The following is a 115,343-nucleotide window of genomic DNA, read 5'->3' as shown; positions in this document are numbered from 1 at the left end:
GCCACCTCCCGGGCCGCGTCGACGACCCGGGGGCCGACCCGCTCCGGGACCGCGTCGGCGAGCATCACCACGCCCACGCTCCCCTCTATCCCGGTCACCCCGACCAGCGGCGCGGCGGCACCGCTGGCACCGGCCTCCAGTTCGCCGTGGGTGAGGGTGAAGCCGGGGTCGACGAGCCCCCCGGCCTGGCGGGCCGAGAGGATGGCGCGGCCCGCCGCGCCCCGGTCGAGCGGGTGGCGGAACCCGGCCCGGTAGGCCACGTGGTAGTCGGTCCAGGTCGGTTCGACGACCGCGACGGCCAGCGCGTCGGAGCCGTCCACCAGCGTGAGGTGGGCGGTCGCCCCGATGTCCTCGGCGAGCGAGCGCAGCGCGGGCAGCGCGGCCTCCCGCACCAGCGGGTGCACCTGGCGGCCCAGCCGCAGCACCCCGAGCCCGACCCGGGCGCGGCCACCCAGATCACGGCGTACGAGGGCGTGCTGCTCCAGGGTGGCGAGCAGACGGTAGACCACCGTCCGGTTGACGCCGAGTTTGGTGGACAACTCGGTGACCGTCAGACCGTGATCGGTGTCGGCGAGCAGCTTGAGGACACGCAGTCCCCGGTCGAGCGTCTGGGAGGTCTCCGCGGTCACGACACCCACTCCTTATGGTGAGTCGCGGCGGTTCCCCGGGGCGGACGCGGCACCGGTCCCAACGGCGACGCGCACAGAGGCCGCCGGCTGGCCATGGCACCGGCTGCGCTCCGCGGCGGCGCTGCCACGGGGCGTTTGCATGGCGGGACAGTAGCGATCGGTCCCGCTCAGCGGAAGAGCTCGTCCAGAATCCGGGCGCGCAAGTGGGGAACCCGGGCGATTGATGCCGGTTCAGGACCTAAGTCCACGGGCCTCGGGACCTTGGTCACGGCGGCCGACTTTACTGTCCCATTACTGTTGCTGCGAGCGGGCGCCGTCCGTGGGGGCCGGCTCCCGCCCCCGTTCCGCACCCCGGGACGGAGCGGGGCCCGGCATCGCACCCGGGCCCCGCGCAAGGGGTGAACGGACCTACGGGGAGGGCGGGTTGCCCGCAGCGGGCACCGCCCCGCCACGGGCACCGGCCGCTCACGCGCCCCCGGACCGTCCCGGACGCGCGAACGCCCGCCGCGGCCCGCTCACTTCATCCGGGTCGCCCACTCCTGGACCTTCTTGATCCGTTCCCGGATCTGCCCGGCCGTCGCCTCGGCGCTCGGCGGGCCGCCGCACACCCGCCGCAGCTCGGTGTGGATCACGCCGTGCGGCTTGCCGCTCTGATGGACGTACGCGCCCACCATCGTGTTCAACTGCTTGCGCAGCTCCAGCAGTTCCTTGTGGGAGACGACCGGTCGCCGCTCGGCGGGCATCTCCAGCAGGTCGGCCTGCTCGGCCGGCTTCTGCCGGCTGTGCGCGATCTGCCGGGCCTGCCGCTTCTGGAGCAGCAGCTGCACCTGGTCGGGTTCGAGGAGCCCGGGAATCCCGAGGTAGTCCTGCTCCTCCTCGCTGCCCGGGTGCGCCTGCATGCCGAACTCGGCGCCGTCGTAGAGCACCCGGTCGAAGACGGCGTCCGACTCCAGGGCCTCGAAGGGCAGCATGTCCTGGTCGCCGGTGTCCTCGTCCTGCTGCTTCTCGGCCTCGGCGAGGAGCTTGTCCTCCTCGGCGTACGGGTCCTCCTCGCCCTCCTTCTTCGGCTTGTCGAGCACGTGGTCGCGCTCGACCTCCATCTCGGAGGCGAAGCCCAGCAGGGTCGGGATGGTCGGCACGAAGACGGAGGCGGTCTCGCCGCGCCGCCGCGACCGTACGAAACGGCCGACGGCCTGGGCGAAGAAGAGCGGCGTGGAGATGGTGGTGGCGTAGACGCCGACGGCGAGCCGGGGCACGTCGACGCCCTCGGACACCATCCGGACGGCGACCATCCACCGGTCGTCGCTCTCGCTGAACTCGTCGATCTTCTTCGAGGCGCCGTTGTCGTCGGAGAGGACGACGGTGGCCTTGCTGCCGGTGATCTCCCGGATCAGCTTGGCGTAGGCGCGGGCGGAGTCCTGGTCGGAGGCGATGACGAGGGCGCCGGCGTCCGGGATGCCCTTGCGGACCTCGGTCAGGCGCTGGTCGGCGGCGCGCAGCACGTTCGGCATCCAGTCGCCGCGCGGGTCGAGCGCGGTGCGCCACGCCTGCGAGACGGCGTCCTTGGTGAGCGGCTCGCCGAGCCGGGCCTCGATCTCGTCGCCCGCCTTGGTGCGCCAGCGCATGTTGCCGCTGTACGAGAGGAAGATGACGGGCCGGACGACGCCGTCGCCGAGGGCGTTGCCGTAGCCGTAGGTGTAGTCGGCGGAGGACCGCCGGATGCCGTCGTTCCCCTCCTCGTACGTGACGAAGGGGATCGGGTTGGTGTCGGACCGGAAGGGGGTGCCGGTGAGCGCGAGCCGACGGGTGGCCGGATCGAACGCCTCCAGACACGCCTCGCCCCAGGACTTCGAGTCACCGGCGTGGTGGATCTCGTCGAGGATGACGAGGGTCTTGCGCTGCTCGCACCGGTTGCGGTGGAGCATGGGGCGCACGCCGACACCGGCGTACGTCACGGCGACGCCGTGGTACTCCTTGCTCAGCGGCCCCGCGCTGTAGTCGGGGTCCAGCCGGATGCCTATCCGCGCCGCCGCCTCCGCCCACTGCTTCTTCAGGTGCTCGGTGGGCGCGACGACGGTGATCTGCTGCACGACGTGGTGGTGCAGCAGCCACGAGGCGAGCGTGAGCGCGAAGGTCGTCTTGCCGGCGCCGGGCGTGGCGACGGCGAGGAAGTCGCGCGGCTGTTCCTGGACGTACTTCTCCAGCGCCCCTTGCTGCCAGGCACGCAGCTTGTTGGCCGTACCCCAGGGGGCACGCCCGGGAAAGGCGGGTGAGAGGTGGTGGGAGGCGGTAGTAGTCACGGTCTCCGGTTCGTTGCGGTCGGCGGCATGAGGCACTGCACCGCCACGCCCGAGAGGACGCGACGACACCTGTCGCGGGTACGACAACCGGGCCACCTTACCGGTGGGGGGTGCGGGAAGAGGGGTGGACGGGGCGGGGGGTGAGTGGGTTCACAGGGGGCGGGGGGAGAGTTCGGGGCGGCGGCGCAGCCCCACCAAGGGGGCCGGGGGCACAGCCCCCGGGAGCCCCCTCCCCTCCCCCGCCGCCGGGGTGCAGGGAGAACCCACCTGGGGTGCAGGGGGGCGCAGCCACCCCCCGGGGTGCAGGGGGCGCAACCCCCGCCGGGGTGCAGGGGGCGCAGCCCCGCTCGGGGGGCGGCCGAGGGCGGAGCCCCGCTCGGGGGGCGGCCGAGGGCGGAGCCCCGCTCGGGGGGGCAGGGGGGCGCAACCCCCGCCGGGGTGCAGGGGCGCAGCCCCGCCCAGGGGACCGGGGGCACAGCCCCCGGGACCCCCCTCCCCTTCCCCCACCGGGGTGCAGGGAGAACCCACCCGGGGTGCAGGGGCGGAGCCCCCGCCGGGGTGCAGGGGCGGAGCCCCGCTCGGGGGGCCGGGGGCTTCGCCCCCGGGAAAAACCCTCCCCCTCCCCCCTTCCCCCCACCCGGCCGCCCGCCGAGGGCTTAAGGGAACGGGCGGGGTGGGGGCCCCTCACCGCTCCCGCAACCGCACCCCCACCCAAGCCCCCGCCAACGCCACCACAGCCATCGGCAGGAACACCGCGGCGAACGCCCCGGGGTGCCCCCCGGCCCCCGCCGACGCCGACGCCACCGCGTCATGCGCCTCCCCCACCGACCCCCCGCCCAGCGCGGCGAACGCCGCCCCGCCCGCCGCGAGCAGCAGCACGTTCGACAGCCCGTCCGAGATCTGGAGGGCGGCCGAGTTCGCCCCCGCCTCCTCCGGCGCCGACAGCTTCAGCAGCAGCACGCTCGTGGAGGCGATGACCATGCCCATCCCGAAGCACCCCACGCCCCAGGCGACCGCGACGATCCACACCGGCACGGAGTGGATCAGCACGCTGGGCGCCGCCGCGATGGCCGCGGCGACCATCACCATCCCGATCACCATCAGCCGCTCCCGGTACGGCTCCGCCCACGGCCGCGCCTGTACGTACGACCCGAGCGCCCACGTCGCCCCGCCCGCCGCAAGGGAGAATCCGGCCATGGTCGGCGACATCCCCCGCTCGGTCACCAGCATCAGCGGTACGAACGACTCCGCCGCGATGAAGGACCCCGCCGCCACGCCCCGGAGCAGCACCACGGACGGCAGCCCGCGCGCGGCCCGGTACGTACCGCGCGGCAGCAGCCCGTGCCGTCCCGCGACGGCGGGCACCAGCAGCGCGAACCCGGCGACCGCGGGCAGCAGGGACAGCCACCGCAGGTCCTGCCCGGCGTACTGGAGCAGCCCCGCCCCCGCCGAGATCATCAGCGCCAGCCGGATCCGCCGCCGGTCGAAGGGCTCGACGGGCGCCCCGGGGTCGGCGGGCCCGGCGGCCATCCGCCGTATCGCGGGCAGGGCGAGCGCCAGCGGGAGGACGACCAGGGCGGGGATCCCCACGAACACCCAGCGCCACCCGAGGTGCTCGGTGACGGTCCCGGCCGCCAGCGGCCCGACCACGGACGGCACGACCCAGCTCGCCGCGAACGCCGCCATGATCCCGGGCCGCAGCCGTTCGGGGTAGGCGCGCCCGACCACCACGTACAGCGCCACGATGACCAGCCCGCCCCCGAGCCCCTGCACGGCGCGCCCGGCGACGAACGTCCACATGTTCACCGCCGTGCCCGACAGCAGCAGCCCGGCCCCGAACGCGGACACCCCCACCGCGACCGCCCCCAGCGGCCCCTTCCGGTCCGCCCACTGCCCGGCGACGACCATCCCGAAGAGGCTGGTGGTGAAGTACGCGGAGAAGGCGAACGCGTACAGCGGCACCCCGTCCAGCTCCCGCGCCGCCACCGGCATCGCGGTCCCCACGGCGGTCGCCTCGAACGCGATCAGCAGCACGACCGTGATCGTCCCGATGCTGAGCGCCCGGTACGTACGCCCGAGCACCCCGCCGCGGTCCTCCCCGACGGGGTCGGCGGGCAGGGGCGGGGCTTCTCTATCAGTGGGTTCGAGGGCGCTCATGGGCCCAGGGTAAGGGGCTAGCTCATATATGACCCCTGTCAAAAGGCGGCCCATCACCTCAGCATTTGGTCGTACGCCCCCACGCCTCCCACGCCCCCCGAGCCCCTCCCGCCCCCGCACGTGAACGCCGCATGGCAGTCGTGTTGCACGCCCCGCGCCCCTCTTCCCCGCCCCGCGCGCACCCCCTAACGTCAAAGAGGTCAGCACACGGCCGTGTGCCCGAGTGGCTCAGGGACTCGCCTGCAAAGCGAGTTACGTCGGTTCGATTCCGATCACGGCCTCTGGATGGGGCCGCCCCCGGCGCACGGGGTCAGGCCCCATTCGCGCATTTCAGCTCGCGCTTCGCGAAGTCGGCGTACTGCTTGATCAGGGTGGTGAGGACCCGCCGGGACTCCTCGGTGGCCGGAGCCCTGTCCGCCGTGAGCGTCAGCTCGACGTACTTGGCCGTTTTCGGCAGAGCGTCGCCCCTGGGCAGGTCCGGGCGCTCGCAGAGAAACACGGAGCCTGCTCCGCCCTCCCAGACGAACGCCTCGTCGCCCGCGTCGACGCGTGTTCCGTGCGTCCGGGCCCAACCGTTCCAGTCCGTGCCCTTGCCGCTGCGCCGGCGTTCGGCGAACGCCACGAACCGGGCATCGCCATCGACACGGAGGGTGCAGTACGTGCTCGCGTGCGCGCCGAACACGTCGAAAGGCCGGTCGTTCGTCAGATCCGCCTTGCCGCCGTCGGGCAGCAACGGCGTGACCGAACTCCCGGCGAACGCTCCCCAGCACATGCTCTCCGGCACGCTCGGCGGCGAGTCCTCGTCGTCCGCACAGGCGCCGAGCAGCAGCATCCCGGCGAAGAGGGCCCCGAACGTGCGGGCCGCGCGGCGTATCACTCGCCACCGCCCCGGGGCGCGGTGCTGTCCACACCGTCGCGGCCCGCCGAGAAGGCGAGACCGGCCGACGAGGAAGCCGTTCCCTGGTACTCGCGGATGTCGCGTTCGGAAAGCCCGGCACTGCGGCCGGCGGCGCCCACCGCGTCCTTCGCCGACTCCTTGGCCCGGGACTCGGCCGTCGTATAGGCGTCCGCCGCCTCCTGGCTCGCCTCCGCCGAGGTGTCCTTCTGCGCCCCGTCCACGATGGACTTCGTGATGTCCTCCTGGAGCCACTCCACGGCGTCGCCACCGACCGGCAGCATCTCGATGTACTTCGCGCCGACCGCGCTGATGATCCGATTGGTCCAGTCGGCCTTGTCCTGAAGCGACTCGTTGAACTGCGCGTCATCCGCCGAGTGCTTCCCGTGGATCGCCTCCACCCGCGCTTCGGCCATCATCCCCGCGATCTGCCCACCGGGCCCCACGGCGTTGCGCACGGCCTCGCCGACGTCCGAACCGTGGTTCTCCGGGTGGGCGAAGACGTCGTGGACCAAGAGCGTGGTGTACGTCTGCTGGGCACTCGTGATCGTTCCGTACGCGTCGGGGTCCTGCGCCACCGCGGTCAGGAAGTGGGTCATCCGGCCCGGGTCGAAGGTCGCCAGCACCCCGAAGGGCTTCGCCTGCCCCGCCCCGTTCTCCGCCGCCGCCTGAAGATCCGGCATGTACTCGGCGGCCATGTTCCCGAAGTTCCCCGCCATGCCCTCCAGCGTCCCGGGGGCGTCGTCCTCGCCGAGGAGGAGGGACGGGTCGGCGCCCACCTTGGCCACCACCCGTTCCATCACCTTCGCCATCTGCTCCGTGTGCTCGACCGGCTTCGCGTTCTCCTCGCCCGGGACCCGGCCCGTCACCGCCGCCTCCAGGGCGTTGCCCGTGGCCTTCTGGAGCGGGGAGGCCGTGGGGTCGCCGCCCGGGGCCCCGTCGTACCAGTCGGCCTCCGGCTTGCGGTCGAGCGCGTAGTCGACCATGCCCCGGGCCTGGCCCTGAGCACCCTTCACCGGCCTGTCGTCGGCCGTGACGATGCCGTTCCCGTCGCTGTCCTCGCGTACGGGCTCGTTGAAGAACGCCGTCGCCGCCTCGGGGTTGTTGCTCATCGCCTGCATCAGGCCGGTCATCGGGTCGAAGCCGCGACCGCCGTCCTGATCCAGGTTGAAGGCCATCGGCTGGGTGAGCGGCATGTTCCGGTGCCAGACGTCGGGGTCCTTGTGGTCCATGCCGACCATGTCGAGGCCGACGGGCACGAGGAAGGACTTGTCGTACTCGCCGTGGCGCAGCAGCGCGCCCAGCGCCTGGTACCCGTACACCTTCGTGGTGACGCCCGCGAAGCCCGCGACGTCCACCGGCTTGTGGCCCGCGCGCATCAGGGCGGTGGTCCAGGCGCCGTCGAGGTGGCCCGGCGTCCTGGGGTCGGTCGCGATGCCGAGCATCGACCCCATGTCGCCCTGGATGTGCTGGACGAGGTCGGCCCGGTCCTTGCCCGCGGGGCCGAGTCCCGTCGTGGCGAGGAACAGCTTCGTGGAGAACTTCAGCGTCCCCTCGGCGCCCATCCGGCGGTAGAAGTCGGTGGCGAACTCCGGGTCCTTCGCGTTGGCCTTCATCAGCTCTTCGAGCTGCCGCAGGGCCTCGGGGTTGCGCGCGGTGCCGCCGTCGCCGGTGACCTGCGCGGCCAGTTGGAGGGCCCGGTCCACCTGCTCGGCGTCCAGGGTGGAGAACTTGGGCGCGGTGAAGTCGTTGCCGTCCGGCACGTTCGCGGCGAGGGCCAGGCGCAGGGACTCGTCCGCGTCGCCGCACTCGTCGACCAGCACCTTCACCTGGTTCTGCCACTCGGCGACGCTGTCGTTCTGCCGCTTGAGCGCGACCGAGAAATCGGGGTCGTGCCGGGCCGCGTAGTCGCCGGAGAGGGAGTAGCGGGCGGACACCTTGCCCTGCGGGTCGATGACGATCCCGGCCTGCTCCGACCCGTCGATGATCTTCTGCAGCCCGTCCTTGGCCCGCTTGAACGACGCGTACCCGTCCGCCAGGACCGCGTGGACGCCCTTGGCCTCGGCCGCCGCGTCCTCGAACTCCTTCGCCGTCCGGCCGATGAACCGCTGGGTGACCCCCGCGTTCACCCCGGCCCAGTCCGCCGCGTCCGCGTGCGCCTTCATCCCGTTGTGGGCCTCTTCGGCGAGGGTCTTCAGCTTGGCGGCCATGTCCGACCAGTCGTCGACGGCCGTCTTCAGCTTGTCCAGTGGCGCGTTCACCACGTCTTCGTACGTGAGCATGTCGTGATGCCTCGAAGTCCCGTTCACTGCGGCCCGGTCGGCCCGTTCCCTTACGCCCGCGCCCACTCACCGCGCGCGTTTCCCGCGCCCACTTCAGGTACGCCCCGATCGCCTACTTCAGGTACGCCTCGATGCGCGAGACCGCGAGCAGCTCGCCCCCGATGTGTTCGTCGTCCTTGGCGTGGGCGGCCATCGAGTAGTCGAGGTGGTTGGAGATCTGCGCGCAGGCGTCGCTGAGGGCGCGCAGCTGGGTGTCCCACTTGGCGCGGACCTTGGTGAGTTCGCCGCCGCTGGTGAAGTTGCGGGCGGCGAGGGCGGTGGCGGCGGCGCCGGTGGACTCGCGGGCGTGGTTGCCGTCGCGCTTGAGGCCGTCGTGGAGTTTGAAGGCGTCCCCGCCGACCACGCCGAGGTCGTCGCGCCGCACGCTCAGATCGGCCGGGCCGCCCCCGCTGCCGCCGCTCGGGCCGTCGTCGGCACGGTTCAGCCGCATGGTCACATTTGCTGCCGCATTGGCGTGCGCCTGACGCCACTCGTCCTCGAACGACATGCGGACCCCCGTCCCCTACCGCTTCCACTCCGCCGGTTTACCGTTTCCATACCGTACGGACGCACCGCACTTCACGCCAGCACAGCATCCGGCTATGGGGGCACGTGGCCGTTTCGTCCCCCCTGAATGGCTGAGATGGGAGGGATGGGTTGACCGGTGTGGACGCTGCCCTGGCGGGGCGGGGCGGGTCGGTTCGCGGAGCCGGTCCGGTCGGGGGACGGGCCAGTTCGGGTGGCGGGTCAGCCCGTGCGGCGGCGTGAACGTACGACGGCGAAGGCCGCCGCGCCGCCGACGGCCACGGCGGCACCGAGCCCGACCCAGAGACCGGTCTTGCCACCGCCGTCACCGTCGCTCTTGGCCGCCGCCGGCTGGGACGTCGGCCGAGTGGAGGGGGCCGGGGTGCCCGGCGCCGACGGCGAGGGCGAGCCGGTGGCGCCCGCGAGGTCCGGCAGGGGGTACTCGTTGGGAGGGCCGGGGTCGCCGGGGGTCTTCAGGGCGACACGGGGGCGGACGACCCCGTACCCGATGTAGTCACTGCGCCTGTCCCCGTTGCGCGGGCCGCCCGCGGTGTTGAGCAGGACGCGGAGGATCTGGTTGTTGGTCCACTGGGGGTGTTTGGACCAGAGGAGGGCGGCGGAGGCGGAGGCCAGGGCGGTGGCGTCGCTGGTGCCGTGGCTGGTGCAGATCTGGGTGCCGCCGCCGCACGCCTCGGTCATCTCGTCACCGGGGGCTGCGAGATCGACCTGCGGGCCGTGCTCGGACTCCTTGGTGGCTTCGATCTTCTTGTCCACCGCGGCCACGCCCACTACGCCAGGAGTGGCAGCGGGGTATTCGACCCGGTTGCCCTTGTCTCCGCTGTTGCCCGCGGCGGCGAAGACGAGGGACCCCTTTGCCAGGGCGTATTTCACCGAGTCGTCGAGTTCCTTCGACCCTTCCTCCACGCCCATCGAAACGTTGATCACCTTGGCGCCGTGATCGGCCGCGTACCGGATACCTTCGCTCAGCTTCTGGACGAACATGGGGACGTCGCGCAGCTTCGCCCCCTCGTTCGACTTCGGCACCCTGATCGGGAGGATCTTCACGCCGGGCGCCAGCCCGAAGGCCCCCTCCGCGGCGGACTTCTTGCCGGTACCGGCGATCAACGAGGCCATCGCTGTTCCATGGCCCTCGTAGTCGGTGTGTTCGTCGCCCCGCTGCTGCTTGGAGAGGTCCAGCCCGGGCAAAACCTGGCCCCGGAGGTCAGCGAGACTGTCGTCGACGCCCGTATCGACGACAGCGACGGTGACGCCCTCTCCGGTGCTCGTCTCCCACATCTCCTCGGCCTGCATGGCATCCAGATGCCATTGGCGCTGGCGCACCGTCTCCGCGTGCGCGGGCGTGGCGGCGACGCCCGCCAGCAGCACCCCCAGGGCGAGAGACACGGCTCGGCCGTGCCTCATGGCTCGACGGCTGCTGCTGGACATTGGCTTCCTCTCGCCGTGAGGGGGCTCAGTCGATTACGGGCGGAACAATACGGCGGTCGCTCCGCTGCCAGGTCTCCTCGTCCTCGACGAGGTAGTCAGGACGCTCGCCCTCGCGCTCGTCCCGCCGTCCGGCGGCTCCGCGCGGCGCGGGCGGAACCATGCCACCGCGCCCGGCCCGTGCGGCCTGAGTGCCGCCTTCCCCGTTCCGTACGAGGCCGGAGCCGCCCTCGGTGAACGGGCGCCCGCTGCGCGCGCCACCCGCCGTCGGACGACCACCGACGACACCACCGGGCTCCCCCGCGAGGCGCCGTCCGCCCACGACGGCGCCACGGCCCCCGACGCCGCCCATGCCTCCGGCCGGGCCGTGAGCCATCGGCGGACGTGCCTGGGGCCCCTCGTTGCCGACCACGGTCCCCCGAGGGATGCCACCGGCGGGACGCCCCGCGGTGGGCGGTACGGGGCGACCGCCGACAATGCCCTTCTCCTGCGGCGGCAGCTTGCTCGGGGGCAGACCGCCCACGGTGCTCGGGCCGGGCAGCGACGGGCCCCGAAGGCCGCCGTTTCCCGACGGCCGTCCGCCGATGACATCAGGGGACTGCAGACGGGGCTTGCCCGCACCGCCAAAGGCAGGCGGCACGACCACAATCGGCGGCGATCCGCCCTCCACCCTGCCAGTCGGCGGAGACGACGGAACGGCCGGGCCGGTCGGCGCCGTCTGAGCGGCCGGCGGCAGGGTGTGCACACCGTCGATCTCTGTCCCGACCGGCCGATCGGGCACGTGCGCCGGCGGCGCCCCAACGCTGGCCCCAGGGGTATGCGATGCCGTCACACTCCCCTCGGTGCCTTTCTCGACGACCGCGGATGTCAAGGCGTGTCCGCCCGTCGGCGCGGCAGACGTCCTGGTACGCCGACCCGACGAAGTCCGGCCGCCATCCACGTACACCGACCCGTGGCGGGAATCCTCCGGCGGCACGAACGCCCCCGGCGGCGGCGGGAACCGGGGTGGCTGGAGCAGGGCGATCTGTTCGCCCGACTGCACGTACGCGTCCCCCAGCTTCCGCAACTCCCTTACCGCCTCCTGCCGTTGCCCCTCCATCTTCTCGTTGAGGCCGGCCAGCTTGGCCGAGGCGTCACGGGCCTCCTGCTGGCCGTCGGGGTCGTGGTGGGCCGAGAGGTACAGCTTGTGGGTCTCGGCGGCCTGTTGCCCGAGGGACGGATCGTAGGCCGGGACCGTCGTCTTGACGTTGGCGATGGCCTGGGCGACCAGATCCAGCCAGGTCGACGCCCCGCGGCTGTACTGCCCGAGGCCGAGCGTCGCCATCGCCGCCCCGTGGCCCCAGTCCGTGAACGCCTTCGCGCCCTCGCCCTGCCAGACGACACGGCTCATATGGGTCTTGAGGTCGTCGCCGATCTCGGTGATCGCCTTGGCCGCGTCGGCCAGCTTGTCGGCGAGGGCCTTCGCGGAGGTGCCCTGCATGCCCTGGACCATGGCCCACAGTTCCTGGTGGGACTTGGTGTCGAAGTCCGTACGTTCCGCCACCGGCACCGGCCCTGGCGCCCCGGGCACTCCAGAACCGCCCCCGGCCTGCTCCTTCTTCTCAGCCATGCCGACGCACCACCCTTCCCCGACTCCCGTCGTCCCCCATCGGATCCGGCAAGGCCGGACATGGCACAACCGGATGCAGCGCAGCCGGATCCAGCGCAACCCGGTATGGCGCAGCCGGATGCGGCGCGCCCCGACACGGCACCACCGCACCCACCCCCGCACCACCCCGCCTCATACCGAACCGCCCGTCTCACCCGTGTCCGGCCGGGACGGGACCGGCGACGTCGCGCCGGGCGTGCCCGACCCGTCCGGCCCGTACGCGTCGTACTGCTTCTGGAGTTCCCCGCTGATCGCCCGCATCCGGTCGCGGACGTCCTCGTCCACCGCGTCATAGCCGTTCTCGGCGGCCAGGACCGCGATGCACAGGCCCTCGATCTGCATCCCCAGGGCCCTGGAGAGCTGGCCGATCCGGTCGTGGACCAACTCGTACACGCCGTAAAGGTAGGCGCCCTCCTTGAAGTCGGGCGGCCCCAGTTCGGACTTGGCCAGGCGGTCCGCGCCGATCTTCACCGGTGCCGCCTCGGAGCCGTTGAGCTTGGTGAGCAGACCGTCGACCCGCTTCTTGAACGTCAGCATCGATTCGGCCTCGCGCGCCAGGTCGGCCGCCGCGACCACACCGGCTCCCGCCGCCGCCCCGACCACCGGCATCAAGCCCAGCACCGGCACCAACGCGTCCGCCCCGGACCCCACGCCCCCGTTGTCCTGAGCCACAGCCGCCTCCCCGTCTCCCCGTGACGCTCCGAATACAACTGTAGTCAGCACCACTGACAGACTGAACTCCTCCAACTGCTTTCGGACTTCGGCCGGTCGGCGCCCGGCCAAGTCGTTGCCTTGGCCGGGGACACGCGGGCAATTGTTTGGCTTCCCCGTCGTCCGCTGGTAGCAAAAGCCTGGCTGCGGCGACGGCCCCGGATCATCGCCGTGACCTGTCAGTGGCCCGTCAGTGGCCGGCGCAGAGAGAGGAACCCATGGCCGACGACCTCAACATTCCCGCGAGTGAGCTCAGAGCCTCCGCCGGAGCCGCCGACACGCTGGTCACCGACCTGGGGCCGGTGTTGCAGAAGGCGATCGACGACACGGCCGCAGCCGCCGCCTCTCTCGGCGCCTGGCCGGTCCGGGCCCGGCTCGACGCCACCGGGACCGGCTGGGGCGACGCCCTCGGGACGCTGCGGGACAGACTCGGTCAGCACGCCGAGGGCCTGCGGCTGCTCGCCGACCGGCACAGCGTCAACGACTTACACGTCGGCGACTGCTTCAAGGGCTGGTGAGGACGGGATGCCGGAACTCTTCGCGCAGTTGCTCCGCCAGGACTTCGCCGAGTTGGAGGCCGCCGCCCGTTCCTGGCGGCTGCTGGCCGACAAGCTGGGCGACACACAGGCGGACAGCGGCAAGTACGTGTCGGGGCCGCTGCACCGGGACAGGTGGGCGGGCGTCGGGGCGGACTACGGGTTCGCCGCGCTGGAGGCCACCGAGAGCAAACTCGGTACGGGCCGGATCAACGCCCACCTCATCCACGCCGTGCTGGACGGGCTCAACACCCGTATGCAGGAGTCCCAGCGCAAGTTGCGCAACGCCGTGGCGGACGCCGAGAAGGCCGGGCACACCGTCCGGGCCGACGGATGGGTGGAGCCGGTCGAGGCCGTCGACCCGAAGTACCACAACGACCCGGACCACCAGGGCGTACAGCAGCGGGCCAACGTCGGTCTGGGTGGCTATCGGGCCCGTATCGAAGCGGCGGTGAAGGAGGCGTCGACCGTCTGCACCAACGCGGCCGAACTCCTCCATCAGATCGACCCGTTCGACCTGGACAAGCGGTACGGGGGCGACCACGCGCGCGAAGACGCCGTACGGGTCGGGGAGTTCCTGGGCGTCGACAGGAAGAACCTGCCCGACGGGAAGGACCCGAAGCGGACGGCTGCCTGGTGGGCCGGGCTCGACGACGGGAAGCGGGACATGTTCCTCGCGGCGTTTCCCGAGCGCCTCGGCACGCTGGACGGGCTTCCCACCACCGTCCGCGACTCCGCGAACCGCACGACACTGGACATCCAGCTGAACGACTACGCCTTGCGGGAGGGCAGTCTCGGCCACCACGACCGGTACCTGTATCAGTCGCTGAGTGCGCTCAAGGAGAAGCTGGACGCGGCGGATGTCGTACCTCCGCAGAAGCGGCTCTATCTGCTCAAGTACGGGCTCACCAAGGACGGCACGGCCGTCGTCTCCGTCGGCAACCCCGACACCGCGAAGGACACTGCGGTGTTCGTGCCCGGGACGAGTCACCAGCTCGACAGCATGGGCGGTGACATCGACCGGATGAACAAGTTGCAGAACGCCGCCGGGAAGCGGACCCCGAACGGCGCCTCGGACGTCGCCGCGGTGGTCTGGCTCGACTACGACGCACCGGAGCTGGACACCGACCCGGGCAGCGCCGACCTCAGCGTCCTGGGCATCTCCACCGACGAACGGGCCCAGTCGGGCGGCGCGAAGCTGCGGGACTTCACCCGTGGCCTGCGCGCCGCGCACCAGGGCGACCAGGCCACGCATCTCACCGTCCTCGGCCACAGTTACGGCTCCACCACCGTCGGCGCCGCCGACGCCGGGGGCAGCGGGCTCGGCGCGGACGACGTGGTGGTGATGGGCAGCCCGGGGCTCACCGTCAGCCGTGCGGACCAGTTGCACACGGATCCCGGCCACCTGTGGGTGGGCGCCGCGAAGGACGACAAGGTCTCCGAGTTCGCCTCGGGCCTCTCGCTCGGCGTCGACCCCAAGGTGGCGTGGTTCGGGGCGCGGCAGATGTACGTCGACACGCACGGACACAGCGGCTACTGGGACGACGGAAGCCAGAGCCTGGCGAACCAGGGTCGCGTCATCGCCGGCCTGAATCCAGAAACACGAGGTCCCGAACCGTGGCCCGATCAACCCTCGTACTCTCCTCCGGCGCCGCGGCGCTGGCTCTGACGCTCCTCCTGGGAGGCTGTGTGTCCGGCAAGAAGGAAGCCAACGCCCCGCTGCCGCGCATGAGCAGGGAGAAGGCCGAGGAGTGGGCCAGGCACTGGACCGACTCCATGACCCGTACGGCGAAGGCGACCGTGGATCCGAGGACGGCCCGCCGCCAGGCCGACTACACCAACTGCGTCGGCAGGAACGGGGAGTCCGCCGACGACGGCAGGTTCACCCTGAGCTACTCGGTCCGCGCCACCCTCCCCCGCCCCCAGCACGCCGACGCCGTCCGGGCCCTTCGGGACGCCCTCAAGAGCCAGGGGTTCGAGATCCAGGGATACCGCTCGGATCCGGGGAAGGATCCGGCCAATCTGCTGGACGCCCAGCACCCGCGGGACCGGCACTCCATCTCGGCGGAGGACCTCGACGGGGACCTGCTGCTCTTCGTCGTCAGCACCCCCTGTCTGCTGCCGCCCGGCGTCGAGCAGCAGCAGTTGTGACGGCAGGAGGGGCGGCCGGTGTGCCGTCGCCCCTCCAGCTGCCGGCTACGCGTTCACCACCGCCGCCTGCGGTCGGATCGGGAGGCGGTTGACCGGGCGGCCCGTCGCCGCGCGGACCGCGGAGGCGATGGCCGCCGGGCTCGTCACCACCGGTACCGCGCTCGCGGGCTTCGCGCCGAAGGGGGCCACCACGTCCCGTTCCTCGACGAGTTTGACGATGCGGATGTCGGGGGCGTCCAGGGCCGTCGGCAGGGAGTAGCCGGTGAGGTCGGGGTGGCGGACCAGGCCGCGGGCCGTGCGGAGGTTCTCCGTGAGGGCCGCGCCGACGCCCTGGGTCACGCCCGCCTCGATGCGGGCGGCCAGCTGCGCGGGGTTGAGGACGCGGCCGACGTCCTGGGCGACCGCGAGCTCCACCACCCGTACCGAGCCGAGCTCGATGTCGACGTCGACCACCGCGCGGATCGCGCAGAACGCCAGGCCGACGAAGGCGTCGCCCTGGCCGGTCTCGTCGAGGGGTTCGGTGGGGTGCGGGCGGCACTGGGCGGTGGCCCACAGCTCCTTGCCGTCCATCGCCTCGCTGACCGTCGTCGACAGCACCCCGTCGTACGAGGTGATCTTGCCGTCGGCGATCTGGAGCAGCTCGGTCGACATGCCGAACTTGTGCGCCAGCGGCTGGAGGAGCTGGGTGCGGACCATCTTGGCCGCGCGTTCCACCGCCCCGCCCGACACCCAGGTGTGGCGGCCGTGCGACGCGGGGCCCGCGGGGGGCTGGTCGGTGTCGACGGGGGCCACGTGGACCTCTTCGATGCCCAGCGTCTCCTGGACGATCTGGCGGGCCAGCGTGGTGAAGCCCTGGCCGGTGTCGACGGCCGCGCAGATGACCGTGGCGACGCCGTCGTGCACCTTGACCGTGGCCGTGGACACCTCGTCCGTGCCCTCGGCGCCCAGCATGTGCACCATGCCCAGCGCGTAGCCGACGCCCCGGCGGACCGCGCCCGGCTCGCCCGCGCCCTCGGGGCCGCCGGGCAGCAGCCAGTCGTCCTCGGGGTCGTCCTTGGGCAGGGTGGGCAGCGGGAAGTCCCGTACGGCGGTGAGGAGTTCGGCCACCGGGGCCGGGCAGGTCACCGTCTGGCCGGTGGGGAGCAGGTCGCCGGTGGCCAGGACGTTGCGCATGCGCAGTTCGGCCGGGTCCAGGCCCAGCTTGGCGGCGAGCTTGTCCATCTGGCCCTCGTACGCGGCGCACACCTGCATCGCGCCCTCGCCGCGGACGTGGCCGGAGGGCGGGTTGTTGGTGCGGACGGCCCAGCCCTCGACGAAGGCGTGCGGGACGACGTACGGGCCGCAGGCGAAGGCCACCGCCGCCGCCAGCGACTCGGACGAGGAGTCCGCGTACGCGCCCGCGTCCAGCAGGATCTGCGCCTCCACCTTCACCAGCCGGCCCTCCGCGTCCGCGTGGTGGCGGTAGCGCAGCAGGGTGGGGTGGCGGTGGGCGTGGCCGAGGAAGGACTCCTCGCGGGTCGCGGTCAGCTTCACCGGGCAGCCGGTGCGCAGCGCGAGCAGCCCCAGCGGCAGCTGGAAGCCCAGGTCGTCGCGGTCGCCGGTGGCGCCGGGGACGCCCGTGACCACGAACTTCACGCGCTCGGGGTCCAGTCCGAAGCAGGCCGCCGCGAGGTCGCGGTCGGTGTGCGGGTCGGTGGAGGCGGTGTAGATCTCGACGCCGCCGTCGGGGCGCGGCACCGCGAGGCCGGCCTCGGCGCCGATGGGCGCCGGGTCCTGGCGGCCGATCCGGTAGAGGCCCTCGACGACGACCTCGCCGGTCGCCTCCGGGTCTCCGTACTGGAGCGGGATGTGGCGGATCAGGTTGCCGTCGGGGTGCAGGGGTTCGGCCGCGAACGCCTTCTCCGGGTCGGTGACCGGCTCCAGGAGCTCGTACTCCACCGCGATCGCCGCCGCCGCCAGGCGGGCGGTGTCCGGGTGGTCGGCGGCCACCGCCGCGATCGGCTCGCCGTGGTGGCGGACCACGTCGGAGGCGAAGACCGGGCGGTCCGCGATCCGGCGGCCGTGGGAGGCGTCGCCGGGCACGTCGGCCTGGGTGACGACGGCCCGTACGCCCGGCATCGCCACCGCGGCGGAGGTGTCGATCGCGACGATCCGCGCCGAGGCGTGCGGGGAGCGCAGCACGGCCGCCCAGAGCAGGCCCTCGGCCCACAGGTCGGACGCGTACGGGAAGGTGCCCTCGGTCTTGGCGCGCGCGTCGGCGGGCCGCAGCGCGGCGCCCAGGCCGTGGGTCGGGGGCTGCTCCGGCCCGGCCGCGCCGTCGACCGCCGCGGTCGCGGTGGCTGCGTCGTTGCTCACGCCATGCCTCCGTCGTGCGTGTGCGGGGACTGGACGCCGCCGGCGCCGGGCCCCGCCTGATGCGGAATTCGGGCTTCCTCGCCGCCGGCGGCTCCGGCGGCCCCGGCCGTCTCGTTCGCGGCGGCGCTGTGGGCCTCGCGCCCGGCCACGACCTCGCGCACGGCGTCGAGCACGCCCCGGTAGCCGGAGCAGCGGCAGAGGTTGCCGCAGAGCGCCTGGCGGGTCTCCAGGTCGGAGGGCGCGTGGTTGCCTTCGAGCAGGTCGTGGACGGTCATGGCCATGCCGGGGATGCAGAAGCCGCACTGCACGGCCCCGCACTCGGCCAGCGCGCGCTGCACGTCGGAGGGTTCGCCGTTGACGGCGAGGCCCTCGACGGTACGCACCTCGGACCCGGCGGTGGTGGCCGCGGGCACCAGGCAGGAGGCCACCAGACGGCCGTCGACCTGCACGTTGCAGGCGCCGCACTCGCCCTGCGAGCAGCCGTCCTTGGCGCCGGCGAGACCGAGCCGCTCGCGCAGCACGTAGAGCAGCGACTCACCGACCCACGCTTCGGTGACGGGCCGGTCGGCGCCGTTCACCCGCAGGACGTAGGAGGCGCGGGGGTGCTCCAGCTCGGCGGCGAACGCCGGTTCGGCGGCAGCGGCGGGCAGCGGTTCGGGGGTGGCCCCGGCCGCCTCCGGCAGGGGCTCGCCGGACGGCTCGGACGCGTCCTCGCCCGACGGCTCCGAGAGCGCCTCCCCCACGGCCTCGTGCTCCGGCCGTACGGGCTCGTGCTCCGGTTCGGGGCGGGGCTCCGGGAGCGGCTCGGCGGACGGCCGTGCCGCGTGGGCCGACCCGGCCGGGCGGACCGGCTCCGCGTCGTGGCCGGGCCCGGTCCCGCGGACGGGCTCCGGCTCGGGCTCCCGCACCGGCTCGTGGGCGTGCACCGGCTCGTGGACCGGTTCGTGTACGTGGACGGGCTCGGGGACGGGCTCCGGCTCGGGCGCGGTGGGCTCCGGGGCCGGAGCCGCCTCGGCCCGCAGGTCCTCGCGCGCGGCGTCGGCCGCGCCCGCGTCGAGCACCCCGGCGCCGGGGGCGTGCGGCAGCGCGTCCACGGGGTGCGCGGCCTCCGGTGCGCCGTGCTCCGGCGGGGCGTCGGCGGCGTCCCGCTCATGGGCGTCCCCGGCCGGTGCCTCCGGCTCGCGGAGCTCCGTCGCCAGCGCCGCCGACCAGGGCGCGGGGGCGCCACCGGGCAGGGTCGCGCCGGGCGGGGGCGGGTTCCAGGACACGACCGGCTCTTCCCGCACCGGGGTGCGCGGCCCGGCCGCTGCCGGGAACTCGGCGGCGGGCGGCTCGGCCGCGACCGGCTCGGGCAGCGGCTGCGCCACGGGGTGCGGCTGCGGGGCGCGCTCCGGCCGGGACGCGTGCTCGGGCCCCGGGGCGTGGTCCGGGTGCGGCGTGCGCTCGGGAAGGTGTGCGTGCTCGGGAAGCTGTGCGTGCTCGGGAAGCTGTGCGTGCTCCGGGAGGGGCGTGTGCTCCGGCTCCGCCGTCTGCCGGCCCGTCGCCCACGGCTCGCTCGCCCAGGGCGCGGGCGCGCCGCCGGGCAGGGTCGCCGGAGGGGTGGTGCCCCACTGCTCGATCAGGGAAGAAGTACTGAATTCGCCCGATTCATCCGGAAGTTCACCGTCGGCGACCGGGATCGTCCACTGGCCGGTCAGCGAGGCGTCGTCGGAGAAGTTCCACTGTCCCGTCGCACCGCGGTCCGGCACGGGGCCGCCCAGCGGGTCGCCCTCGGGCACCGCGGGGGCCGCCGGGGCCTGGGCGGGCGCGGCGGAGGCGTCGGGCCACTGCACCGAGCGCACCTGTCCGTCGGCCGCCCCGTGCTCGGCCAGGGCCGCCGGGATCGCCCAGGTGCCGGTGGCGGCCGGGTCGGTGGTGGCGGCGGGCGTCAACGGCACGATCATCGGCGGCACGTACCCGTGGCCGGGCGCGGCCAGCGGGTCGCCGCCGAGCAGGGCGTCCAGGTCCGGGGGCAGCTGGACGAAGGCGGTCGCGCCGTCGTCGTACTCGCCGCCCTGCGGGACCGGCTGCCAGCCGCCCGTTCCGCGCTCGTGGTGTTCGTTCTCGCTCACGACAGCGCCCTCCCCAGTGCTCGTCGGGCCAGTGCGGCGACGGTGCGCCGCAGGTGCAGTACGGCGGGCGACAGCGGCTGGCCGGGCGTGCCGTCGGCCGCGGGCGCCGGGTCCGGGATGCAGGCGGCGGCCACGTACTCGCCGAAGGCGTTCAGCGCCTCCGGGGCCAGCGCCGCGCGCTCGCCGTCCCAGTCGATCAGCGAGGCGATCCAGCGCTCGGCCTCCAGCGGGCGCAGCGGCATCGGGGCGATCGCCCCGACCGCGCAGCGCACCCCGCGCCGGGCCGGGTCCAGGACGACCGCGACCGAGGCGGTGGCGCGGCCCGGGCCGGTGCGGCCGGTCGCCTTGAGGAACACCTGCGGGGCGTGCAGCAGCGGCACGCTGACGTAGCCGATGAGCTCGGCGGGGGCGAGCATCTCGCGCCCGGCCAGCAGGTGGGAGACGGGGATCTCGCGCCGGGCGCCCTCGGGGCCCGCGATGATCAGGGTGGCTTCCAGCGCGGCCAGCACGGGCAGCGCGTCGCCGGTGGGGGCGGCCGAGGCGATGTTGCCGCCCAGGGTGCCCGCGTTGCGGATCTGCGGGGGGCCGGCGGCGCGCGCGGCTGCCGCGAGCGCCGGGATGAGCGCCGCGAAGTCCGGCCGGCCCATCCGCGCGTGCGTCAGCCCGGCGCCGAGCAGGGCGTGCCCGTCCTGGTACTGCCAGCCGCGGATCTCGTTGATCCGGCCTAGCCCGACGAGGCCCGCGGGGCGCAGCAGGCCCCGGTTCACCGCCGCCATCAGATCGGTGCCGCCCGCGACGGGCACGGCGGCGGGCATGGCGGCGAGCGCCGCCACGGCCTCGTCGAGCGAGGCCGGCAGTGTCACCGACTGCGCCGCCTGCGGTGCGTGCGTGGTCAACCCAGCTGCCCCTTCCCGGTGTCCCGGCTGTCCCGGCCGTCTCCGGCTGTGCTGGCCGTACCGTACGTGCTCACAGCCCGGACGTGGCAACTCTGGCACATCTTCCGAGCCGCCCGACGCGAGGGTCCGCGAAGGGCAGTTCCGTCCCCGGCCAGGTGAATGGTCCGGATTCACGGTTGTTGTACGACTTATCCGTACGCCCTGCCAGGGGTTCACGGTTCCAGGCTCCCGGGCGGGCGGCCCCCCGGATCCGCCCCGGCTCACACGTTTGGGGGCGACCCGTCGATCGGGCGTCCGAGACCGCCCTTCATCTTTTCGGGGGCCGGGCGCTTCTGCCAGGGCAACGGGCCGCCGGGCGGCCGGTACCCGACGCCGAGGGCGTCAAGTCGGCGGTAGTGCGTCTCCATTCGCCCGGCGAAGGCGGTGAAGTCGCGTTCGGCGGGGGCGGGCAGCGCCGACCAGGCCACCTCGGCGAAGGCCGCGAGCCGGGGGAACACCTGGTAGTCGACGCGTCCCTGGCCCTGCATCACCTCGGTCCAGACGTTGGCCTGGGTGCCGAGCACGTGCGCGGCCTCCTCCGGCGTCAGCTGCGGCGGCACCGGCTCGAAGCGGTAGACGTCCTCCAGGGTGCGCACGTATCCGATGGGCATCGGCTCGTCCGGGCCGTCGGCCTGCCGGTGGTCCAAGTAGACCTGCTGCTCCGGGCACATGACGACGTCGTGGCCCGCCCGGGCGGCCTCGACGCCGCCCCGGTAGCCGCGCCAGGAGGAGACGGTCGCGCCGGGCGCCAGACCGCCCTCCAGGATCTCGTCCCAGCCGATGAGACGGCGGCCCCGGTCGGCGAGCCAGCGGTCGAAGTGCCGGATGAACCACGACTGCAGCTCGTCCTCGCCGGCCAGCCCGAGCTCCCGGATGCGGGCCTGGGCGGTCGGGGACTCCTTCCACTGGTCCTTGGGGCACTCGTCGCCGCCGATGTGGACGAAGCGGGAGGGGAAGAGGGCCAGGACCTCCTCCAGCACTCCCTCGTAGAAGCGGAGGACGTCCTCGGTCGGCGCGAGGATGTTCGGATTGACGCCCCAGGTGTCCCAGACGGAGAGGGCGGCGGTGTCGACGACGTCGGTGTTCCCGAGCTCCGGGTAGGCGGAGATGGCGGCCTGCGAGTGGCCCGGGAGGTCGATTTCCGGAACCACGGTGATGTGCCGCTCGGCGGCGTACGCGACGATCTCGCGGATGTCGTCCTGGGTGTAGAAACCGCCGTGCGGCTTCTCGTCCCACAACTCCGAGGCACGATGGCCGTATTTGGTGCGCGCCCGCCAGGAGCCCACCTCCGTGAGCCGGGGGTGGCGCAGGATCTCGATGCGCCAGCCCTGGTCGTCGGTGAGGTGGAAGTGGAAGACGTTGAGCTTGTGGGCGGCCAGCAGGTCGAGCTGGCGCAGCACCCCTTCCTTGGGCATGAAGTAGCGCGAGACGTCGAGCAGCATGCCGCGCCAGCCGAACCGGGGCGCGTCCTCGATCACGCGCCACCCGATGCCGCGCGCGGCGCCGGTGTCGGCGCACGCCCGGCGGAAGGCGTCGGGGCCGAGCAGCTGACGCAGCGTCTGCGCGCCCCAGAACACCCCGGCCGCGCTGCCGCCCGCGATCTCGACGGAGTCGGCGACGGTGAGGCGGTAGCCCTCGGGGGCCAGCGCGGGGTCGACGCGCAGCCGCACCGCCCGCTCGGCGCCGGGCTCCCCCGGCGGCAGCGGGCGCGCCAGCGCGGTGCCCACGGTGGAGCGCAGCCAGTGCGCCACGCCCTCGGTGCCGGGACCGGCCACCAGGGCCGTGTCGACGGCCAGGACGAACGTGCGGTCGCCGGTGTCCTCGACGGACAGCGGTGCCGGGATCAGATCCGCGGAAGTCTTCGCCATGGGCCACACGGTAGACGCCACGCGCACGGCCCCCGCGGGCGCACCGGGTAGTGCGCCCGCGGGGGCCGTCGCGTGCGGCGGGGCGGGACCCTACTTCTTGTCCTTGCCGCCCTTGTCCTTGTCGCCTCCGGCGCCCATGGACTCGTAGATCTCCTTGCACATGGGGCAGACCGGGTACTTCTTCGGGTCGCGGCCCGGCACCCAGACCTTGCCGCAGAGCGCGACGACGGGGGTGCCGTCGAGCGCGCTCGCCATGATCTTGTCCTTCTGGACGTAGTGGGCGAAGCGCTCGTGATCGCCGTCGCCGTTCGACACCTGCGGCGTCGGCTCTACGAGGGTCCCCGTACCTGCCCCGCGCTCGGGCTCAAGAGTGCTCATAAGTTCCTAGCGTACTGAAGCGCGGCGGCTTCAGTTCAGCGAAGGGTCGTCCGGGTACGTCGCCACCATCGCCAGTTCGCTGCGCTGGCGCCGCAGCACGGCCCGCCACAGGGACTCCGGCTCCGGCGAGGAGACGTCACCGGGCTCGGACTCCACCACGTACCAGGCGCCGTCGCTCAGCTCGTCCTCCAGCTGGCCCGGGCCCCAGCCCGAGTACCCGGCGAAGATCCGCAGCGAGCCCAGGGCCGCCGCCAGCAGCTCCGGCGGGGCCTCCAGGTCGACCAGGCCGATCGCCCCGTAGACCCGGCGCCAGCCGATGGGGTCCCCCCTGCTCGAACGGAGCTGAGAGCTTGGGGAAGGTCCTTCGAAGCCGGGGATGACGGCGACGCCGAGCGCGGAGTCCAGGGAGACCGGGCCGCCCTGGAAGACCACCCCGGGCTCGCCGGCCAGCGCGGCCCACGGCTCCAGGATGTCGCCGACGGTGACCGGGGTCGGGCGGTTCAGGACCACGCCGAGCGAGCCCTCCTCGTCGTGGTCGAGGAGCAGCACCACCGCGCGGTCGAAGTTCGGATCCGCGAGGGCGGGGGTGGCGACGAGCAGCCGCCCTGTGAGCGAGGACACCTCGGTCATGCGGACATGATCCCGCATCTTCGGCCCCGGCGGGGAGCGCACGGCGGCAATGGGACCCGCCCGGTTTCGGCCACAACCGGACGGTGACCCTCCGCGAACACCCCTCAGCGGAGCGTGTTGTGGCGAATTCATTACAGGTGCGAAGCCCCCTTGCCCTTACAGGACATGGGTAGAAGCCCCTTACCCTTTTCTCTGGCCCCCTGCCCGACGACTCCGGAACGCGAGATTCATGACCGGCACAGACGATGTACTGCTTGTCCACGGCGGAACCCCGCTGGAGGGCGAGATCCGCGTCCGCGGCGCGAAGAACCTCGTGCCGAAGGCGATGGTCGCCGCCCTGCTCGGCAGCGGTCCGAGCCGGCTGCGCAATGTGCCCGACATCCGCGACGTACGCGTCGTACGCGGGCTGCTGCAGCTGCACGGCGTGACGGTCCGCCCCGGCGAGGAGCCGGGCGAGCTGATCCTGGACCCGTCGCACGTCGAAAGCGCGAACGTCGCCGACATCGACGCGCACGCGGGCTCCTCGCGCATCCCGATCCTGCTCTGCGGCCCGCTGCTGCACCGCCTCGGCCACGCCTTCATCCCCGGCCTGGGCGGCTGCGACATCGGCGGCCGGCCGATCGACTTCCACTTCGAGGTGCTGCGGCAGTTCGGCGCGACCATCGAGAAGCGCGCGGACGGCCAGTACCTGGAGGCCCCGCAGCGGCTGCGCGGCACCAAGATCCGGCTGCCCTACCCGTCGGTGGGCGCCACCGAGCAGGTGCTGCTCACGGCCGTCCTGGCCGAGGGCGTGACCGAGCTCTCCAACGCGGCCGTGGAGCCCGAGATCGAGGACCTCATCTGCGTACTGCAGAAGATGGGCGCGATCATCGCCATGGACACCGACCGGACCATCCGGATCACCGGTGTCGACAAGCTCGGCGGCTACACCCACCGCGCCCTCTCCGACCGCCTGGAGGCCGCCTCCTGGGCGTCCGCGGCGCTCGCGACCGAGGGCAACATCTATGTGCGCGGCGCCCAGCAGCGCTCGATGATGACCTTCCTCAACACCTACCGGAAGGTCGGCGGCGCCTTCGAGATCGACGACGAGGGCATCCGGTTCTGGCACCCGGGCGGCTCGCTCAAGTCGATCGCGCTGGAGACGGACGTCCACCCCGGCTTCCAGACCGACTGGCAGCAGCCGCTGGTCGTGGCCCTGACGCAGGCCACCGGCCTGTCGATCGTGCACGAGACGGTGTACGAGTCGCGGCTCGGGTTCACGTCCGCGCTGAACCAGATGGGCGCGCACATCCAGCTGTACCGGGAGTGCCTGGGCGGCTCCGACTGCCGGTTCGGGCAGCGGAACTTCCTGCACTCGGCGGTCGTGAGCGGGCCCACCAAGCTCCAGGGCGCGGATCTGGTCATCCCCGACCTGCGGGGCGGGTTCTCGTACCTGATCGCCGCGCTGGCCGCGCAGGGGACGTCCCGGGTGCACGGGATCGATCTCATCAACCGGGGGTACGAGAACTTCATGGAGAAGCTGGTCGAGCTCGGGGCGAAGGTGGAACTCCCCAACGGCTCCCTGAGCTGACGCTCCCCCTCTCCCCCACTCCGCCCCTTCCCCCACCCCTCCCGGGGGTGGCGGGAAGGGGCGGAGCCGTCTGCCCCGCCCGGCCTCCACCTGCGACCCGGTGGGGGCCGCTCGCGTGCCCCTGTTGAAACCCGCCTTCACCTGCGTCCCGCGGCGAGCTGGTCGCGCAGTTCCCCGCGCCCCCAGGAGGGCCCTGCGGGCCCATCTTGAGGGGCGCGGGGAACTGCGCGAGCAACCCAGCACGGTCCGCAGGTGGAGGCGGGTTTTCAGGGGCGCGGGGAACTGCGCGGGCAGCCCACGTCGGCCCGCAGGTGGGGGCGGGTTTTCAGGGGCGCGGGGAACTGCGCGACAAGCCCCCACCGGTCCGCAGACAAAGAACCAGCCCCGGAAGGGGCACGGGGAACTGCGCGGGCAGCCCACGTCGGCCCGCAGGTGGAGGCGGGTTTTCAGGGGCGCGGGGAACTGCGCGACAAGCCCCCACCGGTCCGCAGACAAAGAACCAGCCCCGGAAGGGGCGCGGGGAACTGCGCGGGCAGCCCACGTCGGCCCGCGGGCGAAGGACCGGGCCCGGCGGGCGTACGGCGAAGGGCGGCCACCCCCCTCCACGGGGGTGGCCGCCCTCGTCGCGCGGCTAAGCGGCCTGCCTAGGGGCGCTTACTTGCCCTTCGCGGCTTCCTTGAGCTTCGAGCCCGCGGAGACCTTCACGCTGAAACCGGCCGGGATGTCGATCGGGTCACCGGTCTGCGGGTTGCGAGCGGTACGAGCGGCACGGTGGGTGCGCTCGAAGGTCAGGAAGCCGGGGATGGTGACCTTCTCGTCGCCCTTGGCGACGACCTCGCCGACCGTCTCGGCGAGAGCGGCCAGAACGGCGTCGGCGTCCTTGCGGGTCACCTCGGCGCGGTCGGCCAGCGCGGCCACCAGCTCACTGCGGTTCATGTTCTTACTCCCGTGTTCTTCTTGCCTGTGAGGCGTGCCACGCGGCGGAAAGCCGCATGTTGGGTACAGCGAAGCCGATGCTGCCAGGGCCCTCGGACAGTCCCCGGACCCGGGTCCGTGTCGGACCCTCGCGCCCGGTTACGCATCCTGCCCCCACCTGTGGCGGGAAAGCCAATCCGGCACCCTTCGGAGTCACACGAAAAGCGCCACAACCCCGTCATGGTGACGCTCCGTCGACTCCCTGGAGACTCGCTGGAACCGCCGGGGCGGATGCGGTTCATGGTCCGCCACCCTACGGGCGCCCCCAGGGCGCCGCATCCCGCGACGCGCCGGAGGCGGGGCGGACGTGGGGCCGGTCACAGCGCGTCCGCGCCGCGGCCCGGCCCCCCGGGGAGACCGTCCGGCCGCCGGTGGCGGCCGTCGCGGGGCCCGTCAGAGAGCGGCCTGGGCCGCCGTGCGCACCGCGCCCGCGACCGCGCCCGCGACCTTGTCGTTGAAGACGGACGGGATGATGTAGTTCGGGTTCAGCTCGCCCTCGGTCACCACGTCGGCGAGCGCGGTCGCGGCGGCCAGCATCATGTCGGTGTTCACCGTGCGCGACTGGGCGTCCAGGAGGCCGCGGAAGACGCCCGGGAAGACCAGCACGTTGTTGATCTGGTTGGGGAAGTCGGAGCGGCCGGTGGCCACCACGGCCGCCGTCTCGCGCGCGACGCCCGGGTCGACCTCGGGGTCGGGGTTCGCGAGCGCGAAGACGATGGCGCCCTCGGCCATCGCGGCCACGTCGTCGCCGTTCAGGACGTTGGGGGCGGAGACGCCGATGAAGACGTCGGCGCCGACCACGGCCTCCTTGAGGGTGCCGGTGAGGCCCTCGGGGTTGGTGTTGTCGGCGATCCAGCGCAGCGACGCCATGTCGGAGTCGCCGTCGGCGCCGGCCAGGTCGGCGCGGCCCGCGTGGACGACGCCCTGGATGTCGGCGACGACCGCGTTCTTCACCCCGGCCGCCAGCAGCAGCTTGAGGATGGCCGTACCGGCCGCGCCCGCGCCGGACATGACGACCCGTACGTCGCCGATGCCCTTGCCGACCACGCGCAGCGCGTTGGTGAGCGCGGCGAGCACCACGATGGCGGTGCCGTGCTGGTCGTCGTGGAAGACGGGGATGTCGAGGGCCTCGCGCAGCCGTGCCTCGATCTCGAAGCAGCGGGGGGCGGAGATGTCTTCGAGGTTGATGCCGGCGAAGCCGGGGGCGATCGCCTTGACGATCGCGACGATCTCGTCGGTGTCCTGGGTGTCCAGGCAGAGCGGCCAGGCGTCGATGCCCGCGAACCGCTTGAAGAGGGCCGCCTTGCCCTCCATGACCGGGAGCGCGGCCTTGGGGCCGATGTTGCCGAGGCCGAGGACGGCCGAGCCGTCGGTGACCACGGCGACGGAGTTGCGCTTGATGGTGAGGCGGCGGGCGTCCTCGGGGTTCTCGGCGATCGCCATGCAGACCCGGGCGACCCCCGGGGTGTAGATCATCGAGAGGTCGTCACGGTTGCGGATGGGGTGCTTGGACGCCATCTCGATCTTGCCGCCGAGGTGCATCAGGAACGTACGGTCGGAGACCTTGCCGAGGGTGACGCCCTCGATCCCGCGCAGCTTCCCGACGATCTCGTCGGCGTGCGCCGTGGAGGTGGCCGCGATGGTGACGTCGATCCGGAGCTTCTCGTGGCCGGAGGCGGTCACGTCGAGGCCGGTGACCGATCCGCCGGAGGACTCCACGGCCGTGGTGAGCTGGGAGACCGCCGTTCCGCTGGCGGGCACCTCCAGTCTGACCGTCATCGAGTACGAGACGCTGGGCGCCGTTGCCATGACCGGGTTCCTCTGCTTTCCCTAGCTTCGTTGCTAGCGCCGCCCCGCGCTGTTGCCGGGCCGGCGCCTTCCGATGTTCGCACCTACCGGCGGGTAGCCGGTAACGCGTCGTTCTTTTTGGAAAACAGTTTCCACCATACGAGAGAGACTGCTTCGGCGGAAGCCCCGAAAAGCAGAACAGGCCCACGCCATCGGAAGATGACGTGGGCCTGTCGCCACGTTGAAGACACCGACCCGCCATGCTCGCCTCGCGGCAAGTGGTCGCTCTAGGCGACTAAGGTTGGGCCCGGGGGCTTGGATCGAGCCGGTGCCACAACCAGGCTAACAAACCACCCCGGCAAGTGATTCGCACTTCGCGGGTTGACTGCGCCGTCCGGGCGCGCGGACCGCCCCCGGACGCCGCTCGTCCTCACTCCCGCAGCAGGTCGGGCACCCCGTCCGCGTCCGGCTCGTCGCGTTCGCAGGAGACCACGGTGAGCTGCTGGGTGGCCCGGGTCAGCGCCACGTACAGCACCCGCAGCCCGGCCGGCGACTCGTCGGCGATCTCCGCCGGGGAGACCACCACCGTCGCGTCGTACTCCAGGCCCTTGGCCTCCAGGCTGCCCAGCGCCACCACGCGCTCGCCCAGCTCCGCCAGCCAGCGCGCGGCCTGCTCGCGCCGCCGCATCGCGACGACCACGCCGACCGTGCCGTCCACCTGGCCGAGCAGCCGGGCCGCCTCCTCGCGCACCGAACGGGCCAGGTCGTCACCGGCCTCCACGAAGCGCGGCTCCACCCCGGTCGAGCGCACCGCCGCCGGGGACTTCATCCCCGGCATCGCCAACGCCAGCACCCGGGCGGCCAGTTCCGCGATCTCGGCCGGGTTGCGGTAGTTCACGGTCAGCTCGAAGCGGCGGCGCGGGCGCGAGCCCAGCGCCTCGTCGCGCGCGGCGCCCGCCTCGTCCGGGTCGGACCAGGACGACTGGGCCGGGTCCCCGACCACCGTCCAGGTCGCGGTGCGGCCCCGGCGGCCCACCATCCGCCACTGCATCGGCGTGAGGTCCTGCGCCTCGTCCACGATGACGTGCGCGTACTCGGTGCGCTCCTGGGCCAGCCGCTCGGCGCGCTCGCGCTGGGTCTCCTCGCGCTGCGGCATCAGCTCCTCCAGGCCGGTCAGCGCGTCCAGCGGGTCGTACTCGCGCTTCTTGCGCGGCCGGGCCGGGGTGCCGAGCAGCGTCTGGAGCTCGTCCAGGAGCGCCACGTCGTGCACCGACAGGGGGCCGTGGCCGTCCGCGTCCAGCCGGCCCAGCGAACGGGCCAGGCGCCGGGTCTCGCCGGGCGTCAGCACCCGGCGCGCCCAGCGCGAGAGCCGCCGCTCGTCGCCCATCGCGGCCAGCACCCCGCGCGGGGTCAGCTCGGGCCACCACGCGTCCAGGAACGCGAGGAAGGCGTCCTCGGAGGTGATGTCCTCGTCGAACGAGGAGCGCAGCTCGGCGGCGAGCTCCGGGTCGCTGTGCCGCCCGGCGGCGCCGGAGCGGTCCCACAGGGCGTCCAGGAGCAGCTTGCGGGCGCGCGGGCGCAGCAGGTTGACCGGGGCGGTCCCGCTGAGCACCGCGTGCCGGATCCGGCGCAGCTCCTCGGCCTCCAGCTCGATGCGCCGCCCGAAGGCGACGACCCGCAGCAGGGTCGGGGTGGACGCGTTCCGCTCCGGCGCGGCCCCTTCGGCCGGCTCCTCGCCGAACGCCAGCTGACCGGAGTCGGCGGGCGCGGCGCCCCGGCCGGCGGGGGCGCCGCGCCGGGTTCTGGAGCGGGCCGGCTCGCCCGTCTCCAGCGCGCCCCGGGCCGCCTTGCGCAGCACCTGGAGCATCCGGGAGGAGCCCTTGATCCGGGAGACCGCGGGATCGTCGTACGCGGTGGCCTCGGCGCCGTCGACGAGGTTGCCGACCGCGCGGATCGCGACCTGGCCCTCCTCGCCGAGGGAGGGCAGCACGCCCTCGGTGTACGCCACCAGCAGCGGGGTCGGGGAGACGATGAGGATGCCGCCCGCGTAGCGGCGGCGGTCCTGGTAGAGCAGATAGGCGGCGCGGTGCAGCGCGACGGCCGTCTTGCCGGTGCCGGGGCCGCCCTCGACGTAGGTGACGGAGGCGGCGGGCGCCCGGATCACCAGGTCCTGCTCGGCCTGGATGGACGCCACGATGTCGCGCATGGTGTGGCTGCGGGCCTGGCCGAGCGCCGCCATCAGGGCGCCGTCGCCGATCACCGGCAGGACGGCCCCGTCCAGGGTCGCGGTCAGCTCCGGGCGCATCAGGTCGTCCTCGACGCCGAGCACCCTGCGGCCCTTGGAGCGGATGACGCGGCGGCGCACCACCCGGCCGGGGTCGACCGGCGTGGAGCGGTAGAAGGGCGCGGCGGCGGGCGCCCGCCAGTCGATGACCAGCGGCGCGTAGTCGGAGTCCAGGACCCCGATGCGGCCGATGTGGAGCGTCTCGGCGATCTCGGCGTGCTTGCCGTCCCCGTCCTCGCGCACGACGCCCTCGGCGGGCTCCACGGCCGTGTAGGCGCCGTCCGGGCCCTTCTTGCCGTCCTTGCCGAGCAGCAGGTCGATCCGGCCGAAGAGGAAGTCCTCGAACTCGTTGTTGAGCCGGTTGAGATGGATCCCGGCCCGGAAGACCTGGGCGTCCCGCTCGGCCAGCGCGCCGGGCGTGCCGACCTGGCCGCGCTGGGCGGCGTCGTTCATCAGGAACTCCGCCTCGTGGATCTTCTCCTCCAGGCGGCGGTACACCTTGTCCAGGTGTTCCTGCTCGACTCCGATCTCGCGGTCTCTGACCGAGTCGACAGCGGCTTCCTGCGCGGCCACCGGGGCCCCCTTCTGACGTGCATTGGGCAGCCGTCAACCGTACGCGAAGGGGGCGGCTCTGTCAGGCGGTGACCAGCCGGTGATCAAGGAAAGACCACCTGCTGGTCAGGCGGGCACGTCCACCAGCGCCTTGCCGTCCAGGGTCCGGACCTCGAAATGGTCGATCTGGTCCCGGTTCAGGGCGGTACCGCCGTGCACGTACAGCGGGTACTCGGCCCCCTTGTGCGGGCTGTCCTTGATCCCGTAACCCCAGGTGGGAACCGCCCAGGTGGTCACCGTCTCCTGCTCGCCGTCCTTGCCGACCGCGATGAGGCTGCACTTGAGCGGCCCCTTCACGTTCTTCAGCTCCAGGACGGTGTGGGTGCCCCAGCCCTTCTTCTCGGTGCCGATGGTGGCGGTGACGCCGGTGGTCGCGTCGGTGGCCGCCACCTTCTGGGTCATGTGGTTGAAGAAGGCGTCCTCGGCCGGGCTGGTGGGGTGCGGCTCCGCCTCGGCGCTCTGGTGCGTACCCGAGTCGCCGGAGGTGGCCACCACGGCGATCGCGGGACCGCCCACGATCAGCGCGGCGGCGGCGGCCACCAGATAGGTGGTGCGGCGCCTGCGCTTGGCGCGCTGGACCGCGACCTCGCCGATCAGCCGTTCGCTCATGCTGGGCGGCGCCGGGCGCAGCGGCCGGTCGGCGGGGCCCGGGAACTCCTTCAGGGTCGCCAGCAGCGGTTCCATCCCGGCCAGCTGCTCCAGCTCGGCCGCGCACAGGTCGCAGCCCGCCAGATGGGCCTCGAAGGCGGTGGCCTCGGCGTCGTCGAGGACGCCGAGCGCGTACGCCGCGACCGCCTCGTGCTCGGACTGGTACTCCGGCGTGGTCATGCCGTCACCCCCCGTTCCTCCAACGCGAGTTTCATGGAGCGCAGGGCGTAGAAGACACGGGACCGCACGGTCCCGCTCGGTACGCCCAGCACCTGGGCCGCTTCATTGACCGTACGTCCTTTGAAGTACGTCTCGACGAGCGCCTCCCGGTGGGCGGGCGTCAGGTCGTCGAGCGCGTCCGAGAGCGTCATCAGCCACAGCGCCTTGTCGATCTCGTCCTCCGCGGGCATGACCTCCAGCGGCGACGGATCGACCTCCTGCGGCCGGGCCTGCCGGCTGCGGTGGCCGTCGATGACGATGCGCCGTGCGACCGTCACCAGCCAGGGGCGGACCGAACCGGTGGCCCGGTTGAGCTGACCGGCGTTCTTCCAGGCACGGATGAGCGTCTCCTGCACGACGTCCTCGGCCCGCTGGCGGTCACCGGCGACGAGGCGGAGCACATACGCGAGCAGCGGTCCCGCGTGTTCGCGGTAGAGCGCCCGCATCAGCTCCTCGTCGGGGACAGAGCGGTGCCGGGCGCCTTGCGGACGGTCATCGGCCACGGCGGCATCCTTGCGCACCAGAACCTCCCGGTCGAGACCCTGCCGGTGCGCGGGCGCGTACCGGCTCATCCCTCCATACGGGCGGTTGTCCTGGACCATTCAAAATCGAGCGGGGATTTTTGTTTGAGGAGTGGTCCCAGGGGTGCGCGGGGCGCGGCTACAGGGCCGCGGCTGCCGTCCGCCGGCGGTGGCGGGCCACCCGTTCCCGGTTGCCGCAGACCTCGCTGGAGCACCAGCGGCGGCGGCGCCCCCGGGAGGTGTCGAGGTAGAGCCGGAAGCAGTTGTCGCCCTCGCACTGGCGCAGCCGGGCCCGGTCGCGCGGGTCGGTGAGCAGCTCCACCGCGTCCCGGGCGACCACGGCGAGCAGCGCGGTGCAGTCGGGCGCGCCGCTGAGGGTGCGCTCCAGCCGTCCGTCGGCGCCCCGGATCGCACGTACGCCCGGGGGTGCGGCGGCGGCGAGGGCGTTGACCCGCTCCAGGGCCGCGGCGGCCGAGCCGCCCCGGCCGCCCAGCTCGGCGTGGACCAGCTGGCCGATCTGCTCGCGCAGTTCGGCGAACCGGGCCAGCCACTGGCCGTCGGCCCCCGTCAGCGGCGTCCCGGCCGGCACCAGTCCGGCGCCGACGAGCCACTGGCCGAGCCGTCCGGTGCTGTCGAGCTGATCGCTGTCGTACGCCCCGGTCGCCACCAGATCCAGACAGATCCGCCCGGAGTCGAACCGCAACATGCGTGCGTCACCGCCTTGGAAGGTCACACCGGTGAGTTCCGTACCGTGCCGTCCCTCCAGAGTGCCCGCCCGGGGGCGGCGCCGGAACCCCTCCCGCCGCACGCGGGGCGCGGCGGCGGGAGGGGACGGGCCGCGGACGACGGCTCAGTCCGCGTACTTGGCGTCCGAACCCGGGTCCAGGGCGAGCCGGTAGCCCCGTTTGACCACGGTCTGGATCAGCTTGGGGGCGCCCAGCGCGGTGCGCAGCCGGGTCATCGCGGTCTCCACCGCGTGCTCGTCGGTGCCCGAACCCGGCAGGGCCCGCAGCAGATCGGCGCGCGAGACCACCCAGCCGGGCTTGGCGGCGAGGGCGCGCAGCAGCGACATCCCGGCGGGCGGCACCGGCCGCAGCTCGCCGTCGATGAGCACCGCGTGGCCGCGGATCTCCATCCGGCGCCCGGCGATCGGCAGCGTCCGCGCGCGGGCGGGCAGTTCGCAGCAGAGCAGCTGGACCAGCGGGCCCAGCCGGAACCGTTCGGGCGCCACCGTCTTGATGCCGCGCGCCTGCAGCGGCAGCGCGGTCACCGGCCCCACGCAGGCGGCCAGGACGTCCCCGTTCAGCGCGGCGAGCAGGTCGGGGAGCAGCCCGCGCTCCTCGGCCCGGGAGAAGAGGGAGGCGGCGGCGGGGGCGCTGGTGAAGCTCACCGCGTCCAGGCCGCGCGCCACGGTGAGGTCGAGCAGCCGGTCGAGCGGGCCGATGTCCTCCGGCGGCAGCCAGCGGTAGACGGGGACGCCCACGACCTGGGCGCCGCCCGCCCGCAGCGCCTCCACGAAGCCGGGCAGCGGCTCGCCGTGCAGCTGGACCGCGATCCGGCGGCCCTCCACGCCGTGGCCGAGCAGCCGGTCCAGGACCTCGGCCATCGAGTCGGAGGAGGGCGACCACTCCTCGGTGAGCCCGGCCGCCCGTATCGCGCCCTTGGCCTTGGGGCCGCGCGCCAGCAGTTCGGTGGCGCGCAGCCGGGCCAGCAGTTCCTCGCCGAGCCCCCAGCCGTCGGCGGCCTCCACCCAGCCGCGGAATCCGATCGCGGTGGTGGCGACCACGATGTGCGGCGGCTCGTCGATCAGCTCCTTGGTGGCCGAGAGCAGCTCGCCGTCGTTGGCGAGCGGCACGATGCGCAGGGCGGGGCCGTGTACGACGGCGGCGCCGCGGCGCTGGAGGATCGCCGCGAGCTCGTCGGCGCGGCGGGCGGCGGTGACGCCGACCGTGAACCCCGCGAGGGGGCCGTGCTGTGTGTCGACCATGGCTCTCCAACTGGGGTGGTGCGGCGGGTCGCCCGAGCCTGTCAACCCCGCATGACAGGTCCGGTTCACGCGCATTTCCCTGGTGTTACGGCGTCACGGCCACCAGGGAGCGGTGCGGCGCGGTCCGATGGTCCCATTAGACATCGGCGTACACCGGCTCCGCCCGCCTCTCGGCCTCGGCCGGGCGCCGAAGGTATACGGCCCAAGTGGCGGTGAAGCAGGCCGCGTAGAAGCCCAGGAAGGCCACGAAGGCGGCGGTTCCGGTGCCGTTCGTCAGGAAGGACTGGCGGAAGGCCAGGTTGATGGCGAGCCCGCCGAGCGCGCCGACCGCCCCGATGAGCCCCATGGCGGCCCCGGAGAGCCGCCGCCCGTACGCCGCCGCGGCCTCCCCCTCCATGCCCTTGGCGAGCGCGGTGGCCTGGAAGATCGCCGGGATCATCTTGTACGTGGAGCCGTTGCCGAGCCCGCTGAGCACGAAGAGCGCGATGAAGCCGACGAGGAAGACGCCCAGCGACTTCTGCACGGAGGCGGCGATCACCACCCCGGTGGCCACCGACATCGCTGCGAACGTCCACAGCGTGATCCGCGCCCCGCCGAACCGGTCCGCGAACGCGCCGCCCACCGGCCGGATCAGCGAGCCGAGCAGCGGCCCGATGAAGGTGAGCGAGGCGGCCTGGAGCGGGGTGCGCCCGAACTGGGTCTGCAGGACCAGCCCGAAGGCGAAGCTGTACCCGATGAACGAGCCGAAGGTGCCGACGTAGAGGAACGCCATGATCCAGGTGTGCCGGTCCCGTACGGCCTCCCGGGCGGCCCCGGTGTCGTTCCTCACGGGCGCGAGGTTGTCCATCCTCAGCGCGGCCCCGAGGGCCGCGGCCACGATGAGCGGCACGTACACGGCGAGCACGATCCGGGGGTGGGTGGCCCCGGCGGTCCCGATCACCAGCAGCCCGACGAGCTGCACGACGGGCACCCCGATGTTGCCGCCCCCGGCGTTGAGCCCGAGCGCCCACCCCTTCTTGCGCAGCGGGAAGAAGGAGTTGATGTTGGTCATGGAGGAGGCGAAGTTGCCGCCGCCGATCCCGGCGAGCGCGGCGACCAGCATGAAGGTCGTGTACGAGGTGCCGGGCTCCATCACCGCGAACGCGGCGCCCGCGGGCACCAGCAGCGAAAGGGCGCTGAAGACCGTCCAGTTGCGCCCGCCGAACCGGGCGACGGCGAACGTGTAGGGAATCCGCACGACCGCGCCGACGGCGGTGGCGGTGGAGATGAGGAAGAACTTCCCCGCCGGGTCGACGTGGTAGGCGGGTCCCATGAAGAGGACCATCACCGACCACATCGTCCAGATCGAGAAGCCGATGTGCTCGGAGAAGACGGAGAACCAGAGGTTGCGCCGGGCGATCCGCTCACCGGTGCGCTCCCAGAAGCCCTCGTCCTCGGGATCCCACTCCTGGATCCAACGGCCAGCCATGACGCCTCCATGATCGATCGTGTCGCGGCGATGCGATGCGCGGGGTTCGTTTCGGGACAACCGACGGTAGGGACGCGGGATTTCACCCCCGTGCCGTCGCGTGACCGTCGGGCAACCTTGTGTTCACGCGGGGCCGGGGCGGGTGGTGAGGACCGCGCGCACCTCAGTAAACGGGCCGGGCGCCCGGTTCCGCAGCGGGCGGCGGGGTCCGCAGTCGCACAGGGCGCGGGCCCGGCGGCGGGTCCGGGGAAACGCGAGGAGGGCCCGGACGTCCCCGTCCGGGCCCTCCTCGGCGCACCGCGCGCTCAGTGCTTGCGCGCCCGCTGCCGGCCGTCCGGCCACAGGCGTGGGGAACGCTTGGCCGCGACGTCCTCGATCCAGCCCGTCGACAGGATCATCAGCCCGATCAGCGGCCAGACCAGGACGAACATCAACTCGTCGTACGTCGTGGTCAGGAAGCCGTCGAAGTGGGTCCCGACGTACGGGACGTTCCACAGCTGGTCCAGGATCGGGACCGCCGCCGCGATCAGGGCGTTGTGCCAGAGGTAGATGGTGACGGCACGGTTGTTGGAGAGGGTGACCAGGCGGTCGTAGCGGGCCAGCCGGCCGGGCAGCCGGGGCCAGGACGGGGAGTAGGCCAGCAGGATCGCGCAGAAGCCGAAGGACCAGGTGGCCTGGGCCAGCGGGATGTCGTTGAGGTCCCAGCCGTCCTGGGTCTGGTGGCCCGAGGCCCACCACAGGCCGAACGCCATCACCAGCGACGAGCAGGACACCAGCAGATAGCGCGGCAGCTTCTGGATCAGCCCGTCGTGGTGGGCGAAGCCCAGCACCCAGCAGGCCGCGTAGGTCACGAAGTCGGTGATCACCGAACCGGTGTCGCCGGGGATGGTGACCAGGCCCGTGCTGAAGACCGCCGTCAGGACCAGCGGGGTCAGCAGCACCGGCCACGGCAGCTTGCGGAACAGGCGCAGCAGCAGCGGGGAGGCGAGCACGAACCAGAGGTAGGCGCGCAGGTACCAGAGCGGCTCGGCGGCCTGGACCGCCCAGGTCTGCTCCAGCATGCCGTCCTTGTGGCCGATCGACCACGGGAAGGGCGGGGTGCCCACCGGCACCAGGTAGTTGAAGAGCTTGGCGAACCACCACAGGCCCTGCGCCTTGTCGGGCTTCCAGCCCGCGTAGAACATCAGGCTCAGCATGACCGCGCCGAACGCCCACATCGGCGGCAGCAGCCGGCGCAGCCGGCCCCGGATCACGCTCCAGGCCGGCCGGCTGAGCGAGCGCGCCATCAGCGAGCCGGCCAGCGCGAACATCACGCCCATGGACGGGAAGACGATGGAGAGCCAGGCGAAGCCGAAGAGGTGGTAGATCACCACGCGGACCAGCGCGAGCGAGCGCAGCAGGTCCAGATAGCGGTCGCGGCCGGACGCCTTGGGCTTCTGCTCGGCGTGCGCGGCGGCGACCGACTCGGGCACCTCGACGAACGGCTGGGACGGGGACGCGGTCATGCGACGGGCCTCCGGTCCTTGCTCTCGCCGGCGCGGCGCTGGCTGGGGATGGCGCCCGGCGCCTCCACCACGCCCGTCCGCCGCAGCTTCTGCCACCGCAGGCGGCCACCCGTGAGGGCGGTGATCCAGGACTGCAGGAGCACCACGTACATCAGCTGGCGGTAGAGGATCTGCTGGAGCGGGAGGGAGACGAGGTGGGTGAGGCGTTCGCGGTCCAGGCGGAACGCGTAGGCCGCGCACACCAGTTGGATCGCCAGTACGCCCAGCCACGCCAGCACGGTCTTCTGGGTCGGGCCGAAGACCAGGCCGTACAGCAGGAAGACGTCGATCAGCGGGGCGAGCAGCGGGGCCAGGACCATGAAGAGGGAGACCAGCGGCAGGCCGACGCGGCCGAAGCGGCCCGAGGGGCCGCGTTCGATCACCGCGCGGCGGTGCTTCCAGATCGCCTGCATGGTGCCGTACGACCAGCGGTAGCGCTGCGACCAGAGCTGCTGGACGGTCTCGGGCGCCTCGGTCCAGGCGCGCGCGTTCTCCGCGTACACCACGCGCCAGCCGTCGCGGTGCATCGCCATCGTGATGTCGGTGTCCTCGGCGAGGGTGTCCTCGCTCATGCCGCCGACCCGCTTGAGGGCGGTGCGGCGGAAGGCGCCGACCGCGCCGGGGATGGTCGGCATGCAGCCCAGCACGTCGTACATGCGGCGGTCCAGGTTGAAGCCCATCACGTACTCGATGTGCTGCCAGGCGCCGATCAGCGAGTCGCGGTTGCCGACCTTGGCGTTGCCCGCGACCGCGCCGACCTTCGGGTCGCCGAACGGCTGCACCAGCTCGCGCACGGTCGACGGCTCGAAGACCGTGTCGCCGTCCATCATCACGACCAGGTTGTAGCGGGCGTGCGCGATGCCGTTGTTGAGGGCGGCGGGCTTGCCCGCGTTGGTCTGGCGGATGACCCGGACGTTGGGCAGCCGCATCGCCTCGACGATGTCGGCGGTGCCGTCGGTGGAGCCGTCGTCGACGACCACCACCTCGATGGGGTGGTCGCTGGCCATCAGCGAGCGCACGGTGTTGGCGATGCACTCGCGCTCGTTGTACGCGGGGACGATCACCGAGACCGGCTCGGTGACCTCCGGCCCCCAGCGGAAGCCGGGCCCGCGCACCTTGCGCGCGTGCAGGAACGACAGGATCAGCATCAGCCCGAACCGGGCGAAGACCAGCACGCCGATCACGGCGAGGCCGCCCACCAGCACGTCGGTGGTGTGCTCGGAGACCTGGACGGCGAAGACGAACGCCTTGCCCTTCCACAGGTCGGTGCCGGTGACCTTGGTGTGGGCGCTGGGCGCGTTCAGGGCCTCGGTCAGGTTCACGAACGCATAGCCCTTGTCCTGCAGCTTGGGCAGGAAGGTGTCGAGCGCCGCCACGGTCTGCGAGCGGTCGCCGCCGGAGTCGTGCATCAGGACGATCGCGCCCCGGTTGTGCTTGGGCGTGGCGTTCTTGATGATCGTCTTGACGCCGGGCCGCTGCCAGTCCTCACTGTCCGTGGAGTCCAGCGCGGTGATGTAGCCCCGGCTGCCGACGTACTTGATCACCGGCCAGTTCTTGTCGTCGATCGCGTCCGCGAACGAGGAGTAGGGCGGCCGGAAGAGCGAGGTGCGGATCCCGGCGGCGCCTTCGAGGGCCAGCTGGTTCTGGGCGAGCTCCCAGTCGATGCGGGCGTGCGACTGGTAGGAGAGGTCGGGGTGGTTGAAGGTGTGCAGCCCCACCTCGTGGCCCTCGTCGACCATCCGCTTGATCAGGTCGGGGTAGCGGGCGGCGTTGGCGCCCGTCACGAAGAAGACGCCGTGCGCGTGGTACTTCTTCAGCTGGTCGAGGACCTTCGGGGTCCAGGTGGGGTCCGGGCCGTCGTCGAAGGTCAGGACGAGCTTGTGCTTGGGGATGTCGAGGCTGGTCGGCTTGCCGGGGCCCCGGGCGTCGATCACCGGTCCGCCGTCGAGGATGCGGTCGGGCACCTGGTCGGTGTCCGCCTCGGCCCGTATTCGGTGGTCGGCGAGTATCTCGTTGTGGACGTACCCGCGCAGCATCAGCATCGCGAAGAGCGCGACCAGGAAGAGCAGGGGCAGCAGATAGCGCATCGGCAGTCTGCGGCGTCTTTGCGTACGGGCACGCCTGGGTCTTGGCGAGCGGCGGGCGTTCACGTGCTGGCTCCAGATTGCGGAGTGGGCACCGACGAGAGGTTCGCCGGGGTGCCGGAGTTGCCGGTGGGGTCGCCGGGGCCCGCCGAGCGGCTGCCGGTCGGCTTCGCCGTCGGCGAGGTGCGGGGGCGGGGAGTCGTCTTGGCCGGACGGGTGGTCTTGCCCGGCTTCGGGGTGGTGCCGGCCTTCGTCCCGTGCGAGGCGGCGCCGCTCGGACGCGGCTTCGCCCTGGCGCCCGGCTTGGCGGCCGGCCGTGCACTCGCGGGGGGCCGGGCGGCGCGGCTGTCGCCGGGCGCGGGCGTGACCTTGACCGTCTCGGCCGTCTTCTCCTTGGCGGCCGGGCCGGGTATGCCGAGCCAGGGCGCGCGGGAGTTGCCGCCGAGCAGGCTGCCGACCAGCATCACCGCGTAGCAGGTGCAGGCCAGGCCGAAGAGCCAGCCCAGTCGGCGCAGGTTCTTGCCGCGACGGCCGCTCTCGTCGACGAAGACGGGGCCGTCGGGGTCACCGGCCGGGACCGGGACCGGCGCCTGGGCGTCCGGACTGCCCAACTGACGTCCGGCGATGTTCAGTTCGATCGTGAAGTCGTCGAGCGGGCCACGAGGCTTCTCGAACGGGTTCCGGGGCTGCCCCGGAGGGGCTTCTTTTCGCCAATTGTCCACTTTGCGTACGCACTTCCCCACTGGATGATTCGCGGGTTGCGCACACTCCTCAGCGGGGGGCGCTTTGCGAACGGGACCCCACCCGTTCCACGTACCCCCACTACCACACCGCACCCGGGGGATGAATGTAGCGCACGCCGCTGTGACAAGTGTTCGTGCGCCAAGTGTTGTTCACCCTATGGATCACGCCAGATACCTAATAGCTGGACATGAGGGACAGATCGGCGTCAGGAATCCAGCTTTCTACGGGGATTTCCAGCCAGTTCCCGGCCTCCCCCAACCCCCGCGCGGCCTCCTTCAGTGCTTCGAGGCCAGGGTGCCTGAGCCCCTTGCGCCACACCAGCGACACCGGTGACAGCGGTACGGGAGCGGTCAGCGGGCGCAGCACCATCCCCGGTATCGCCAGGAAGTCGGTGCTGGCCAGCACCGACCAGCCGCGCCCCCGCACCACCCGGGAGAACTCCTCCTTCCCGGAGATCTCCGGGAACGGCGCGGCCAGTTCCACCCCCCGCCCGGCGAAGAGCCGCACGGCCAGGTCCGTCCACTCGGCGGTGGCCGGATTGCCCGCCCCCGCGTACAGCGTCTCGCCCGCCAGCGCGGCCAGCGGGACCTCCTCCAGGCGGGCCAGCCGGTGGTCCTCCGGGAGCAGCACGGCCATCCGTTCGAAGCGGACGGGCTGCTGCGCGAGCCCCGCCAGCAGCGCCGGGTCCAGCCCGGCGACCCGGCCGAAGGAGACGTCGATCCGCCCGGCCAGGATCTCGGCCGCCGCGCCCGTCAGCCCGCTCAGATGGCGGGCGACGAACTCCTGGCCCACCGCCCGCGCCCGGGCCCGCTCCAGCACCCGGTGGCCGGTCCCGACGGGCGCGCCGATGTCGACGAGCAGCGGCCGGGCCTCGGCGGAGCAGGCCGCCCGCAGCTCGTCGTGGGCGGCCAGCACCCGGCGGGCGTACGGCAGCAGCCGCTCGGCCTCGGCGGTGGGCCGCACCGCGCGGGTGGTGCGCAGGAAGAGTTCGGCGCCCAGCTCCCGCTCCAGTCGGCGGATGTCCCGGCTGAGCGCCTGCTGGGCGACGAAGAGCCGGGCGGCGGCCCGGGTGAAGTGCAGCTCCTCGGCGACGGCGGTGAACGCCCGCAGCAGCCGGGGGTCGATGTCCTGGGTCACGGACGGCAGTCAACCGCACGGCCGCGCCCCGCGCACCCTTTGACAACAGGAGTGCGTGAACGGGCTCCCCGCAGGTGTTGGACGCCCGCCGCCACCGGCCGCGAGGCTTCGACGCATGCCGCACCTGATGACCGTCTCCGGCTCCACCCTGGTCCTGGCCGCCCCCGGACCGCGCACGTCCGCCCCCGCACCGCACCCGGCGACCGCCCGCCGCACGTCCGCCCCCGCACCGCCCGGACCGCGCGCCGCCACCCCCGCACCGCCTGCGGCACACCCGCCCACCGCCCGCTCCCGATCCGCCCGGCTCAGCCCGTACCGCCGGCTCTTCGCGGTCCCCGGCGCGCGTGCCTTCACCCTCGGGAACCTGGTCGCCCGGCTCCCCATGGGGATGTTCGGCGTCAGCGCCGTGATCATGATCGCCGGGCAGCGCGGCTCGTACGCGCTGGCGGGCGCGGTCACCGCGACCGGTCTCGTCGCCACCGCGCTGGTCGCGCCCTGGACGGCCCGTCTCGTCGACCGCCACGGCCAGGCCCGCGTCGGTGTGCCCGCCACCGCCCTGGCCGTCCTCGGCTCACTGGCGCTGGTGCTCTGCGTACGCCTGGAAGCACCCGCCTGGACGCTCTTCGCCTCGTACGCCCTGACCGCCACCACGCCCAACACCGGCGGGATGTCCCGGGCGCGCTGGGCGCACGTCCACCGGGGCGACCCGGCCGCCCTGCACACCGCCCACGCCTTCGAGCAGGCGGTGGACGAACTCTGCTTCCTGCTCGGCCCGGTGGCCGCCGCCTTCCTGTGCACGGCGCTGTTCCCGGAGGCGGGCACGCTGACCGGCGCGGTGCTCCTGATGACGGGCATGCTGGTCTTCGCCGCCCAGCGCGCCACGGAGCCGCCGGTCGCCGCGCCCACCGGCGCCCGCTCGGCGCTGCGCTCCCCGGGCCTGCTCCCGCTGCTCGCCGTCTTCCTCGCGACGGGCGCGGTGTTCGGCTCGATGGAGGTGGTGACGCTGGCGTACGCGTCCGGGCTCGGCCACGGTCCGGCGGGCGGCGCCGTCCTCGCCCTCCAGGCGGCGGGGTCGGGCGCCGCCGGGCTGCTCCACGGTGGGGCGCGGCCCGCGCGCTCCCTCCCCGGGCGGCTGCTGCTGTGCGTCGGCGCGATGGCGGCGCTGATGTGGCTGCCGCTGCTCGCGGCCGGAACGGGTTCGCTCGCGGTGCTGGCCGGGGCCCTGCTGCTCGCGGGCGCCGCGACCGCGCCGACCATGGCGACCGGGACGGCCCTGGTCCAGCGCCTCACCCCGGCGGACCGCCTCAACGAGGGGATGGCCCTCGCGGTCACCGCGATCCTGGCCGGCATCGCGGCGGGCTCGGCCGCGGGCGGCCGGCTCACCGACCACGCCCCGGCACCGCTGCCCTATCTCGCCCCGGCGGGGGCCGCGGCGCTGGCGCTGCTCGTGTGCGCGGCCGGACCGGCGCGGCGGCCGGGCGGCGGGGCCCGCGCGACGCGCGCCGGGGCCGCGCGGAAATGACGAAGGCCCGGCCGCTGTCGCGGCCGGGCCTTCGCCCACATGGGAATTGTGGAGATGGCGGGAATCGAACCCGCGTCCAACGGTGCGGAATCAGGGCTTCTCCGTGTGCAGTTCGCTGCGATTTTCTCGGCCCCGGAGATCACGCGAACAAGTCTCCGACGGGCTCAGCCACTGTTTGATTTCCTTCTGGGTCCCGTGGCCGGGCTCAGAAGTTTAGATCCCTTGATGATGCCAGGATCCGGGTCGGGATCACCCCCGGGCTGACACTTCGCAAGTCGCTACTTAGGCAGCGAGGGCGAAGGAATCGCGCTTGGTGTTGGCGATTATTGGTTGCGACATATGGTTTACGAGATCATTGCCGCTTCCTCGACACGCTTCACCTGCTTCGACATCCGCTGTCGAAACCGATCATCCCCATGTTTTTTTAACAAGGTGCTCCGCCCCGGGGGGCGGCGCTGAAGCCATGGTACGCGACGCGCGCCACCGCTCGCCAGGACATTTACGCCCGCTGACGGCGGCGGGCCGCCGCGACGGCGCGGTTGGTCTCGCGGGTGTCCTGCTTCTCCCGCAGCGTCTGGCGCTTGTCGTACTCCTTCTTGCCCTTCGCCAGCGCGATCTCGACCTTCGCCCGGCCGTCCTTGAAGTAGAGGACGAGGGGCACGATCGTGTGACCCGACTCCTGCGACTTCGACTCCAGCTTGTCGATCTCGGCGCGGTGCAGCAGCAGCTTGCGCTTGCGGCGGGCGCTGTGGTTGGTCCAGGTGCCCTGCGCGTACTCCGGCACGTGGACGTTGTGCAGCCACGCCTCGCCGCCGTCGATCTGCACGAAGCCGTCGACCAGCGACGCCCGCCCCTGCCGCAGCGACTTCACCTCCGTACCCGTGAGCACGAGACCGCACTCGTAGGTGGTGATGATCAGGTAGTCGTGCCGCGCCTTCTTGTTCTGCGCGACGATCTTGCGGCCGTCGCCCTTGTCCTTGTCTTTTGCCTTAGCCATAGTGCGGCCATTTTCGCACTACGACCGCCCCCCGAGGCCACCCAATACTGTCTCGGCCCGCGCCTGGGCGTGCTCGGTGACCGGTACGTCCGGGGTGATCCCCCGGCCGTCGACGCCATGGCCGGCCGGGGTGCGGTAGTGGCCGACGGTCAGCTCGGCGACCGAGCCGTCCGGCAGGTCGGTCGGCATCTGGACCGAGCCCTTGCCGAAGGTGCGCGAGCCCACGGTGACGGCCCGGCCCCGGTCCTGGAGCGCCCCGGTCAGCAGCTCGGCCGCGCTCATGGTGCCGCTGTCGACCACGACGACCAGGGGGCGCCCGGTGTCGCCGCCCCGGTCCGCGTAGAGCGCGCGCTGGCGGCCGTGCACGTCGTACGTGGCGACCAGCCCGCCGTCCAGGAAGGCGGAGGCGGCCGAGGCGGCCTCGGTGACCAGGCCGCCGGTGTTGCCCCGCAGGTCGAGGAGGACCCCGGCGCCGTCGGGCGCCCGGCGCACCGCCGTGCGCACCCGCTCGCCGGAGCCCTTGGTGAACGCCGCCACCTTGATCAGCACGTCGCCGCCGGGCAGCGTGCTGACGGTGACCGCCTCGGTGGTGAGCTCGGCCCGGTGCAGCGACTCGCTCCAGCTCCGCCCGGCCCGCTCCAGGCCCAGCACGACCCGGCTGCCCGCCGTGGCGCCCTCGCCTCGCAGCAGGGCGACGACCTCGGTGACCGGCAGTCCGTCGACCGCGCGGCCGTCGACCGTACGCAGCCGGTCCCCCGCCCGGATCCCGGCGCGGGCGGCCGGGCCGCCGCTCTGCAGCCGGGCGACCTCCACGCGCCCGTCGCCGGTGCGCCGGGCCCACAGGCCGACGCCGGTGTACCGGCCGTCCAGGGCGTCCTCGAACTGCTCGTACGCGCTCGGGTCGTACACCGCGCCCCAGCGGTCGCCGCTGCGGCTGACCGCCTCGGCGGCGGCGAGGGTGGCGGACTTGCCGTCGGCCAGCGCCTCGGCGGCGGCCCGGGCCACGTCGGCGCCCCGGTCGCGGGGCTCGGCGGCCGAGGCGGGCAGGGCGTGCAGCGGGGCCCGGCGCTCCTCGGCCCTGGGCAGCGCGTCGGTGATGGCGGCGGTCGTCAGGACCGCGACGAAGACCAATGTCAGAGTCGCCCCGCGGCGCACTCCGCGGGACCTGGGACGGCTGTCCGGACCTGACATGGCGTCGAGTCTAGGACAACGCGAGGGCGCCGCAGGGGCTGTTGCTCCCACGGCGCCCGGGGCGCATCTCACACCGTACGGACCGTGCGTCACACCTTCAGGTACTTGCGCAGCGCGAAGAACGCGGCGACGGCGGGCATCAGCACGCTGGCCGCCAGCACCAGCGGCACCTTGGCGAGGACCGCGTCCCAGCCGATGAAGTTGATGAGGTTGAGCTTGTGGGAGAGGTCCAGGCCGTGGTCGATCATGAAGTAGCGGCCGACCAGCAGCATGCCGGAGGCGGCGACGCCGCCGAGCACTCCGGCGAACGCGGCCTCCATGATGAACGGCGCCTGGATGTAGAAGCTCGACGCACCGACCAGGCGCATGATCCCGGTCTCGCGCCGCCTGCTGAACGCGGACACCCGGACGGTGTTGACGATCAGCATCAGCGCCACGACCAGCATCACCGACATGACCAGGAGCGCGGCCACCTTCATGCCGTTGAGCAGACCGAACAGGTTCTCCAGGATGCCCTTCTGGTCCTGCACGGACTGGACGCCGTCGCGCCCGGCGAAGGCGGTGGCGACCACCTTGAACTTCTCCGGGTCCTTGAGCTTGACCCGGAACGACTCCTGCATCTGGTCCGGCGTGATCGAACCCGCCATCGGCGAGTCGCCGAACTGCTCCTTGTAGTGCTTGAACGCCTCGTCGGCCGACTCGTACGTGACGGTCTGGACGATGTCCAGCTTCTTCAGGTCGCCCTCGATGTCCTTCTTCTGCTGGGCGGTGACGGCGCCCTTGGAGCACTTGGCGACGGACTCGGCGTCGGCCTTGTTGCAGAGGAAGATCGAGACGTTGACCTTGTCGTACCAGTAGCCCTTCATGTTGTTGACCTGGTCCCGCATCAGCAGCGAACCGCCGAACAGGGCCAGGGACAGGCCGACCGAGACGATGACGGCGAACGTCATGGTCAGATTGCGGCGGAGACCGACGCCGATCTCCGAGAGTACGAACTGCGCGCGCATGGCGTCTGGTTAAGCCTTTCCGTGCTTTCGGGCTCGATGCTCAGCGCATCAGTGCTGGTAGCCGTAGACGCCGCGCGCCTGGTCACGTACGAGACGGCCCTTTTCGAGCTCGATAACACGCTTGCGCATCTGGTCGACGATGTTCTGGTCGTGGGTCGCCATGATGACGGTCGTCCCGGTCCGGTTGATCCGGTCCAGGAGCTTCATGATGCCGACCGAGGTCTGCGGGTCCAGGTTGCCGGTCGGCTCGTCCGCGATCAGGAGCATCGGCCGGTTGACGAAGGCCCGCGCGATGGCCACGCGCTGCTGCTCACCGCCGGAGAGCTCACCGGGGCGGCGGTCCTCCTTGCCGCCGAGCCCGACGAGGTCGAGCACCTGCGGCACGGCCTTCCTGATCTCCCCGCGCGGCTTGCCGATGACCTCCTGGGCGAAGGCGACGTTCTCGGCGACGGTCTTGTTGGGGAGGAGGCGGAAGTCCTGGAAGACGGTCCCGAGCTGGCGCCGCATGTGCGGCACCTTCCAGTTGGAGAGCCGGGCCAGGTCCTTGCCGAGCACGTGCACCTGCCCATGGCTGGCGCGCTCCTCGCGGAGGATGAGTCGCAGGAAGGTCGACTTCCCGGAGCCGGACGAACCGACGAGGAAGACGAACTCACCCTTCTCGATGTCGAGGGAGACCTCCCGCAGCGCCGGATGGCTCTGCTTGGGATAGGTCTTGGAGACGTTGTCGAATCGGATCACGGTGCACCACGGTCGCCGGGAATAGGTGTGCGTGACACTACGCGAACCGGCCTGGGCCGTGCAGGCGCCGTCCGAGGATGTTCCGGGGATGCGCCTTATGTCCCTGTTGACGGGAGCCCCCGGCCCCCTGGAGGGGGCAGAATCCGGTGGGGCGCGCCGAAACGCGCGGGAGCTGGCACAGTGGTAGGGGGAACGGTTGCGTTTCCCTGAGCGTTGTGCGGAGCAGTACGTGCTTGCAGCGGCTCCGCCGCGCGGGAGGAGGAAAGCGCATGACCTATGACCGATTGGTGTGCGCGAACTGCGCGGCGCCGGTCAGCGAGGGCCGCTGCCCCGTGTGCCGGGCCAACCGTGAGCGGCTGCAGCAGGAGGGCCCCTGGGGCGGTCTGAGCCCGGCCGCGCTGGTGACCCTGCTCGTGGTGCTGGTGGCCGCGGTGGCGCTGCTGGCCCACCAGAGCGTCTGACGGGGCGGCACGGCCGCGGGTTCACGGACCACGGCTTCACGGATTACGGCTTTACGCAGGTGGGGCCCGGGATGCGCATGCACCCCGGGCCCCATTTGCGTACCGCGGACCGACTACCGTCCGTGCCGGTCAGGCGACGTTGCGGCCACCGACCAGCCGCGGCATGAACCGGAAGCCGACGCCACCGGCGATCATCGTCGCGGCGCCGAGCAGCAGGAACGTGGTCTCGCCCGCACCGGTCTCGGCGAGCTCGTCCTTGGCCTGGCCCTGCTCGACCGGCTTGGAGCCGCCGCCGTCCGGGGTGGTGTTGTCCGGGCAGCTGGCGCCGTCGAGGGAGACGGTGCAGGTGCCGGAGCCACCGGTGCTGCCACCGGTGCTGGAGGAGCCGCCGGTGGCCGAGGAGCCGCCGGTCGAGGAGGAGCCGCCCGAGGTGGAGGAACCGCCGGTCGCGGAGGAGCCACCGGTCGAAGAACCGCCCGTGGCGGACGAACCGCCGGTGGCCGAGGAGCCGCCGGTCGAGGACGAGCCGCCCGAGGACGACGAACCGCCGGTCGAGGACGAACCACCCGTGGAGGAGGAGCCGCCCGAGGTGGAGGAACCACCGGTCGCGGAGGAACCACCGGTCGAGGAGGAGCCGCCCGTGGCGGACGAACCGCCGGTCGAGGAGGAACCACCCGTCGAGGACGAGCCGCCCGAGGACGACGAACCGCCGGTCGAGGACGAACCACCCGTCGCCGAAGAACCGCCGGTCGAGGACGAGCCGCCCGTCGAACCGCCGGTGTCGGCGCCGCCGATGCCGCCCGTGGAGGACGAACCGCCGTCGGCGGAACCGCCCGAGGAGGAGGAGCCGCCGTCGGCGGAACCGCCCGAGGAGGAGGAGCCGCCGTCGGCCGAGCCGCCCGAGGACGACGAACCGCCGGTCGAGCCGCCGGTGTCGGCGCCGCCGATGCCACCGACCGTGCCGGTGCCGCCGTCGGTCTCACCCTGGACGCCCACGCCGATGCCGCTCTTGTTGGCCTCGGCCTTGGCGCCGATGCCACCGATGTTCACGTCGACGCCGACGGCCTGGGCCGCCCCCGCGGCGGTCAGGGACGCACCCGCCGCGATCACCGCGCCCGCGGCTATCCGTGCAACGCGGATCCGCGTCATTTTCGTCATCTGCCTGCTACCCCCAGTAGCTCAATCGTCATGGAGCAGCGCCCGGGTGCCGCGGGACTGGGGGATCCGTTTTCCGTCGCCCCGTCACACGCGCCCCGGAAATACGCATGCCGCGCGCCACCCTTCCGCACTCCCGAGAATGACGTCAAGGCCGTTGCGCACGAAATGCCGGTATTCAGCTCAATTGCCCGTCGTACGGGATTGCGACTGTGACGAAAAAAGGGAACTGCCGCTCAATGAACGGCAGTTCCCTTGTCGACAAAGCCCCGAAAGGGCCGCCGATTACTTCTCCTGCTGCTTGCGCCAGCGAATTCCCGCTTCGAGGAAGCCGTCGATCTCGCCGTCGAGCACCGACTGCGGGTTGCCGACCTCGAACTCGGTGCGCAGGTCCTTGACCATCTGGTACGGGTGCAGCACGTACGAACGCATCTGGTTGCCCCAGGAGCTGCCGCCGTCGCCCTTGAGCGCGTCCATCCTGGCGCGCTCCTCCTGGCGCTGGCGCTCCAAGAGCTTGGCCTGGAGGACGTTCATGGCGCTCGCCTTGTTCTGGATCTGGGAGCGCTCGTTCTGGCAGGAGACGACGATGCCGGTCGGGATGTGCGTGATCCGGACCGCGGAGTCGGTCGTGTTGACGCCCTGGCCGCCCGGGCCGGAGGCGCGGTACACGTCGACGCGCAGCTCGGACTCGTCGATCTCGACGTGGTCGGACTGCTCGACGACCGGGAGGATCTCCACGCCCGCGAACGACGTCTGGCGGCGGCCCTGGTTGTCGAACGGCGAGATGCGCACCAGCCGGTGCGTGCCCTGCTCGACGGAGAGCGTGCCGTAGGCGTACGGCGCCTTGACGACGAAGGTGGTCGACTTGATGCCGGCCTCTTCCGCGTACGACGTCTCGTAGACCTCGGTCGAGTAACCGTGGCGCTCGGCCCAGCGCAGGTACATGCGCTGGAGGCGCTCGGCGAAGTCCGAGGCGTCGACGCCGCCGGCCTCGGCGCGGATGTTGACCAGCGCCTCGCGCTCGTCGTACTCGCCGGACAGGAGCGTACGGACCTCCATCTCGTCCAGCGCCTTGCGCACGGAGACCAGCTCGGCCTCCGCCTCCGCGAGGGTGTCCGCGTCGTCCATCTCCTCGGCGAGCTCGAAGAGCACCCCGAGGTCGTTGATCCGGCCGCGCAGCGCCTCGGTCTTGCGGACCTCGGCCTGGAGGTGCGAAAGCTTGCTCGTGATCTTCTGGGCCGCCTCCGGGTCGTCCCACAGGGACGGGGCCGCGGCCTGCTCCTCGAGCACGGCAATGTCTGCCCTCAGCTTGTCGAGGTCCAGGACGGCCTCGATCGACCCCATGGTCGAGGAGAGGGACTTCAGCTCTTCGGATACATCGACGACTGCCACGGGTCCAGCGTAACGGCTGTGCGCAAGGACGTTTCCCCCGCGCCGCCCCCGGGCCGCGCGACCCGCCCGCTACGGGGGCCCCGGCGCCGAGTGCTTGGAGTCCTGCGGAGGCTTGTCGTCGCCGCCCGAGGTGGCCAGCCAGCCGCCGACGCCCACCGCCGCCGTGAGGACCACCGCCGAGGCCCCCAGGATCAGCCGCCGTCTGCGCAGCTGGTCCGCCTTGTGCCGGGCCGAGCCGGGCCGCGGGGTGCCGGTGGAGCGCGGGACGCGGGCCGTGCCCAGCGGGCCGCCCGCGAGCTCGTCGGGGCCGGGGACCCGCATGCTGGTGTGGGTGTCGCGGTTGGAGTCGAGCGGCGCGCCCGGCACCAGCGGCACCGCGCCCCGCCGGGGCCTGGTGGAGGGCGCGGCGGGCTCCTCGTACACCGGCTCCTCGTGCTCCTCGGAGCCCGGCTCGTCGACGTCCAGCGGGGGCATGCCCGCCACCAGCGGCAGCAGCTCGCGCAGCCGGGCGGAGAGCTCCGAGGCGCGCAGCCGGGAGGCCGGGGCCTTGGCGAGGCACTGCACGACCAGCTGCCACAGCTCGTCCGGGATGCCCGGCAGGGGCACCACGGTCTCGGTGACGTGGCGGCGCAGGACCGCGCCGGGGTGGCCGCCGCCGAACGGCGTGAAGCCCGCCAGCAGCTCGTAGAGGACGGTCGCCAGGGCGTAGATGTCGACGGCGGCGCGCGGCGGCAGGCCCTCGACGATCTCGGGGGCCAGGTAGTCGGGGGTGCCGATGATCCGGGTGGCCTTGGTGCGGCGCGGGGTGTCGATCAGCTTGGCGACGCCGAAGTCGGTCAGCAGGGCCGGGTGGGCGCCGCCGGGGCCGAGCGGGCCCTGCATGTCGAGCAGGATGTTCTCGGGCTTGACGTCCCGGTGCACGACCCCGGCCGCGTGGGCGGCGGCCAGGCCGTCGGCCACGTCGGCGACGATCGCCACCGCCGCCTCGGGGGCCAGCCGGCGCTCGCGGTCCAGCCGGGTGCGCACGTCCGTGCCCCGCACCAGGTCCATGACCAGGGCGAGGTCGTTGCCGTCGACGACCAGGTCGCGCACGCCCACGACGTTGGGGTGGTCGAGGCCGAGCAGGGCGGTGCGCTCCTGGACGAAGCGGCCCACGAGCTCCTGGTCGGCGGCGAGGTCCTCGCGCAGCAGCTTGATGGCGACGGGCCCGTCCGGGCCCTCGCCGAGCCACACCGTGCCGGCGCTGCCCCGCCCCAGGATCTGGTGGGCGGTGTACCGGCTGCCGATATTCCGTGCCAAGACTGCTCCCTCAGCGGCTGGCTGTGCACGCCGAGGCTACGCGGCCGGGACGCCAACCTTCACTTCCCAGCGCGAAATCACCCCTGGGAAGTCGACAAATCGATGAAGTCGGTGTTCCGGACGGCGTTCCGGGGGCCTCAGCCGCCCGACTTGCCGCCGAGGTCGCCGATCCAGCCGGAGACCTTGGAGACCGCGTCCCCGATCGCCTGCCAGTAGCTCTTGCCCTCGGCCACCCAGTCCTGGAGCGGGGTCAGCTCCCAGACCAGCCAGCCCGCCACGAACAGCAGGACGACGGTGAACAGACAGCCCTTGAGGCAGCCGAGGCCCGGGATCCGCATCGGGTTGGCGCCGCGCCGGCGCGGCTCGCGGGGCGCGGGGGCCTGCGGCTGCTGCGGCTGGGGCGCCTGCGGCGGGGCGTACTGCTGCTGGGGCGGCGGCGCGTACTGCTGGTGCTGCGGGGGCGCCGCGTACTGCTGGTGCTGGGGCTGCTGGCGGTACTGCGGGGGCTGCTGCTGGCCGTACTGCTGCGGCCTCTGCTGGTGCTGCTGCGGGGGCTGCTGCTGGTACTGCGGGGGCTGCTGGCGGTGCGGGCGGCGGCGCAGCGGGTCCTGCTCCGGGTCCAGGTACTGCACCTGCGTCTGCTCGTTGCGGTCGCGGGCCGCCTGGAGCTGGGACTGCCAGGGGTGCGGCTGCTCGGGCTGCTGCTGGTCGCCCGGCCCGTGCCCGAAGCCCGGCCGGCCGGGCGGCACCGGCGGCATGACCGCGGTCGGGTCGGCGGCGCCCGTGTTCGGCAGCAGCGAGGTCGCGGCGGCCGGGTCGTACGAGGGCCCGGTGTTCGGCAGCACCTGGGTGGGGTCGGCGGCGCCCGGGACCTCGGGGACCGGGGCGGGCGCCGGGTCGGGCACCAGCAGGGCGCCGACGCCGTCGGCCGCCTCGACCTGGGCCGGGGTCGAGTGCACCCCGATGCCCGCCGCGACGACGCGCAGGCCGCGGGCGAGGTTCACGGCGCTGGGCCGCTCGTCCGGGTTCTTGCGCAGACAGCGCTCGATGACCGTCCACAGCGGAGCGGGGACGGTGGTGGGGCGGCGCGGCTCCTCGCTCAGATGCCGGTGCAGCACTTCGAGCGCCGTCCCGCCGGCGAACGGCGGACGCCCGGTGACCAGCTCGTAGAGCAGGATCCCGGCGCCGTAGACGTCGACGGCGGAGGTCTGCGGGCGGCCCTCGGCGGACTCCGGCGCCACGTACGCGGGCGTGCCCACGAACTCGTGCGTACGGGTCAGGCCCGGGGAGTCGGCGAGGCGCGCGATGCCGAAGTCGGTGAGCATCGGGTGCATCGCGCCGTCGCGCTCGTCCAGCAGGACGTTGGCCGGCTTCAGGTCGCGGTGGACCACGCCGTCGGCGTGGCTGGCCGCCAGCGCGTCGGCGATCTGCGCGGTGAGCAGGGCCGCGGCGACCGGCGTGAACGGGCCGTTCTCGCGCAGGTAGCGGTGCAGGTCGGGGCCGTCGACCAGGTCCATGACCAGGGCGAGCAGATCGCCCTCGACGACCAGGTCGCGGGTGCGCACGATGTTGGGGTGGGTCAGCCGCAGCAGCACCGAGCGCTCGCGCAGGAACCGCATCACGATGTCGGCGTCGTTGGCGAGCTCCTCCTTGAGGACCTTGATCGCCACCGTCTCGCCCGGCCGGCCCGCCACGGCCGCCTCCGCGCCCGCCGCTTCCCGCTGGCTGGCGCGCCAGACAGTGCCCGTGGCGCCGCGTCCGAGCGGCTCCTCGAGCAAGTACTTGCTGCCTACCGGCCGCACGTCATGCGCTCCCTGCTGGTCCGACTGGTTCTCTCCGACTGGTTCGGGAGGTCCCGGCGGCCCACTGTAATGCCGCCGGCCGTGGCCGCGCGGGCTCACACGTTCCCGGTGTTCGAGGTAAAGACGTCACCGTCGTACGGAAGGTTGCCGAACGGTCGTACCGAACCGGGGTGATCGATTCCGACGGGGTGCGCAACCGGCCACTTTGCGGCCACATTTGCGTCGAGAGCCGACCATTCAAGATCACTTGCCGGTGGGTGGCGGGCGTGTTGTCAGTGGCAGGTGCGAGGATGCCCTCAGCACGACATGTGTGCCCGGTGGGGGGAATCACAAGGGTCCTTCCCTCCATGCCCGGCACCCCCGCGCAGAAGGGACCGCCGAGGCGATGCAGATCCGGCTGACCGTCCTCGCGCCGCGCAGCGCGCACGCTGCGGCGCGCGCCTGCGACGTGCTCGTGACCGCACCCTCGGGGACCGCGCTCGCCGCCGTCGCCTCCGGCCTGGCCACGGCCGTGTCCGGCTCCGAGATCTCCAGCACGGTGGTGCTCTACGCGGGCCGCGAGCGGCTGGATCCGCAGCGCCGCGTCCTCGGCGAGCCGCCGCTGGTGGACGGGGCGGTGCTGTCCCTGTCCGCCCCCAGCGACCCGGAGGCGTACGGAGGAGGGCACGAGGAGGCCGCCCAGGTCCGGCTCTGCGTGGTCGCCGGGCCCGACGCGGGCGGCGTCCATCTGCTGCACGGCGGCCAGATCCGCGTCGGCCGCTCGGCGGAGGCGGACGTTCCGCTGGACGATCCGGACGTGTCCCGGCTGCACTGCGCGGTGACCGTCGGCGAGGGCGGCCGGGTGTCGGTGGCCGACCTCGGCTCGACCAACGGCACCCGCGTGGACGGCGCGCCGGTCGGCCCCGAGCCGGTCCGCCTCGCCCCGGGCGCCCTGCTGCGGCTGGGCGAGTCGACGCTGCGGCTGGGCCCCGGCGCCCCGGCCGCCGGGACGCTGGCGGCGGTGGCGGACGGGGAGGGCCACATCCGGGTGAGCCCGGCGGACGCGCCCGCCCCGGCGTCCGGACCGGAGAGCGGCCGGGTGCCCGCCCCGCGCCCGGCGAGCGAGCCGGGAGCGGCGGGGGAGTACGGAAGGACGACGCACGGCACGGGCGGCGGCCCCTTCGCCGCGGAACACCGGGCGCAGACCGCGGCGGAGGGCGCCCGGCCGCACGGCCGCGACGACGGCGCGCGGGCGTACGGGGAGCGCCCCGCGCCGGGCCACCCGGACCGGGGGCATCCGCAGCGGGAGCGCCCGGAGCAGCGGCGCCAGGACCGGCCGGAGCCGGGGCGCACGGAACAGGGCTACGGAGAGTTCGGCGGCCTGTCCGGCGGGATCCCCGGCCAGCAGGGCGGGCCCCGGACGGATCCGGCGCCCGGCCCGCTCCCCCGCCAGGAGCCGGGAGCCGCCCGGCCCGGGGCGCGCCCGGCGGCCACCGGCGTGCCCCGGCAGTCCCCCGCCACCGGCGCCGGGCGCCGCACCGGCACGCCCGCGCGCGGCACCCGCGTGCCGGAAGAGGTCGAGCACGCACGCGTGGACGACGGTGACGGCGGCCGTCGGCGCGGCGGCATCGGCGCCTGGGCCCGGCGGCTCACCGGCGGCCGGGGCGAGCCGGTGTACGAGCCGGAGCCGGTGCGCACCGAGGCCGTCGCGCCGGGCGTCGCCCCCGCCCCCGAGCGCTGGCCGGACCCGGCGGCGCTGCTGCTCACCGCGCTCGGCCCCGGGCCGCGCCTGTGGGAGCGGCGGCCGGGCCACCCGGAGGCGCTGGCGGTCCGGGTCGGGACCGCGGACCGGGGCGACCTCGCGGCCGTGCCGGTCACCGCGGGGCTGCGCGAGGCGGGTTCGCTGGGCCTGGCCGGGCCGCGCGCCCGGCTGAACGGACTGGCGAGGGCGGTCGTGGCCCAGCTGGCCGCGCTGCACTCACCGGCCGACCTGGAGATCGTCCTCATCAGCACCGAGCGCGGTCGCAGCCTCCAGACCCGCACGGCGGAGTGGGGCTGGCTCGGCTGGCTCCCGCACGTGCGGCCGGGCCACGGCCAGGACTGCCGGCTGCTGCTCGCCTACGACCGGGACCAGGCCACCGCCCGGACGACGGAGCTGGTCCGGCGCCTCGACGACAGCCCGCTCGGGCCCGGCTGGGCCTCGGCCGAGCCGTCGGCGGTGGCGGAGGCCACGCGCGCGTACCGCGGCCCGTTCACGGTGGTCGTCGTCGACGGCGACCCCGGCTCGTCGGCGCTGCGCGAGACCACGGCCCGGCTGGCCAGTGCCGGGGGCGCGGCCGGGATCCATCTGCTGTGCCTGGCCGAGACCCCGCCCGCCTCCCCGCTCTCGCCGCTGGAGGCGACGTACGAGTCGGCGTGCGCGGTCTCGCTCCCGTTCCGCGAGTGCGGGGCGGCGGCGCTGCTCAGCGGTGACGTGGCCACCGCGCTGCGGCTGCTGCGCACCGCCGGCGGGCGCCCGGCGGGCCACGGCACGCTGGCGGTGGTGGACGCGGTGTCGGCGGCGTGGGCCGAGCGGTTCGCGCGGGCCCTGGCGCCGCTGCGCGCGGGCGACGCGGCGGCCGTCGCGGCGGGCCGCCCCGCCGCCGCCCTGCCGCCCTCCTCCCGGCTCCTGGACGAGCTGGGGCTGGCCCGGGCCACGCCCGCGTCCCTGATGGCGCGCTGGGAGTCGGCGCCGGACGGCGCGGTGGTGCTCGGCACCGGCCCGCGCGGCCCGGTCGGCGTCGCCCTCGCCACGGACGGGCCGCACCTGCTGGTCGAGGGCCCGGCGGGCAGCGGGCGCACCGAGCTGCTGCGGGCGGTCGCGGCCTCGCTCGCGGCCGGGGCGCGCCCGGACCGGCTGGGTCTGGTCTTGGTCGACGGGGCGGGCGGCGAGCGCGGCGAAGGGCTGCGCCCGTGCACCGAACTGCCGCACGTGACCACGCATCTGGTGGCCTCGGACCCGGTCCGGATGCGGGAGTTCGCCCAGGCCCTGGGGGCCGAACTGAAGCGGCGCGCCGAGCTGTTCGGCGAGGCGGGCTTCGCCGCGTGGGCGGAAGAGCACGGGGCCCAGGAGGTGGCCGGGCGGGCCGTGGGGCAGCGCCCGGCCCCGGCGGCCGAGCAGCGGGGCGACGTGGAGGCGTCGTCCACCAGCACGCTGCGGCTGCGCCCGATGGCCCGGCCGCGTACGGAGGGACCCCCGCCGCCCGCCCGGCTGGTGGTCCTGGTGGACGATCTGGACGCGCTGGTCGCCCCGGCGCTCGGCAGCCCCGGGCGGCCCGCCGCCGGGTCGGTGGTGCGGGCGCTGGAGGCGGTGGCCCGGGACGGCGAGCGGCTCGGGGTGCACCTGGTCGCGACCTCGGCCCGCCCGGAGCGCACGGCCGACACCGAACTGGCCCGTGGCGTACGGCAGGTGGTGCGGCTCGACGCGCCCCCGGCGGCGCCGTCGCCCGAGGAGCCCTCGCCGGGCCGGGGGCGGCTGTTCGGGGCGGACGGGACGGTGACCCCGTTCCAGGGCGGCCGGGTCACCGGGCGCATACCCCGGACGGCCACGCTGCGGCCGACCGTGGTCCCGCTGGAGTGGGAGCGGATGGGGGATCCGCCGGCCCGGCGGCCGGTGCGGGAGCTGGGCAACGGCCCGACCGATCTCGCGCTGCTGGCCAGCGCGTTGGACCGGGCGGCCCGGCTGGTCCACGCGGTCGCCCCGGAGGGCCTCTGACCGGCCGCCGGGCCGCCGCTCCGGCCCCGGGCCGACGGGGACCGGGCGCGCCGCCCCCCTCGCCCCTTCCGCCCCGCGCGTAACTGACGCCACGTCACGAGCCCATCACGATCGAACAGTTGACGGCGATCGTGGTATTGCGGGCCCCCCGCACCGGGCGTAGGACTGTCCGGACGGGACGACCTCGACGGCGGGAGGCGGCAGCTCATGCGTACAGGTCGGAAGTGGGTCGGAACGGCCATCATCGGAGTGCTCGCCCTCACCGCCGCCGCGTGCGGCAGCGACGACAAGAAGGACGAGGGGCCCGGGCCGACCAAGAGCGCGGGCGGCCCCGCCGGATCCTCCCTGACGCTGCCCCGGCTGGACGGGCAGAAGATCGAGGTCGCGGCCGTGTGGACCGGGCCCGAGCAGGCCAACTTCGTCAAGGTGCTCAAGGAGTTCGAGAAGCGGACCGGCGCCACCGTCACCTTCGTTCCCGCCCAGGACCCGATCGTCAACTTCCTCGGCACCAAGATCGCCGGTGGCAGTCCGCCCGACGTGGCCATGCTGCCGCAGGTCGGGGCGATCCAGCAGGCGGCCCGGAAGAAGTGGCTCAAGCCCGTCGGGGCACCGGCCAAGGAGCAGCTCGCCAAGAACTACGCCAAGGTGTGGCAGGACCTGGGCGCGGTGGACGGCACCCAGTACGCGGTGTACTTCAAGGCCGCCAACAAGTCGCTGGTCTGGTACAACACCAAGGTCTTCGACGCGGCCGGGGCCAAGGTCCCCACGACCTGGCCGGAGTTCCTCGCCACCGCCGACACCATCTCGGCCTCCGGCGTCACCCCCGTCTCGGTCGGCGCCGCCGACGGCTGGACGCTGACCGACTGGTTCGAGAACGTCTACCTCTCCCAGGCCGGGCCCGAGAAGTACGACCAGCTCGCCCAGCACCGCATCAAGTGGACCGATCCGTCGGTCAAGGCGGCCCTGACGACGCTGGGCGGGCTCTTCGGCAAGCCGGATCTGATCGCGGGCGGCGCGAGCGGCGCGCTGCAGACCGAGTTCCCGGCCTCGGTGACCCAGACGTTCACCGGTGGCGACCAGCCGAAGGCGGCCATGGTCTTCGAGGGCGACTTCGTCAGCATCAACATCGCCCAGACCTCGGCCAAGGTGGGTACGGACGCGAAGGTCTTCCCGTTCCCGGCGGTCGGCGCCAAGGCGCCGGTGGTGACCGGCGGCGACGCGGCCGTGGCGCTGAAGGACACGGCGGGCGCGCAGGCGCTGCTGACCTGGCTGGCCTCGCCGGACGCCGCCGGGATCTGGGCGGCGGCGGGCGGTTACATCTCGCCGAACAAGTCCACGGATCTGGCCGCCTACCCGAACGACGTGCAGCGCGGCATCGCCAAGGCGCTGGTGGCGGCCGGGGACGACGTCCGGTTCGACATGTCCGACCAGGCGCCGCAGTCGTTCGGCGGGACGCCGGGCAAGGGCGAGTGGAAGGACCTCCAGGACTTCCTGAAGAACCCCAAGGACGTCTCCGGCGCCCAGTCCCGGCTGGAGGCCGACGCGGCCGCCGCGTACCAGAGGTGACGCGGCCGTGACCACCGCACCGGTACCGGCACCGCCGTCCGCGCCCTCCCCCGCCCCCGGGCCGCGCCGCCGGGTGACCGGGACCCGCTCCTCGCTGGCCGCCGCGTTCCTGCTGCCCGCGCTGGTGCTGCTCGGCGCGCTGGTCGTCTATCCCATCGGCTACTCGCTCTACCGGTCCTTCTTCGACCAGTCCGGCGACGGCTTCGCCGGGTTCGACAACTACCGGACGCTCTTCACCGACCACAGCATCCGCACGGCCGTCAAGAACAACGCGATCTGGGTGGTGTGCGCGCCGACGGTCGCCACCGCGCTCGGGCTGATCTTCGCCGTACTGACCGAACGGGTGCGCTGGGGCACGGCGTTCAAGCTGGTCGTCTTCATGCCGATGGTGATCTCGATGCTGGCGGCCGGGATCATCTTCCGGCTGGTGTACGAGCAGGACCCGGGCCGGGGCGTGGCCAACGCCGTCTGGGTCGGGGTGCACGACACCTTCGCCGAGTCGGCCGGGTTCCCCCGGGCCCGTCCGCTGCCCTCGGCGCCGCTGGAGCCGGGCGGGGGCGGCACGTTCGTCACCAAGGAGGCGGTGCACACCGGGCAGCCGGTGCTGCTGCCGCTCGTCGGGGTGCCCGCCGACAAGGTGCCCTCGTCGGCCAAGGCCGCGAAGGCGTCCGTACCGGCCCCTGGGAAAGTGAGCGGAACCGCCTGGCTGGACTTCACCAAGGGAGGCGGCGGCACCCCCAACACCATTGACCCCAAGGAGACCGGCCTCAAGGGCCTGAAGATCGAAGCCGTGAAGAACGGCCAGGTGGTCGCCACGGCGACCGCGCACGCCGACGGCACGTTCACGCTGCCCGCCCGGGCCGACGGCGCCCGGCTGCGGCTGCCGCAGAGCAACTTCCGCGAGCCCTACAACGGCGTCCAGTGGCTCGGCCCGACGCTGGTGACCCCGGCCATCATCGGCTCCTACATCTGGATGTGGGCCGGGTTCGCGATGGTGCTGATCGCGGCCGGGCTCGCGGGGCTGCCGCGCGAGCTCCTGGAGGCGGCCCGGGTGGACGGCGCCAACGAGTGGCAGGTCTTCCGGCGGGTGACGGTTCCGCTGCTGGCGCCGGTCCTGGCGGTCGTCCTGGCGACGCTGATGATCAACGTACTGAAGATCTTCGACCTGATCTTCATCATCGCGCCCGGCTCCAGCCAGGCCGACGCCAACGTGCTGGCGCTCCAGCTCTACCGCTCCTCGTTCGGCACCGACGCCGACCTCGGGGTGGGCAGCGCGATCGCGGTGCTGCTGCTGGTCCTGGTGGTCCCGGTGATGGTCCTCAACATTCGCAGGATGCGGCGGGAGGCCCGGCGATGACGGTCGTGGGTGTCGTCAAGGCCCGGCGGTCGCTGCCCGCCCGGATCGCCGGGCGCGCGGGCGGCGGCGCGCTGCGCGTCTTCCTGGTCCTGGTCGGCCTGTTCTGGCTGCTGCCGACCGCCGGGCTGCTGCTCTCCTCGCTGCGCAGCCCCGCCGACATCGCCTCCAGCGGCTGGTGGAAGGCGTTCGGCGACCCGTCCCAGCTGACCTTCCACAACTACTCCGAGCTGCTCGACAACAGCACGGTCACCGACTCGCTGCTCTCCACCGTGCTGATCACCGTCCCCGCGACCGTGCTGGTCGTGGTGATCGGCTCGCTCGCCGGATACGCCTTCGCCTGGATGGAGTTCCCCGGCCGCGACTGGTGGTTCATGCTGGTGGTGAGCCTGCTGGTGGTGCCGGTCCAGGTCGCGCTGGTGCCGGTCGCCAAGCTCTTCGGCAAGATCGGGATCTTCGAGACGACGGTCGGCGTCATCACCTTCCACGTCGCCTTCGGACTGCCGTTCGCGATCTTCCTGCTGCGGAACTTCTTCGCGGAGATCCCGCGCGAGCTGCTGGAGGCCGCCCGGCTCGACGGGGCGGGCGAGCTGCGGCTGTTCACCCGGGTCGTGCTGCCGCTCGGCGGTCCGGCCATCGCCTCGCTGGGCATCTTCCAGTTCCTGTGGGTCTGGAACGACATGCTGGTGGCGCTGATCTTCGCGGACTCCAAGCACCCGCCGATCACGGTCGCCCTGCAGCAGCAGGTACGGCAGTTCGGCAACAACATCGACGTCCTGGCGCCCGGCGCGTTCGTCTCGATGGTCATCCCGCTGGCCGTGTTCTTCGCGTTCCAGCGCCAGTTCGTGTCGGGGGTGATGGCGGGCGCCGTCAAGTAGCCGCCGTGCGCTTACCCCCTCCGCCACCAGCCGCGTAACCCACGCGCGCCATTCGCCGTTCTAGGGGCCATGCCCCGGTTCAGCGTGATCGTTCCCGTGTTCAAGGTCCAGGCTTATCTGCACGACTGCCTGGGCTCCGTGCTCAGCCAGTCGTACGACGATCTGGAACTGATCGCGGTGGACGACAGCTCACCGGACGCGTGCGGCGCGATCATCGACGAACACGCCGCCCGCGACCGCCGGGTGACCGCCGTGCACCTGGAGTCCAACACCGGCATCGGCCCCGCCCGCAACGCGGGCCTGGCCCGTGCCACCGGCGACTACGTGGTCTTCCTGGACGGCGACGACACCCTCACCCCGGGCGCCCTCCAGGCCGTCGCGGACCGGCTGAAGGAGACCGGCGACCCGGACGTGCTGGTCTACGACTACGCCCGCGCCTTCTGGTCCGGCGAGCGCGTGCGCAACAAGGCGGCGGCGCAGCTCGCCGAGTCCGGTCCCGCCACCTTCCGCCTCGCCGACCGGCCGGGCCTGCTGAAGCTGCTGAGCGTGGTGTGGAACAAGGCGTACCGCCGCGAGTTCATCGAGGAGCAGGGCTTCACCTTCACGCCCGGCTACTACGAGGACGCGCCCTGGACGTACCCGGCGCTGATGTCGGCGGAGTCGATCTCCACCCTGGACCGGGTCTGCGTCCACTACCGCCAGCGCCGCCAGGGCAGCGTCCTGTCCACCACCAGCCCGCGCCACTTCGACCTCTTCGACCAGTACGACCGGGTCTTCGCGTTCATCGACGCGCGCCCCGAACTGGCCGTCTGGCGCCCGCCGGTCTTCCGGAAGATGGCCGACCACTTCCTGGCCGTCTTCACCGCCCGCATCCGGCTGCCGCACGGCAGCCGCGCCGAGTTCTTCCACCGCGCCCGCGCCCAGTACCGCCGCCACCGCTCCCCGGGCGCGGGCCCGCGCACCCTGCGCGTACGGGTGCGGCACGGTCTGGTGCGGCTCGGCGCGCACCGCACCTACACCGCGCTCGGGGCCCTGCGCGCGCTGCGCGGCGCCGCCGCCCGGCGCGCGGTCGCCCTGGGCCGCGCCCTGCGTTCGGGCGCGCTGCGGCTGCACTACCGCGTGCAGCGGCGGCTGCCGCTGCGCGACGAGGCGCTGTTCAGCGCGTACGGGGGCCGGGGGTACGCCTGCAACCCGGCCGCCGTCGAGGCGCAGGTGCGCGAGCTGGTGCCACGGGTGCGCACCGCGTGGGCCGCCGACGCCCGCCGGCTGCACACCGTGCCGCCCGCGACCCGCCGGGTGCGGACCGGCTCCATGGCGTACTGGACGACGCTGGCCCGGTCCAAGTACCTGGTCAGCAATGTCGAGTTCGACCGAGGGCTGGTCAAGCGGCCCGGCCAGGTGTTGCTGCAGACCCATCACGGCACCCCGCTCAAGGCCATGGGCCTGGATCTGATGGACCGTCCGGCCGCCGCCCGCGACACCGACTTCGGCGCGCTCGTCGCCGGCAGCGACCAGTGGGACTACAGCCTCTCCGCCAATCTGCACTCCTCGCTGACCTGGGAGCGCACCTATCCGTCCGGCTACACCACGCTCGAATACGGCTATCCGCGCAACGACGTCTTCCAGCACGCCACCGCCGCCGACGTGGCCCGGCTGCGCGACGGCCTCGGCATCCCGGCGGACGCCACCGCCGTCCTGTACGCGCCGACCCACCGCGACTACCTGCGCGGCCGGCACCTCCCGCTCGACCTGGAACGGGTGGCCCGCACGCTCGGCCCCGGCTTCGTGCTGCTCACCCGCGCCCACTTCGCCGACGGCGCCCCGCTGGCGGCGGCGGGCCTGCACCCCCGGGTCGTCGACGTCAGCGAGCACCCCTCGGTGGAGCAGCTGTGCCTGGCCGCCGACGCGCTGGTCACCGACTACTCGTCGCTGATGTTCGACTACGCCAACCTGGACCGCCCGATCGTGGTCCACACCGACGACTGGGAGGCGTACGAGGCGGCCCGGGGCACCTACTTCGACCTGCGGGCCTGCCCGCCGGGCGCGGTGGCGCGCACCGAGGACGAACTGATCGACATCTTCACCACCGGCCACTGGCGCGGCTCCCGCTCGGCCCAGCTGCGGGCCGCGTTCCGGGCCCGCTTCTGCCCGTACGACGACGGGCACGCGGCGGAGCGGGTGGTGCGCCGGGTGTTCCTGGGCCAGACCGGGGCGCTGCCGCCGGTGGTGCCCGTCGAGGACCGCCGCCCGGCGCCGTCGGCGACCCGGTCCGCCGACGCGGCGCAGCGGGAGCTCGCGGGGCTGGTCTAGGCGTTCGGGGCTGGTCCGGGGCCTTCGGGAGGGCAGCCGTGGGGTGCACGCCCGGCCGTGATCCTCTCGTCGGCCGTCCGCCCGCCCCCTCCCGGACCCCGGTGGTTCCCGTGAAAGCACCCGTCCCCCTCGGCCTCCGCCCGCGCCCGTACGCGGCCACCCGCATCCTCGTCACCGGCGGCGCCGGATTCATCGGCTCGCACTACGTCCGTACGCTGCTCGGCCCGGACGGGCCCGGCGGCGTCGAGCTGACCGTCCTCGACAAGCTCACCTACGCGGGCAGCGCCGCCAACCTCGACCCCGTGCGCGCCCACCCCGGCTTCGCCTTCGTGGCGGGCGACGTCTGCGACGCCGAGCTGGTCGACAAACTGGTCGGCGAGCACGACCAGGTGGTGCACTTCGCCGCCGAGTCGCACGTCGACCGCTCGATCACCGGCGCCGCCGAGTTCGTCCGCACCAATGTGCTGGGCACCCAGACCCTGCTGGACGCGGCCCTGCGCCACCGGACCGGCCCCTTCGTGCACATCTCCACGGACGAGGTGTACGGGTCGATCGAGCGGGGCTCCTGGCCGGAGGAGCACCCGCTGCGCCCCACCTCCCCGTACGCGGCCTCCAAGGCGTCCGCCGACCTGGTGGCGCTCTCCTACCACCGCACCCACGGCCTGGACGTGCGCGTGACGCGCTGCTCCAACAACTACGGCCCCCACCAGTTCCCCGAGAAGCTGATCCCGCTGTTCGTCACCCGGCTCCTGGACGGCCAGGACGTGCCGCTGTACGGGGACGGGCTCCAGGTGCGCGACTGGCTGCACGTCGACGACCACGTGCGGGCCGTCGAGCTGGTGCGCACCGGCGGGCGCGCGGGCGAGGTCTACAACGTCGGCGGCGGCACCGCGCTCACCAACCGGGAGCTGACCGGGCTGCTGCTCACGGCCTGCGGCGCGGGCCGGGACCGGGTCGTGCACGTCGAGGACCGCAAGGGCCACGACCGGCGCTACTGCGTCGACTGGACCAAGCTCCGCACCGAGCTCGGCTACGCGCCCCGCAAGGACTTCGCCCGGGGGCTGGCCGAGACCGTCGACTGGTACCGCGCCCACCGCTCCTGGTGGGAGCCGCTGCGGCGCGGGGCGGGCCGGTGAGCGGGCGCCGCGCTCAGCTGCCGCACCGCGCCGGGCCCACCACGAGCACCAGCCGGTCGTGGCCGTGGCGGCGGACCGCGAACTCCCGCCCGGCGAAGGCGCGGACGGCCGGGAGCAGCCCGGCGGCGGCCGGTGGCCGCACCGGTCCCTCGCCCACGAACAGCAGCCACTCCCCCTCCTCCAGCAGCGTCAGCGCCTCGCAGGCCGACTCGGCCCGGAAGCGGCCGTCCGCGTACCGCACCGGCAGCTCGACCTCCTCCTCCGCGCCCGCGCGGCGCAGCTGGAGCGGCCGGGCCGGGCCGCCGTAACAGCCCTCGGCGAACAGGGTGTCGCCGGTCCAGGCGATGTCCTCGGCGTACGCGTGGGGCAGCTCGTCGTGGAGCAGGGCGTTGCCCCGGGCGCTCACCGTGAGGGCCAGCTCGCGGCCCCCGGGCACGGCGTGGCGGCCCAGCGGCAGGGTGGCGGACGCGGCGACCGGGAGCCGCCTGCCGTCCGCCCCGACCAGCTGGACGGTGTACGTGTCGCGGGGGCGGTGCTCGCCGTGCGGCGCCCGCACCGGGCCACGGCCGCGCACCTGGGCCAGCTCCTCCAGCGGCACCTCGGCGGTGAACCGCGCGCCGTCCCGTTCGAGCGGCACCTGGACCGCCGCCCCCGAGTGCAGGTGGCCGAGCCGCAGCGCGCCCGCGCGGGTCCGGGTCTCCCCGGTGAGCCGCAGCACCCCGGCGCCGCACTCGTGGCCGGTCAGCCAGGTCTGGACGCGCTCGGCGTGCAGCTGGAGCCGCCCGTCGGCGAAGGCGGGGACGATCCGGGTGTGCTCGTCCAGGTGGTGCGGGCCCAGCTGGGCGCCCCCGTCCGCCACTCCGCCCCGGCGCGCCACACCGTGGCCGAGCACGCCGAGGACCAGCTTCCAGGTGGTGGTGGCGGACTCGGTGAGCAGCCGGGCCGGGTCGACGGTGATCTCGAAGCCCGCCCAGTCGTAGCCGTGCAGCCGCTGGCCCGAACGGGCGGTCACGGAAGGGTCGTTGACGCGGCGCAGCCGCAGCGGCAGGGTGCGCCGGTCGGCGCCGCGCAGCCAGGCCGCCTTCAGCGCGTGCCGCCGGGCGGTCGCGGGGAGGTTGCGGACATAGCCGTACCCGGTGAGCCTCAGCGTGCCGTCGCGCCACTCGGCGCCGGTCAGCCGCGCCTCCAGCGGCAGGTCGGCGGGGGCCAGGGCGACGGCCTCGCGCGGTACGGGCGCGGTCAGCGGCGGATACTCGGCGGTGCGGCGGCGCAGCCCGCGCACCAGGTGCGTACGGGGACTGGTCCGCTCGAACTCCAGCAGCGCCAGCAGCTCCGTCAGCCGCCGCTCGCGGACCAGCTGCCACACCACCCGCGACTGCGGCGGCAGCGCGGCGAACGCCTCCGGGGCCGCCCGCGCGACGAACTCCCCGGCGTGGCGCAGGAACGCCTCCCGGTAGGCGTCGTCGCCCTCGGGCAGCGCCCGCGCGAAGTGCCACAGGTCGTCGCGCAGCACCGACTCGTCGTAGTGCCGCTTGTGCTCGGGCACGGCCGCGAGCGAGGCGCTGACGCCGAGCACCGCCGCCGCGCGGGCGGCGGCCTCGCGCGCCTCGGCCCGCCGCCCGGCGAGCGCCCCGTCCCGGTTCCGCCAGTAGTAGACGGCGTCCTGGAGCACGTCGACCGAGCGGGCCGCGAAGTGCGCGGGCACGGCCACCGGCGCGTCCTGGTGCGGCACGGCCTCGGGGAAGGCGTAGGAGCGGGCGTCCCAGAACTCCCGGCGGAACACCTTGTTGCAGACGATCCGGTCCGCGAGCAGCGACCAGTCCTCGGTGACGTGGATGGCGGTCCGGGTCGCCCGCATCGGCCGGGCGAACAGCGGGTGCTGTGCCAGCCGTCCGTGCGCGCCGAGCCGCAGCACATTGCCCGAGGCGAAGTCCGAGCCGGTCTTGTCGAGCACGCCGACCAGCAACTCGAAGGCCCGGCCGGGCAGTACGCCGTCCCCGTCCACGAACGCCAGGTACGCCGAGCCGGGCGCGGTGTGCGCCACCCCGGTGTTGCGGGCCGCGCCGAGTCCGCCGCCCGCCCCGGCGACCACCGTGAACCGGTCGTCGCGCGCGGCGAGTTCGCGCGCCACCGCCGCGCCGGTGTCCGCGGACCCGTCGGCCACGACGACCACGGCGAGGTCCTCGAAGGTCTGCCGGGCCAGCGAGTCCAGACACTCGCCCAGCCGCTCCTCGACGTTGCGGGCGGGGACGACGACGCTGAGGCGGGGCGTCATACGGGGCACACCTTCCTGCCGGCGGGGCGGGGCGCGTCCCGCCCCGCGCTGATCAACCCCCGAACGCGGGCGCGGTCACCTCGGCCCGGCCATCCGGGTGACGAAGGCCCGCGGCTCACCGGCCGGGCGGGGCACGGCCGGGGCGGGAGGCTCCCCGGGCGGGGCCGGGCGCTCGCCGAGCAGCACCCGGCGCACCACCCGCTCCGCCGCCCGCCCGTCGTCGTACGGGCAGAACCGGGCCCGGAACGCCGCGCGCAGCTTGCCGGCCGCGTCCGTGTCCCAGCCGCCGTCGAGGAACAGCCCGGCCAGTTCGCCGCCGCTGGTCGCGACCGCTCCGGGCGTCTCGCCCGGCAGCCCCGACAGCAGGTCGAAGTAGGTGCCCCGGGTGGCGCGGTAGACGTCCCAGTCGGGGGCGAACACCACGATCGGCCGGTCCAGACAGGCGTAGTCGAAGAGCAGCGACGAATAGTCGCTGATCAGCGCGTCGGAGGCGAGGCACAGCTCCTCGACGCCCTGGTGGCCGGTGACGTCCACGATCCCGGGGTGCCGCGCGGCCGGGCCCGCCGAGGTGCCGTGGAAGTAGTGCGCCCGCACCAGCAGGACGTACTCCTCGCCGAGCGCGTCGGCGAACGCCTCCAGATCGAGCGGCGGCACGAAGCCGGCTTCCCCGCCCGGCCGGTGGCCCCGGTGCGTCGGCGCGTACAGCAGCGCCCGGCGCCCCGGCGCGATCCCCAGCGAGGCCCGGATGCCCTCGATCTCCTCGGAAGTGGCCGTGGCATAGCGGTCGTTGCGCGGCTGCCCGAGCTCCAGCGACTCGTACGCGGACGGGTAGGCCCGCGCCCAGACCTCGGCCGCGTGCGGGTTGGCGGCGAGGCTGTAGTCCCACTGGTCGGCGCGGGCCAGCAGCCCGGCGAAGTCGGTGCCGCCGCCCGCGCTCACGGCCCGGCCGCGCAGGTCGAGCCCCATGGACTTGAGCGGGGTGCCGTGGTGCGTCTGCAGATAGACCTGGCCCTCCCGCTTGGTGAACCCGCCGGGGAAGGCGGAGTTGTTGACGAGGTACTTCGCCGTGGCCATGGCCCGCCAGTACGCGCGCGTCCCGGCCACCACGTACGCGGTCCCGGCCGGAACCCGGTCGGCGCACCGGCCGTCGACCACCCACAGATGCCGCAGCTGCGGCGCGATCTCCAGCGCCTTGGCGTGGATGGCGGCCGGGTTGCAGGCGACGCCCCGGTTCCAGTACGCCCCGTGGACGACCAGCCCGTCGTCCAGGGCCCGGTACCGGTCCGCCCGCCGGACCCCCTTCAGCACCCGCGCCCGCACCCGGCCCTCGGCCCGCTCCTTCATCTCCCGCGCGGCACGCGCCTGTTGGTCGAGCAGGACCCGGGCGCGGTGTACGGGGTACGGGCCGAGGGCGCCGCCGAGGAGGCGGTCGGCGGCGCGGTGGAACTCCCGGCGGTCGGCGGGCCGGATGCGGCGCGGGTCGTCGCGCACGGCCCGCAGCTGCGCGGCGGCGACGGGCCGCAGGGCGGGATCGGCGGCGAGCAGGGGCGCGTAGGCGTCGAGGGCCTGGAAGTGCAGGCGCCCGGGCTCGGCGCCCGGCCGCCGCTCCCGCACCCGCACGCAGACCCGTTCGAGCTCACCCTCCCGGCCCGCTCCCACCGCCCGCCCGGCCATCAGGACGGGCCGCACGGCCCCGTACTCCCCCCACCCGAACGCCAGCCCCCGCCCCAGCCAGAACCCCCGCCGATAAACCCGATCCCACCCAACGGGAACCTCAACGGAGCCACCCCCTCCCCCGCAGCTGTGGGCAATCGTGCCGCCGCCGCGGGCGCTCGCGCTGCCACCCTCCCCACCGCCGCGGGCGCTCGCGCCGCCCTCTCCCCCGCAGCTGTGGGCAATCGTGCCGCCGGGGCGGCACGGGTGGGCACAGCGGCACCCCGTTCCCGGGCGCTCCCGCTCCCCGCCCGCACCAGGGCCCGCCCCGGGCCCGGCCCCCGCCCAGGCCCGCACACCCCCCACGACCCGCCCGAGCCGGTCCACCCGCTCGTACCCGAACCGCAGCACATCGACCCGCCGCGCCCCCCGCAGCCGCGAGGCCAGCGCCGCCAGCGCCCCGGGCAGCAACACCCCGTCCCCCTCCAGGAACAGCAGGTACTCACCCCCCGCCCGCACCGCCCCCACGTTCCGCGCGGCCGACACTCCCCGCCGCACCGGCAGCCGCACCGGCAGCACCCGCGCATCGGCTTCCGCGAACTCCGCGACGATCGCCGCGCACCCGTCCGGCGACCGGTCGTCGACGACGATCAGCTCCAGGTCCCCGTACGACTGGTCGAGCACGGATTCCAGCGCCTCCCGCAGAAAGCCCTGAACGCGGTGGACCGGGACGACGACGCTGAAGAGGGGGCGCGGCATGACAACCGAGCGTAACCACCGGCCGCCACCGCCATGACACACCGTCACCCGATCGGGGCAGCACCGGCAACGAGTGCGGAAAACCCCTCCCGACCAGGCGTGTACCCGCCCGGGGCCGGTCCGCCGACCGTCCACGCCCGCCCGGGAGTTCACCCGTCAGGATGACCACCCCCAACCACCCCCAACCGCCCCCGCCGTCCCCGCCCGGCACCGCCCCGGGGGCCTCGACCGGCTGACGGCGGGGTGCTGATCGGGTGATCGCCGCGGGATGCCGGGACAGACGGACACCCCCACGGAACCGATGACCCGTGCGCACGATTCCTCCCTCCGGCCCGGCCCGGCTCCCGGCGCCCCGGCGCGCGGCCGTCCGCCCCGGCGACGCGCCGCCGCCGGGCCCGTTCTGGCGCGTCACCCCGTACTTCGTGGTGGGCGGGCTGTTCTGGCTGGTGATATCGGCGGCGGCCTGGCGGGTGCCGATGTGCTGCGACTTCGGCACGCACGCCGCCGTGGTCGAGCGCCTGCGGGCCGATCTGCTGAACCCCGCCCACCCGATGGCCGACGTGCCGGGCGCGGGCAGCCCGTACTACTCGCCGTACTCGGTGGCGCAGGGCCTGTTCGCGCGGGCCACCGACCTGCCGGGCCGGCTGGTGGTGCGGCTCTCCGGGCCGGTCAACCTGCTGGTCGTGATCACGGGTCTGGGCCGCTTCACCCGGCTGTTCTCCCGGAACCCCTGGGCACCGGTGCTGGCCCTGCTCTTCTCCGCGGTGCTGTGGGGCACCCGGGTGACCTGGTGGAGCGGGTTCCTCGGCCTGCTGTCGATGACCGGCAACCTGTCGTACCCGAGCACCTTCGCCATCGGTCTGACCTTCCATGTCTGGGCGCTGGCGGGCCGCATGACGGAACGTTCATCCCGGCGCGCGGACGAACCCGGCGGGACGGGCGCGCCCGGCCGGTTGCCGTACGCGGCGCTCGGCGTGCTGATCGGGGTGGTCGTGCTCGTCCACCCGATCACCTCGATCGCCGCCGTGCTCGGCTCGGCGGGCCTGGTGGCCGGACGCCACACCGGACCGGTGCGGGCGGCGGCCCCGCGCTGGGCGGCGACGGGCGCGGCGGCGCTGGCGGTGGCGGTGAGCTGGCCGTACTGCAACATCTTCACCCTGGTCGGCGACACCGGCATCGACTCCATGCACCGGGCCGTCTACGAGGAGCTGACCGGCCGTTACTGGCTCGCCGTCCTCCTCGGCGCGCCCGCGCTGCTGCTGCGGCTGCGCCGCGACCGGCGCGATCCGCCGGCCCTCATGACCGGGCTGTTCTGGCTGGTCGTCCTGTACGGCTGGCTCAGCGGCCACTTCACCTACGGCCGCCTCCTCGCGGTCGCCCTGGTACCGGCCCAGGTCGCGCTGGCCGTGGAGCTGACCCGGCCGCGCCCGTGGTCGCGGGCCCGGCGCGCGCTGGCCCCGCTGGCGGCGGCCGGTGCCTGCCTGGGGTTCGTGTCGGCCCAGGCGGGGGCGCTGGCGCCGGGCCTGGGCGTGCGGGGCGTGGAGCGCCCGCCGCACTGGGACACCTACGGCTGGGCCGCCCCGTACATTCCGGCGGGCGAGACGGTGCTGGCGGACGACTACTACGTGGTCCGCTCGCTGCCCGGTTACGGGCCGTTCCTGGTGGCGCCGGTGTGGCCGGACCCGGCGCTCCCCGAGGCGGACCGGCTGCGCCGCAAGGCGGCCGTGCGGCGGTATCTGACGCCGTCGACACCGCGCTCCGCGCGCGCGGAGATCGCCCGCCGCTACGGGGTGCGCTGGCTGCTGCTCACCCCGGCGCAGCACCTGCCTCCGGAGGCGGTGGTGGTCGCGTTCAGCCCGCACAGCGGCGAGGTGCTGGCCCGGGTCGCGTACGACCGGGGGTAGCGGCGGGGGCCGCGCTCAGCCCGTCGCCTTCAGGGCCGCCACCGCCGAGGTCGCCAGGTCGTCCAGATAGCCCTTCGGCAGCCCGCCCCGGACGACCACCAGACGCCAGTACAGCGGCCCCACGATCAGGTCGAGCGCCCGGTCGGGGTCGGCGCCCGCCGGGAGTTCGCCGCGCTCCACCGCCTCGCGCACCACGACGGCGGCGACGCCCTTCTGGCCGTCGAGCAGCGCCTCCTTGATGGCGTCGGCGATCTCCGGGTGGCGCATCGACTCGACCAGGAGGTCGGGGATCACCTGGGAGGCGACCGGGTGGCGCAGGGCCAGCGAGGCGACCGCGAGCAGCGCCCGGATGTCGCCGTACAGCGAGCCGGTGTGCGGCACCGGCAGCCCCTGTTCCGCGAACGCGGACACCAGGTCCAGGACCAGGCTGAGCTTGGACTTCCAGCGGCGGTAGACCGCCGTCTTGCCCACTCCGGCGCGGCGCGCGATGCCCTCGATCGACATCCGGGCGAACCCGACCGCCGCCAGCTCCTCGAACACGGCGGCGCGGATGGCCTCCGTCACGTCGGAGCGCAGCACGGCGGCTCCGGCCGGAGCGCGGCGCTGGGTTTCGGCGGGGTCGGGGGCGGCGGAATTGGTCATGTCTTGAGCATAGCGATACGACGAGACGGTTGCGTTGCGACGTGATCACGTCCTACCCTCACCGTTACGACGATACGGGCCCGTCCCGTCGTTGAGGATCGCGCACCCCCGCTCTCCGCCCGTCGCCCCGCCACCGGGGCGGCCCGCAGAACGCCCGCCCGCGAAGCCACGTCGAAAGCGACCGTTGTGAGCCAGACCGCAGCACCGCCCGCCCCGCAGGCCCCCGCGCAGGACACCCGGCCCGCCGACCCCGACCAGGGGCTGAGCGCCGAAGAACTGGCCGCCAAGTACGGCCTCACCGTCAGCGGCGCCCGCCCGTCGCTGCGCGACTACGTGCACCAGCTCTGGGAACGGCGCCACTTCATCTCGGCGTTCGCCACCGCCAAGCTGACCGCGCAGTACAGCGAGGCGAAGCTGGGTCAGATCTGGCAGCTGATGACCCCGCTGCTGAACGCGACGGTCTACTACTTCATCTTCGGCATCCTGATGGGCACCAAGCAGGGCGTCCCGGACTACATCCCGTTCCTGGTCACCGGCGTCTTCATCTGGACCTTCACCGCCAACTCGATCATGACGGGCACCCGGGCCATCACCGGCAACATGGGCCTGGTGCGGGCGCTGCACTTCCCCCGTGCCTCGCTGCCCATCGCCCTGGCGCTCCAGCAGCTCCAGCAGCTGCTGTTCTCCATCGCCGCGCTCGGCATCATCCTGGTCTGCGTCGGCGTCTACCCGTCGCCGTCCTGGCTGCTCGCCGTGCCCGCGCTGGTCCTGCAGGCCATGTTCAACACCGGTCTGTCGCTGGCGATGGCCCGGGTGGCGAGCAAGACCCCGGACGTCTCCCAGCTGATGCCGTTCATCCTGCGCACCTGGATGTACGTCTCGGGCGTCATGTGGAGCCTGCCGCAGCTGATGACCCGCAGCTCGCTGCCGCACGGCGTGGTGAAGGTGCTGGAGTACAACCCGGCCGCCGTCTACATCGACCTCATGCGCTTCTCGCTGATCCACAGCTTCAAGGCGAAGCAGCTCCCGGACCACGTGTGGGCCGTCGCGGGCGGCTGGGCGGTCCTCGCCCTCGTCGCCGGATTCATCTACTTCTGGAAGGCAGAGGAGAAGTACGGCCGTGGCTGACAGCACTCCCGCCGTGACCGGCGCTCCCACCGCGCTCGGCGCCCCCACCGTGGTCGCCGACGACGTCCACGTCATCTACAAGGTCAACGGCGGCTCCACCAAGGGCCGGGGCAGCGCGACCTCCGCGCTCAGCCGGATCACCTCCCGGCGCGCCGCCCCGGGCGTCCGCGAGGTGCACGCCGTCAAGGGCGTCAGCTTCGTCGCCCGCAAGGGCGAGGCGATCGGACTGATCGGCTCCAACGGCTCGGGCAAGTCGACCCTGCTCAAGGCCGTCGCCGGGCTGCTCCCGGCCGCCCGCGGGAAGATCTTCACCCAGGGGCAGCCGTCACTGCTCGGCGTCAACGCGGCGCTGATGAACGACCTGACCGGCGAGCGCAACGTCACCCTGGGCGGGCTCGCCATGGGCATGTCGCGCGAGGAGGTCCGGGACCGCTACGACGACATCGTCGAGTTCTCCGGGATCAACGAGAAGGGCGACTTCATCTCGCTGCCGATGCGCACCTACTCCTCCGGCATGGGCGCCCGGCTCCGCTTCTCCATCGCCGCCGCCAAGTCCCACGACGTCCTCCTGATCGACGAGGCGCTCTCCACCGGCGACGCCCGCTTCCAGCGGCGCAGCCAGGAGCGGATCGAGGAGCTGCGCGCCGAGGCGGGCACCGTCTTCCTGGTCAGCCACAGCAACGGCACCATCAGGCAGACCTGCGACCGCGCCATCTGGCTGGAGTCCGGGGTGCTGCGGATGGACGGCCCGGCCGAGGAAGTGGTGGCGGCGTACGAGGAGTACACCAAGAAGAAATAGGGCATACCGGAACGGGTAAATGCCCCAAACCGGTTTAAGCTGCTGGGCGATGACGACCCAGCAGCTGCGCATCCCCGCCCCGTCCGCCGCCCCCGACCCGGGCGCCTCCGTCCGCCGCACCCGCAACGCCGCCCTCGCCGGGGCCTGGCTCGCCACGCGCGCGCTGATGCTGTTCCTCCTCGTCGACGACTCGATCGGCGTCGGCGGGGTGACCGGCGAGGTGTACGTCCTGTACCGCCAGTGGTACGACCAGCTGATCACGGGCCACTTCCCGTACGGCGACGCCACCTGGCAGTACCCGCCGGGCGCGGGCCTGGTCATCCTCGCCCCCGCCCTGCTGCCCTTCCTCACCTTCTTCCAGGCGTTCGTCGCCCTCACCCTGGCCGCCGACGCGCTCGTCGCCCTCGCCCTGGTACGGGCCGGCGCACGGGCGGGCGGCAGCGCGGCCGGGGCCTGGCTCTGGGTCGGCGGACTGCCCCTGCTGCTGCACCTGCCGTACGGCCGCTACGACGTGCTGGTCACCGCGAGTGCCGTGGCCGCCCTGCTCTGCCTGCGGCGCGGGCCCCGGCTCGGCGGCGCGCTCGCCGGGCTCGGCGCCCTGGTGAAGGTGTGGCCCGCGCTGACCCTGCTCGGCACCCCGCGCGGGCGCTCCACCCGCGCCGCCTGGACGGCCGCGCTCGGCTCGGCGCTCGCCCTGCTCGGCGTACTGGCGCTCGGCTTCACCCACACCCTGGACTTCCTGCGCCAGCAGGGCAGCCGGGGCGTCCAGATCGAATCGCTCGGCGGCACCGCCCTCCAGCTCGCCCACCTGCTGGCCGACTGGCCCGGCCGGGTCGTCTACCGGTACGGGGCCATGGAGTTCACCGGCCCCTACGTCTCCTCGGTCGCCGCCCTCGCGCTGGCGCTGACCGGGGCCGCGTTCTGCTGGCTGCTGGTGTGGCGGGTCAGGGCGCGGCGGTGGACGGCGGCCACCCCGGCCGACGCGGCCCTCTGCGCGGTCCTGCTGTTCACCGTCACCAGCCGGGTGATCAGCCCCCAGTACCTGATCTGGCTGCTCGGCCTGGCCGCCGTCTGCCTCACCTCGCGCCACACCTGCCAGCGGCCGGTGGCGCTCCTGCTGCTGCCCACCGCGGCCCTGAGCGCGCTCGTCTTCCCGACGCTGTACGACCAGGTGATGGCCGGGACCGCGGCCGGGACCGCCCTGATGGTCGTGCGCAACTCCCTGCTGCTGACGGCCGCGCTGCTGTCCGGACGGCGGCTGTGGACGGCGACGGCCGCGGGGCCGGTGCGCCGGGCGGGCCGGGAGAACGCGTGAGGGGCGGCCACGGCCGAGACCGTGGCCGCCCCGCGGCGGCACAGCGCCCGCGCGACGGCGGGCGGACCGGCTAGCTACGCGTGCGCAGCAGCGTCCGCATCGTGCGCATGGCGACCGACAGGTTCGCCAGGTCGAAGGCGTCCGAGCCCTGGATCTCCTCCAGGGTGGTGCGCGCCCGGCCGAGGATCGCCGCGTTCGTCTCCTCCCACGCCTTGAAGCGCTGCTCGGGCGACGACTTGCCGTTGCCGACCGAGAGCACGTCCTGGGTGAGCCCCGCGTGCGCCGCGTACAGGTCCTCGCGGATGGAGGCGCGGGCCATGGACTGCCAGCGGTCGGCCCGCGGCAGCTCGATGATCCGGTCCATCAGCTGGGTGATCCGCAGCCGGTCGGCGAGGTCGTAGTACACCTCGGCGACCGCCAGCGGGTCCTTGCCGGTGCGGCCCGAGATCGCGACCACGTCCAGCGCCGGGAAGGCGGAGGAGAACCCGGCGACCCGGCGGGCCAGCGCGTCGGGCACCCCGGCCGCGGTCAGCTCGTCCAGGATCGACTGGTACCACTCCAGGTCAGCGCCCTTGAGCAGCTTCGCCAGCTCGCCCCAGACCTTCTCGACGCCCTCGCTGAAGTCCGTGATCGTCTCGGCGATCTGGAGCGGCTGCGGCCGGTTGTTGAGCAGCCAGCGGGTGCCGCGCTCGACCAGCCGGCGCGAGTGCAGCCGGATGCGGGTCTGGACGTCGGCGTCGACCTTGTTGTCGAGCGCCTCCACCGCGTCCCACACCGCGCTCAGCCCGAAGATCGCGCGGGCCGCGGTCTGCGCCCTGACGATCTCCTCCATGGACGCGCCGGTCTCCTCCCGCAGCCGGTGCAGGAAGGTCGAACCACCGGTGTTGACGGTGTCGTTGACCAGGACCGTGGTGACGATCTCCCGGCGCAGCGCGTGCCCGTCGATCGCCTCCGCGAACTTCTCGCGCAGCTGCTTCGGGAAGTACGCGTGGAGCAGCTTCTGCAGGTACGGGTCGTCCGGCAGGTCCGTGTGGACCAGCTCGTCGGCCACCGTGATCTTGGTGTAGGCGAGCAGCACGGCGAGCTCGGGCTGGCTGAGCCCGCGCCCGTTGCCCAGCAGCTCGCGGATCTGCCGGTCGCTGGGCAGGAACTCCAGGCCCCGGTCCAGATGGCCGTCCCGGCCCAGGCGGCGCATGAAGCGCTGGTGGGCGTGGAGCAGCGAGGGCGACTGGGCGACCGCGTTGGCCAGGGCCACGTTCTGCGCGTAGTTGTTGCGCAGCACCAGGTGGCCGACCTCGTCGGTCATCTGCGCGAGGATCTTGTTGCGCTGCTTGACGGTCATGTCGCCGTCCGTGACCAGACCGTTGAGCAGGATCTTGATGTTGACCTCGTGGTCGGAGGTGTCCACGCCCGCGCTGTTGTCGATCGCGTCGGTGTTGACCTTGCCGCCGTTGCGGTCGAACTCGATCCGGCCGAGCTGGGTCAGACCCAGGTTGCCGCCCTCGCCGACGACCTTGACCCGCAGGTCCTCGCCGTTGACGCGGATCGCGTCGTTGGCCTTGTCGCCCACGTCGCCGTGGGACTCGGCGCTGGACTTCACATACGTACCGATGCCGCCGTTCCACAGCAGGTCCACCGGGGCCTTGAGGATCGCCTGCATCAGCTCGGCCGGGGTCAGCTTGGCGACGCCCGCCTCGATGCCGAGGGCCGCGCGCATCTGCGCGTTGACCGGGATCGACTTCGCCGTGCGCGGGTGGATGCCGCCGCCCGCGGACAGCAGCTCCTTGTCGTAGTCCGCCCAGGAGCTGCGCGGCAGGTCGAACAGCCGGCAGCGCTCGGCGTAGGAGACGGCCGCGTCCGGGCTCGGGTCGATGAAGATGTGGCGGTGGTCGAACGCGGCCACCAGCCGGATGTGCTCGGAGAGCAGCATGCCGTTGCCGAACACGTCACCGGACATGTCGCCGACGCCCACGACCGTGAAGTCCTGCGACTGGCTGTCGTGGCCGAGCTCGCGGAAGTGGCGCTTGACCGACTCCCAGGCACCGCGCGCGGTGATGCCCATGCCCTTGTGGTCGTACCCGGCGGAGCCGCCGGAGGCGAAGGCGTCGCCGAGCCAGAAGTCGTAGCTGATCGCCACGTCGTTGGCGATGTCGGAGAAGGTCGCGGTGCCCTTGTCCGCCGCGACCACCAGATAGGTGTCGTCCTCGTCGTGGCGCACCACGTCGGAGGGCGGCACGACCTCGCCCGCCACCAGGTTGTCGGTGATGTCGAGCAGCGCCGAGATGAACGTCTTGTACGAGGCGATGCCCTCGGCCAGCCACGCGTCGCGGTCCACCGACGGGTCCGGGAGCTGCTTGGCGACGAAGCCGCCCTTGGCGCCCACCGGCACGATGACGGTGTTCTTCACCATCTGCGCCTTGACCAGGCCCAGGATCTCCGTACGGAAGTCCTCGCGCCGGTCGGACCAGCGCAGACCACCGCGCGCGACCTTGCCGAAGCGCAGGTGCACGCCCTCGACGCGCGGCGAGTACACCCAGATCTCGAACGCCGGGCGGGGCGCCGGCAGGTCCGGGATCGCCTGCGGGTCGAACTTCATCGAGACGTACGCGTGGGGGTTGCCCTCCGCGTTCTTCTGGAAGTAGTTCGTCCGCAGCGTCGCCTTGATGACGGTGAGGAAGGAACGCAGGATGCGGTCCTCGTCGAGCGAGGCGACCTGGTCGAGCGCGCCGTCCAGCTCTTCGAGCAGACCGTCGATCAGCTCGGTGCCCGCGCTCTGGCGGCCCGGTGACATCCGCGCCTCGAAGAGCGAGATCAGCAGCCGGGTGGTGTGGACGTTGTCCCGGAGGGTGTCCTCCATGTAGTCCTGGCTGAACGTCGAACCGGCCTGGCGCAGGTACTTGGCGTAGGCGCGCAGCACCATCGCCTGGCGCCAGTCGAGCCCGGCGCGCAGCACCAGCGAGTTGAACCCGTCGTTCTCGGCGGAGCCGGTCCAGGTCGCGGCGAACGCCTCCTGGAACCGCTCGCGGGCGTCGTCCGCCAGGTAGTCGCCGTTGCCGTTGATCTTCTTGGGCAGCCGCAGACCGAAGTCGTAGATCCACGCGTGCGTACGGTCGGCGCAGCGCAGCTCGTACGGGCGCTCGTCGGTGACCTCGACGCCGAGCCGCTGCAGGACCGGCAGCACGGCGGAGAGCGAGACCTGCTCGCCGATCCGGTAGATCTTGAAGCGGCGCTCGCCGGGGGCCGCGCCCACCGGCTCGTACAGCGAGAGCGCGAAGTCGCGGCGGCCGTGGGTGAGCTGCTCCAGGTGGACCAGGTCGGCCACCGCGGCGCGCGGCGAGTGGTCGGCCTTGTAGCCCTCGGGGAAGGCGTGGCCGTAGCGGCGCAGCAGCTCGGCGGCGCGCTCCTCGCCGCACTCCGCGTTCAGCGCGTCGGAGAAGCCGTCGGCCCAGGAGCGGGCGGCCTCCACCAGCCGGGCCTCGATGCGCTCGGAGTCGGCGTCGGTGAGGTCGGGCAGCTCGGTGCCGGCGGGCACCCGCACCACGAAGTGGAGCCGGGACAGGATCGACTCGGTGTTCCAGGCGGTGAAGTCGACGCTGGTGCCGCCGAGCTCCTCCTTCAGGATGTCGATGAGCCGCAGCCGCACGCCCGTGGTGTAGCGGTCGCGCGGGAGGTAGATCAGCGCCGAGTAGTAGCGCCCGTACTCGTCCTGGCGCAGGTAGAGGCGCAGACGGCGCCGCTCCTGGAGGTAGAGCACGGAGGTGACGATGGAGCGCAGCTGGTCGGCCGGGGTCTGGAACAGCTCGTCGCGCGGGTAGGTCTCCAGGATCTGGAGCAGGTCGCGGCCGTCGTGGCTGTTGGGCGAGAACCCGGCGCCGCGCAGCACCTCGGCGACCTTGCGGCGCACCACCGGCACCCGGCGCACCGACTCGGTGTACGCGGCCGAGGAGAACAGGCCGAGGAAGCGGCGCTCGCCGACGACGTTGCCGTCCGCGTCGAACTTCTTCACCCCGACGTAGTCGAGGTAGGAGGGCCGGTGCACGGTGGCCCGGCTGTTGGCCTTGGTGAGCACCAGGAGCTTGTGCTCGCGGGCCTTGGCGCGCGCGTCGGCGGGCAGCCGCTCGAAGGACGGGCTGACCGGGTGGCTGTCGTCGCCCGCGTGCTGCGGGTCGGAGCGCAGGATGCCCAGGCCCGTGCCGGGCACGGCCGCCAGCGAGTCGTCCTCGCGCAGCTCGTACTCGCGGAAGCCCAGGAAGGTGAAGTGGTCGTCGGAGAGCCAGCGCAGCAGCTCCCGGGCCTCGTCCACCTCCTCGTCGCGCAGGTCGCCCGCCTTCGGCTCCTTGGGGAGCTCGTCGGCGATGCGCAGCGCGGCCTCGCGCATCTTCTCCCAGTCCTCGACGGCTTCCCGTACGTCGGACAGCACCCGCAGCAGGTCGGCGGTGATCTGCTTCAGGTCGGCGCGGTCGGTCTCGCGGTCGATCTCGACGTGGATCCAGGACTCGACCAGCGCGTCGTGCGGCAGGCCGCCGCCCTGCGCCGGGGTGTCCAGGACCTCGATGAGCCGGCCCGTCACGTCGCGGCGGACCACGACCTGCGGGTGGATCACGACGTGGATGCCCCGGGCCTGGCGGGAGAGCTCGTTGGTGACGGAGTCCACGAGGAAGGGCATGTCGTCGGTGACGACCTCGACCACCGAGTGGCTGCAGGTCCAGCCGTTCTCCTCGACCGTCGGGGTGTGCACCCGGACGTTCGCGGTGCCCTGGGGGCGGTTCTCGGCCAGCCTGTAGTGCGAAAGCGCGGCACCGAAGACGTCGACCGGGTCGCGGTCGGCGAGGTCCTCCGGGGCGGTGTGCAGGTAGTAGCGCTGGAGGTACCCGAGGACGACGCCCTGGTCAGGGCCCTCCTCCCCGGCGGACCCGGTAGTCGCTGCCCGGTCCTGGGGGATGCCCCCCAGACCGCCGGGCCCCCCCACCGGGCTGTTCTCAGCTACCCGGGCCGCCCGTGCGAGCAGCTCGGCCTTGGCTTCGTCCAGCTTGGTCTGCATGTCCTCTGGCTCCTGTCGCGCGCCGTTGCGTGACGTAGGTGTGAGAAGCGGCGCAACGCCACGACGCGGGGTGTCCGGTCGAAGTCGACGTTATGCCGCGATGAGAGATGCCCGGGTCGTTATTGGCCATTTTCGGCGATGGATCCGGGACAGGGGAATCAGCGAGGGCCCGGGCACTGTGGCACTCCGGGCGCAGGGCAGGGGCGTCACTGCCCCTGCGGGATATCGCGCTGATCACGGGACAAGGCTATCGCCCCGCCCCCCCGAACCGTCATGAGCCGTATGTGTACAAAAGCGGGGCCCGAAGTTTGACAGTCTGGACAGCGACGCGCGCCCGCCGCACGCCCTCTTGGCAAACGGGCCGGGCCGGGGCACGTTTGCCCCGTACGCGCGGTGCGCACAACGTCACCGCGCGCACCGTGGCCCACGCCACCACCCCTGTACGAGCCAGGCACGCACGGTCGACTCCGGGAGCACCGATGGCAGCCAAGATCCTGATCGTGACCGGCGACGCGGCGGAGTCGCTGGAGGTCCTCTACCCCTACCAGCGGCTGCGCGAGGAGGGCTACGACGTCCACATCGCCGCCCCCGCCCGCAAGAACCTGCGGTTCGTCGTCCACGACTTCGAGCCGGGCTTCGACACCTACACCGAGAAGCCGGGCTACACCTGGCCGGCCGACCTGGCCTTCTCCGAAGTCGATCCGGGCCAGTACGCCGCACTGGTGATTCCGGGCGGCCGGGCGCCCGAATACCTCCGCAACGACCCGGAGCTGCGCAAGCTGCTCAAGGCGTTCTTCGACACGGACAAGCCGGTCGCCCAGATCTGCCACGGCCCCCTCCTCACCGCGGCGATCGGCGGCCTCAGTGGCCGCCGGGTCACCGCGTACCCCGCACTGGAACTGGACATGCAGGCCGCCGGGGCGACCTTCCACGACGCGGAGGCGGTCGTCGACGGCACCCTGGTCTCGGCCCGCGCCTGGCCCGACCACTCCGCCTGGATGCGCGAATTCCTCACGGTGCTGCGAGCGAAGGCCCCGGTGACCTGAGCTTGCGCGCGGCGCGCGCGGGGGCGCCCGGAGTGGCTGGGCCCCCACACGGCCGGGTGCCCGCAGGGCGGGTGCCCGAGCGGCCCGGTGCCCGGAGTGGCTGGATGCCGTCAGGGCGGGTGCCCAAGCGGCTGGAAAGCGACCCCCGGACGGGGCGGGCGGTTCCGCGCGTTCCCCGGACGGGCTGCGCGTGGTTCCGCGCGGCTCTCGGACGAGGGCTGCCCCCGGGTGGAGGCACCCCACGTCCGGGGGCAGCCCCAGACGAGGTGTGCGCCCCACCCGCCGGGGGGCCGCTCAGCCCGCCAGCCGCTCCGCCGTCTCGACCGCCTCCGCCAGGGTGTCCACCACCGGCACCCCCGCCACCGCGAGGCTCGCGCGGCTGTGCGAGCCGCCGGTGAACAGCACCGCCCGGGCCCCCACGTGCGCCGCCGCCACGGCGTCGTCCACCGCGTCCCCGATGACCACGATCCGGTCGGCGGATATCCCCTCGCCCGCCTCGCGCAGCAGCGTCAGATGGCGCACCATGTGCTCGGCCTTGCTGCCGTGCGAGGGGCCGGTGCGTCCGTCGACGCGCAGGAAGTGCTCGGTGATGCCGTGCCGCCGCACGATCGGCACCAAGTGCTCGTGCGGCGCCATGGACAGCAGGGACTGGCTCAGCCCGGCCGCCCGCCGGGCCGCGAGCAGCTCGGCCGCGCCCTCGGTGAGCGCGCAGGCGTCCGCCCGCTGCCAGTAGTGCTTGTGGAACGCCGCGTCCATGACGAGCCACTCCTGCTCGGTCGGCAGCCGCCCCATCAGCCGCTCGTAGAACCGGGGTATCGGCACGCAGTACAGCTCCCGGTACCGCTCCAGCGTGATCGTCTCAAGGCCGAGCTCCACGAAGGCGGCGTTGGTCGCCTCGATGACCGCGCCGATGTCGTCGAGCAGTGTGCCGTTCCAGTCCCAGACCAGATGCGTCGTGCGCTTCCCCATGCCAGAACGGTACCCACCCCCACTGACAACGGACCGTGGCGAGGGCCGACTCCAGGTGAAAGCCGCAGGTCACGGGCCGAGGCCGAGCCGGATCAGCCGATCAGATGGGAAATCTCCTGCACCCCGAACCACAGCAGTTCGTGGTCCTCGGCGCCGTCGACGGTGAACTGGGCGTCGTCGTCGCCCTGGTCGGCCGCCCCCAGCGCGTCCGCCGCCGCGGCGACATCGGCGAGGGCGTCGTCGGAGTCGACGTGCACCGCGGCGGCCTTGGCCAGCGGCACCGGCCCGGGGATCCGCACCTCGCCCAGCGAGCCCGCGTCCAGGGCGCGGTCCGGGTCGGCCGAGACGGAGCCGTCGGGCACGTCCACGGCGACCACGACCCGCCGCCGGGTGGCGTCCGGGTCGGTGGCGAGCAGCCGCAGCGAGGCCGCCGCGGCCCGGCTGAGCGCCGCGTACTCCAGCTCCTCGATGTCGTCCGAGACGTACCACTCCCGCAGTCCGGGCGTGACGGCGTAGGCGGTCAGCGGGCCGGAGCCGAGCTCGCCCGCCGTGTGCGCCGTCGCGAGACCAGGCAGGGTCAGAGGGAGGTACACGCGCATGGCAGGCCGCTCTTTTCTCGTCGGAAGACGCACTCAGGATACGTGGGGAGGTCCCCCTTCGGGTTGCCCGAGGGCGGCGGTCGGCGGTCGGGCGGCCATCGCCCGTTTCCGTGCGGGCACCGGGCTTCCGGGGCCTTCGATCACCCGGATAGGTGAATCTCTCCGGGTCCCGCCGCCCCGGCCCGCGGTCCTTGCGACCGGTCGCACCGCCCCCGTACAAGATCCCCAACAGAAAGCTACTGGCCGGTATCAAAGGGGGCGACCCAGATGACGACCCACAGGACTCCGCACAGGACCGACAGGACGCGCGCGGCCGGACCGGGCACCGACCGGACCCGGCCCGCCGGACGCCGGGACGGCGCGGGCCCGGGCAGGCCCGGCGCGGCCGAGGCCGCCTACGCCCGCCGCCAGCGGCTGCCCCGCTACTGGTTCGCGGAACGGCTGCTCGCCGTCCTCAGCGGGCGGCGCCCGGTCCACTGGATGCTGGGGCACACCGTCGGCGAGGCGTACGAGCAGCTGGTCGTCCTCGCCCCGGCCGGCCCGCTGCGGGCGGCCTGCCGGCCCGTGGTGCGGCACTGCGACGAGTACGTGCCCCGCGAGGGCGTCATCGAGGCGTTCGCCCGGATCGGCGCGGGCGAGCAGGTGCGCGCGCTCGCCTTCCGTCTGGAGCAGGGCGCCGATCTGCGCTGGCGGTGCGCGGCAGTGGAAGTGGGGCCGGGCACCCGTACGGTGCCCGGCCCCACTCGGTGATCACTGTCCAGGTGCCCGTCCGGCGGCGCGGGCCGGACGGGCACGGACGGACTACTTCTTGCGGCGGCGGCCCGCCACGCCCTTCTGGGCCTTGCGGCGCTCGGCGCGGGTCATGCCGTCCGCCTCGGAGCGGGCCGGCTCGTCGCCGTTGTCGAAGTCGCCCTCGACCACGCCGCCCTCGCCGTCCACGGTCGGCGCCGAGAAGTGCAGCCGGTCCGGGCGCTGCGGGGCGTCCAGGCCCTTGGCCCGGATCTCCGGACGGGCGCCCGCCGGCTCCTTCTCCAGCGACGGCCTGTCGGACGGCGCGGCGTCCTCCACCGGGACCTCCTCGACCTGCTGCTCGACCTGGACCTCCAGGTTGAACAGGTAGCCGACGGACTCCTCCTTGATGCCGTCCATCATGGCGTTGAACATGTCGAAGCCCTCGCGCTGGTACTCGACCAGCGGGTCCTTCTGCGCCATCGCCCGCAGGCCGATGCCCTCCTGGAGGTAGTCCATCTCGTAGAGGTGCTCGCGCCACTTGCGGTCCAGGACCGACAGCACGACCCGGCGCTCCAGCTCACGCATGATGTCCGAGCCGAGCTGCTCCTCGCGCGCGGCGTACTGCTCGTGGACGTCGTCCTTGATGGACTCGGCGATGAACTCGGCGGTGATGCCCGCGCGGTCGCCCGCCGCCTCCTCCAGCTCCTCCACGGTGACCTTCACCGGGTAGAGCTGCTTGAAGGCGCCCCACAGCCGGTCCAGGTCCCACTCCTCGGCGAAGCCCTCGACGGTCTCGGCCTGGATGTAGGCGTCGATGGTGTCGTCCATGAAGTGCTGCACCTGCTCGTGCAGGTCCTCGCCCTCCAGGACGCGGCGGCGCTCGCCGTAGATGACCTCGCGCTGGCGGTTGAGCACCTCGTCGTACTTCAGGACGTTCTTGCGCGTCTCGAAGTTCTGCTGCTCGACCTGCGACTGGGCGGACGCGATCGCGCGCGTGACCATCTTGTTCTCGATCGGCACGTCGTCGGGCACATTGGCCATCGACATCACACGCTCGACCATCTGGGCCTTGAACAGCCGCATCAGGTCGTCGCCGAGCGACAGGTAGAAGCGGGACTCGCCCGGGTCGCCCTGACGGCCGGAACGACCGCGCAGCTGGTTGTCGATGCGGCGCGACTCGTGCCGCTCGGTGCCCAGCACGTAGAGGCCGCCGAGCTCCTTGACCTCTTCGAACTCCGCCTTGACGGCCTGCTCGGCCTTCTCCAGGGCGGCGGGCAGCGCCTGCGCCCACTCCTCGACGTGCTCCACCGGGTCCAGACCGCGCTGGCGCAGCTCCGCCTCGGCGAGGTCGTCCGGGTTGCCGCCGAGCTTGATGTCGGTGCCTCGGCCGGCCATGTTCGTGGCGACCGTGACGGCGCCCTTGCGGCCGGCCTGGGCGACGATCGTCGCCTCCCGGTCGTGCTGCTTGGCGTTCAGCACCTCGTGCTGGATGCCGCGCTTGGAGAGCTGCTGCGAGAGGTACTCGGACTTCTCGACCGAGGTGGTGCCGACCAGGATCGGCTGGCCCTTGTCGTGCTTGTCCGCGATGTCGTCGACGACCGCCTCGAACTTCGCGACCTCGGTGCGGTAGATCAGGTCGGACTGGTCCTTGCGGACCATCGGGCGGTTGGTCGGGATCGGGACCACGCCGAGCTTGTAGATCTGGTGGAACTCGGCGGCCTCGGTCATCGCCGTACCGGTCATGCCGGACAGACCGGGCTCTTCCTTGCCGTCCTGGTCGTGGCGCTTGTAGAGGCGGAAGAAGTTCTGCAGGGTGATCGTGGCGAGCGTCTGGTTCTCGTCCTTGATGTCCACCCCTTCCTTCGCCTCGATCGCCTGGTGCATGCCCTCGTTGTAGCGGCGGCCGGCGAGGATACGGCCGGTGTGCTCGTCGACGATCATGACTTCGCCGTCCATGACGACGTAGTCCTTGTCCTTCTTGAACAGTTCCTTCGCCTTGATGGCGTTGTTCAGGTAACCGACGAGCGGGGTGTTCACCGACTCGTAGAGGTTGTCGATGCCCAGCCAGTCCTCGACCTTGGCGACGCCGGGCTCGTGGATGGCGACGGTGCGCTTCTTCTCGTCGACCTCGTAGTCGCCGGTCTCCTCGATGCCCTTGAGCGGGTTGCCCGCCTCACCCTTGGTGAGGCGCGTCACCAGCTTGGCGAAGTCGCCGTACCACTTGGTGGCCTGGTCGGCCGGGCCGGAGATGATCAGCGGCGTACGCGCCTCGTCGACCAGGATCGAGTCGACCTCGTCGACGATCGCGAAGTTGTGGCCGCGCTGGACGAGCTCGTCCTGGGACCACGCCATGTTGTCGCGCAGGTAGTCGAAGCCGAACTCGTTGTTCGTTCCGTACGTGATGTCGCAGGCGTACTGCGCGCGGCGCTCGGCGGGCGACATGTTGGCCAGGATGCAGCCGACCTCCAGACCGAGGAACTTGTGGACGCGCCCCATCATCTCGGAGTCGCGCTCGGCCAGGTAGTCGTTGACCGTGATCAGGTGGACGCCCTTGCCGGACAGGGCGTTCAGATAGGCCGGGAGGGTGCCGACGAGGGTCTTGCCCTCACCGGTCTTCATCTCGGCGACATAGCCGAGGTGGAGCGCCGCGCCGCCCATCATCTGGACGTCGTAGTGGCGCTGTCCGAGGACGCGCTTGGCCGCCTCGCGGACGGTGGCGAAGGCTTCCGGGAGCAGGTCGTCCAGGCTCTCCCCGTTCGCGTACCGCTCCTTGTACTCGCCGGTGAGGGCACGGAGCTCGGCGTCGGAGAGGTTCACGAAGTCCTCTTCGATGGAGTTGACCTGGTCCGCGATGCGGTGCAGCTTGCGCAGGATCTTGCCTTCGCCTGCACGCATGAGCTTTGAGAGGACGGACACGGGGGTTGGTCTCCTTGCCGGTCGGGCCTGGCGCGGTCGAGTACGGTTGATTACTTCTGGGCAACGGCCATCGTATGCGAGGACCCGCCCGCGCCGGGAGGTCTGCCATGACGACAACGGACAGCGGGCCCGGAAGGTGCCGGGAACGGACGAAAAGCCCTGGCGCGGGTTCGCCTCCCGCACGGAGAATCGGCCGATGGAACCTGTCACCCTCAGCACCGAGCGCCTGCTCCTGCGTCCCGTCGGCCCGCAGGACGCCGACGCCGCGTACGCGGCCTGCCAGGACCCCGAGATCCAGCGGTGGACCACCGTGCCCTCGCCCTACCTGCGCGCGCACGCCGAAGCCTTCACCGCGACCTACGGGCCGAACGGCTGGCGGGACGACTCGGACTACACCTTCGCCGTACGGCTGCGTGAGACGTCCCTCACCACCGGCACCGCCGCCGAGGGCGCCCTGGTGGCGATGGTCTCGGTGACCCGGCGCGGTGACGGCGTCGCGGAGCTGGGCTTCTGGGCGGCCAAGGAGCACCGGGGCCGCGGCCTCATGACGGAGGCGTCGGTGGCGGCGGCCCGCTGGGCCTTCGCCGCGGTGGGCGTCGAGCGCCTGGAGTGGCGCGCCGAGGTCGGCAACGCGGCCTCGCGCGCGGTGGCCGAGAAGGTCGGCTTCACCATGGAGGGCACCCTGCGCGCCTCCCTCGTCCACGGCGGCTCCCGCCGCGACGGCTGGATCGGCAGCCTCCTGCCGAGCGACCTGAACCTGCCCACCGCGCGCGCGTACCTGCCCGCCCGCGGGTAGGGGCGCACGCACGGCGGCGAGGGTCCGGGCCTGACCTCTGCGCTTGCCCGTCCGCGGGCACGTACGCGTGCCCGCGGATCGAGCGGCTGCGGGCACGTACGCGTGCGGGCGGATCGAGCGGCTGCGGCCCGGGCCGCGAACCCCGCGCTCGCGGGTGGGGGACAGGACAGGGCCAGCTCGGTCCCGGTGATGCCCGGCGAACCCCGCGCTCGCGGGTGGGGGCGGGCGCGGGCGGATCGGGCGCCCGGCCCGTTGTCAGTGCCGCCGTCTATCGTGCGGAGCATGACCAGCCTGCCGCGCCCCGCTGCCGAACTCTCCGCCGACGAGGCCCGCCGCATCGCCCTGCGCGCCCAGGGCTTCATGGGCGCCCCCGACCGCCGGGGCGGGGTGCGGGGCGTGCTGCGGCACCTGGGCGCGGTCCAGCTCGACACCATCTCCGTGCTCGCCCGCTCCCACGAGCTGATTCCCTACGCACGGCTGGGCGCGGTCGGCCGCAAGGCGGTGGACGAGGCGTACTGGAAGGACGGCCACGCCTTCGAGTACTGGTCGCACGCGGCCTGCGTCCTGCCCATGGAGGAGTGGCCGCACTTCGCCTTCCGCCGCCGCGCCTACCGCTCCCGCCCGCACTGGAACCACGACCTGCCGGACGGTTCGTACGAGCAGGTGATCAAGCAGCTGCGGGCCGAAGGCCCGCTGACCGCGACGGACTTGGGCGGCGCCAAGAACAAGGGCGAGTGGTGGGACTGGTCGGCCTCCAAGGTCGCCGTCGAGCGCGCGCTGATGTACGGCGAGGTGGTCTGCACCGAACGACGCGGCTGGAAGCGGGTGTACGACCTGGCCGAGCGCGCCGTCCCGGAGGCCGTGCGCCACGACGAGCTGGACGACGCCGAGTGCCTGCGCCGCCTGGTGCGGCTCGCGGGCCGCTCCCTGGGGGTGGGGACCCGTGCGGACATCGCGGACTACCACCGCCTCAAGGGCGAGCAGGTGGATGCGGTGATCGCGGACTCCGGCCTGGTGCCGGTCACGGTCCAGGGCTGGGACAAGGCCGCCTGGGCGGACCCGGAGGCGCTGGCCACCGAGCCGCGCGGCCGTCACCGTACGACGCTGCTCTCGCCGTTCGACTCCCTGATCTGGGACCGGGCGCGCACCGAGCGCATCTTCGGCTTCAGCCACCGCCTGGAGGCGTACACGCCCAAGCCGAAGCGGGTGTACGGGTACTTCGCGATGCCGCTGCTGGCGGGCGGCAGGCTGCTCGGCCGCGCCGACCCCGCCCGCGAGGGCCGCACCCTGGTGGCCAAGCAGGTCTCCCTGGAGTCGCCGAAGGCCATTGCGCCGATGGCGCAGGCCCTGTGGGAGGCGGCGCGCTGGGTGGGCTGCGACGCCGTACGGATCGAGCGGGCCGACACCCCGGGCCTCGCCCGCGAGCTGACGGCGGCGCTCGCGGCGCTCTGAGGCGGCGGGCCGCTAGCGGATCTCCAGGATCTTCTCGCGCATCGCGTAGACCACCGCCTCCATCCTGGAGTGCAGTTGCAGCTTCTCCAGGATGTTGCGGACGTGGTTCTTCACGGTGTTCTCCGAGATGAACAGCTCCTTGGCGATGTCCCGGTTGTTCATCCCCGTGGCGACCAGTTTGAGCACTTCGAGCTCGCGGTCGGTCAGCCGGGGCGCGGGCACCAGCCGGCGCTCGTCGGTGCGCTGGATCATCGACTTGAACTCGGTGAGCAGCTTCGACGCCATCGACGGACTGATCTGCGACTGCCCGTCGGCCACCGCCCGGATCGCGGTCGCCACCTCGTCCGTGGAGATCTCCTTGAGGAGATAGCCCGTGGCGCCCGCCTTGATCGCGTCGTAGAGGTCCGCCTCCTCGTCGCTGATCGTCAGCATGATGATCTTCGCGCTGGGCGCCACCTCCTTGATGGAGGTGCACGCCTCGATCCCGCCGCGCCGGGGCATCCGCACGTCCATCAGGACGATGTCGGGCAGCAGGTCCGCGGCCTTGTCCACGGCCTCCGCGCCGTCGCCCGCCTCGCCGACGACCTGGATGTCCTCCTCCGCGGCCAGCACGATCTCCAGCCCTCGGCGGAACAGCGCGTGGTCGTCGACGACCAGCACCCGGATCGGCTCCCTGCGCGATCCGGCCGCTTCCATGCCGGTGGGAGCCCCGTCAGAACCGTCCGGGGCCGACCCGTCGTGCACCGGCCCGAAGCTGTCTGCCATCGTTCCTCCCCCTGAAGGCCATGGCCCGAGTTGGTATGGCTGCGCCAACCCCGCTCCAGGGAGCAGCGGTTGGCGTGCGACGCCATGATTTCATGCCCGGCCGACAGAGCGGTGGTCCAGTGGGCGCACGCTGGTGCCCCTGGGGGCGCACAACTGCTCCAGGGGCACCACCGCACTGGGATACGGCGCGCCGCACGGCTCCGTTCAGCGCGCCGTTCCCCCGGTCATCCGCCCAGCGCCCCGCCGGCGCCGCTCGCGTCCTCACCGGCGAGCGGGTCGCTCTCCACGTGGATCACGCCGTAGTCGTAGGCGTGCCGCCGGTAGACGACACTGGGCATCTTCGTCTCCGAGTCGACGAACAGATAGAAGTCGTGCCCGACCAGCTCCATCTCGTAGAGCGCCTGGTCGAGCGTCATCGGTGCCGCGACATGGGTCTTCTCGCGGACCACGAGCGGGCCTTCGCCCTGTACCTCCAGCGATCCCATCCGGGTGGTGGGAACGCCCTCTTCGGCTGCTGTGCCCACGGGCTCGCCGTTTCCGTTCAGCTGGGCCGCGCCCGGCACCACGTCCGCGACCTCGGCGGCCGACAGCCGCCCGTTGCCCCGCCGGGTGTGGCGCTTGTCGTGCTGCTTGCGCAGCCGCGCCTCCAGCTTGCTGTGGGCCAGGTCGAGGGCTGCGTACGGGTCGCCTGCCGCCGCCTCCGCCCGGATCACCGGGCCACGCGAGTGAAGCGTGATCTCCACGCGGTCGGAACGGTCTGCCTGCCGCGGGTTGTGTTCCTTGGACACCTCGACGTCGAGGCTGATCACCTTGCCGTCGAGCTTCTGGATCTTCTCCAGCTTCAGCTTCTCGGCCACGTGCTTGCGGAACCGCTCGGGTACCTCGGTCTTGCGGCCCTTGACGACGATGTCCACGCAGAACTCCGTTCCCGGATCGCTCCGCCTTCATCGCGGAGCATCTCCCTCTTGCACCAGACTCCGGTGGCACCGGAGTCCCGGACTGGGCGACTTTCACCTCCTCCTCCCCCGTGGGGAAGATCGCCACCCCACCGACTTCAGGGTCGGGGAAATACCCAGAAGCGAGGACGTGCATTCGCGAGGGCTAGCTGTCGCCATTCCTCACAACCGAACATAGCTCGCTCGGGCGGATGTCGGCACCCGCTACCCGCACGTACCTCCGTTCAGGTGTTTCCACCCTCTCACTACCTGCAACGATGGAAGTTCGCTGTCAGTTCCGGTTTATTTCGAAAGATGCCGGAGAGGAGGCAACAACCGCAGCCACCACACCCGGCTGTGCGAATCCCGCAATTGCCGGGACTGGTAAGCCGCCGGCCGCCCCGGCACTCTCACCCATGGCCGCCTCGACGGCCCGCGCCGCCTCCACCAGTGACGCGCCCGTCGTCATGAGGTCGTCCACCAGGACCACCCGGCCGCCCGTCAGCAGCCCGTCGGCCCCGCCCCGCACCTCCAGGGCTCCCCGCAGGTTCGCCAGCCGCTGCGGGGCGCTCAGCCCCGTCTGGTCCGCCACCGCGCGCCGCTGGCGCAGCACCGCCACCACGCGCGCGTCCGTCCCCGAACGGCGCAGCTCCCCGGCCGCCGCCAGGGCGATCCGGCGCGCCGCGTCATGTCCCCGCGCCCGCACCGCGCGCCGCGCCGACGGCACCGGCACGAGCAGCAACGGCCCGTCCCGGGGCACGCGCGCGGCGGCCCGCACCGCGCCCGCGAGCGCCTGCCCGAGGACTCCGGCCAACCCCAGGGCGCCACGCTCCTTGTGCGCGAGCAGCACGGCCCGTACCGCGTCCTCGTAGACCGCCGCCGCGTGGACGACCGGCAGTCCGGCGGGCTCGGGGGCGGGCCGGACCCGTCGCGCCCGCACATCGAGCAGCGCCGCCGCGCACCGCTCGCACAGCGGCGTACGGGGACTGCCGCAGCCGCCGCAGGCAACCGGCAGCACCAGCCCGGAGATCTCCTGCCACCATCCCCGCATGGCATCCACTGTGCCAACCCGAAGGCGACCCGGCCACCCCTGTGGACAACCGGCCCCGGACGGCCGCGGAGGCCGCCGGGACGGCTGCCGACGGCCGGGACGGACGCGCCCGGGCCGGTCCGGACCGGCGAGCCCGGACGGAACGGATCAGCCCGGATAGACCGGCGAGGAACCCTTCTTGACCGCCGTCTTCCAGGTGGCACCGGGCGGCAGCCGGACGATGCCGTCCTCCCGCGAGTGCGCCACCAGCGGCAGCCGCTCGTCGTCCGCCGCGGCGATCTCGGTCACCCGGTTGGCGCCCGGCAGATTGCCCGCCGCCGCCATCGAACCGTCCGTCTGCATGTACCGAAGCTGCTGCTGGAGGCCGCCGGACTCCTTGCCGACCACCACCAGACGGCTGCGACCGGCCCAGGACACCGCCGTCACGTCCTCCATCTGCGGCGCCCCGGGGCGCAGTTCCACCACGGAGACCTGCGGATGCTCGGGGTCGCCGATGCGCTCCACCCGCCCGATCCGCAGCGTCGTGTGCCCGTCCTCGGTCACCAGCAGCGCGATCCGCACCCCGTCGGCCGACATCCGCACCTGCTCGATGTGCGCCCCGTTCAGCCCGGCGACATCCACCACCTGCGGCTGGCCCGCACCGTGGTCCAGCCGGAGCAGCCGGGGCTGGCCGGGGTCCCGGTCCGCGACCCACAGATCACCGCGCCCATCCCAACTCGGCGCGGAAAGACCGTCCTTGGAGTCCTTGCTCTTGCTGGTGACCGGCGTCTTCACCAGCTCGCCGTCGGTCACGATCGGCGCCACGTACAGGGAGCGCCCATCGGTGGACACGCCCGCCGCACGCCGCTCCGGCCGGTCCACCGCGACCGTACGGAGCGGCTGCTCAAGCCTGCCGAACGGTCCGGGCACCAGCTCGGTGACCACATCGCTGTCCGTGTCCCCGTCCGCGCTCTCGCTCGCGTCGGCGCTGTCCCGCGCGCCCGCGCGCATCCGCGCCAGCCGCCCCTGCGCGTCCAGGAAGTACTGGCCCGGCTTCGTCGACGTGCGGTCCGGCGCGTAGTCCTCGGCCTGGTCGCCGCCGAGCACGCACAGCTGCGAGCCGTTCGCCCGGTCCAGCTCCACCTGGCCGACCCGGGTCGCCGTCAGGTCCCGCAGGGTGAACAGCAGTTGGGCCGCCATCTTGCGGCACTGCGTCCCGCCGACGTTGGACGCCCGCTCGTTCAGCGGGACCTTCAGCGCGTTGCGGTCGTCGAACGAGAGCGACTTGGTGCCCTCCTTCAGCGCCGTACCGCTCGGGAAACGCGAAGCCACCACCGGCCGCAGCCAGTTGGTCGGCCCGTCCAGCACCGCCATCACCGTCTGGGTGACCAGGTTCATCTGCGTCTCGGGGTCATTGCGCTGCCGCACGTACACCGGGTCGGCGACCAGCCGGTCCTGCCCCGCGGCGAAGTAGTACTTGTTGACGGAACGGTAGATGCGCTGGAAGTCCGACTGCCCCAGCAGGAGCCCCTCGGGCAGCGAGTCGATGCGCCACTCCTTGCCGCCCGGCCCGCTCTGCCGCACCAGGTGGATCGTCTCGTTGTACGTCGCCTTGGACCTGGCCGGCTGGTACGCGTGCTGTTTGTCCACCACCGCGACCGGCTTCCCGGTCACCGTGAAGGTGAAGCTCGAACTGTCGCCCTTGTCGTTGACCCGGTTCGGCTGCGGGTTCGGCCCGTCCGCCAGCACCGTCGTGGACTGGTCCGGCTTCCAGCCGCGCGCCGCCTGCGGCGTCAGATACTTGCGGGCCGTCGCGAACTGCGGGTCGTCACTGGTCATCGCCTCCAGGAACCCGTCGACTATCTCGTCGGCCGCCGCCCCCTCGCGCGGCGGCACCGCGTACACCTGCACCTGCGAGTCGGCGCGCTGCGACGCCTGCACCGCGTGCACGTCCCCGCTGTCGGGCATCGACGCGCACCCCGCCACCAGCATCCCGCCACAGCCCAGCAGGGCCGCCGACCGCAGCCGACGGCCGCGGTCCCTCCCCCGATCAGCGCCCACGAGCCGATTCCTCCTGGTCCGCGGCTGCGTCGGCAGCCGCTCCGTCAGCGGCCTGCGAAGGCAGGGACTCGCCGTCGCCCCGCCGCTCCGCGGGCTTGGACACCACCCTGGCCCCGCCGCCACCGGGCAGCGCGGTCGGGTCCGCCGCCGGACCCGACGTCCTGGGCGGCACCGGTGGCCGCGGCGGCACGGGCAGCGCGGAGCGCGCGGTGGCCGGCTGGACCGGCACGCTCGCCAGCCGCAGCCCATTGCCCTGCTCCGCCGGAGCGCCCAGCCGGGCGCGCTCGCGGGCGGCCCGCGAGTCCTCCGGCTCCAGCGGTATCGGCGATCCGCGCAACGGCTCGTCCGCCGTACGCGGCAGCGTCAGCCGGAACTGGGAACCGCCGCCGGGCTCGCCCCACGCCTGCAGCCAGCCGCCGTGCAGCCGCGCGTCCTCGACCGCGATCGACAGGCCCAGACCGGTGCCCCCGGTGGTCCTGGCACGCGCCGGGTCGGCCCGCCAGAAGCGGTTGAACACCCGGGTCGCCTCGCCCGGCTTCAGACCCACGCCGTAGTCGCGCACCGCGACCGCCACGGCCCCTCCGGCCGCGGCCATCCGCACCACCACGTCGCGGCCCTCGCCGTGCTCCACGGCGTTGACCACCAGATTGCGCAGCACCCGCTCGACGCGGCGCGCATCGGCCTCGGCGATCACCGGCTGGTCGTCGCCGACCACCCGTATCCGCGTGCCCTTGCGCTCGGCGAGCGGCTCGGCACCCTCGATCACCCGGCGTACGACATCGCGCAGGTCTATCGGCTCGGCCTCCAGAGCTGCCGCGCCCGCGTCGAAGCGGCTGATCTCCAGGAGATCGGCCAGCAGCGACTCGAACCGGTCCAGCTGCCCGGCGAGCAGCTCGGCGGAGCGCGCCGTCACCGGATCGAAGTCGACGCGCGCCTCGTGGATGACGTCGGCCGCCATCCGTACGGTCGTCAGCGGCGTCCGCAGCTCGTGCGACACGTCCGAGACGAACCGGCGCTGCATCCGCGACAGCTCCTCCATCTGCTGGATCTTGAGCTGGAGGTTCTGCGCCATCTTGTTGAACGCCTCGCCCAGACGCGCGATGTCGTCCTCGCCGGAGACCTTCATGCGCTCCTGGAGCTTGGCGGCGGACAGCCGCTCGGCGATCTGCGCCGCCATCCGCACCGGCGTGACGACCTGGCGCACCACCAGCCAGGCGATCGCGCCGAGCAGCACCACCAGGAACAGCCCGGCCGTCGCCAAAGTGCCCTTGACCAGGCTCAGCGTCTTCTCCTCCTGCCCCAGCGGGAAGAGGTAGTACAGCTGGTACGCCTGACCGTCGACGTCCTTGAGCTTCGTCCCGATCACCAGCCCCGGCTTGGGCTCCTGACCGTCCAGATACTTGATCGAGGCGTACGTCTTGTACGAGCCCGTCCCCTGGTCCACGGAGTCCCGCAGGCTCTGCGGAACGCTCGCGAACGGGTCCACACCGCCCGAGGCACGCGGGCCGCGGTTGCTGGAGCCGCCGTCCTCGGAGTCGGCGCTGAGCGCCACCACGTAGAACGCGCCCTGGCCGCCACTGGCCAGCTGCGTGACCAGCTCACTGCGCCAGGTCACCGAACTGCCGGCCCGCCCGTCCGAGCTGCCGTCGTCCTGCCCGCCCGGCGCCGCCGGGGCGCTGGCCTTGTCCTTGGCCACGGCGAAGCCGCCCGCGGACTGGCTCTCGGACGCCTTCTCCTTGGTGACCAGCAGCCCGTTGCGCACCTGACCGATGACAACGAACCCGAGCAGCAGGACCACACCCAGCGACATCAGCAGGGTGGAGGCGACCACCCGCAGCTGGATGTTGCGCCGCCACAGCCGCACGGCGGGCAGCAGCGGACGCCGCACCCAGCGCACGAAGAGCCTCAGCACGGGGCTTCCGGGCGTCCCCTCCTGAAGGATCCGCCCGCCCCACGACGTCTTCCGTCCCTCACCAGCAGCCCGCCCCCCACGGACCCCGGACTTCCCGGGCTTCGGAGCAGCACCACCGCGGGACATGTCAGCTCGGTCCGGCCTTGTAACCGACACCACGGACGGTCACCACGATCTCCGGACGCTCGGGGTCCTTCTCGACCTTCGAGCGGAGCCGCTGGACGTGCACGTTGACCAGCCGGGTGTCCGCCGCGTGCCGGTACCCCCACACCTGCTCCAGGAGCACCTCACGGGTGAACACCTGCCACGGCTTGCGTGCCAGCGCGACCAGCAGGTCGAACTCCAGCGGCGTCAGGGCGATGGACTGCCCGTCCCGCTTCACGGAGTGACCCGCCACGTCGATCACCAGATCGCCGATCGCCAGCTGCTCCGGCGCCGGCTCCTCGGACCTGCGCAGCCGCGCCCTGATACGGGCGACCAGCTCCTTCGGCTTGAACGGCTTCACGATGTAGTCGTCCGCCCCGGACTCCAGGCCGACCACCACATCCACCGTGTCGCTCTTGGCGGTGAGCATCACGATCGGCACCCCGGACTCGGCCCTGATCAGCCTGCAGACCTCGATGCCGTCCCGTCCGGGCAGCATGAGGTCCAGCAGCACCAGGTCCGGCTTGGCCTCACGGAATGCCGCCAGTGCCTTGTCGCCGTCCGCTACGAACGACGGCTCAAAACCTTCTCCACGCAGCACAATGCCGAGCATCTCGGCCAGCGCGGTGTCGTCGTCGACGACAAGGACGCGTCCCTTCATGAAAGTCATCATCCCATTAGCTAATCGTTACCCGGCGTGACCTGGCACACAGCTCTCTCAGCCCGCCCCCGGTGACCGGGGAGAGCACACCTTCCTCGGTGACGATCGCCGTCACCAGCTCGGGGGGCGTCACATCGAACGCGGGGTTGTACGCCTGCGTCCCCAGCGGCGCCACGGGCAGCCCGGCGCCCGTCCCCCACCCGGCCGCCGACACCTGCGGCCCGGTGAGCTCCGTCACCTCCTGCCCCGGACGCTGCTCGACCTCGATCGACGCCCCGTCCGGAGTGTCCAGGTCCACCGTGGTGACCGGAGCGACCACGATGAACGGCACGTGGTGGTACTTGGCGAGCACCGCGAGCGGATAGCTTCCCACCTTGTTCGCCACGGAGCCGTCGGCCGCGATCCGATCGGCCCCGATCAGCACGGCGTCCACCTCCCCGGCCGCGAACAGCGAACCGGCCGCGTTGTCGGTCAGCAGGCTGTACGCCATGCCGCTGCGCGCCGCCTCGTACGCCGTCAGCCTCGCCCCCTGCAGCAGCGGCCGTGTCTCGTCCACCCACAGCCGCCGCAGCCGGCCCGCCCGGTGCGCGGCGAGCGCCACCGCGAACGCGGTCCCCTCACCGCCGGAGACCAGCCGCCCGGTGTTGCAGTGCGTGAGCACCTGGTGGCTGCCGCCGGGCAGCAGCTCGTCGAGCAGCGCCAGACCGTGCGCCGCCATCCTGGTGCTCCCCTCCGCGTCCGCCCGGTGCAGCTCCCGCGCCGCCGCCAGGGCCGCCGCCCCCGCCTCCTGCGGACCGGCGCCCTTGTCGAGCGCGCCCCGGTATGCGCCGAGCGCCAGCCGCACCCCGTACCCGAGGTTCACCGCGGTGGGCCGCGCCCCCGCCAGCAGCGCCGCCGCCTCCTGGACGTCGAAGCCGCGCACCCCGGCCAGCGCCACCCCGTACGCCCCGGCGATGCCCAGCAGCGGCGCCCCGCGCACCGCCAGCGTCTGGATGGCCCGCACCAGGCCCGGAACATCCGTACACACCAGCTCGACCTCTTCGGCCGGGAGCCGGGTCTGGTCGAGGAGCACCAGCACCGGCCCTTCCGGCGGCTCGTCCCAGCGCAGCTGGGGCAGTGCCGACGGCTCGGAGCCCACGATGGATCGCACGTCCTGATCAGCCATCCGCCCAGTCTGCCTGGTGAGCCACCGACAATTGAAGGTGCCAACGAGATACGGGGGCCGGTCCGCGGCCCGGAACCGCATGGCACGATGGCTGCCAACCCCCGGGAACCGGCTCGCACAGCCGGTCCCACGACCAATCCACGAGGTGGACGACCGTGAACGACTCTCCGGGCTGGGCCTCGCCCGGATCGGCCCCCGACGGCGAGGACTCCGGCACCACCCGGCAGCCCGAGCCCTCCGACCGGGCCCGCGCGTCCTCGCAGTGGTCCCAGAACCAGCCCCCGGCGGGCCAGTGGTCGCCTCCGGCCGCGGGACCGGGCCAGGGGTCTCCCCCGCCCCCGCCGGGCGCCCCACGGCCCCAGCAGGGCGGCTGGGGCCCGCCCCCCGCTCCCGGCGGCAACTGGAACTCCGGCTGGGGCCGCCCGCCCGCCGCCAAGCCCGGTGTCATCCCGCTGCGCCCCCTGGGCGTCGGCGAGATCCTCGACGGCGCGGTCTCGACGATGCGCGCCCACTGGCGCACGGTCCTCGGCCTCACCCTCACGGTCGCCGTGATCACCCAGATCGCGAACACCCTCGTCCAGCGCTACCTGATGCCGGACCCCCCCGACATCGACCCCAACGCCACCGGCAGCGAGGCCCTGGACCAGGCCGTCGACTCCATGCGGTCGAGTCTCGTCGCCCTGCTCCCCGTCGCGGTCCTGGCGCTGATCGGCACCCTCTTCGTCACCGCCGTCCTCACCGTCGTCATCAGCCGCTCCGTGCTGGGTCGCCCGGTGACGCTGCGAGAGGCGTGGACGGAGGCCCGGCCCAGGCTGGCGCCCCTGCTCGGGCTGCTCCTCCTGCTGCCCCTGATGGCCGGAGCGATCTTCGCGGTCGGCATCCTTCCCGGTGCCCTCATCGGCTCCGCGGGTGGCGCGGCCCTGGCCGCACTCGGCGGACTGGCCGCGGCCGTGGTCGCCGTGTGGCTGATGATCCAGTTCAGTCTCGCCGCGCCCGCGCTGATGCTGGAGCGGCAGGGGCTGACCCAGTCGCTGCGCCGCTCCGCGAAACTCGTCCGGGGATCGTGGTGGCGCGTCTTCGGTATCACCCTGCTGACGCTGCTCCTCACCTTCATCGTCTCGATGATCATCGAGATCCCGTTCACCGTGATCGGCACCGTCGTCGACGACGGCGGCGCCAGCAGCCTCTTCACCGGGGGCGCCGGCGACCTCGGCTGGCCGTTCCTGATCATCACCGGGATCGGTGCCGTGATCGGATCCGCGATCACCTACCCGATTTCCGCCGGCGTCGCCGCGCTGCTCTACATCGACCAGCGCATCCGCCGCGAGGCCCTCGACCTCGACCTCGCCCGCGCGGCAAACCTGCCGGGCTACGAGACCTCCGGGAGCTGATGCGGTGTCCGCAACGGGGGGAACGGCCCTGGTGGGGCTGCTCGTCCGGGCATCCGCCACCCCGCCGGTGGACACTCCACGCGTCCCCGCCCGAGAGGCGGCCCGCCGCGAACTGTCCAAGCCGATGTACCACGAGAACGACCCGAACCTCCTGGAACGCGCCCTCGACCGCTTCTGGAAGTGGGTCGGCGGCCTGTTCGACGCCGCCTCGGGCGCCGCTCCCGGCGGCGCACTCGGCCTGGTCGCCATCGCCGTGTTCGTACTGGCCCTGGCCGCCGCCCTGTGGTGGCGGCTGGGGAACCCCCGTCGCACGTCGTCCCCCCATGGCGCGGTCTTCGACGAGCGCCCGCGCAGCGCCGCCGAGCACCGCGCCGCCGCCGAGGCCCATGCCGCCGCCCGCCGCTGGACCGAGGCCGTCCAGGAACGGATGCGCGCCATCGTGCGCTCCCTGGAGGAACGCGCCCTCCTCGACCCGCGTCCGGGCCGTACCGCGGACGAGGCCGCCGCCGAGGCCGGTCGCCCCCTGCCCGGCCAGGCGGACCGACTCCGCGCCGCCGCCCGAGAGTTCGACGACGTCACATACGGCGGTCGCACCGCGACCGAGACCGCGTACCACCGACTGCGCGACCTCGACACCGACCTGGAACGCACCAAGCCGGAACTGACCGCCTTCGCCGGGCAGTCCGCCGCCGACAGCGCCCCTGTACGGGGAGGCGCCGAATGACCGACACACCGGTCTCCACCGCCGCCCCGACAGCCGCCGCGACCTCCCTCGACGCGACGCCCCGCCAGCTGTGGACGCGCACACGCGGGCTGCTGCTCGCCGCCGTCATCCTCGCCGTCGCGGGCGTCGCACTCGCCGCCACCCGCTCGGGGGACCAGCACGGCCGACTCGACCCCCGCTCCGCGGACCTGTACGGCAGCCGTGCCGTCGCCGAACTCCTCAAGGACCGAGGCGTCTCCACCCGCGTGGTCACCACGCTCGACGAGGCCACCCGCGCCACCGGCGCCGACACCACGCTCCTGGTCACGGTCCCGGACCTGCTCACCCCGTCGCAGCAGCGCCGTCTGCACGCGGCCACCGACCAGTCCGGCGGACGCACGGTCCTGCTCGCCCCCGGCTCCCCTTCCCTCCCCGTACTCGCCCCCGGTGTACGGGAGCAGGGCTCGGCATCCGTTGCCGCCCGCCAGCCCCGCTGCTCCCTGGCTCCCGCCACCCGTGCCGGCGCCGCCGAGACCGGAGGCGTCCGCTACGAGACCAGCGGCCAGGCCGCCGAACTCTGCTACCCGGCCGGAGGACTGCCCACCCTGGTCCGGCTGGATGCTCCGGCCCAAGGCGACACCGTCCTGCTCGGCGCCCCCGACATCCTCTACAACCACCGCCTGGACAAGCAGGGCAACGCCTCGCTCGCCCTTCAACTCCTCGGCTCCCGCCCTCATCTGATCTGGTACCTCCCCTCACTCGGTGATGTCTCGGCCACCGACGGCGGCGACCGCAGCTTCTTCGACCTCATTCCGTCCGGCTGGCTCTGGGCCACGCTCCAACTCGCCCTCGCGGCAGCCCTGGCCGCCATCTGGCGCGCCCGCCGCCTTGGTCCCCTGGTCACCGAACGGCTCCCGGTGGCCGTCCACGCGTCCGAGACGACCGAGGGCCGCGCCCGGCTCTACCACAAGGCCAACGCCCGCGACCGCGCCGCCGACGCCCTCCGCTCGGCCACCCGCACGCGCCTCGCCCCCCTCCTCGGCGTGCCCGCCTCCGCGGCGCACGCTCCCGAACTCCTCGTCCCCGCCGTCTCCGCCCGGCTCCCCGGCACCGAACGGGACCTCAGATTCCTGCTCTTCGGCCCGGCACCGGCCGACGACGCCGCACTGGTCCGCCTCGCGGACGAACTCGACGCCCTCGAAAGAGAGGTACGCACCCCATGACCGACCGAACCCCGGCGACCACCGCGAACCCGGACAGCGCCCGCGCCTCCCTGGAGGCCCTGCGCGCCGAGATCGCCAAGGCCGTGGTCGGCCAGGACTCCGCCGTGACGGGCCTGGTCGTGGCCCTGCTGTGCCGGGGCCACGTGCTGCTCGAAGGGGTTCCCGGTGTCGCCAAGACGCTCTTGGTCCGTGCGCTCGCCGCATCTCTCGAACTCGACACCAAGCGCGTCCAGTTCACGCCCGACCTCATGCCCAGCGATGTCACCGGCTCGCTGATCTACGACGCCCGTACCGCAGAGTTCTCGTTCCAGGCCGGCCCGGTGTTCACCAACCTGCTGCTCGCCGACGAGATCAACCGCACCCCGCCCAAGACCCAGTCTTCGCTACTGGAGGCCATGGAGGAGCGCCAGGTCACGGTCGACGGCACACCTCGCCCCTTGCCCGAGCCCTTCCTGGTCGCGGCGACGCAGAACCCCGTCGAGTACGAGGGCACGTACCCGCTGCCGGAAGCCCAACTGGACCGCTTCCTGCTCAAGCTGACGGTGCCGCTGCCCTCGCGCGCGGATGAGATCAACGTCCTGACGCGCCACGCGGAGGGCTTCAACCCGCGCGACCTCCAGGCCGCAGGCGTCCGCCCCGTCGCGGGAGCCGCGGACCTCGAAGCGGCTCGCGCCGCCGTCGCGAAGACAGCGGCCTCCGCCGAGATCACCGGCTATGTCGTCGATATCTGTCGTGCCACGCGTGAATCCCCCTCACTCAGCCTCGGGGTGTCCCCCCGCGGCGCCACCGCACTTCTCTCCACCGCCCGCGCCTGGGCCTGGCTCACGGGCCGGGACTATGTCATCCCCGACGACGTGAAGGCACTGGCCCTTCCCACTCTTCGCCATCGCATCCAGCTGCGTCCCGAGGCGGAGATGGAGGGCGTCACCGCCGACTCCGTCATCACCTCGGTCCTCGCCCACGTCCCCGTTCCCCGCTGAGGCCCCGGCCATGGCTCTCACCGGACGCACCGCGCTGCTCGCCGCGCTCGGCTCCATTCCCGTCGGCGTATGGGCACCGAGCTGGGCCGGCATGCTCGCGGTCAACGCCCCCCTCACACTCGCAATGATGTGCGACTACGCCCTCGCCGCGCCAGTGCGTAAGCTCCAATTCACCCGAAACGGTGATACGTCTGTTCGACTCGGTGACGCCGCCGAGGTCGTTCTCACGGTCACCAATCCCTCGGCGCGCCAGCTCCGTACCCAGCTCAGGGACGCCTGGCCGCCCAGCAGTTGGCCCTCCGGCCCCGCAGCCACCGAACCGGACCCCTCACGGCACACGTTGACGGTCCCGGCAGGCGAGCGCCGCCGTCTCACCACCGTCCTCCGCCCAGCCCGACGCGGCGACCGCCACTCCGAACGCATCACGATTCGCTCGTACGGGCCTCTCGGCCTCGTCTCCCGGCAGGGCAGCCACCGCGTCCCCTGGACCGTACGCGTCCTGCCGCCGTTCACCAGCCGCAAGCACCTGCCTTCCCGGCTGGCCCGGCTGCGCGAACTCGACGGCCGCACCAGTGTGTTGACCCGGGGCGAAAGCACCGAGTTCGACAGCCTGCGCACCTACGTTCCCGGCGACGACACCCGCTCCATCGACTGGCGAGCCACCGCCCGCCAGAACACCGTCGCCGTACGCACCTGGCGCCCCGAGCGCGACCGCCACATCCTCGTCGTCCTGGACACGGGCCGCACCTCGGCCGGCCGCGTAGGAGACACCCCTCGCCTCGATGCCGCCATGGACGCCACGCTCCTCTTGGCCGCCCTCGCCTCCCGAGCGGGCGACCGTGTCGATCTCCTCGCGTATGACCGCCGCGTACGCGCCCAGGTCCAAGGCCGGGCGGCCGGTGAACTCCTCCCCAGCCTGGTCAACGCACTTGCTCCGCTGGAACCCGCCCTCGTGGAAACGGATGCCCGAGGCTTGAGCGCCGCAGCGCTCGCCAACGCTCCGCGCCGCTCCCTGATCGTGCTCCTGACCAGTCTGGACGCGGCTCCCGTCGAGGAAGGGCTGCTCCCGGTCCTCCCTCAACTCACCCAGCGCAACACCGTCCTGGTGGCCGCCGTCGCCGACCCTCACATCGAGGAGATGGCGAAGGGCCGGGGCACGGTAGAAGCGGTGTACGAGGCCGCCGCAGCCAGCAGAACAAGGGAACAGCGCCGCCGCACGGCCGAGCAGTTGAAGCGCCATGGCGTCACCGTTGTGGATGCCACTCCAGAAGAACTCGCTCCGGCACTCGCCGATGCGTATCTGGAGCTCAAAGCGGCGGGACGGCTGTAACAGCAAATGATCCGGCGATGCCGACTTCGGTCCAATGCGGGCGATGCCGGCAGAAAAGACCCTGAACGCAAAAATGCCTCAGTCCCCGAACCATACGGTTCGGGGACTGAGGCTAAAATTTGTTCGGCGGCGTCCTACTCTCCCACAGGGTCCCCCCTGCAGTACCATCGGCGCTGAAAGGCTTAGCTTCCGGGTTCGGAATGTAACCGGGCGTTTCCCTAACGCTATGACCACCGAAACACTATGAAAATTTGAACGCTGGTGTTGACACAGCTGTTCGTTATTTCAGAACTAACACAGTGGACGCGAGCAACTGAGGACAAGCCCTCGGCCTATTAGTACCGGTCAGCTCCACACCTTACGGTGCTTCCACATCCGGCCTATCAACCCAGTCGTCTACTGGGAGCCTTACCCACTCGAAGGTGGTGGGAGTCCTCATCTCGAAGCAGGCTTCCCGCTTAGATGCTTTCAGCGGTTATCCTTTCCGAACGTAGCCAACCAGCCATGCCCTTGGCAGGACAACTGGCACACCAGAGGTTCGTCCGTCCCGGTCCTCTCGTACTAGGGACAGCCCTTCTCAAGACTCCTACGCGCACAGCGGATAGGGACCGAACTGTCTCACGACGTTCTAAACCCAGCTCGCGTACCGCTTTAATGGGCGAACAGCCCAACCCTTGGGACCGACTCCAGCCCCAGGATGCGACGAGCCGACATCGAGGTGCCAAACCATCCCGTCGATATGGACTCTTGGGGAAGATCAGCCTGTTATCCCCGGGGTACCTTTTATCCGTTGAGCGACGGCGCTTCCACAAGCCACCGCCGGATCACTAGTCCCGACTTTCGTCCCTGCTCGACCCGTCGGTCTCACAGTCAAGCTCCCTTGTGCACTTACACTCAACACCTGATTGCCAACCAGGCTGAGGGAACCTTTGGGCGCCTCCGTTACTCTTTAGGAGGCAACCGCCCCAGTTAAACTACCCATCAGACACTGTCCCTGATCCGGATCACGGACCGAGGTTAGACATCCAGCACGACCAGAGTGGTATTTCAACGGCGACTCCACCTGTACTGGCGTACAAGCTTCACAGTCTCCCACCTATCCTACACAAGCCGAACCGAACACCAATATCAAACTGTAGTAAAGGTCCCGGGGTCTTTCCGTCCTGCTGCGCGAAACGAGCATCTTTACTCGTAGTGCAATTTCACCGGGCCTATGGTTGAGACAGTCGAGAAGTCGTTACGCCATTCGTGCAGGTCGGAACTTACCCGACAAGGAATTTCGCTACCTTAGGATGGTTATAGTTACCACCGCCGTTTACTGGCGCTTAAGTTCTCAGCTTCGCCTGGACGAATCCAAGCTAACCGGTCCCCTTAACGTTCCAGCACCGGGCAGGCGTCAGTCCGTATACATCGCCTTACGGCTTCGCACGGACCTGTGTTTTTAGTAAACAGTCGCTTCTCGCTGGTCTCTGCGGCCACCCCCAGCTCACCGAGTAAATCGGATCACCAGTGATGGCCCCCCTTCTCCCGAAGTTACGGGGGCATTTTGCCGAGTTCCTTAACCATAGTTCACCCGAACGCCTCGGTATTCTCTACCTGACCACCTGAGTCGGTTTAGGGTACGGGCCGCCATGAAACTCGCTAGAGGCTTTTCTCGACAGCATAGGATCATCCACTTCACCACAATCGGCTCGGCATCAGGTCTCAGCCTTAACGTGTGACGGATTTGCCTACCACACGGCCTACACCCTTACCCCGGGACAACCACCGCCCGGGCTGGACTACCTTCCTGCGTCACCCCATCGCTTACCTACTACAAGTCTGGTTCGTCGGCTCCACCACTCCCCTTTGCCCGAAGGCTCCAGGGCGGCTTCACGGACTTAGCATCGCCTGATTCGATATTGGGCGTTTCAAAGCGGGTACCGGAATATCAACCGGTTGTCCATCGACTACGCCTGTCGGCCTCGCCTTAGGTCCCGACTTACCCTGGGCAGATCAGCTTGACCCAGGAACCCTTAGTCAATCGGCGCACACGTTTCTCACGTGTGTATCGCTACTCATGCCTGCATTCTCACTCGTGAACCGTCCACAACTCGCTTCCGCGGCTGCTTCACCCGGCACACGACGCTCCCCTACCCATCACGATCCCCGTTGGGGGTACATATCGCAATGACACGACTTCGGCGGTACGCTTGAGCCCCGCTACATTGTCGGCGCGGAATCACTTGACCAGTGAGCTATTACGCACTCTTTCAAGGGTGGCTGCTTCTAAGCCAACCTCCTGGTTGTCTCTGCGACTCCACATCCTTTCCCACTTAGCGTACGCTTAGGGGCCTTAGTCGATGCTCTGGGCTGTTTCCCTCTCGACCATGGAGCTTATCCCCCACAGTCTCACTGCCGCGCTCTCACTTACCGGCATTCGGAGTTTGGCTAAGGTCAGTAACCCGGTAGGGCCCATCGCCTATCCAGTGCTCTACCTCCGGCAAGAAACACACGACGCTGCACCTAAATGCATTTCGGGGAGAACCAGCTATCACGGAGTTTGATTGGCCTTTCACCCCTAACCACAGGTCATCCCCCAGGTTTTCAACCCTGGTGGGTTCGGTCCTCCACGAAGTCTTACCTCCGCTTCAACCTGCCCATGGCTAGATCACTCCGCTTCGGGTCTAGAGCGTGCAACTCAAACGCCCTGTTCGGACTCGCTTTCGCTACGGCTTCCCCACACGGGTTAACCTCGCTACACACCGCTAACTCGCAGGCTCATTCTTCAAAAGGCACGCAGTCACGACGCACTGAGTAAACTCAATGCGCGACGCTCCCACGGCTTGTAGGCACACGGTTTCAGGTACTATTTCACTCCGCTCCCGCGGTACTTTTCACCATTCCCTCACGGTACTATCCGCTATCGGTCACCAGGGAATATTTAGGCTTAGCGGGTGGTCCCGCCAGATTCACACGGGATTTCTCGGGCCCCGTGCTACTTGGGTGTCTCTCAAACGAGCCGTCAATGTTTCAGCTACGGGGGTCTTACCCTCTACGCCGGACCTTTCGCATGTCCTTCGCCTACATCAACGGTTTCTGACTCGTCCTGTCGTAAAGACGACAGAAGAGAGATCCCACAACCCCCACGACGCAACCCCTGCCGGGTCTCACACGCCGTAGGTTTGGCCTCATCCGGTTTCGCTCGCCACTACTCCCGGAATCACGGTTGTTTTCTCTTCCTGAGGGTACTGAGATGTTTCACTTCCCCTCGTTCCCTCCACATGCCCTATGTGTTCAGGCATGGGTGACAGCCCATGACGACTGCCGGGTTTCCCCATTCGGAAACCCCCGGATCAAAGCCTGGTTGACGGCTCCCCGGGGACTATCGTGGCCTCCCACGTCCTTCATCGGTTCCTGGTGCCAAGGCATCCACCGTGCGCCCTTAAAAACTTGGCCACAGATGCTCGCGTCCACTGTGCAGTTCTCAAACAACGACCAGCCACCCATCACCCCACCACAACGTGGTGAGTGCACTGGGGCTAGGCGACTGAAGTACAACGGGCCAGGCCCGTGCCTTCAGACACCCAACAGCGTGCCCGGCCCTCCCCCGCGGTCTGTCACGTTCCACGCCGAAGCAGTACTAGTGAAATCCCTTGAGGAAGTGCCGAATAGTCAACGTTCCACCCATGAGCTGACCGTGCAGAACATTTGCCTGCAATCGGTGCTGTGCTCCTTAGAAAGGAGGTGATCCAGCCGCACCTTCCGGTACGGCTACCTTGTTACGACTTCGTCCCAATCGCCAGTCCCACCTTCGACAGCTCCCTCCCACAAGGGGTTGGGCCACCGGCTTCGGGTGTTACCGACTTTCGTGACGTGACGGGCGGTGTGTACAAGGCCCGGGAACGTATTCACCGCAGCAATGCTGATCTGCGATTACTAGCAACTCCGACTTCATGGGGTCGAGTTGCAGACCCCAATCCGAACTGAGACCGGCTTTTTGAGATTCGCTCCGCCTCGCGGCATCGCAGCTCATTGTACCGGCCATTGTAGCACGTGTGCAGCCCAAGACATAAGGGGCATGATGACTTGACGTCGTCCCCACCTTCCTCCGAGTTGACCCCGGCAGTCTCCTGTGAGTCCCCATCACCCCGAAGGGCATGCTGGCAACACAGAACAAGGGTTGCGCTCGTTGCGGGACTTAACCCAACATCTCACGACACGAGCTGACGACAGCCATGCACCACCTGTATACCGACCACAAGGGGGCGACCATCTCTGGCCGTTTCCGGTATATGTCAAGCCTTGGTAAGGTTCTTCGCGTTGCGTCGAATTAAGCCACATGCTCCGCTGCTTGTGCGGGCCCCCGTCAATTCCTTTGAGTTTTAGCCTTGCGGCCGTACTCCCCAGGCGGGGAACTTAATGCGTTAGCTGCGGCACCGACGACGTGGAATGTCGCCAACACCTAGTTCCCAACGTTTACGGCGTGGACTACCAGGGTATCTAATCCTGTTCGCTCCCCACGCTTTCGCTCCTCAGCGTCAGTAATGGCCCAGAGATCCGCCTTCGCCACCGGTGTTCCTCCTGATATCTGCGCATTTCACCGCTACACCAGGAATTCCGATCTCCCCTACCACACTCTAGCTAGCCCGTATCGAATGCAGACCCGGGGTTAAGCCCCGGGCTTTCACATCCGACGTGACAAGCCGCCTACGAGCTCTTTACGCCCAATAATTCCGGACAACGCTTGCGCCCTACGTATTACCGCGGCTGCTGGCACGTAGTTAGCTTATTGCGCTTCTTCTGCAGGTACCGTCACTTGCGCTTCTTCCCTGCTGAAAGAGGTTTACAACCCGAAGGCCGTCATCCCTCACGCGGCGTCGCTGCATCAGGCTTTCGCCCATTGTGCAATATTCCCCACTGCTGCCTCCCGTAGGAGTCTGGGCCGTGTCTCAGTCCCAGTGTGGCCGGTCGCCCTCTCAGGCCGGCTACCCGTCGTCGCCTTGGTAGGCCATTACCCCACCAACAAGCTGATAGGCCGCGGGCTCATCCTTCACCGCCGGAGCTTTCCACCCGCCAAGATGCCTCGGCAGGTCGTATCCGGTATTAGACCCCGTTTCCAGGGCTTGTCCCAGAGTGAAGGGCAGATTGCCCACGTGTTACTCACCCGTTCGCCACTAATCCCCACCGAAGTGGTTCATCGTTCGACTTGCATGTGTTAAGCACGCCGCCAGCGTTCGTCCTGAGCCAGGATCAAACTCTCCATGAATGTTTACCGGTAATCCGGTGCACACACACGTAAGAGCGGAACGACCAGGTCGGAATAAGACCAGTCGTCCTCAGCGTCCTCGCTGTGTTGTTGCCTGCCCGTCACATGGACCGGCAGGACTTTTCAAAGGAACCTCCAACCCAACCGACGAGCGGTGGGCCGGGGTTGTCAATCTGGCGTTGACTTTTGGCACGCTGTTGAGTTCTCAAGGTACGGACGCTTCCTTTGTTCCCGTTTCCGGGCCCTCCGGGCTCTTCCTTCGTTTCCGACTCTATCAGATCGTTTTCCGATCCGATTTCCTCGGTGCTTTCCAGGTCTTCGCTTTCGCGCTTCCCTTTCCGGCGGCTCCGACTCTATCAGAAGCATTTCGGCCGAGCTAATCGGCATCATGTTTCGAATCGAATCGAAGATGGCTCTACGGAAATTCAATTTCCGGTGAGAGCGAGAGAGATGTTAGCCAGTTCGCTCGGACTTGTCCAGTCCGGCGCAACCGTTTGAATCTACCTCCCCACTCCGACCGTGTCAACGGTTTTTGTGGGCGAAGAGGACAGTACCAGGTCAGAGGGGTCGTCCGCACATCACGCGGCGGTGGGGAGCCCCGCGCTGCGGTCCGACACCTCGACGTCACCCGTCTCGCCCTCACGCACGGCTCGGCCACCGAGCACGTACACGTAGACAAGAAATGCCAGCTCGGCGCCGATGCCGATGCCGATGCGCGCCCACGTCGGCAGCCCCGAAGGCGTGACGAAGGCTTCGATGACGCCGGAGACGAAGAGGACCAGGGCTAGGCCGATCGCCATGCCGAGGGCCGCGCGGCCTTCTTCCGCGAGTGCGGTGCGACGCGTGCGGGGGCCGGGGTCGATGACCGTCCAGCCAAGGCGTAGCCCTGTACCCGCCGCGACGAAGACAGCGGTCAGTTCGAGCAGGCCGTGCGGCAGGACGAGGCCCAGGAACGTGCCGAGACGGCCGGCCGACGACATCAGAGCGGCGCCGACTCCGAGGTTCAGCATGTTCGCGAACAGCACCCACAGGACGGGCAGGCCGAGGAAAGCGCCGAGCACCAGGCACACCGCCGCGGCCTGCGCGTTGTTCGTCCAGACCTGGGCGGCGAAGGATGCCGCCGGGTGGCTGGAGTAATACGTCTCGTACTCGCCACCCGGTCGCGTCATGTCACGGAGGGTGTCGGGGGCGGCGATCGACGCCTGGACTTCCGGGTGCGTCGCGATCCACCAGCCGATGACGGCTCCCAGCGCTGTCGACAGCAGTGCTGTCGGAATCCACCATCTACGCGCGCGATAGACGGCTGCGGGGAATCCAGCGGTCAGGAAGCGCGCCGCGTCCCGCCAGGAGGAACGGCGGGTACCGGTCACCGTCGCGCGTGCGCGCGCGACGAGCTGCGTGAGGCGGGCCGTGAGCTGTGGATCGGGGGCGGCGGACTGTATCTGGGACAGATGCGTCGACGTGCGCTGGTAGAGGGCGACGAGTTCGTCCACCTCCGCGCCCGTGAGGCGACGGCCGCGGCGCAGCAGGTGGTCGAGCCTGTCCCACTCGGGGTGGTGGGCGGTGACGAAGACGTCGAGGTCCATGGTGGCTGCTGCTCCAGGCACTGGGTGCATACGGTCCGTACTACTGCGGCGCGCTGCGGGCCAGCTTGGCAGACTGAGGTTTCCGAGAGTCGGGGAAGGTCGCTGTTCTGACGGCGTCGGTGAAGGGTGGGTATCGGTGAGTGCGCTGGTCACGGGGGACGCGGTCGTGCTGGGGCTGCGCCCCGCGCGGTTGCCCAGTCGCGCACTCGCGCTTGTCATCGACATGGCGGCGGCCTGGACCGTCTATCTGATCGTCTCGTTCGCCTTGCTGCTGTCGACGGCGTCGCTCGATGACGCGGCTCGTGCGGCCCTGTCCGTCGCGCTGTTCGTCCTCGTACTCGTCGGAGCGCCCATAGCCGTCGAGACGCTCTCGCACGGGCGATCGCTGGGGAAGCTGGTCTGCGGCCTGCGAGTGGTGCGGGATGACGGCGGCCCCATCCGCTTTCGCCACGCGCTGGTGCGTGGCGCGATGGGTGTCGTGGAGATCCTGCTGACCTTCGGGGTCGTCGCCTGCATCGCCTCTCTGGTGTCGGAGCGCGGGCGCCGCGTCGGGGACGTGTTCGCGGGAACCCTGGTCGTACGGGAGAAGGTGCCCGCTGGACGGGCCGGCGCGTTGCCACCTCCGCCCGCGTGGCTGGTGGGACGTTTCTCCGGGCTGGACCTGTCGGGTGTGCCGGACGCCCTGTGGCTGGCGATACGCCAGTACCTGACGCGCATGGGACAGCTGGACGCCCAGGTCGGCTGGGGGATGGCGGTCCGGCTGGCCGACGATCTGGCCGCGCGTACGGGGGTGCCGGCGCCGGAGGGCGTGCCGCCGGCCGCTTATCTGGCCGCCGTGCTGAGCGAGCGCCAGGCGCGGGACGCACGACGGGCATTCGGATCCGGACAGGTGACCGGCTCGCGCGGCTCGGCTGGCAGCGGCGGCACGGCCGGGCACGCGGAGGGCTTCGGTATCCGTCCCGGCGGCGTTCCCGGTGGGGCACCGGTCGCGGATGCCGCGGGCGGCTTCGGCTCCTGGCCCGCATCGCCCCCTCACGGCGGCGGGCCCACCGCCCCCGCGCCGCAGCCTTCTGTCCCGTCGTCTTCGGGCCCTGCGGGCGAGGCACCACCCGCCACCGGCTTCGTCCCGCCCGCCTGACCGGGCCGTTCCGGATCCTGCGGCGCGGCTTCCAGGACAGTCGGCACGCCTTCCCCCGCAGAAGCCGCGGTGGCCGCTGGGCGGTCGGGCGCTTGAGGCAGTTGCCGACTCGGTCGGCCGAGGAGCTACGACGTCAGGTCCGGCCAGTTCGACGGCGGTGATTCGAGGGCTTCGAGCTCGATTCCCGGGGCCGCGAGAACCACGTCCCCCGCGATGTGGATCATGTGCTGCTCCCCCGTGTCCAGGGCGCTGACCTGGTATTCGTCCACGGTCAGGGGGCCGTTGTCAGTGGGGTGCGCTTCACTGTTCACCAAGGCCCAGGACTGGTCGAGGGTGCGGGGTGCCAGGACCGGGTCGGTGAAGGCGACGAGGCGTACGCGGGCCGCGGATGAACCGGGGGTGAGGCGCAGCAGACGTGCCGTGGCGATGAGGAAGGCCGGGGACGTGCCGGTGAAGGCATGGGCGGGGACATTGCCTTCGGTCGCATGGGTGCCGGTGGGGTCGGTGCGGACCCAGGTGACGCCGTCGAGGGCGGCGCCCCGCACCTGCCAGCTCCCGGCGTGCAATTCAAGACGGATCGGGCGGCCGAGGTCGTCGAGTGCGAGGTCGACGGATCCGGCGGGGTCGCCGGAGGGGGTGGTGGTCTGAGAGACGTAACGCCAGCCGGAAGGGCCTGGCGCGCAGTGGAAGTGTTCTTCGCCGAGGGGGGTGTGATCGTGCGGATCGTGAAGCGAATACCGGCCGCGGGGCATGGGGTCTCGTGGTCCTCGAAGGCGTAGGGGTGGACCGTTGTACGTGTCGTGTGCGTACCGGATGTGTGCGTGCGCGGTGCTCACGTACGGCGTGAGGTACGAGGCAGGCCCCCGGCACGGGGGTCCGGGGGCCTGCCTTCGTACCAGTGCGCTGTAGCGGTTCGCTGCATGCCAGTCACTGCCGCTGTGCGTGCCGCTGCTCCGGAGTGGAGGGCGGGCTGAGGCGCGGCCGAGGAGCTCTCTCCGCCGCGCCTGAAGCCCGCTGGGCCCGCTCAACGGGACGGGATCGGGTCCCGTCCCGTGTGGGCGCGGTCCTGCGGGCCCCCCGCCGCGAGCGGCAGGGGTCCCGCGGTCCGGCTCAGTAGCGGTAGTGGTCCGGCTTGAACGGGCCGTCGACCTCGACGCCGATGTACGCGGCCTGCTCGGGGCGGAGCGTCGTGAGCTTCACGCCGAGCGAGTCGAGGTGGAGGCGGGCGACCTTCTCGTCGAGGTGCTTGGGCAGCACGTAGACGTCGGTCGGGTACTCCTCGGGCTTGGTGAACAGCTCGATCTGGGCCAGGGTCTGGTCCGCGAACGAGTTGGACATCACGAACGACGGGTGGCCGGTCGCGTTGCCCAGGTTCAGCAGGCGGCCCTCGGAGAGGACGATGAGGACCTTGCCGTCGGCGAACGTCCACGTGTGGACCTGCGGCTTGACCTCGTCCTTGACGATGCCGGGGATCTTCGCGAGGCCGGCCATGTCGATCTCGTTGTCGAAGTGACCGATGTTGCCGACGATCGCCTGGTGCTTCATCTTGGCCATGTCCGCGGCCATGATGATGTCCTTGTTGCCCGTCGTGGTGACGAAGATGTCGGCCTTGTCGACCACCTCGTCGAGCGTGGTGACCTGGTAGCCGTCCATCGCCGCCTGCAGGGCGCAGATCGGGTCGATCTCGGTGATGATCACTCGGGCGCCCTGGCCGCGCAGGGACTCCGCGCAGCCCTTGCCGACGTCGCCGTAGCCGCAGACGACGGCGGTCTTGCCGCCGATGAGCACGTCGGTGGCGCGGTTGATGCCGTCGATCAGGGAGTGGCGGCAGCCGTACTTGTTGTCGAACTTGGACTTGGTGACCGCGTCATTGACGTTGATCGCCGGGAAGAGGAGGGTGCCGTCGCGGTGCATCTCGTACAGACGGTGGACACCGGTGGTGGTCTCTTCGGTGACGCCGCGGATCTCGGACGACAGCTGCGTCCACTTCTGCGGGTTCTCGGTGAGGGTGCGGTTCAGCAGGGTGAGGATGTAGCCGTACTCCTCGCTGTCCGCGGTGGACGGGTCCGGGGCCGCGCCGGCCTTCTCGAACTCGACGCCCTTGTGGACCAGGAGGGTGGCGTCGCCACCGTCGTCCAGGATCATGTTCGGGCCGCCGGTCGGGGAGTTCGGCCACGTCAGGGCCTGCTCCGTGCACCACCAGTACTCCTCCAGGGTCTCGCCCTTCCAGGCGAAGACCGGAACGCCCTGCGGGTTCTCGGGCGTGCCGTTCGGGCCGACCGCGATGGCCGCGGCGGCGTGGTCCTGGGTGGAGAAGATGTTGCAGGAGGCCCAGCGGACCTCGGCGCCGAGGGCGACGAGGGTCTCGATCAGCACGGCGGTCTGCACCGTCATGTGCAGGGAGCCGGTGACGCGCGCGCCGGCGAGCGGCTGGCTGGCGGCGTACTCCTTGCGGATCGACATCAGGCCGGGCATCTCGTGCTCGGCGAGGGTGATCTCCTTGCGCCCGAAGGCGGCGAGGGAGAGGTCGGCGACCTTGAAGTCCTGGCCGGCGTCGACTGTCGTCATGGGGAGCTGCTCCTCGTGAAAAGGGTCGAGGGTGAGTACGGAAGGTCTGCGCGCGCGTACGGGCATGACGGCGGCCACGCGGGCGATCAGTGCCCCACGCGGACAGCGACATGTCCAGCTGGACATGAGGCGTCCACCTGGGCTCGGTCGCCCGGATGGACACCGGGGTGTCCGTGGGCACCGCTGGGGTGCCCGCTTGCGCACGCAGCGCAGTCCGTCGGAGGCCCTCTCTCCCTCGGCCGGTGCGCGTGGCGTACCGACCGACCGCCATCAGCAGCGACGTCTGGCTCTGGTCACGAATCTACACCGATCGGCCCAGCCGCCCCCAGTCCGATCCGGATGGCGAGGTGGCGAAATCGCGGGTCGGGGCGGTTCGCAAACAGGGTTCTTTGGCGACTTTTGCTGATGCTCTGCTGGTGGACCGCATGCGGCCGGTGGGCGTACGCGCGGGCCGGTGGCCGTGCAAACGGCGACCGCCTGAGCGATTTCCCGTGGGAACTCGCTCAGGCGGTCGTTCGACTCAACGGCTGTTCGACTGTTCGGCCCGCAGCCGGTTCGGCTGTTCGGTCAGTGACCGGTGCCGCCGGGTGTGGCCGCCGGGTCCGGGCCCGCGGCGGCCTCCGCGGCGCTGTAGATGTCGGGCTCCAGGTAGATCACGCGCGCGATGGGGACGGCTTCGCGGATGCGGGCCTCGGCCGCGTTGATGGCCTCGGCGACCTCGGCCGCCGTGTCGTCGTGCTGCACGGCGATCTTGGCGGCGACCAGGAGTTCCTCCGGGCCCAGGTGGAGCGTCCGCATGTGGATGACCGAGGTGACGGTGTCGCCGTCGACCATGGCCGCGCGGATCTTCTCGACCTCCTCCGTACCGGCCGCCTCGCCGAGCAGGAGGGACTTGGTCTCGACCGCCAGGATGAGGGCGATCAGGATGAGCAGCAGGCCGATGGCGAGGGTGCCGATGCCGTCCCAGATGCCGTCGCCGGTGGCCAGGGCCAGGCCCACGCCGCCGAGGGCGAGGACGAGACCGACCAGCGCGCCCGCGTCCTCCAGGAGGACGACGGGCAGCTCGGGGGCCTTCGCCCGGCGCACGAACTGCGCCCAGGAGAGCCCGCCCCTGGTCTGGTTCGACTCTTTGATGGCGGTACGGAACGAGAAGCCCTCCGCGATGATCGCGAACACCAGTACCCCGACGGGCCAGTACCAGGCTTCGATCTCGTGGGGGTGCTTGATCTTCTCGTAGCCCTCGTAGACGGCGAACATGCCACCCACCGAGAACAGCACGATCGAGACCAGGAAGGCGTAGATGAATCGCTCGCGGCCGTAGCCGAAGGGATGCTTCGGCGTCGCCTCTCGCTGTGCTTTCTTGCCGCCGAGCAGCAGCAGGCCCTGGTTGCCGGAGTCAGCCAGTGAGTGGACGCTCTCCGCGAGCATCGACGACGAACCGCTGAAGAGGAACGCCACGAACTTGGCTACCGCGATCGCCAGGTTGGCGCCGAGCGCCGCCACGATCGCCTTGGTTCCGCCTGACGCACTCATACGTGCACGTGTTCCCTTCGTCGGTGTCGCGGCTGCCCGGGTGCCGCCATACGGCCGCACATTGTTGCATCAGGCCACGACAGTGGCGCGAAAAGCGGTGCCCGTACCGCTCAGCTCGGCCTTTTCGCCCGCGCGGACGAAGGCCGACTCCCCCGGTGCCAGGCGCAGGTCCCCGAGCTCCAGCTCGCCCGCCGTGCACAGGACGATCTGCGGGGTGCGCGCCGTCAGGTCGGTGGCGGTCGCGCCACGCGCGCGTACGTAACGCGAGAGGCGGAACTCGTCGATCGGGGTGTCGTACAGCTCCTCGCCCGCCGCCGACGCCTCCGGGCGCAGCACGCCGGGGTCGCTGGCCTCGAAGCGGACGATGTTGAGGAGTTCGGGCACGTCCACGTGCTTGGGAGTCAGACCGCAGCGGAGCACGTTGTCCGAGTTGGCCATGATCTCCACGCCCAGTCCGCTCAGATAGACGTGCGGGATGCCGGCCCCGAGGAACAGGGCCTCGCCGGGCTGGAGTTGAACGTAATTCAGGAGCATCGCCGCGAGGACGCCCCGGTCGCCCGGGTAGTGGTGCGCCAGCGAGGCGTACGCGTTGTAAGTGTCGCCGCCGAGGCGGGCGCACGCCGCCGCCGTCTCGCCGACCGTCACCGCCATCCCGTGCGGGTCCGCGGTCAGTACGGCCGTCAGGACCTCGCGCAGCGCCGCTTCCTCGGGGTGGGCGCGCAGCAGATCCACGTACGGCTTGAGGGAGTCCACGTCGAGCGCGGCCAAAAGATCCGCGGATTCCTCCGGAGCCCGGAACCCGCACATGCCTTCGAACGTTGTCAAAGCACAGATCAGTTCGGGCTTGTGATTGGCGTCCTTGTAGTTCCGGTGCGGGGCGTCGAGCGGAACGCCCGCGCTTTCCTCGGCCGCGTAACCCCGCTGCGCCTGGGCGAGGTTGGGATGCACCTGAACCGAAAGGGGGGCGCCTGCCGCCAGCACTTTGAGGAGAAAAGGAAGACGGGGACCGAATTTGGCGACGGCCAAGTCGCCGAGCTCCGCCGACGGATCCGCCGCGATGACGTCGGAGAGCGGGGTCTCGCCCGCACCCCGGTCGATGCGGGACGGTGCGCCCGGATGCGCTCCCATCCACATCTCGGCCAGGGGCTCGCCGGTGGGGGCGGTGCCGAGCAGCTCCGGGATGAGCGTCGTGGAGCCCCAGGCGTAGGGGCGCACGGTATTGGCGAGAC

General features: G+C 72.0%; 80 protein-coding genes, 1 tRNA gene, 3 rRNA genes and 1 other RNA gene (2 of these 85 running past the window's edge). 27 read left to right on the top strand and 58 right to left on the bottom strand.

All coding sequences use genetic code 11. The features are described 5' to 3' along the window. The 3 genes from AB5J87_RS21860 to AB5J87_RS21850 form a co-directional block, all read right to left on the bottom strand. Nucleotides 1-629, bottom strand: partial view of an IclR family transcriptional regulator gene (locus AB5J87_RS21860; RefSeq protein ID WP_369378586.1) — the 5' portion only. It extends 16 nt beyond the left edge of the window; only the first 629 of its 645 coding nucleotides appear in the window; it begins with the start codon at nucleotides 627-629; the stop codon falls past the left edge of the window. 515 nt (nucleotides 630-1,144) lie between these two features. Next, complete coding sequence (locus AB5J87_RS21855) at nucleotides 1,145-2,929, bottom strand: DEAD/DEAH box helicase (RefSeq protein WP_369378585.1); 1,785 nt, start codon at nucleotides 2,927-2,929, stop codon at nucleotides 1,145-1,147. A 684-nt stretch (nucleotides 2,930-3,613) separates the two neighbouring features. Beyond that, nucleotides 3,614-5,086, bottom strand: coding sequence for an MFS transporter (locus AB5J87_RS21850; RefSeq protein ID WP_369378584.1), 1,473 nt, complete (start codon nucleotides 5,084-5,086; stop codon nucleotides 3,614-3,616). A 209-nt stretch (nucleotides 5,087-5,295) separates the two neighbouring features. Here AB5J87_RS21850 and AB5J87_RS21845 point away from each other — a divergent pair. Further along, nucleotides 5,296-5,367, top strand: a tRNA-Cys gene (locus tag AB5J87_RS21845). A 29-nt stretch (nucleotides 5,368-5,396) separates the two neighbouring features. Here AB5J87_RS21845 and AB5J87_RS21840 read toward each other — a convergent pair. The 6 genes from AB5J87_RS21840 to AB5J87_RS21815 all read right to left on the bottom strand — a co-directional run bounded on the left by AB5J87_RS21840 (nucleotide 5,397) and on the right by AB5J87_RS21815 (nucleotide 12,590). After that, complete coding sequence (locus AB5J87_RS21840) at nucleotides 5,397-5,918, bottom strand: hypothetical protein (protein WP_369378583.1); 522 nt, start codon at nucleotides 5,916-5,918, stop codon at nucleotides 5,397-5,399. A 41-nt stretch (nucleotides 5,919-5,959) separates the two neighbouring features. Continuing rightward, entirely contained in the window at nucleotides 5,960-8,263 is a 2,304-nt protein-coding gene (locus AB5J87_RS21835) for a DUF6571 family protein (RefSeq protein WP_369378582.1), read from the bottom strand. A gap of 112 nt (nucleotides 8,264-8,375) precedes the next feature. Beyond that, a complete protein-coding gene (locus tag AB5J87_RS21830) occupies nucleotides 8,376-8,810 on the bottom strand; it encodes a hypothetical protein (RefSeq protein ID WP_369378581.1) in 435 nt (144 codons plus the stop codon). Nucleotides 8,811-9,049: 239 nt separating this feature from the next. After that, on the bottom strand, nucleotides 9,050-10,231 hold the full coding sequence (gene mycP, locus AB5J87_RS21825) for a type VII secretion-associated serine protease mycosin (RefSeq protein ID WP_369378580.1): 1,182 nt from the start codon (nucleotides 10,229-10,231) through the stop codon (nucleotides 9,050-9,052). A 67-nt stretch (nucleotides 10,232-10,298) separates the two neighbouring features. Then, a complete protein-coding gene (locus AB5J87_RS21820; RefSeq protein WP_369378579.1) occupies nucleotides 10,299-11,879 on the bottom strand; it encodes a hypothetical protein in 1,581 nt (526 codons plus the stop codon). Between the two features lie 171 nt (nucleotides 11,880-12,050). Then, nucleotides 12,051-12,590 (bottom strand): hypothetical protein, encoded by a 540-nt coding sequence (locus AB5J87_RS21815; protein ID WP_369378578.1) that lies wholly within the window; start codon nucleotides 12,588-12,590, stop codon nucleotides 12,051-12,053. Nucleotides 12,591-12,847: 257 nt separating this feature from the next. On the opposite strand from AB5J87_RS21815, the gene AB5J87_RS21810 reads away from it, so the two are divergent. The 3 genes from AB5J87_RS21810 to AB5J87_RS21800 are packed head-to-tail and all read left to right on the top strand — an operon-like array spanning nucleotide 12,848 to nucleotide 15,316. Next, a complete protein-coding gene (locus AB5J87_RS21810; protein WP_369378577.1) occupies nucleotides 12,848-13,147 on the top strand; it encodes a hypothetical protein in 300 nt (99 codons plus the stop codon). 7 nt (nucleotides 13,148-13,154) lie between these two features. Next, nucleotides 13,155-14,834: an alpha/beta hydrolase gene (locus tag AB5J87_RS21805; RefSeq protein WP_369378576.1), complete on the top strand. Its 1,680-nt coding sequence runs from the start codon at nucleotides 13,155-13,157 to the stop codon at nucleotides 14,832-14,834. Next, a complete protein-coding gene (locus AB5J87_RS21800) occupies nucleotides 14,783-15,316 on the top strand; it encodes a hypothetical protein (RefSeq protein ID WP_369378575.1) in 534 nt (177 codons plus the stop codon). The genes AB5J87_RS21805 and AB5J87_RS21800 overlap by 52 nt, the downstream gene beginning before the upstream one ends. Before the next feature lie 45 nt (nucleotides 15,317-15,361). On the opposite strand, the gene AB5J87_RS21795 is transcribed toward AB5J87_RS21800, so the two are convergent. The 6 genes from AB5J87_RS21795 to AB5J87_RS21770 all read right to left on the bottom strand — a co-directional run bounded on the left by AB5J87_RS21795 (nucleotide 15,362) and on the right by AB5J87_RS21770 (nucleotide 23,593). After that, nucleotides 15,362-17,671 carry a xanthine dehydrogenase family protein molybdopterin-binding subunit gene (locus AB5J87_RS21795; RefSeq protein WP_369378574.1) on the bottom strand — a complete coding sequence of 770 codons (2,310 nt, stop codon included), beginning with the start codon at nucleotides 17,669-17,671 and terminating at the stop codon, nucleotides 15,362-15,364. Beyond that, entirely contained in the window at nucleotides 17,668-19,782 is a 2,115-nt protein-coding gene (locus tag AB5J87_RS21790; protein WP_369378573.1) for a 2Fe-2S iron-sulfur cluster-binding protein, read from the bottom strand. Before AB5J87_RS21790 ends, AB5J87_RS21795 begins: the two co-directional genes overlap by 4 nt. Then, a complete protein-coding gene (locus tag AB5J87_RS21785; protein ID WP_369378572.1) occupies nucleotides 19,779-20,678 on the bottom strand; it encodes a xanthine dehydrogenase family protein subunit M in 900 nt (299 codons plus the stop codon). The genes AB5J87_RS21790 and AB5J87_RS21785 overlap by 4 nt, the downstream gene beginning before the upstream one ends. Before the next feature lie 260 nt (nucleotides 20,679-20,938). After that, the gene (locus AB5J87_RS21780) at nucleotides 20,939-22,585 is read right to left on the bottom strand and encodes a beta-N-acetylhexosaminidase (protein WP_369378571.1); all 1,647 of its coding nucleotides are present in this window, start codon (nucleotides 22,583-22,585) and stop codon (nucleotides 20,939-20,941) included. A 90-nt stretch (nucleotides 22,586-22,675) separates the two neighbouring features. After that, on the bottom strand, nucleotides 22,676-22,963 hold the full coding sequence (locus AB5J87_RS21775; protein WP_078966510.1) for a DUF3039 domain-containing protein: 288 nt from the start codon (nucleotides 22,961-22,963) through the stop codon (nucleotides 22,676-22,678). A gap of 30 nt (nucleotides 22,964-22,993) precedes the next feature. Then, nucleotides 22,994-23,593, bottom strand: coding sequence for a YqgE/AlgH family protein (locus AB5J87_RS21770; RefSeq protein ID WP_369378570.1), 600 nt, complete (start codon nucleotides 23,591-23,593; stop codon nucleotides 22,994-22,996). Nucleotides 23,594-23,822: 229 nt separating this feature from the next. On the opposite strand from AB5J87_RS21770, the gene murA reads away from it, so the two are divergent. After that, nucleotides 23,823-25,163 (top strand): UDP-N-acetylglucosamine 1-carboxyvinyltransferase, encoded by a 1,341-nt coding sequence (gene murA, locus AB5J87_RS21765; RefSeq protein ID WP_369378569.1) that lies wholly within the window; start codon nucleotides 23,823-23,825, stop codon nucleotides 25,161-25,163. 654 nt (nucleotides 25,164-25,817) lie between these two features. Here the strand turns inward: murA and AB5J87_RS21760 are convergent. The 12 genes from AB5J87_RS21760 to AB5J87_RS21705 form a co-directional block, all read right to left on the bottom strand. Further along, nucleotides 25,818-26,099, bottom strand: coding sequence for an HU family DNA-binding protein (locus AB5J87_RS21760; RefSeq protein WP_067159632.1), 282 nt, complete (start codon nucleotides 26,097-26,099; stop codon nucleotides 25,818-25,820). 432 nt (nucleotides 26,100-26,531) lie between these two features. Continuing rightward, nucleotides 26,532-27,947: an NAD-dependent malic enzyme gene (locus AB5J87_RS21755; RefSeq protein WP_369378568.1), complete on the bottom strand. Its 1,416-nt coding sequence runs from the start codon at nucleotides 27,945-27,947 to the stop codon at nucleotides 26,532-26,534. A gap of 409 nt (nucleotides 27,948-28,356) precedes the next feature. Further along, nucleotides 28,357-30,783, bottom strand: a complete 2,427-nt coding sequence (locus AB5J87_RS21750) for a UvrD-helicase domain-containing protein (protein ID WP_369378567.1) — start codon at nucleotides 30,781-30,783, stop codon at nucleotides 28,357-28,359. Between the two features lie 105 nt (nucleotides 30,784-30,888). Next, on the bottom strand, nucleotides 30,889-31,650 hold the full coding sequence (locus AB5J87_RS21745; RefSeq protein ID WP_369378566.1) for an anti-sigma factor: 762 nt from the start codon (nucleotides 31,648-31,650) through the stop codon (nucleotides 30,889-30,891). Then, the gene (locus AB5J87_RS21740) at nucleotides 31,647-32,261 is read right to left on the bottom strand and encodes a sigma-70 family RNA polymerase sigma factor (protein WP_369378565.1); all 615 of its coding nucleotides are present in this window, start codon (nucleotides 32,259-32,261) and stop codon (nucleotides 31,647-31,649) included. Before AB5J87_RS21740 ends, AB5J87_RS21745 begins: the two co-directional genes overlap by 4 nt. Nucleotides 32,262-32,349: 88 nt before the next feature. Next, nucleotides 32,350-32,916 (bottom strand): ABATE domain-containing protein, encoded by a 567-nt coding sequence (locus AB5J87_RS21735; RefSeq protein WP_369378564.1) that lies wholly within the window; start codon nucleotides 32,914-32,916, stop codon nucleotides 32,350-32,352. Nucleotides 32,917-33,060: 144 nt separating this feature from the next. Continuing rightward, a complete protein-coding gene (locus AB5J87_RS21730; RefSeq protein ID WP_369378563.1) occupies nucleotides 33,061-34,197 on the bottom strand; it encodes a uroporphyrinogen-III synthase in 1,137 nt (378 codons plus the stop codon). Between the two features lie 136 nt (nucleotides 34,198-34,333). Beyond that, nucleotides 34,334-35,665 carry a nitrate/nitrite transporter gene (locus AB5J87_RS21725; RefSeq protein ID WP_369378562.1) on the bottom strand — a complete coding sequence of 444 codons (1,332 nt, stop codon included), beginning with the start codon at nucleotides 35,663-35,665 and terminating at the stop codon, nucleotides 34,334-34,336. Nucleotides 35,666-35,970: 305 nt separating this feature from the next. After that, nucleotides 35,971-37,170, bottom strand: coding sequence for an acyltransferase (locus AB5J87_RS21720; RefSeq protein ID WP_369378561.1), 1,200 nt, complete (start codon nucleotides 37,168-37,170; stop codon nucleotides 35,971-35,973). After that, nucleotides 37,167-39,296 carry a bifunctional polysaccharide deacetylase/glycosyltransferase family 2 protein gene (locus tag AB5J87_RS21715; protein ID WP_369378560.1) on the bottom strand — a complete coding sequence of 710 codons (2,130 nt, stop codon included), beginning with the start codon at nucleotides 39,294-39,296 and terminating at the stop codon, nucleotides 37,167-37,169. The genes AB5J87_RS21720 and AB5J87_RS21715 overlap by 4 nt, the downstream gene beginning before the upstream one ends. A 59-nt stretch (nucleotides 39,297-39,355) precedes the next feature. Beyond that, a complete protein-coding gene (locus AB5J87_RS21710; RefSeq protein WP_369378559.1) occupies nucleotides 39,356-39,904 on the bottom strand; it encodes a hypothetical protein in 549 nt (182 codons plus the stop codon). Nucleotides 39,905-40,211: 307 nt separating this feature from the next. Further along, nucleotides 40,212-41,174, bottom strand: a complete 963-nt coding sequence (locus AB5J87_RS21705) for a LysR family transcriptional regulator (protein ID WP_369378558.1) — start codon at nucleotides 41,172-41,174, stop codon at nucleotides 40,212-40,214. 115 nt (nucleotides 41,175-41,289) lie between these two features. Between AB5J87_RS21705 and AB5J87_RS21700 the strand changes: the two genes are divergently transcribed. After that, the gene (locus AB5J87_RS21700; protein ID WP_369378557.1) at nucleotides 41,290-42,696 is read left to right on the top strand and encodes an MFS transporter; all 1,407 of its coding nucleotides are present in this window, start codon (nucleotides 41,290-41,292) and stop codon (nucleotides 42,694-42,696) included. Between the two features lie 46 nt (nucleotides 42,697-42,742). Here the strand turns inward: AB5J87_RS21700 and ssrA are convergent. The 5 genes from ssrA to ftsE all read right to left on the bottom strand — a co-directional run bounded on the left by ssrA (nucleotide 42,743) and on the right by ftsE (nucleotide 46,629). Beyond that, nucleotides 42,743-43,112, bottom strand: a transfer-messenger RNA (tmRNA) gene (gene ssrA / locus AB5J87_RS21695). A gap of 83 nt (nucleotides 43,113-43,195) precedes the next feature. Further along, a complete protein-coding gene (gene smpB, locus AB5J87_RS21690) occupies nucleotides 43,196-43,693 on the bottom strand; it encodes an SsrA-binding protein SmpB (protein WP_369378555.1) in 498 nt (165 codons plus the stop codon). An 18-nt stretch (nucleotides 43,694-43,711) separates the two neighbouring features. Then, complete coding sequence (locus tag AB5J87_RS21685; RefSeq protein ID WP_369378554.1) at nucleotides 43,712-44,884, bottom strand: S41 family peptidase; 1,173 nt, start codon at nucleotides 44,882-44,884, stop codon at nucleotides 43,712-43,714. Between the two features lie 89 nt (nucleotides 44,885-44,973). Next, nucleotides 44,974-45,891, bottom strand: a complete 918-nt coding sequence (gene ftsX, locus AB5J87_RS21680; RefSeq protein ID WP_369378553.1) for a permease-like cell division protein FtsX — start codon at nucleotides 45,889-45,891, stop codon at nucleotides 44,974-44,976. 48 nt (nucleotides 45,892-45,939) lie between these two features. Further along, nucleotides 45,940-46,629, bottom strand: coding sequence for a cell division ATP-binding protein FtsE (ftsE, locus tag AB5J87_RS21675; RefSeq protein WP_369378552.1), 690 nt, complete (start codon nucleotides 46,627-46,629; stop codon nucleotides 45,940-45,942). Nucleotides 46,630-46,898: 269 nt separating this feature from the next. Between ftsE and AB5J87_RS21670 the strand changes: the two genes are divergently transcribed. Continuing rightward, nucleotides 46,899-47,090 carry a hypothetical protein gene (locus AB5J87_RS21670; protein WP_369378551.1) on the top strand — a complete coding sequence of 64 codons (192 nt, stop codon included), beginning with the start codon at nucleotides 46,899-46,901 and terminating at the stop codon, nucleotides 47,088-47,090. A gap of 129 nt (nucleotides 47,091-47,219) precedes the next feature. Here AB5J87_RS21670 and AB5J87_RS21665 read toward each other — a convergent pair whose 3' ends face one another. From AB5J87_RS21665 to AB5J87_RS21650, 4 genes are all read right to left on the bottom strand, one after another. Continuing rightward, nucleotides 47,220-48,248: a hypothetical protein gene (locus tag AB5J87_RS21665; protein ID WP_369378550.1), complete on the bottom strand. Its 1,029-nt coding sequence runs from the start codon at nucleotides 48,246-48,248 to the stop codon at nucleotides 47,220-47,222. A 282-nt stretch (nucleotides 48,249-48,530) separates the two neighbouring features. After that, nucleotides 48,531-49,637: a peptide chain release factor 2 gene (gene prfB / locus AB5J87_RS21660; RefSeq protein ID WP_369378549.1), complete on the bottom strand. Its 1,107-nt coding sequence runs from the start codon at nucleotides 49,635-49,637 to the stop codon at nucleotides 48,531-48,533. Nucleotides 49,638-49,706: 69 nt separating this feature from the next. Beyond that, on the bottom strand, nucleotides 49,707-50,936 hold the full coding sequence (locus AB5J87_RS21655) for a serine/threonine-protein kinase (RefSeq protein WP_369378548.1): 1,230 nt from the start codon (nucleotides 50,934-50,936) through the stop codon (nucleotides 49,707-49,709). A gap of 137 nt (nucleotides 50,937-51,073) precedes the next feature. Then, complete coding sequence (locus AB5J87_RS21650; RefSeq protein ID WP_369378547.1) at nucleotides 51,074-52,738, bottom strand: serine/threonine-protein kinase; 1,665 nt, start codon at nucleotides 52,736-52,738, stop codon at nucleotides 51,074-51,076. A 385-nt stretch (nucleotides 52,739-53,123) separates the two neighbouring features. Between AB5J87_RS21650 and AB5J87_RS21645 the strand changes: the two genes are divergently transcribed. The 6 genes from AB5J87_RS21645 (at nucleotide 53,124) to rfbB (ending at nucleotide 63,715) form a co-directional block, all read left to right on the top strand. Then, on the top strand, nucleotides 53,124-56,471 hold the full coding sequence (locus AB5J87_RS21645; protein WP_369378546.1) for an FHA domain-containing protein: 3,348 nt from the start codon (nucleotides 53,124-53,126) through the stop codon (nucleotides 56,469-56,471). 207 nt (nucleotides 56,472-56,678) lie between these two features. Continuing rightward, nucleotides 56,679-58,037: an ABC transporter substrate-binding protein gene (locus tag AB5J87_RS21640; protein WP_369378545.1), complete on the top strand. Its 1,359-nt coding sequence runs from the start codon at nucleotides 56,679-56,681 to the stop codon at nucleotides 58,035-58,037. A gap of 7 nt (nucleotides 58,038-58,044) precedes the next feature. After that, nucleotides 58,045-59,394 (top strand): carbohydrate ABC transporter permease, encoded by a 1,350-nt coding sequence (locus AB5J87_RS21635; protein ID WP_369378544.1) that lies wholly within the window; start codon nucleotides 58,045-58,047, stop codon nucleotides 59,392-59,394. Beyond that, the gene (locus AB5J87_RS21630; protein ID WP_369378543.1) at nucleotides 59,391-60,269 is read left to right on the top strand and encodes a carbohydrate ABC transporter permease; all 879 of its coding nucleotides are present in this window, start codon (nucleotides 59,391-59,393) and stop codon (nucleotides 60,267-60,269) included. The genes AB5J87_RS21635 and AB5J87_RS21630 overlap by 4 nt, the downstream gene beginning before the upstream one ends. 69 nt (nucleotides 60,270-60,338) lie before the next feature. After that, complete coding sequence (locus AB5J87_RS21625) at nucleotides 60,339-62,579, top strand: CDP-glycerol glycerophosphotransferase family protein (protein WP_369378542.1); 2,241 nt, start codon at nucleotides 60,339-60,341, stop codon at nucleotides 62,577-62,579. A 110-nt stretch (nucleotides 62,580-62,689) separates the two neighbouring features. Further along, nucleotides 62,690-63,715, top strand: a complete 1,026-nt coding sequence (gene rfbB / locus AB5J87_RS21620) for a dTDP-glucose 4,6-dehydratase (RefSeq protein WP_369378541.1) — start codon at nucleotides 62,690-62,692, stop codon at nucleotides 63,713-63,715. A 13-nt stretch (nucleotides 63,716-63,728) separates the two neighbouring features. Here the strand turns inward: rfbB and AB5J87_RS21615 are convergent, their stop codons facing one another. Together AB5J87_RS21615 and AB5J87_RS21610 are read right to left on the bottom strand one after the other, a co-directional pair. Beyond that, nucleotides 63,729-65,990 (bottom strand): glycosyltransferase, encoded by a 2,262-nt coding sequence (locus AB5J87_RS21615; protein ID WP_369378540.1) that lies wholly within the window; start codon nucleotides 65,988-65,990, stop codon nucleotides 63,729-63,731. 75 nt (nucleotides 65,991-66,065) lie between these two features. After that, the gene (locus tag AB5J87_RS21610; protein WP_369378539.1) at nucleotides 66,066-68,402 is read right to left on the bottom strand and encodes a CDP-glycerol glycerophosphotransferase family protein; all 2,337 of its coding nucleotides are present in this window, start codon (nucleotides 68,400-68,402) and stop codon (nucleotides 66,066-66,068) included. 308 nt (nucleotides 68,403-68,710) lie between these two features. On the opposite strand from AB5J87_RS21610, the gene AB5J87_RS21605 reads away from it, so the two are divergent. Next, nucleotides 68,711-70,306: a hypothetical protein gene (locus AB5J87_RS21605; protein WP_369378538.1), complete on the top strand. Its 1,596-nt coding sequence runs from the start codon at nucleotides 68,711-68,713 to the stop codon at nucleotides 70,304-70,306. Nucleotides 70,307-70,321: 15 nt separating this feature from the next. On the opposite strand, the gene AB5J87_RS21600 is transcribed toward AB5J87_RS21605, so the two are convergent. Beyond that, nucleotides 70,322-70,948, bottom strand: coding sequence for a TetR/AcrR family transcriptional regulator (locus AB5J87_RS21600; RefSeq protein WP_369378537.1), 627 nt, complete (start codon nucleotides 70,946-70,948; stop codon nucleotides 70,322-70,324). Nucleotides 70,949-71,134: 186 nt separating this feature from the next. On the opposite strand from AB5J87_RS21600, the gene AB5J87_RS21595 reads away from it, so the two are divergent. From AB5J87_RS21595 to AB5J87_RS21585, 3 genes are read left to right on the top strand one after another with little or no spacing between them, the layout of a single operon-like run. Further along, complete coding sequence (locus AB5J87_RS21595; protein WP_369378536.1) at nucleotides 71,135-72,076, top strand: ABC transporter permease; 942 nt, start codon at nucleotides 71,135-71,137, stop codon at nucleotides 72,074-72,076. Beyond that, nucleotides 72,069-72,875: an ABC transporter ATP-binding protein gene (locus AB5J87_RS21590; protein WP_369378535.1), complete on the top strand. Its 807-nt coding sequence runs from the start codon at nucleotides 72,069-72,071 to the stop codon at nucleotides 72,873-72,875. Before AB5J87_RS21595 ends, AB5J87_RS21590 begins: the two co-directional genes overlap by 8 nt. 49 nt (nucleotides 72,876-72,924) lie before the next feature. After that, a complete protein-coding gene (locus AB5J87_RS21585; protein ID WP_369378534.1) occupies nucleotides 72,925-74,190 on the top strand; it encodes a glycosyltransferase 87 family protein in 1,266 nt (421 codons plus the stop codon). A 70-nt stretch (nucleotides 74,191-74,260) separates the two neighbouring features. Here the strand turns inward: AB5J87_RS21585 and AB5J87_RS21580 are convergent, their stop codons facing one another. Then, nucleotides 74,261-79,231, bottom strand: a complete 4,971-nt coding sequence (locus AB5J87_RS21580) for an NAD-glutamate dehydrogenase (RefSeq protein ID WP_369378533.1) — start codon at nucleotides 79,229-79,231, stop codon at nucleotides 74,261-74,263. 479 nt (nucleotides 79,232-79,710) lie between these two features. Between AB5J87_RS21580 and AB5J87_RS21575 the strand changes: the two genes are divergently transcribed. Next, on the top strand, nucleotides 79,711-80,277 hold the full coding sequence (locus AB5J87_RS21575) for a DJ-1/PfpI family protein (RefSeq protein WP_369378532.1): 567 nt from the start codon (nucleotides 79,711-79,713) through the stop codon (nucleotides 80,275-80,277). 294 nt (nucleotides 80,278-80,571) lie between these two features. Here AB5J87_RS21575 and AB5J87_RS21570 read toward each other — a convergent pair whose 3' ends face one another. Both AB5J87_RS21570 and AB5J87_RS21565 read right to left on the bottom strand, forming a co-directional pair. Beyond that, entirely contained in the window at nucleotides 80,572-81,246 is a 675-nt protein-coding gene (locus tag AB5J87_RS21570; RefSeq protein ID WP_369378531.1) for an HAD family hydrolase, read from the bottom strand. A 92-nt stretch (nucleotides 81,247-81,338) separates the two neighbouring features. Next, the gene (locus AB5J87_RS21565) at nucleotides 81,339-81,845 is read right to left on the bottom strand and encodes a hypothetical protein (protein WP_369378530.1); all 507 of its coding nucleotides are present in this window, start codon (nucleotides 81,843-81,845) and stop codon (nucleotides 81,339-81,341) included. A gap of 267 nt (nucleotides 81,846-82,112) precedes the next feature. On the opposite strand from AB5J87_RS21565, the gene AB5J87_RS21560 reads away from it, so the two are divergent. Then, nucleotides 82,113-82,595 carry an Rv3235 family protein gene (locus tag AB5J87_RS21560; protein WP_369378529.1) on the top strand — a complete coding sequence of 161 codons (483 nt, stop codon included), beginning with the start codon at nucleotides 82,113-82,115 and terminating at the stop codon, nucleotides 82,593-82,595. Nucleotides 82,596-82,646: 51 nt separating this feature from the next. Here AB5J87_RS21560 and secA read toward each other — a convergent pair whose 3' ends face one another. After that, on the bottom strand, nucleotides 82,647-85,493 hold the full coding sequence (gene secA, locus AB5J87_RS21555; protein WP_369378528.1) for a preprotein translocase subunit SecA: 2,847 nt from the start codon (nucleotides 85,491-85,493) through the stop codon (nucleotides 82,647-82,649). A gap of 196 nt (nucleotides 85,494-85,689) precedes the next feature. Here secA and AB5J87_RS21550 point away from each other — a divergent pair, with 196 nt between their 5' ends. Next, nucleotides 85,690-86,289, top strand: a complete 600-nt coding sequence (locus AB5J87_RS21550; protein WP_369378527.1) for a GNAT family N-acetyltransferase — start codon at nucleotides 85,690-85,692, stop codon at nucleotides 86,287-86,289. A gap of 282 nt (nucleotides 86,290-86,571) precedes the next feature. Then, the gene (locus tag AB5J87_RS21545; RefSeq protein WP_369378526.1) at nucleotides 86,572-87,741 is read left to right on the top strand and encodes a winged helix-turn-helix domain-containing protein; all 1,170 of its coding nucleotides are present in this window, start codon (nucleotides 86,572-86,574) and stop codon (nucleotides 87,739-87,741) included. Nucleotides 87,742-87,753: 12 nt separating this feature from the next. On the opposite strand, the gene AB5J87_RS21540 is transcribed toward AB5J87_RS21545, so the two are convergent. The 7 genes from AB5J87_RS21540 to mtnA form a co-directional block, all read right to left on the bottom strand. Continuing rightward, nucleotides 87,754-88,506, bottom strand: coding sequence for a response regulator (locus tag AB5J87_RS21540; protein ID WP_369378525.1), 753 nt, complete (start codon nucleotides 88,504-88,506; stop codon nucleotides 87,754-87,756). A 224-nt stretch (nucleotides 88,507-88,730) separates the two neighbouring features. Continuing rightward, on the bottom strand, nucleotides 88,731-89,420 hold the full coding sequence (gene raiA, locus AB5J87_RS21535; RefSeq protein ID WP_369378524.1) for a ribosome-associated translation inhibitor RaiA: 690 nt from the start codon (nucleotides 89,418-89,420) through the stop codon (nucleotides 88,731-88,733). A gap of 313 nt (nucleotides 89,421-89,733) precedes the next feature. Beyond that, a complete protein-coding gene (locus AB5J87_RS21530) occupies nucleotides 89,734-90,492 on the bottom strand; it encodes a ComF family protein (RefSeq protein ID WP_369378523.1) in 759 nt (252 codons plus the stop codon). Nucleotides 90,493-90,639: 147 nt separating this feature from the next. Continuing rightward, the gene (locus AB5J87_RS21525; RefSeq protein ID WP_369378522.1) at nucleotides 90,640-92,532 is read right to left on the bottom strand and encodes an LpqB family beta-propeller domain-containing protein; all 1,893 of its coding nucleotides are present in this window, start codon (nucleotides 92,530-92,532) and stop codon (nucleotides 90,640-90,642) included. Further along, nucleotides 92,522-94,570 carry an MtrAB system histidine kinase MtrB gene (mtrB, locus tag AB5J87_RS21520; RefSeq protein ID WP_369378521.1) on the bottom strand — a complete coding sequence of 683 codons (2,049 nt, stop codon included), beginning with the start codon at nucleotides 94,568-94,570 and terminating at the stop codon, nucleotides 92,522-92,524. Before mtrB ends, AB5J87_RS21525 begins: the two co-directional genes overlap by 11 nt. 1 nt (nucleotide 94,571) lies before the next feature. Continuing rightward, nucleotides 94,572-95,261, bottom strand: a complete 690-nt coding sequence (mtrA, locus tag AB5J87_RS21515; RefSeq protein ID WP_188278465.1) for a two-component system response regulator MtrA — start codon at nucleotides 95,259-95,261, stop codon at nucleotides 94,572-94,574. Between the two features lie 4 nt (nucleotides 95,262-95,265). Beyond that, nucleotides 95,266-96,414, bottom strand: a complete 1,149-nt coding sequence (gene mtnA, locus AB5J87_RS21510; RefSeq protein WP_369378520.1) for an S-methyl-5-thioribose-1-phosphate isomerase — start codon at nucleotides 96,412-96,414, stop codon at nucleotides 95,266-95,268. Nucleotides 96,415-96,569: 155 nt separating this feature from the next. Between mtnA and AB5J87_RS21505 the strand changes: the two genes are divergently transcribed. From AB5J87_RS21505 to AB5J87_RS21485, 5 genes are read left to right on the top strand one after another with little or no spacing between them, the layout of a single operon-like run. Next, on the top strand, nucleotides 96,570-97,805 hold the full coding sequence (locus tag AB5J87_RS21505; RefSeq protein WP_369378519.1) for a glycerophosphoryl diester phosphodiesterase membrane domain-containing protein: 1,236 nt from the start codon (nucleotides 96,570-96,572) through the stop codon (nucleotides 97,803-97,805). Between the two features lie 4 nt (nucleotides 97,806-97,809). Next, complete coding sequence (locus AB5J87_RS21500) at nucleotides 97,810-98,529, top strand: DUF4129 domain-containing protein (protein WP_369378518.1); 720 nt, start codon at nucleotides 97,810-97,812, stop codon at nucleotides 98,527-98,529. Continuing rightward, complete coding sequence (locus AB5J87_RS21495; RefSeq protein ID WP_369378517.1) at nucleotides 98,526-99,731, top strand: DUF4350 domain-containing protein; 1,206 nt, start codon at nucleotides 98,526-98,528, stop codon at nucleotides 99,729-99,731. The genes AB5J87_RS21500 and AB5J87_RS21495 overlap by 4 nt, the downstream gene beginning before the upstream one ends. Next, the gene (locus AB5J87_RS21490) at nucleotides 99,728-100,711 is read left to right on the top strand and encodes an AAA family ATPase (protein WP_369378516.1); all 984 of its coding nucleotides are present in this window, start codon (nucleotides 99,728-99,730) and stop codon (nucleotides 100,709-100,711) included. Before AB5J87_RS21495 ends, AB5J87_RS21490 begins: the two co-directional genes overlap by 4 nt. Before the next feature lie 10 nt (nucleotides 100,712-100,721). Further along, on the top strand, nucleotides 100,722-102,041 hold the full coding sequence (locus AB5J87_RS21485; protein ID WP_369378515.1) for a DUF58 domain-containing protein: 1,320 nt from the start codon (nucleotides 100,722-100,724) through the stop codon (nucleotides 102,039-102,041). A gap of 121 nt (nucleotides 102,042-102,162) precedes the next feature. Here AB5J87_RS21485 and rrf read toward each other — a convergent pair. The 4 genes from rrf to AB5J87_RS21465 all read right to left on the bottom strand — a co-directional run bounded on the left by rrf (nucleotide 102,163) and on the right by AB5J87_RS21465 (nucleotide 108,875). After that, a 5S ribosomal RNA gene (gene rrf, locus AB5J87_RS21480) occupies nucleotides 102,163-102,279 on the bottom strand. Between the two features lie 77 nt (nucleotides 102,280-102,356). After that, nucleotides 102,357-105,479, bottom strand: a 23S ribosomal RNA gene (locus tag AB5J87_RS21475). A 281-nt stretch (nucleotides 105,480-105,760) separates the two neighbouring features. Next, nucleotides 105,761-107,289: ribosomal RNA gene (locus AB5J87_RS21470) — 16S ribosomal RNA — on the bottom strand. Together the 16S, 23S and 5S rRNA genes form the textbook arrangement of a ribosomal RNA operon. Nucleotides 107,290-107,867: 578 nt before the next feature. Continuing rightward, complete coding sequence (locus tag AB5J87_RS21465; protein WP_369378514.1) at nucleotides 107,868-108,875, bottom strand: stage II sporulation protein M; 1,008 nt, start codon at nucleotides 108,873-108,875, stop codon at nucleotides 107,868-107,870. A 136-nt stretch (nucleotides 108,876-109,011) separates the two neighbouring features. Here AB5J87_RS21465 and AB5J87_RS21460 point away from each other — a divergent pair, with 136 nt between their 5' ends. After that, nucleotides 109,012-110,013, top strand: coding sequence for an RDD family protein (locus AB5J87_RS21460; RefSeq protein WP_369378513.1), 1,002 nt, complete (start codon nucleotides 109,012-109,014; stop codon nucleotides 110,011-110,013). Between the two features lie 125 nt (nucleotides 110,014-110,138). Here the strand turns inward: AB5J87_RS21460 and AB5J87_RS21455 are convergent, their stop codons facing one another. The 4 genes from AB5J87_RS21455 to manA form a co-directional block, all read right to left on the bottom strand. Then, entirely contained in the window at nucleotides 110,139-110,765 is a 627-nt protein-coding gene (locus AB5J87_RS21455) for a hypothetical protein (protein WP_369378512.1), read from the bottom strand. Between the two features lie 358 nt (nucleotides 110,766-111,123). Further along, a complete protein-coding gene (gene ahcY, locus AB5J87_RS21450; RefSeq protein WP_369378510.1) occupies nucleotides 111,124-112,581 on the bottom strand; it encodes an adenosylhomocysteinase in 1,458 nt (485 codons plus the stop codon). A 567-nt stretch (nucleotides 112,582-113,148) separates the two neighbouring features. Next, complete coding sequence (locus tag AB5J87_RS21445; protein ID WP_369378509.1) at nucleotides 113,149-114,114, bottom strand: cation diffusion facilitator family transporter; 966 nt, start codon at nucleotides 114,112-114,114, stop codon at nucleotides 113,149-113,151. A gap of 69 nt (nucleotides 114,115-114,183) precedes the next feature. Beyond that, on the bottom strand, nucleotides 114,184-115,343 hold the 3' portion of the coding sequence (gene manA / locus AB5J87_RS21440) for a mannose-6-phosphate isomerase, class I (RefSeq protein WP_369378508.1). The gene runs 7 nt beyond the window's last position; 1,160 of the gene's 1,167 nt are visible here — the last part of the coding sequence; the start codon falls outside the window, past its right edge; it ends in the stop codon at nucleotides 114,184-114,186.

The organism is Streptomyces sp. cg36 (assembly GCF_041080675.1).
Classification (GTDB): Bacteria; Actinomycetota; Actinomycetes; order Streptomycetales; family Streptomycetaceae; genus Streptomyces.
The sequence above is the reverse complement of the archived record's forward strand: the minus strand, read 5'-3'. Positions and strand labels throughout refer to the sequence as shown.

What these genes read in the sequence shown, in the direction of transcription:
- AB5J87_RS21850 (WP_369378584.1), bottom strand. Translation starts at nt 5,086, where the DNA reads ATGAGCGCCCTCGAACCCACTGATAGAGAAGCCCCGCCCCTGCCCGCC.
- AB5J87_RS21840 (WP_369378583.1), bottom strand. Translation starts at nt 5,918, where the DNA reads ATGCTGCTGCTCGGCGCCTGTGCGGACGACGAGGACTCGCCGCCGAGC.
- AB5J87_RS21835 (WP_369378582.1), bottom strand. Translation starts at nt 8,263, where the DNA reads ATGCTCACGTACGAAGACGTGGTGAACGCGCCACTGGACAAGCTGAAG.
- AB5J87_RS21830 (WP_369378581.1), bottom strand. Translation starts at nt 8,810, where the DNA reads ATGTCGTTCGAGGACGAGTGGCGTCAGGCGCACGCCAATGCGGCAGCA.
- AB5J87_RS21820 (WP_369378579.1), bottom strand. Translation starts at nt 11,879, where the DNA reads ATGGCTGAGAAGAAGGAGCAGGCCGGGGGCGGTTCTGGAGTGCCCGGG.
- AB5J87_RS21810 (WP_369378577.1), top strand. Translation starts at nt 12,848, where the DNA reads ATGGCCGACGACCTCAACATTCCCGCGAGTGAGCTCAGAGCCTCCGCC.
- AB5J87_RS21805 (WP_369378576.1), top strand. Translation starts at nt 13,155, where the DNA reads ATGCCGGAACTCTTCGCGCAGTTGCTCCGCCAGGACTTCGCCGAGTTG.
- AB5J87_RS21780 (WP_369378571.1), bottom strand. Translation starts at nt 22,585, where the DNA reads ATGGCGAAGACTTCCGCGGATCTGATCCCGGCACCGCTGTCCGTCGAG.
- AB5J87_RS21775 (WP_078966510.1), bottom strand. Translation starts at nt 22,963, where the DNA reads ATGAGCACTCTTGAGCCCGAGCGCGGGGCAGGTACGGGGACCCTCGTA.
- AB5J87_RS21770 (WP_369378570.1), bottom strand. Translation starts at nt 23,593, where the DNA reads ATGACCGAGGTGTCCTCGCTCACAGGGCGGCTGCTCGTCGCCACCCCC.
- murA (WP_369378569.1), top strand. Translation starts at nt 23,823, where the DNA reads ATGACCGGCACAGACGATGTACTGCTTGTCCACGGCGGAACCCCGCTG.
- AB5J87_RS21760 (WP_067159632.1), bottom strand. Translation starts at nt 26,099, where the DNA reads ATGAACCGCAGTGAGCTGGTGGCCGCGCTGGCCGACCGCGCCGAGGTG.
- AB5J87_RS21755 (WP_369378568.1), bottom strand. Translation starts at nt 27,947, where the DNA reads ATGGCAACGGCGCCCAGCGTCTCGTACTCGATGACGGTCAGACTGGAG.
- AB5J87_RS21745 (WP_369378566.1), bottom strand. Translation starts at nt 31,650, where the DNA reads ATGACCACGCCGGAGTACCAGTCCGAGCACGAGGCGGTCGCGGCGTAC.
- AB5J87_RS21740 (WP_369378565.1), bottom strand. Translation starts at nt 32,261, where the DNA reads ATGAGCCGGTACGCGCCCGCGCACCGGCAGGGTCTCGACCGGGAGGTT.
- AB5J87_RS21735 (WP_369378564.1), bottom strand. Translation starts at nt 32,916, where the DNA reads ATGTTGCGGTTCGACTCCGGGCGGATCTGTCTGGATCTGGTGGCGACC.
- AB5J87_RS21730 (WP_369378563.1), bottom strand. Translation starts at nt 34,197, where the DNA reads ATGGTCGACACACAGCACGGCCCCCTCGCGGGGTTCACGGTCGGCGTC.
- AB5J87_RS21725 (WP_369378562.1), bottom strand. Translation starts at nt 35,665, where the DNA reads ATGGCTGGCCGTTGGATCCAGGAGTGGGATCCCGAGGACGAGGGCTTC.
- AB5J87_RS21720 (WP_369378561.1), bottom strand. Translation starts at nt 37,170, where the DNA reads ATGACCGCGTCCCCGTCCCAGCCGTTCGTCGAGGTGCCCGAGTCGGTC.
- AB5J87_RS21715 (WP_369378560.1), bottom strand. Translation starts at nt 39,296, where the DNA reads ATGCGCTATCTGCTGCCCCTGCTCTTCCTGGTCGCGCTCTTCGCGATG.
- AB5J87_RS21700 (WP_369378557.1), top strand. Translation starts at nt 41,290, where the DNA reads ATGCCGCACCTGATGACCGTCTCCGGCTCCACCCTGGTCCTGGCCGCC.
- smpB (WP_369378555.1), bottom strand. Translation starts at nt 43,693, where the DNA reads ATGGCTAAGGCAAAAGACAAGGACAAGGGCGACGGCCGCAAGATCGTC.
- AB5J87_RS21685 (WP_369378554.1), bottom strand. Translation starts at nt 44,884, where the DNA reads ATGTCAGGTCCGGACAGCCGTCCCAGGTCCCGCGGAGTGCGCCGCGGG.
- ftsX (WP_369378553.1), bottom strand. Translation starts at nt 45,891, where the DNA reads ATGCGCGCGCAGTTCGTACTCTCGGAGATCGGCGTCGGTCTCCGCCGC.
- AB5J87_RS21670 (WP_369378551.1), top strand. Translation starts at nt 46,899, where the DNA reads ATGACCTATGACCGATTGGTGTGCGCGAACTGCGCGGCGCCGGTCAGC.
- AB5J87_RS21665 (WP_369378550.1), bottom strand. Translation starts at nt 48,248, where the DNA reads ATGACGAAAATGACGCGGATCCGCGTTGCACGGATAGCCGCGGGCGCG.
- AB5J87_RS21645 (WP_369378546.1), top strand. Translation starts at nt 53,124, where the DNA reads ATGCAGATCCGGCTGACCGTCCTCGCGCCGCGCAGCGCGCACGCTGCG.
- AB5J87_RS21640 (WP_369378545.1), top strand. Translation starts at nt 56,679, where the DNA reads ATGCGTACAGGTCGGAAGTGGGTCGGAACGGCCATCATCGGAGTGCTC.
- AB5J87_RS21630 (WP_369378543.1), top strand. Translation starts at nt 59,391, where the DNA reads ATGACGGTCGTGGGTGTCGTCAAGGCCCGGCGGTCGCTGCCCGCCCGG.
- AB5J87_RS21625 (WP_369378542.1), top strand. Translation starts at nt 60,339, where the DNA reads ATGCCCCGGTTCAGCGTGATCGTTCCCGTGTTCAAGGTCCAGGCTTAT.
- AB5J87_RS21615 (WP_369378540.1), bottom strand. Translation starts at nt 65,990, where the DNA reads ATGACGCCCCGCCTCAGCGTCGTCGTCCCCGCCCGCAACGTCGAGGAG.
- AB5J87_RS21610 (WP_369378539.1), bottom strand. Translation starts at nt 68,402, where the DNA reads ATGCCGCGCCCCCTCTTCAGCGTCGTCGTCCCGGTCCACCGCGTTCAG.
- AB5J87_RS21600 (WP_369378537.1), bottom strand. Translation starts at nt 70,948, where the DNA reads ATGACCAATTCCGCCGCCCCCGACCCCGCCGAAACCCAGCGCCGCGCT.
- AB5J87_RS21585 (WP_369378534.1), top strand. Translation starts at nt 72,925, where the DNA reads ATGACGACCCAGCAGCTGCGCATCCCCGCCCCGTCCGCCGCCCCCGAC.
- AB5J87_RS21580 (WP_369378533.1), bottom strand. Translation starts at nt 79,231, where the DNA reads ATGCAGACCAAGCTGGACGAAGCCAAGGCCGAGCTGCTCGCACGGGCG.
- AB5J87_RS21575 (WP_369378532.1), top strand. Translation starts at nt 79,711, where the DNA reads ATGGCAGCCAAGATCCTGATCGTGACCGGCGACGCGGCGGAGTCGCTG.
- AB5J87_RS21570 (WP_369378531.1), bottom strand. Translation starts at nt 81,246, where the DNA reads ATGGGGAAGCGCACGACGCATCTGGTCTGGGACTGGAACGGCACACTG.
- AB5J87_RS21565 (WP_369378530.1), bottom strand. Translation starts at nt 81,845, where the DNA reads ATGCGCGTGTACCTCCCTCTGACCCTGCCTGGTCTCGCGACGGCGCAC.
- AB5J87_RS21560 (WP_369378529.1), top strand. Translation starts at nt 82,113, where the DNA reads ATGACGACCCACAGGACTCCGCACAGGACCGACAGGACGCGCGCGGCC.
- AB5J87_RS21550 (WP_369378527.1), top strand. Translation starts at nt 85,690, where the DNA reads ATGGAACCTGTCACCCTCAGCACCGAGCGCCTGCTCCTGCGTCCCGTC.
- AB5J87_RS21545 (WP_369378526.1), top strand. Translation starts at nt 86,572, where the DNA reads ATGACCAGCCTGCCGCGCCCCGCTGCCGAACTCTCCGCCGACGAGGCC.
- AB5J87_RS21540 (WP_369378525.1), bottom strand. Translation starts at nt 88,506, where the DNA reads ATGGCAGACAGCTTCGGGCCGGTGCACGACGGGTCGGCCCCGGACGGT.
- AB5J87_RS21530 (WP_369378523.1), bottom strand. Translation starts at nt 90,492, where the DNA reads ATGCGGGGATGGTGGCAGGAGATCTCCGGGCTGGTGCTGCCGGTTGCC.
- mtrB (WP_369378521.1), bottom strand. Translation starts at nt 94,570, where the DNA reads ATGTCCCGCGGTGGTGCTGCTCCGAAGCCCGGGAAGTCCGGGGTCCGT.
- mtrA (WP_188278465.1), bottom strand. Translation starts at nt 95,261, where the DNA reads ATGATGACTTTCATGAAGGGACGCGTCCTTGTCGTCGACGACGACACC.
- mtnA (WP_369378520.1), bottom strand. Translation starts at nt 96,414, where the DNA reads ATGGCTGATCAGGACGTGCGATCCATCGTGGGCTCCGAGCCGTCGGCA.
- AB5J87_RS21495 (WP_369378517.1), top strand. Translation starts at nt 98,526, where the DNA reads ATGACCGACACACCGGTCTCCACCGCCGCCCCGACAGCCGCCGCGACC.
- AB5J87_RS21490 (WP_369378516.1), top strand. Translation starts at nt 99,728, where the DNA reads ATGACCGACCGAACCCCGGCGACCACCGCGAACCCGGACAGCGCCCGC.
- AB5J87_RS21485 (WP_369378515.1), top strand. Translation starts at nt 100,722, where the DNA reads ATGGCTCTCACCGGACGCACCGCGCTGCTCGCCGCGCTCGGCTCCATT.
- AB5J87_RS21465 (WP_369378514.1), bottom strand. Translation starts at nt 108,875, where the DNA reads ATGGACCTCGACGTCTTCGTCACCGCCCACCACCCCGAGTGGGACAGG.
- AB5J87_RS21455 (WP_369378512.1), bottom strand. Translation starts at nt 110,765, where the DNA reads ATGCCCCGCGGCCGGTATTCGCTTCACGATCCGCACGATCACACCCCC.
- ahcY (WP_369378510.1), bottom strand. Translation starts at nt 112,581, where the DNA reads ATGACGACAGTCGACGCCGGCCAGGACTTCAAGGTCGCCGACCTCTCC.
- AB5J87_RS21445 (WP_369378509.1), bottom strand. Translation starts at nt 114,114, where the DNA reads ATGAGTGCGTCAGGCGGAACCAAGGCGATCGTGGCGGCGCTCGGCGCC.